Origin of the sequence: Halorubrum sp. SP9 (genome assembly GCF_005435015.1) — an archaeon.
Classification (GTDB): Archaea; Halobacteriota; Halobacteria; order Halobacteriales; family Haloferacaceae; genus Halorubrum; species Halorubrum sodomense.
This window is the reverse complement of record NZ_SGXU01000006.1, coordinates 1-108,845: the sequence shown is the minus strand read 5'-3', so window position 1 is coordinate 108,845 and position 108,845 is coordinate 1. Positions and strand designations below refer to the sequence as shown.

General features: G+C 69.7%; 114 protein-coding genes, 2 tRNA genes and 1 pseudogene (1 of these 117 running past the window's edge). 64 read left to right on the top strand and 53 right to left on the bottom strand.

The features are described 5' to 3' along the window. Nucleotides 1-530, top strand: partial view of a potassium transporter TrkG gene (locus tag EXE45_RS05605; RefSeq protein ID WP_137693761.1) — the end only. 1,165 nt of this gene lie to the left of the window's left edge; only the last 530 of its 1,695 coding nucleotides appear in the window; its start codon lies off the left edge, out of view; the stop codon is at nucleotides 528-530. 45 nt (nucleotides 531-575) lie between these two features. On the opposite strand, the gene EXE45_RS05600 is transcribed toward EXE45_RS05605, so the two are convergent. Then, nucleotides 576-929 (bottom strand): hypothetical protein, encoded by a 354-nt coding sequence (locus tag EXE45_RS05600; RefSeq protein ID WP_092921432.1) that lies wholly within the window; start codon nucleotides 927-929, stop codon nucleotides 576-578. 125 nt (nucleotides 930-1,054) lie between these two features. On the opposite strand from EXE45_RS05600, the gene EXE45_RS05595 reads away from it, so the two are divergent. After that, a complete protein-coding gene (locus tag EXE45_RS05595; protein ID WP_092921434.1) occupies nucleotides 1,055-2,755 on the top strand; it encodes a methylmalonyl-CoA mutase in 1,701 nt (566 codons plus the stop codon). A 40-nt stretch (nucleotides 2,756-2,795) separates the two neighbouring features. Here EXE45_RS05595 and EXE45_RS05590 read toward each other — a convergent pair whose 3' ends face one another. Next, a complete protein-coding gene (locus EXE45_RS05590) occupies nucleotides 2,796-3,032 on the bottom strand; it encodes a hypothetical protein (protein WP_092921436.1) in 237 nt (78 codons plus the stop codon). A 112-nt stretch (nucleotides 3,033-3,144) separates the two neighbouring features. Here EXE45_RS05590 and EXE45_RS05585 point away from each other — a divergent pair, with 112 nt between their 5' ends. The 13 genes from EXE45_RS05585 (at nucleotide 3,145) to EXE45_RS05525 (ending at nucleotide 15,499) form a co-directional block, all read left to right on the top strand. Continuing rightward, a complete protein-coding gene (locus EXE45_RS05585) occupies nucleotides 3,145-3,930 on the top strand; it encodes a phosphopantothenate/pantothenate synthetase (RefSeq protein ID WP_137693760.1) in 786 nt (261 codons plus the stop codon). Between the two features lie 55 nt (nucleotides 3,931-3,985). Then, the gene (locus EXE45_RS05580) at nucleotides 3,986-4,435 is read left to right on the top strand and encodes an Lrp/AsnC family transcriptional regulator (RefSeq protein WP_092921440.1); all 450 of its coding nucleotides are present in this window, start codon (nucleotides 3,986-3,988) and stop codon (nucleotides 4,433-4,435) included. A gap of 95 nt (nucleotides 4,436-4,530) precedes the next feature. Further along, nucleotides 4,531-5,688, top strand: a complete 1,158-nt coding sequence (locus EXE45_RS05575) for a DUF63 family protein (protein ID WP_137693759.1) — start codon at nucleotides 4,531-4,533, stop codon at nucleotides 5,686-5,688. Between the two features lie 470 nt (nucleotides 5,689-6,158). Further along, a complete protein-coding gene (gene coaBC, locus EXE45_RS05570) occupies nucleotides 6,159-7,313 on the top strand; it encodes a bifunctional phosphopantothenoylcysteine decarboxylase/phosphopantothenate--cysteine ligase CoaBC (RefSeq protein ID WP_137693758.1) in 1,155 nt (384 codons plus the stop codon). A 108-nt stretch (nucleotides 7,314-7,421) separates the two neighbouring features. After that, complete coding sequence (locus EXE45_RS05565) at nucleotides 7,422-8,495, top strand: monovalent cation/H+ antiporter subunit E (RefSeq protein ID WP_137693757.1); 1,074 nt, start codon at nucleotides 7,422-7,424, stop codon at nucleotides 8,493-8,495. Beyond that, complete coding sequence (locus tag EXE45_RS05560) at nucleotides 8,488-8,763, top strand: cation:proton antiporter (RefSeq protein ID WP_092921449.1); 276 nt, start codon at nucleotides 8,488-8,490, stop codon at nucleotides 8,761-8,763. Before EXE45_RS05565 ends, EXE45_RS05560 begins: the two co-directional genes overlap by 8 nt. Next, nucleotides 8,760-9,074 (top strand): monovalent cation/H(+) antiporter subunit G, encoded by a 315-nt coding sequence (mnhG, locus tag EXE45_RS05555; protein WP_092921451.1) that lies wholly within the window; start codon nucleotides 8,760-8,762, stop codon nucleotides 9,072-9,074. Before EXE45_RS05560 ends, mnhG begins: the two co-directional genes overlap by 4 nt. Further along, nucleotides 9,074-9,613 (top strand): DUF4040 domain-containing protein, encoded by a 540-nt coding sequence (locus EXE45_RS05550; RefSeq protein ID WP_092921453.1) that lies wholly within the window; start codon nucleotides 9,074-9,076, stop codon nucleotides 9,611-9,613. The genes mnhG and EXE45_RS05550 overlap by 1 nt, the downstream gene beginning before the upstream one ends. After that, nucleotides 9,610-10,158 carry a Na(+)/H(+) antiporter subunit B gene (locus tag EXE45_RS05545; RefSeq protein WP_092921455.1) on the top strand — a complete coding sequence of 183 codons (549 nt, stop codon included), beginning with the start codon at nucleotides 9,610-9,612 and terminating at the stop codon, nucleotides 10,156-10,158. The genes EXE45_RS05550 and EXE45_RS05545 overlap by 4 nt, the downstream gene beginning before the upstream one ends. Further along, nucleotides 10,155-10,514 (top strand): cation:proton antiporter subunit C, encoded by a 360-nt coding sequence (locus EXE45_RS05540; protein ID WP_092921457.1) that lies wholly within the window; start codon nucleotides 10,155-10,157, stop codon nucleotides 10,512-10,514. Before EXE45_RS05545 ends, EXE45_RS05540 begins: the two co-directional genes overlap by 4 nt. Beyond that, nucleotides 10,507-11,988: a monovalent cation/H+ antiporter subunit D family protein gene (locus tag EXE45_RS05535; protein ID WP_137693756.1), complete on the top strand. Its 1,482-nt coding sequence runs from the start codon at nucleotides 10,507-10,509 to the stop codon at nucleotides 11,986-11,988. The genes EXE45_RS05540 and EXE45_RS05535 overlap by 8 nt, the downstream gene beginning before the upstream one ends. After that, nucleotides 11,985-13,721 (top strand): cation:proton antiporter, encoded by a 1,737-nt coding sequence (locus tag EXE45_RS05530; RefSeq protein ID WP_137693755.1) that lies wholly within the window; start codon nucleotides 11,985-11,987, stop codon nucleotides 13,719-13,721. The genes EXE45_RS05535 and EXE45_RS05530 overlap by 4 nt, the downstream gene beginning before the upstream one ends. Beyond that, the gene (locus EXE45_RS05525; protein ID WP_092921464.1) at nucleotides 13,721-15,499 is read left to right on the top strand and encodes a Na(+)/H(+) antiporter subunit D; all 1,779 of its coding nucleotides are present in this window, start codon (nucleotides 13,721-13,723) and stop codon (nucleotides 15,497-15,499) included. The genes EXE45_RS05530 and EXE45_RS05525 overlap by 1 nt, the downstream gene beginning before the upstream one ends. 150 nt (nucleotides 15,500-15,649) lie before the next feature. Here the strand turns inward: EXE45_RS05525 and EXE45_RS05520 are convergent, their stop codons facing one another. The 3 genes from EXE45_RS05520 to EXE45_RS05510 form a co-directional block, all read right to left on the bottom strand. Further along, entirely contained in the window at nucleotides 15,650-16,003 is a 354-nt protein-coding gene (locus EXE45_RS05520; protein WP_092921466.1) for a MarR family transcriptional regulator, read from the bottom strand. Nucleotides 16,004-16,075: 72 nt separating this feature from the next. After that, nucleotides 16,076-16,960 carry a metallophosphoesterase gene (locus tag EXE45_RS05515; protein ID WP_137693754.1) on the bottom strand — a complete coding sequence of 295 codons (885 nt, stop codon included), beginning with the start codon at nucleotides 16,958-16,960 and terminating at the stop codon, nucleotides 16,076-16,078. A gap of 94 nt (nucleotides 16,961-17,054) precedes the next feature. Beyond that, nucleotides 17,055-17,834, bottom strand: a complete 780-nt coding sequence (locus tag EXE45_RS05510) for an NRDE family protein (RefSeq protein WP_092921470.1) — start codon at nucleotides 17,832-17,834, stop codon at nucleotides 17,055-17,057. A 105-nt stretch (nucleotides 17,835-17,939) separates the two neighbouring features. Here EXE45_RS05510 and EXE45_RS05505 point away from each other — a divergent pair, with 105 nt between their 5' ends. From EXE45_RS05505 to EXE45_RS05485, 5 genes are all read left to right on the top strand, one after another. Beyond that, nucleotides 17,940-19,010: a glucose 1-dehydrogenase gene (locus EXE45_RS05505; RefSeq protein WP_092921472.1), complete on the top strand. Its 1,071-nt coding sequence runs from the start codon at nucleotides 17,940-17,942 to the stop codon at nucleotides 19,008-19,010. Beyond that, nucleotides 18,997-19,632 (top strand): transcriptional regulator GfcR, encoded by a 636-nt coding sequence (gene gfcR, locus EXE45_RS05500; RefSeq protein WP_137693753.1) that lies wholly within the window; start codon nucleotides 18,997-18,999, stop codon nucleotides 19,630-19,632. The genes EXE45_RS05505 and gfcR overlap by 14 nt, the downstream gene beginning before the upstream one ends. A gap of 91 nt (nucleotides 19,633-19,723) precedes the next feature. Next, nucleotides 19,724-20,068 (top strand): glutaredoxin, encoded by a 345-nt coding sequence (locus EXE45_RS05495; RefSeq protein ID WP_092921476.1) that lies wholly within the window; start codon nucleotides 19,724-19,726, stop codon nucleotides 20,066-20,068. Between the two features lie 122 nt (nucleotides 20,069-20,190). Further along, nucleotides 20,191-20,760, top strand: coding sequence for a hypothetical protein (locus EXE45_RS05490; RefSeq protein WP_092921478.1), 570 nt, complete (start codon nucleotides 20,191-20,193; stop codon nucleotides 20,758-20,760). Nucleotides 20,761-20,845: 85 nt separating this feature from the next. After that, entirely contained in the window at nucleotides 20,846-21,559 is a 714-nt protein-coding gene (locus tag EXE45_RS05485) for a diphthine--ammonia ligase (RefSeq protein ID WP_137693752.1), read from the top strand. Between the two features lie 32 nt (nucleotides 21,560-21,591). On the opposite strand, the gene EXE45_RS05480 is transcribed toward EXE45_RS05485, so the two are convergent. Then, a complete protein-coding gene (locus EXE45_RS05480) occupies nucleotides 21,592-22,845 on the bottom strand; it encodes a Glu/Leu/Phe/Val dehydrogenase (RefSeq protein ID WP_137693751.1) in 1,254 nt (417 codons plus the stop codon). 71 nt (nucleotides 22,846-22,916) lie between these two features. Then, nucleotides 22,917-23,798 carry a CoA ester lyase gene (locus EXE45_RS05475; RefSeq protein WP_092921484.1) on the bottom strand — a complete coding sequence of 294 codons (882 nt, stop codon included), beginning with the start codon at nucleotides 23,796-23,798 and terminating at the stop codon, nucleotides 22,917-22,919. An 87-nt stretch (nucleotides 23,799-23,885) separates the two neighbouring features. On the opposite strand from EXE45_RS05475, the gene EXE45_RS05470 reads away from it, so the two are divergent. Next, complete coding sequence (locus EXE45_RS05470) at nucleotides 23,886-24,374, top strand: MaoC family dehydratase (protein ID WP_137693750.1); 489 nt, start codon at nucleotides 23,886-23,888, stop codon at nucleotides 24,372-24,374. 12 nt (nucleotides 24,375-24,386) lie between these two features. Here EXE45_RS05470 and cyaB read toward each other — a convergent pair whose 3' ends face one another. Next, complete coding sequence (gene cyaB / locus EXE45_RS05465) at nucleotides 24,387-24,965, bottom strand: class IV adenylate cyclase (RefSeq protein ID WP_092921488.1); 579 nt, start codon at nucleotides 24,963-24,965, stop codon at nucleotides 24,387-24,389. 173 nt (nucleotides 24,966-25,138) lie between these two features. Here cyaB and EXE45_RS05460 point away from each other — a divergent pair, with 173 nt between their 5' ends. Both EXE45_RS05460 and EXE45_RS05455 read left to right on the top strand, forming a co-directional pair. Then, nucleotides 25,139-26,098: a peptidylprolyl isomerase gene (locus EXE45_RS05460; RefSeq protein ID WP_092921490.1), complete on the top strand. Its 960-nt coding sequence runs from the start codon at nucleotides 25,139-25,141 to the stop codon at nucleotides 26,096-26,098. 108 nt (nucleotides 26,099-26,206) lie between these two features. After that, a complete protein-coding gene (locus EXE45_RS05455; protein ID WP_092921492.1) occupies nucleotides 26,207-26,467 on the top strand; it encodes a hypothetical protein in 261 nt (86 codons plus the stop codon). A gap of 25 nt (nucleotides 26,468-26,492) precedes the next feature. On the opposite strand, the gene EXE45_RS05450 is transcribed toward EXE45_RS05455, so the two are convergent. From EXE45_RS05450 to EXE45_RS05435, 4 genes are all read right to left on the bottom strand, one after another. Next, nucleotides 26,493-27,113, bottom strand: a complete 621-nt coding sequence (locus EXE45_RS05450) for a transcriptional regulator (protein WP_137693771.1) — start codon at nucleotides 27,111-27,113, stop codon at nucleotides 26,493-26,495. A 104-nt stretch (nucleotides 27,114-27,217) separates the two neighbouring features. Further along, nucleotides 27,218-27,910 (bottom strand): P-loop NTPase, encoded by a 693-nt coding sequence (locus EXE45_RS05445; protein WP_092921494.1) that lies wholly within the window; start codon nucleotides 27,908-27,910, stop codon nucleotides 27,218-27,220. 50 nt (nucleotides 27,911-27,960) lie between these two features. Then, nucleotides 27,961-28,335 carry a YlbF family regulator gene (locus EXE45_RS05440; RefSeq protein ID WP_092921496.1) on the bottom strand — a complete coding sequence of 125 codons (375 nt, stop codon included), beginning with the start codon at nucleotides 28,333-28,335 and terminating at the stop codon, nucleotides 27,961-27,963. A 69-nt stretch (nucleotides 28,336-28,404) separates the two neighbouring features. Continuing rightward, entirely contained in the window at nucleotides 28,405-29,064 is a 660-nt protein-coding gene (locus EXE45_RS05435; protein ID WP_137693749.1) for an alpha/beta hydrolase, read from the bottom strand. Nucleotides 29,065-29,192: 128 nt separating this feature from the next. Here EXE45_RS05435 and EXE45_RS05430 point away from each other — a divergent pair, with 128 nt between their 5' ends. The 4 genes from EXE45_RS05430 (at nucleotide 29,193) to EXE45_RS05415 (ending at nucleotide 32,780) form a co-directional block, all read left to right on the top strand. Beyond that, nucleotides 29,193-29,894 (top strand): hypothetical protein, encoded by a 702-nt coding sequence (locus tag EXE45_RS05430; RefSeq protein WP_092921499.1) that lies wholly within the window; start codon nucleotides 29,193-29,195, stop codon nucleotides 29,892-29,894. A gap of 93 nt (nucleotides 29,895-29,987) precedes the next feature. Next, nucleotides 29,988-31,031: a diphthamide biosynthesis enzyme Dph2 gene (gene dph2 / locus EXE45_RS05425; RefSeq protein WP_092921501.1), complete on the top strand. Its 1,044-nt coding sequence runs from the start codon at nucleotides 29,988-29,990 to the stop codon at nucleotides 31,029-31,031. Between the two features lie 79 nt (nucleotides 31,032-31,110). Continuing rightward, on the top strand, nucleotides 31,111-31,629 hold the full coding sequence (locus EXE45_RS05420) for an SHOCT domain-containing protein (RefSeq protein WP_137693748.1): 519 nt from the start codon (nucleotides 31,111-31,113) through the stop codon (nucleotides 31,627-31,629). 257 nt (nucleotides 31,630-31,886) lie between these two features. Continuing rightward, nucleotides 31,887-32,780: a S1C family serine protease gene (locus EXE45_RS05415; protein WP_241989426.1), complete on the top strand. Its 894-nt coding sequence runs from the start codon at nucleotides 31,887-31,889 to the stop codon at nucleotides 32,778-32,780. Nucleotides 32,781-32,844: 64 nt separating this feature from the next. On the opposite strand, the pseudogene EXE45_RS20355 reads toward EXE45_RS05415, so the two are convergent. The 3 genes and pseudogenes from EXE45_RS20355 to EXE45_RS05400 form a co-directional block, all read right to left on the bottom strand. Continuing rightward, a pseudogene (locus tag EXE45_RS20355) lies at nucleotides 32,845-33,135 on the bottom strand (zinc ribbon domain-containing protein); the annotation flags it as partial. Nucleotides 33,136-33,662: 527 nt separating this feature from the next. After that, the gene (locus EXE45_RS05405) at nucleotides 33,663-33,878 is read right to left on the bottom strand and encodes a hypothetical protein (RefSeq protein ID WP_092921509.1); all 216 of its coding nucleotides are present in this window, start codon (nucleotides 33,876-33,878) and stop codon (nucleotides 33,663-33,665) included. Continuing rightward, a complete protein-coding gene (locus EXE45_RS05400; RefSeq protein WP_092921511.1) occupies nucleotides 33,875-34,075 on the bottom strand; it encodes a hypothetical protein in 201 nt (66 codons plus the stop codon). Before EXE45_RS05400 ends, EXE45_RS05405 begins: the two co-directional genes overlap by 4 nt. Nucleotides 34,076-34,193: 118 nt before the next feature. Between EXE45_RS05400 and EXE45_RS05395 the strand changes: the two genes are divergently transcribed. Next, on the top strand, nucleotides 34,194-35,348 hold the full coding sequence (locus EXE45_RS05395; RefSeq protein WP_137693745.1) for a cobalamin-independent methionine synthase II family protein: 1,155 nt from the start codon (nucleotides 34,194-34,196) through the stop codon (nucleotides 35,346-35,348). Between the two features lie 20 nt (nucleotides 35,349-35,368). On the opposite strand, the gene EXE45_RS05390 is transcribed toward EXE45_RS05395, so the two are convergent. After that, a complete protein-coding gene (locus EXE45_RS05390) occupies nucleotides 35,369-35,818 on the bottom strand; it encodes a TIGR00725 family protein (protein WP_137693744.1) in 450 nt (149 codons plus the stop codon). A 137-nt stretch (nucleotides 35,819-35,955) separates the two neighbouring features. Here EXE45_RS05390 and EXE45_RS05385 point away from each other — a divergent pair, with 137 nt between their 5' ends. From EXE45_RS05385 to EXE45_RS20345, 3 genes are all read left to right on the top strand, one after another. Then, nucleotides 35,956-36,612 carry an HAD family hydrolase gene (locus tag EXE45_RS05385; RefSeq protein WP_092921517.1) on the top strand — a complete coding sequence of 219 codons (657 nt, stop codon included), beginning with the start codon at nucleotides 35,956-35,958 and terminating at the stop codon, nucleotides 36,610-36,612. 127 nt (nucleotides 36,613-36,739) lie between these two features. After that, the gene (locus tag EXE45_RS05380; protein WP_137693743.1) at nucleotides 36,740-39,121 is read left to right on the top strand and encodes an ATP-dependent DNA helicase; all 2,382 of its coding nucleotides are present in this window, start codon (nucleotides 36,740-36,742) and stop codon (nucleotides 39,119-39,121) included. Between the two features lie 87 nt (nucleotides 39,122-39,208). Then, nucleotides 39,209-39,361, top strand: a complete 153-nt coding sequence (locus EXE45_RS20345; protein WP_167603381.1) for a hypothetical protein — start codon at nucleotides 39,209-39,211, stop codon at nucleotides 39,359-39,361. 24 nt (nucleotides 39,362-39,385) lie between these two features. Here EXE45_RS20345 and EXE45_RS05375 read toward each other — a convergent pair whose 3' ends face one another. The 4 genes from EXE45_RS05375 to EXE45_RS05360 all read right to left on the bottom strand — a co-directional run bounded on the left by EXE45_RS05375 (nucleotide 39,386) and on the right by EXE45_RS05360 (nucleotide 41,787). After that, nucleotides 39,386-40,561 (bottom strand): Xaa-Pro peptidase family protein, encoded by a 1,176-nt coding sequence (locus tag EXE45_RS05375; protein ID WP_137693742.1) that lies wholly within the window; start codon nucleotides 40,559-40,561, stop codon nucleotides 39,386-39,388. 72 nt (nucleotides 40,562-40,633) lie between these two features. Further along, the gene (locus EXE45_RS05370; protein WP_092921523.1) at nucleotides 40,634-41,245 is read right to left on the bottom strand and encodes a translation initiation factor IF-2 subunit beta; all 612 of its coding nucleotides are present in this window, start codon (nucleotides 41,243-41,245) and stop codon (nucleotides 40,634-40,636) included. Between the two features lie 121 nt (nucleotides 41,246-41,366). Continuing rightward, nucleotides 41,367-41,441, bottom strand: a tRNA-Met gene (locus tag EXE45_RS05365). A gap of 106 nt (nucleotides 41,442-41,547) precedes the next feature. Then, a complete protein-coding gene (locus EXE45_RS05360) occupies nucleotides 41,548-41,787 on the bottom strand; it encodes a hypothetical protein (RefSeq protein WP_137693741.1) in 240 nt (79 codons plus the stop codon). Nucleotides 41,788-41,886: 99 nt separating this feature from the next. Between EXE45_RS05360 and EXE45_RS05355 the strand changes: the two genes are divergently transcribed. Then, nucleotides 41,887-43,503 (top strand): long-chain-fatty-acid--CoA ligase, encoded by a 1,617-nt coding sequence (locus EXE45_RS05355; RefSeq protein ID WP_137693740.1) that lies wholly within the window; start codon nucleotides 41,887-41,889, stop codon nucleotides 43,501-43,503. Nucleotides 43,504-43,539: 36 nt separating this feature from the next. Here the strand turns inward: EXE45_RS05355 and EXE45_RS05350 are convergent, their stop codons facing one another. Beyond that, nucleotides 43,540-43,902 carry a DUF5779 family protein gene (locus EXE45_RS05350; protein ID WP_092921529.1) on the bottom strand — a complete coding sequence of 121 codons (363 nt, stop codon included), beginning with the start codon at nucleotides 43,900-43,902 and terminating at the stop codon, nucleotides 43,540-43,542. Nucleotides 43,903-44,033: 131 nt separating this feature from the next. On the opposite strand from EXE45_RS05350, the gene EXE45_RS05345 reads away from it, so the two are divergent. The 4 genes from EXE45_RS05345 (at nucleotide 44,034) to EXE45_RS05330 (ending at nucleotide 48,526) form a co-directional block, all read left to right on the top strand. Then, entirely contained in the window at nucleotides 44,034-44,720 is a 687-nt protein-coding gene (locus EXE45_RS05345; RefSeq protein WP_092921531.1) for a DsbA family protein, read from the top strand. 91 nt (nucleotides 44,721-44,811) lie between these two features. After that, entirely contained in the window at nucleotides 44,812-46,176 is a 1,365-nt protein-coding gene (locus tag EXE45_RS05340; protein ID WP_241989425.1) for an MFS transporter, read from the top strand. Nucleotides 46,177-46,262: 86 nt separating this feature from the next. After that, a complete protein-coding gene (locus EXE45_RS05335; protein ID WP_137693739.1) occupies nucleotides 46,263-47,036 on the top strand; it encodes a prephenate dehydrogenase in 774 nt (257 codons plus the stop codon). Nucleotides 47,037-47,062: 26 nt separating this feature from the next. Next, entirely contained in the window at nucleotides 47,063-48,526 is a 1,464-nt protein-coding gene (locus tag EXE45_RS05330) for a small ribosomal subunit Rsm22 family protein (protein ID WP_137693738.1), read from the top strand. A gap of 33 nt (nucleotides 48,527-48,559) precedes the next feature. Here the strand turns inward: EXE45_RS05330 and EXE45_RS05325 are convergent, their stop codons facing one another. Beyond that, the gene (locus tag EXE45_RS05325) at nucleotides 48,560-49,321 is read right to left on the bottom strand and encodes an SOS response-associated peptidase (RefSeq protein ID WP_137693737.1); all 762 of its coding nucleotides are present in this window, start codon (nucleotides 49,319-49,321) and stop codon (nucleotides 48,560-48,562) included. 26 nt (nucleotides 49,322-49,347) lie between these two features. Further along, entirely contained in the window at nucleotides 49,348-50,100 is a 753-nt protein-coding gene (locus EXE45_RS05320; protein ID WP_241989424.1) for a glycerophosphodiester phosphodiesterase, read from the bottom strand. A gap of 97 nt (nucleotides 50,101-50,197) precedes the next feature. On the opposite strand from EXE45_RS05320, the gene EXE45_RS05315 reads away from it, so the two are divergent. Then, entirely contained in the window at nucleotides 50,198-50,971 is a 774-nt protein-coding gene (locus tag EXE45_RS05315; protein WP_092921541.1) for a ribonuclease H-like domain-containing protein, read from the top strand. Between the two features lie 36 nt (nucleotides 50,972-51,007). Here EXE45_RS05315 and EXE45_RS05310 read toward each other — a convergent pair whose 3' ends face one another. Continuing rightward, nucleotides 51,008-52,279, bottom strand: coding sequence for a polymer-forming cytoskeletal protein (locus EXE45_RS05310; RefSeq protein ID WP_137693735.1), 1,272 nt, complete (start codon nucleotides 52,277-52,279; stop codon nucleotides 51,008-51,010). A 110-nt stretch (nucleotides 52,280-52,389) separates the two neighbouring features. Between EXE45_RS05310 and EXE45_RS05305 the strand changes: the two genes are divergently transcribed. The 5 genes from EXE45_RS05305 (at nucleotide 52,390) to EXE45_RS05285 (ending at nucleotide 54,104) form a co-directional block, all read left to right on the top strand. Further along, on the top strand, nucleotides 52,390-52,569 hold the full coding sequence (locus EXE45_RS05305; RefSeq protein ID WP_008445673.1) for a DUF5786 family protein: 180 nt from the start codon (nucleotides 52,390-52,392) through the stop codon (nucleotides 52,567-52,569). Nucleotides 52,570-52,654: 85 nt separating this feature from the next. Further along, nucleotides 52,655-52,852 (top strand): DUF5800 family protein, encoded by a 198-nt coding sequence (locus tag EXE45_RS05300; RefSeq protein WP_092921545.1) that lies wholly within the window; start codon nucleotides 52,655-52,657, stop codon nucleotides 52,850-52,852. A 215-nt stretch (nucleotides 52,853-53,067) separates the two neighbouring features. Next, the gene (locus EXE45_RS05295) at nucleotides 53,068-53,508 is read left to right on the top strand and encodes a hypothetical protein (protein ID WP_241989423.1); all 441 of its coding nucleotides are present in this window, start codon (nucleotides 53,068-53,070) and stop codon (nucleotides 53,506-53,508) included. A 2-nt stretch (nucleotides 53,509-53,510) separates the two neighbouring features. Continuing rightward, nucleotides 53,511-53,723 (top strand): helix-turn-helix transcriptional regulator, encoded by a 213-nt coding sequence (locus EXE45_RS05290; protein ID WP_092923193.1) that lies wholly within the window; start codon nucleotides 53,511-53,513, stop codon nucleotides 53,721-53,723. A gap of 180 nt (nucleotides 53,724-53,903) precedes the next feature. Next, nucleotides 53,904-54,104 (top strand): hypothetical protein, encoded by a 201-nt coding sequence (locus tag EXE45_RS05285; protein ID WP_092921547.1) that lies wholly within the window; start codon nucleotides 53,904-53,906, stop codon nucleotides 54,102-54,104. Between the two features lie 494 nt (nucleotides 54,105-54,598). On the opposite strand, the gene EXE45_RS19585 is transcribed toward EXE45_RS05285, so the two are convergent. The 3 genes from EXE45_RS19585 to EXE45_RS05275 form a co-directional block, all read right to left on the bottom strand. Beyond that, nucleotides 54,599-54,772 (bottom strand) — tRNA-Trp (locus EXE45_RS19585). Nucleotides 54,773-54,910: 138 nt separating this feature from the next. Further along, nucleotides 54,911-55,135 carry a DUF5795 family protein gene (locus tag EXE45_RS05280; protein WP_137693734.1) on the bottom strand — a complete coding sequence of 75 codons (225 nt, stop codon included), beginning with the start codon at nucleotides 55,133-55,135 and terminating at the stop codon, nucleotides 54,911-54,913. A 113-nt stretch (nucleotides 55,136-55,248) separates the two neighbouring features. Continuing rightward, complete coding sequence (locus tag EXE45_RS05275; RefSeq protein ID WP_137693733.1) at nucleotides 55,249-56,268, bottom strand: DUF5794 domain-containing protein; 1,020 nt, start codon at nucleotides 56,266-56,268, stop codon at nucleotides 55,249-55,251. A gap of 531 nt (nucleotides 56,269-56,799) precedes the next feature. Between EXE45_RS05275 and guaB the strand changes: the two genes are divergently transcribed. The 3 genes from guaB (at nucleotide 56,800) to EXE45_RS05255 (ending at nucleotide 61,043) form a co-directional block, all read left to right on the top strand. Continuing rightward, a complete protein-coding gene (guaB, locus tag EXE45_RS05265; RefSeq protein WP_137693731.1) occupies nucleotides 56,800-58,287 on the top strand; it encodes an IMP dehydrogenase in 1,488 nt (495 codons plus the stop codon). Nucleotides 58,288-58,424: 137 nt separating this feature from the next. Then, nucleotides 58,425-59,012: a HalX domain-containing protein gene (locus EXE45_RS05260; protein WP_092921557.1), complete on the top strand. Its 588-nt coding sequence runs from the start codon at nucleotides 58,425-58,427 to the stop codon at nucleotides 59,010-59,012. Nucleotides 59,013-59,084: 72 nt separating this feature from the next. Next, nucleotides 59,085-61,043 (top strand): DEAD/DEAH box helicase, encoded by a 1,959-nt coding sequence (locus tag EXE45_RS05255; protein ID WP_137693730.1) that lies wholly within the window; start codon nucleotides 59,085-59,087, stop codon nucleotides 61,041-61,043. Between the two features lie 39 nt (nucleotides 61,044-61,082). Here EXE45_RS05255 and EXE45_RS05250 read toward each other — a convergent pair whose 3' ends face one another. After that, nucleotides 61,083-62,144, bottom strand: a complete 1,062-nt coding sequence (locus tag EXE45_RS05250) for a phytoene/squalene synthase family protein (RefSeq protein WP_092921561.1) — start codon at nucleotides 62,142-62,144, stop codon at nucleotides 61,083-61,085. 177 nt (nucleotides 62,145-62,321) lie between these two features. On the opposite strand from EXE45_RS05250, the gene EXE45_RS05245 reads away from it, so the two are divergent. Beyond that, a complete protein-coding gene (locus tag EXE45_RS05245; protein ID WP_092921563.1) occupies nucleotides 62,322-63,467 on the top strand; it encodes an acyl-CoA dehydrogenase family protein in 1,146 nt (381 codons plus the stop codon). Nucleotides 63,468-63,488: 21 nt separating this feature from the next. Here EXE45_RS05245 and EXE45_RS05240 read toward each other — a convergent pair whose 3' ends face one another. Next, the gene (locus EXE45_RS05240; protein WP_137693729.1) at nucleotides 63,489-65,534 is read right to left on the bottom strand and encodes a PH domain-containing protein; all 2,046 of its coding nucleotides are present in this window, start codon (nucleotides 65,532-65,534) and stop codon (nucleotides 63,489-63,491) included. Beyond that, a complete protein-coding gene (locus tag EXE45_RS05235) occupies nucleotides 65,531-65,995 on the bottom strand; it encodes a PH domain-containing protein (RefSeq protein ID WP_137693728.1) in 465 nt (154 codons plus the stop codon). The genes EXE45_RS05240 and EXE45_RS05235 overlap by 4 nt, the downstream gene beginning before the upstream one ends. 172 nt (nucleotides 65,996-66,167) lie before the next feature. Here EXE45_RS05235 and EXE45_RS05230 point away from each other — a divergent pair, with 172 nt between their 5' ends. Next, nucleotides 66,168-67,463, top strand: coding sequence for a Glu/Leu/Phe/Val dehydrogenase (locus EXE45_RS05230; protein ID WP_137693727.1), 1,296 nt, complete (start codon nucleotides 66,168-66,170; stop codon nucleotides 67,461-67,463). Nucleotides 67,464-67,508: 45 nt separating this feature from the next. On the opposite strand, the gene EXE45_RS05225 is transcribed toward EXE45_RS05230, so the two are convergent. Together EXE45_RS05225 and EXE45_RS05220 are read right to left on the bottom strand one after the other, a co-directional pair. Next, nucleotides 67,509-68,213, bottom strand: a complete 705-nt coding sequence (locus EXE45_RS05225) for a YqjF family protein (protein ID WP_137693726.1) — start codon at nucleotides 68,211-68,213, stop codon at nucleotides 67,509-67,511. A gap of 67 nt (nucleotides 68,214-68,280) precedes the next feature. After that, the gene (locus EXE45_RS05220; protein ID WP_137693725.1) at nucleotides 68,281-69,207 is read right to left on the bottom strand and encodes a cation diffusion facilitator family transporter; all 927 of its coding nucleotides are present in this window, start codon (nucleotides 69,205-69,207) and stop codon (nucleotides 68,281-68,283) included. Nucleotides 69,208-69,390: 183 nt separating this feature from the next. Between EXE45_RS05220 and EXE45_RS05215 the strand changes: the two genes are divergently transcribed. Next, a complete protein-coding gene (locus EXE45_RS05215) occupies nucleotides 69,391-70,092 on the top strand; it encodes an HD domain-containing protein (protein WP_092921576.1) in 702 nt (233 codons plus the stop codon). A gap of 34 nt (nucleotides 70,093-70,126) precedes the next feature. On the opposite strand, the gene EXE45_RS05210 is transcribed toward EXE45_RS05215, so the two are convergent. Next, entirely contained in the window at nucleotides 70,127-70,900 is a 774-nt protein-coding gene (locus EXE45_RS05210; RefSeq protein ID WP_137693724.1) for a TetR/AcrR family transcriptional regulator, read from the bottom strand. 166 nt (nucleotides 70,901-71,066) lie between these two features. Here EXE45_RS05210 and EXE45_RS05205 point away from each other — a divergent pair, with 166 nt between their 5' ends. Together EXE45_RS05205 and EXE45_RS05200 are read left to right on the top strand one after the other, a co-directional pair. Continuing rightward, nucleotides 71,067-72,779 (top strand): COG1361 S-layer family protein, encoded by a 1,713-nt coding sequence (locus tag EXE45_RS05205; protein WP_137693723.1) that lies wholly within the window; start codon nucleotides 71,067-71,069, stop codon nucleotides 72,777-72,779. Nucleotides 72,780-72,935: 156 nt separating this feature from the next. Next, nucleotides 72,936-75,434, top strand: a complete 2,499-nt coding sequence (locus EXE45_RS05200; RefSeq protein WP_137693722.1) for an RND family transporter — start codon at nucleotides 72,936-72,938, stop codon at nucleotides 75,432-75,434. A gap of 121 nt (nucleotides 75,435-75,555) precedes the next feature. On the opposite strand, the gene EXE45_RS05195 is transcribed toward EXE45_RS05200, so the two are convergent. Next, the gene (locus EXE45_RS05195) at nucleotides 75,556-75,978 is read right to left on the bottom strand and encodes a hypothetical protein (protein WP_137693721.1); all 423 of its coding nucleotides are present in this window, start codon (nucleotides 75,976-75,978) and stop codon (nucleotides 75,556-75,558) included. A gap of 248 nt (nucleotides 75,979-76,226) precedes the next feature. Between EXE45_RS05195 and coxB the strand changes: the two genes are divergently transcribed. Beyond that, nucleotides 76,227-76,997: a cytochrome c oxidase subunit II gene (coxB, locus tag EXE45_RS05190; protein WP_092921586.1), complete on the top strand. Its 771-nt coding sequence runs from the start codon at nucleotides 76,227-76,229 to the stop codon at nucleotides 76,995-76,997. Continuing rightward, the gene (locus EXE45_RS05185; RefSeq protein WP_092921588.1) at nucleotides 76,994-79,492 is read left to right on the top strand and encodes a cbb3-type cytochrome c oxidase subunit I; all 2,499 of its coding nucleotides are present in this window, start codon (nucleotides 76,994-76,996) and stop codon (nucleotides 79,490-79,492) included. The genes coxB and EXE45_RS05185 overlap by 4 nt, the downstream gene beginning before the upstream one ends. Before the next feature lie 30 nt (nucleotides 79,493-79,522). On the opposite strand, the gene EXE45_RS05180 is transcribed toward EXE45_RS05185, so the two are convergent. Continuing rightward, nucleotides 79,523-80,032, bottom strand: coding sequence for a zinc ribbon domain-containing protein (locus EXE45_RS05180; RefSeq protein WP_092921590.1), 510 nt, complete (start codon nucleotides 80,030-80,032; stop codon nucleotides 79,523-79,525). Between the two features lie 79 nt (nucleotides 80,033-80,111). On the opposite strand from EXE45_RS05180, the gene EXE45_RS20340 reads away from it, so the two are divergent. Together EXE45_RS20340 and EXE45_RS05175 are read left to right on the top strand one after the other, a co-directional pair. Then, nucleotides 80,112-80,252, top strand: a complete 141-nt coding sequence (locus EXE45_RS20340) for a hypothetical protein (RefSeq protein WP_167603383.1) — start codon at nucleotides 80,112-80,114, stop codon at nucleotides 80,250-80,252. A 95-nt stretch (nucleotides 80,253-80,347) separates the two neighbouring features. After that, nucleotides 80,348-81,340, top strand: coding sequence for an NAD-dependent epimerase/dehydratase family protein (locus EXE45_RS05175; protein ID WP_092921592.1), 993 nt, complete (start codon nucleotides 80,348-80,350; stop codon nucleotides 81,338-81,340). A 39-nt stretch (nucleotides 81,341-81,379) separates the two neighbouring features. Here EXE45_RS05175 and EXE45_RS05170 read toward each other — a convergent pair whose 3' ends face one another. Beyond that, entirely contained in the window at nucleotides 81,380-82,129 is a 750-nt protein-coding gene (locus tag EXE45_RS05170; RefSeq protein WP_137693720.1) for a GNAT family N-acetyltransferase, read from the bottom strand. An 88-nt stretch (nucleotides 82,130-82,217) separates the two neighbouring features. Beyond that, nucleotides 82,218-82,985, bottom strand: coding sequence for a pirin family protein (locus EXE45_RS05165; RefSeq protein WP_092923200.1), 768 nt, complete (start codon nucleotides 82,983-82,985; stop codon nucleotides 82,218-82,220). A 202-nt stretch (nucleotides 82,986-83,187) separates the two neighbouring features. Here EXE45_RS05165 and sod point away from each other — a divergent pair, with 202 nt between their 5' ends. Next, nucleotides 83,188-83,787 carry a superoxide dismutase gene (sod, locus tag EXE45_RS05160; RefSeq protein WP_137693719.1) on the top strand — a complete coding sequence of 200 codons (600 nt, stop codon included), beginning with the start codon at nucleotides 83,188-83,190 and terminating at the stop codon, nucleotides 83,785-83,787. Nucleotides 83,788-84,305: 518 nt separating this feature from the next. On the opposite strand, the gene EXE45_RS05155 is transcribed toward sod, so the two are convergent. After that, entirely contained in the window at nucleotides 84,306-85,268 is a 963-nt protein-coding gene (locus EXE45_RS05155; RefSeq protein WP_137693718.1) for a helix-turn-helix transcriptional regulator, read from the bottom strand. A 145-nt stretch (nucleotides 85,269-85,413) separates the two neighbouring features. On the opposite strand from EXE45_RS05155, the gene EXE45_RS05150 reads away from it, so the two are divergent. After that, on the top strand, nucleotides 85,414-86,901 hold the full coding sequence (locus tag EXE45_RS05150; protein ID WP_137693717.1) for an aldehyde dehydrogenase family protein: 1,488 nt from the start codon (nucleotides 85,414-85,416) through the stop codon (nucleotides 86,899-86,901). A gap of 56 nt (nucleotides 86,902-86,957) precedes the next feature. On the opposite strand, the gene tenA is transcribed toward EXE45_RS05150, so the two are convergent. Then, complete coding sequence (tenA, locus tag EXE45_RS05145) at nucleotides 86,958-87,617, bottom strand: thiaminase II (RefSeq protein WP_137693716.1); 660 nt, start codon at nucleotides 87,615-87,617, stop codon at nucleotides 86,958-86,960. Between the two features lie 184 nt (nucleotides 87,618-87,801). Then, nucleotides 87,802-88,077, bottom strand: a complete 276-nt coding sequence (locus tag EXE45_RS05140) for a cytochrome C oxidase subunit IV family protein (RefSeq protein ID WP_092921604.1) — start codon at nucleotides 88,075-88,077, stop codon at nucleotides 87,802-87,804. 176 nt (nucleotides 88,078-88,253) lie between these two features. On the opposite strand from EXE45_RS05140, the gene EXE45_RS05135 reads away from it, so the two are divergent. Further along, nucleotides 88,254-88,772, top strand: a complete 519-nt coding sequence (locus EXE45_RS05135) for a hypothetical protein (protein ID WP_092923203.1) — start codon at nucleotides 88,254-88,256, stop codon at nucleotides 88,770-88,772. A 55-nt stretch (nucleotides 88,773-88,827) separates the two neighbouring features. Here EXE45_RS05135 and EXE45_RS05130 read toward each other — a convergent pair whose 3' ends face one another. After that, a complete protein-coding gene (locus EXE45_RS05130) occupies nucleotides 88,828-89,364 on the bottom strand; it encodes a halocyanin domain-containing protein (protein ID WP_092921606.1) in 537 nt (178 codons plus the stop codon). A 146-nt stretch (nucleotides 89,365-89,510) separates the two neighbouring features. On the opposite strand from EXE45_RS05130, the gene EXE45_RS05125 reads away from it, so the two are divergent. Next, on the top strand, nucleotides 89,511-90,101 hold the full coding sequence (locus EXE45_RS05125; protein ID WP_137693715.1) for a hypothetical protein: 591 nt from the start codon (nucleotides 89,511-89,513) through the stop codon (nucleotides 90,099-90,101). A gap of 29 nt (nucleotides 90,102-90,130) precedes the next feature. Here the strand turns inward: EXE45_RS05125 and EXE45_RS05120 are convergent, their stop codons facing one another. Continuing rightward, on the bottom strand, nucleotides 90,131-91,279 hold the full coding sequence (locus EXE45_RS05120; protein ID WP_137693714.1) for an acyl-CoA dehydrogenase family protein: 1,149 nt from the start codon (nucleotides 91,277-91,279) through the stop codon (nucleotides 90,131-90,133). A gap of 112 nt (nucleotides 91,280-91,391) precedes the next feature. Here EXE45_RS05120 and EXE45_RS05115 point away from each other — a divergent pair, with 112 nt between their 5' ends. Next, the gene (locus EXE45_RS05115) at nucleotides 91,392-92,189 is read left to right on the top strand and encodes an RIO1 family regulatory kinase/ATPase (protein WP_137693713.1); all 798 of its coding nucleotides are present in this window, start codon (nucleotides 91,392-91,394) and stop codon (nucleotides 92,187-92,189) included. Between the two features lie 25 nt (nucleotides 92,190-92,214). Here the strand turns inward: EXE45_RS05115 and EXE45_RS05110 are convergent, their stop codons facing one another. Genes EXE45_RS05110 through EXE45_RS05085 form a run of 6 tightly spaced genes read right to left on the bottom strand, consistent with a single transcriptional unit; the run spans nucleotide 92,215 to nucleotide 98,153 of the window. Continuing rightward, complete coding sequence (locus EXE45_RS05110) at nucleotides 92,215-93,147, bottom strand: DMT family transporter (protein WP_137693712.1); 933 nt, start codon at nucleotides 93,145-93,147, stop codon at nucleotides 92,215-92,217. 33 nt (nucleotides 93,148-93,180) lie between these two features. Continuing rightward, nucleotides 93,181-93,945, bottom strand: a complete 765-nt coding sequence (locus EXE45_RS05105; RefSeq protein ID WP_174549001.1) for an ABC transporter ATP-binding protein — start codon at nucleotides 93,943-93,945, stop codon at nucleotides 93,181-93,183. Beyond that, a complete protein-coding gene (locus EXE45_RS05100; RefSeq protein ID WP_137693711.1) occupies nucleotides 93,942-94,724 on the bottom strand; it encodes an ABC transporter ATP-binding protein in 783 nt (260 codons plus the stop codon). The genes EXE45_RS05105 and EXE45_RS05100 overlap by 4 nt, the downstream gene beginning before the upstream one ends. Further along, entirely contained in the window at nucleotides 94,717-95,898 is a 1,182-nt protein-coding gene (locus EXE45_RS05095; protein WP_092921616.1) for a branched-chain amino acid ABC transporter permease, read from the bottom strand. Before EXE45_RS05095 ends, EXE45_RS05100 begins: the two co-directional genes overlap by 8 nt. Beyond that, a complete protein-coding gene (locus EXE45_RS05090) occupies nucleotides 95,895-96,854 on the bottom strand; it encodes a branched-chain amino acid ABC transporter permease (protein ID WP_092921618.1) in 960 nt (319 codons plus the stop codon). Before EXE45_RS05090 ends, EXE45_RS05095 begins: the two co-directional genes overlap by 4 nt. Before the next feature lie 9 nt (nucleotides 96,855-96,863). Then, nucleotides 96,864-98,153, bottom strand: coding sequence for an ABC transporter substrate-binding protein (locus EXE45_RS05085; protein WP_137693710.1), 1,290 nt, complete (start codon nucleotides 98,151-98,153; stop codon nucleotides 96,864-96,866). A gap of 181 nt (nucleotides 98,154-98,334) precedes the next feature. On the opposite strand from EXE45_RS05085, the gene EXE45_RS05080 reads away from it, so the two are divergent. Further along, entirely contained in the window at nucleotides 98,335-99,201 is an 867-nt protein-coding gene (locus EXE45_RS05080; RefSeq protein ID WP_092921622.1) for a proline dehydrogenase family protein, read from the top strand. A gap of 640 nt (nucleotides 99,202-99,841) precedes the next feature. Here the strand turns inward: EXE45_RS05080 and EXE45_RS05075 are convergent. Then, nucleotides 99,842-100,579 (bottom strand): helix-turn-helix domain-containing protein, encoded by a 738-nt coding sequence (locus EXE45_RS05075; protein ID WP_092921624.1) that lies wholly within the window; start codon nucleotides 100,577-100,579, stop codon nucleotides 99,842-99,844. A gap of 89 nt (nucleotides 100,580-100,668) precedes the next feature. On the opposite strand from EXE45_RS05075, the gene EXE45_RS05070 reads away from it, so the two are divergent. Continuing rightward, nucleotides 100,669-102,189 (top strand): aldehyde dehydrogenase family protein, encoded by a 1,521-nt coding sequence (locus EXE45_RS05070; protein ID WP_092921626.1) that lies wholly within the window; start codon nucleotides 100,669-100,671, stop codon nucleotides 102,187-102,189. A gap of 27 nt (nucleotides 102,190-102,216) precedes the next feature. On the opposite strand, the gene EXE45_RS05065 is transcribed toward EXE45_RS05070, so the two are convergent. Then, nucleotides 102,217-103,146 (bottom strand): DUF5821 family protein, encoded by a 930-nt coding sequence (locus tag EXE45_RS05065; RefSeq protein ID WP_137693709.1) that lies wholly within the window; start codon nucleotides 103,144-103,146, stop codon nucleotides 102,217-102,219. Nucleotides 103,147-103,263: 117 nt separating this feature from the next. Between EXE45_RS05065 and EXE45_RS05060 the strand changes: the two genes are divergently transcribed. After that, on the top strand, nucleotides 103,264-104,061 hold the full coding sequence (locus EXE45_RS05060; RefSeq protein WP_137693708.1) for an aldo/keto reductase: 798 nt from the start codon (nucleotides 103,264-103,266) through the stop codon (nucleotides 104,059-104,061). A 29-nt stretch (nucleotides 104,062-104,090) separates the two neighbouring features. Here the strand turns inward: EXE45_RS05060 and EXE45_RS05055 are convergent, their stop codons facing one another. Next, entirely contained in the window at nucleotides 104,091-105,161 is a 1,071-nt protein-coding gene (locus EXE45_RS05055; RefSeq protein ID WP_092921632.1) for a phosphotransferase family protein, read from the bottom strand. 143 nt (nucleotides 105,162-105,304) lie between these two features. Here EXE45_RS05055 and EXE45_RS05050 point away from each other — a divergent pair, with 143 nt between their 5' ends. Both EXE45_RS05050 and EXE45_RS20335 read left to right on the top strand, forming a co-directional pair. Then, complete coding sequence (locus EXE45_RS05050) at nucleotides 105,305-107,443, top strand: hypothetical protein (protein ID WP_137693707.1); 2,139 nt, start codon at nucleotides 105,305-105,307, stop codon at nucleotides 107,441-107,443. 98 nt (nucleotides 107,444-107,541) lie between these two features. Next, the gene (locus EXE45_RS20335) at nucleotides 107,542-107,691 is read left to right on the top strand and encodes a hypothetical protein (protein WP_167603385.1); all 150 of its coding nucleotides are present in this window, start codon (nucleotides 107,542-107,544) and stop codon (nucleotides 107,689-107,691) included. 40 nt (nucleotides 107,692-107,731) lie between these two features. Here EXE45_RS20335 and EXE45_RS05045 read toward each other — a convergent pair whose 3' ends face one another. Both EXE45_RS05045 and EXE45_RS05040 read right to left on the bottom strand, forming a co-directional pair. Beyond that, nucleotides 107,732-108,193: a DUF5799 family protein gene (locus tag EXE45_RS05045; protein ID WP_092921636.1), complete on the bottom strand. Its 462-nt coding sequence runs from the start codon at nucleotides 108,191-108,193 to the stop codon at nucleotides 107,732-107,734. 75 nt (nucleotides 108,194-108,268) lie between these two features. After that, on the bottom strand, nucleotides 108,269-108,845 hold a 577-nt coding region (locus tag EXE45_RS05040), incomplete at its 5' end, for an enolase C-terminal domain-like protein (protein WP_274595467.1).

Below are 108,845 nucleotides of genomic sequence, written 5' to 3'. Positions count from 1 at the left end.
CTCTGAGCTGTACCGGGTTTCAGTCGGCGCCGATCGGCCGGTGGGTCGCCGGCGCGAAGGTGCTCGTCGTCGGCGCGATGGTGCTCGGCGGCGCCGCCGGGTCCACCGTCGGCGGTATCAAAATCGTCCGCGGGTACACGGTCGCACGCGGGATCGTCTGGCAGTTCTCTCGCGTGTTCCTCCCGAAGAATGCGGTCGTCACCGCGCGCATCGGCGACCGAACGCTTGACCGGGAGACGATGGAGCGGGAGTTCGGCGAGGCCGCCATCGTCACGCTCCTGTGGCTTCTCGCCCTCGCTGTCGGGAGTCTCGTCCTCGTCAACGTCGCCGGCCCCGAGTTCACCTACGCCGACGCGCTGTTCGAGGTCGCCAGCGCGCAGGGGAACGTCGGCCTTTCGACGGGGATAACCGGCCCCTCGATGCCGCCGCTGGCGGAGGGAATGTTCCTCTTCAACATGTGGATCGGGCGGTTGGAGATCATCCCGGTGCTGGTGTTCCTTCGGGCCGGGATTTGGGGACTGAACCCGTAGCTGGTCCCGGTGAGTCGACGGGTCCCCGGTGCCCTCTCGCCCCGGTCACTCCGCTTCTCGCATCCGCCCCATGAACGACCAGTGAACCTCGTGGCTCCCGTCGGGCTGCGGCTCCTCGGTGACGTGATAGAGGTACGGACCGTGCGGGCAGTCGTCGCAGCCGTCCGCACAGCGGAACTGCTTTACCACTTCCGTGTGCCCCTCGTGTTCGGTGACGCGGAGGATGTCCTCGTTGTCCTCCGCCTCGACCGGCAGTTCCGCCTCTCCGTGATAGTGGAGTAGCTCCTGCGCGTGAACGATCGCTTTGCGGAGCTCTTCTGGCGAACGATCGGTCAACGCGTCCACCAGTTCCGGGGAGAGCCCTTCCGGCGGCGTTGGGCGTTCCGAGGATTCGGTCATGGGCGGAGATTGATCCCAGACCCATATAATCGATCCGCGGGGCGTCGGAACCCGATGAAGTCGGCCCGCCGCGCCCTTCCAGAATATAATGAATATTTATACGCGACCGGCCGGTAACGGGCGATATGTACGACGACGAGGAGCTCTCCGAGATCCGCGAGGCGAAGGAGTCGTGGGAGGCGGAGACGCTCGACCCCACCCTCGACCGCCACGGGGAGCGGAAAGAGCGGTTCGCGACGGTGTCGAACCGCGAGGTCGACCGCCTGTACACGCCCGACGACGTCGCCGACCTCGACTACGACGAGGACCTGGGGTTCCCGGGCGAGGAACCGTACACCCGCGGGGTCTACCCGACGATGTACCGCGGCCGCACGTGGACGATGCGGCAGTTCGCGGGGTTCGGCACCGCCGAGGAGACCAACGAGCGGTTCCGCTACCTGATCGACGAGGGGCAGACCGGGCTCTCGACCGCCTTCGACATGCCCTCGCTGATGGGGATCGACTCCGACGACGAGATGTCGCTCGGCGAGGTGGGCAAGGAGGGCGTCGCGGTCGACACCTTACGCGACATGGAGGTGCTGTTCGACGGCATCGACCTCGCGGAGGTGTCGACCTCCTTCACGATCAACCCGAGCGCCCCGGTGATCTACGCGATGTACGTCGCGCTCGCGGACCAGCGGGGAGTCCCGCGCGAGGAGCTTCGGGGGACCCTCCAGAACGACATGCTCAAGGAGTTCATCGCGCAGAAGGAGTGGGTGATCCCGCCGGAGCCCTCCCTCGAGTTGGTGACGGACACGATCGAGTTCGCGGTCGCGGAGACGCCCAAGTTCAAGCCCATCTCGGTGTCGGGGTACCACATCCGCGAGGCGGGGTCGACCGCGGTCCAGGAGCTCGCGTTCACCCTCGCGGACGGGTTCGCCTACGTCGAGGCGTGTCTCGACCGCGGGCTCGACGTCGACGAGTTCGCCCCCCAACTCTCCTTCTTCTTCAACTCGCACAACTCGCTGTTCGAGGAGGTCGCGAAGTTCCGCGCCGCGCGCCGGATCTACGCGAACGTGATGGACGAGTGGTACGACGCCGAGGCCGAGGCGTCGAAGCGGCTGAAGTTCCACACCCAGACCGCCGGGCAGTCGCTGACGGCCCAGCAGCCGCTCAACAACGTCGCGCGCGTCACGATTCAGGCGCTCGCGGGCGTGCTGGGCGGCACCCAGAGCCTCCACACCAACTCCTTCGACGAGGCGCTCGCGCTCCCCTCCGAGCAGGCGGTCCGCGTCGCGCTCCGGACCCAGCAGATCATCGCGGAGGAGTCGGGCGCGGCCGACATCGTCGACCCGCTCGGCGGCTCCTTCGCCGTCGAGTCGCTCACCGACGAGACCGAGGCCGAGGCGATGGAATACATCGAGGAGATCAGAGAGATGGGCGACGGCTCCGTGCGCGACGGCGTCTTACGCGGCATCGAACAGGGGTACTTCCACCGCGAGATCCAGGAGTCCGCCTACGAGTACCAGGAGCGCGTCGACGAGGGCGAGGAGACGGTCGTCGGCGTCAACGCCTACGAGATCGACGAGGACACCCGCCCGGACCTGCTGAAGGTCGACGAGACCACCCGCGAGCGACAGCTCGATCGGCTGGAGTCGGTGAAGGACGACCGCGACGGCGACGCGGTCGACGCCGCGCTCGACGACCTCAAAGCCGCCGTCGACGCCGGCGAGAACGTGATGCCCGCGATCGTCACGGCGGTGAAGACGTACGCGACGATGGGCGAGATCATGAGCGTGTTCGAGGCGGAACACGGGAGCTACCGCGAGCGGATCGGGGTCGCCTGACCGAGCGAAAACGAGGGGGAAAAAACGGACCGACCGGGCGTTACGCCGGGTCGACAGACCGAGCGGACTCCGCGCACCATGCGCTGCCCCGACGGCCCGCTCGCCGGAGGTCGAGCTCGACGACCGAGCCGGCGTCGAGCGACGACAGCTCGGCCTCCACGTCCGGGTCGTCGTACTCGACGACGTACAGCGTCTCGTTGCGCGGGTGTTCACGGAGCGTGATCGCCCCGTGGTCGTTACACGCGTCGACGACCGTGTACTTGCCAGTGCGGTCCATCCCGCGTTGAGCTACGATATGGTCCGTGTTAACAGTTGTGCGCACCTGCGTGCGGACCGCACGCGCCGACCGCGAACGGTCCATTTTAATCGACCCGTCGCCTCGCTCGGATATGACGGAGACGGAGGTCCCCGAGGACCACCCGCGGCACGCGTCGCTCGTGACGCGCCACCGGATCGAGGCGGGCGTCGAGAAGGGGATCACCTCGAAACAGGGACTGATCGCGGAGGGGCGCGGCGAGGCGTTCGACTACCTCCTCGGCGAACGCACGCTCCCGAGCGCCGACGACGCCGCGCGCGCCGCGGCCGCGACCCTCCTGCTCGCCGACCGCCCCGTGATCTCGGTGAACGGGAACGTCGCGGCGCTCGCGCCTGGCGAGACGGTCGAGCTGGCCGAGGCGGTCGGCGCCGACCTCGAGGTGAACCTGTTCAACCACACCGACGAGCGCGTCCGCCGGATCGCAGACCACCTCCGCGAGCACGGCGCCGACGACGTGAAGGGGCTCGCCGGCGACGGCGAGATCCCGGGCCTCGAGCACGCTCGCGGCGTCGTCGACGCCGACGGGATCGAGGCGGCCGACGTCGTCGTGGTGCCCTTGGAGGACGGCGACCGCGCCGCCGCGCTCGACGCGATGGGAAAGACGGAGATCGTGATCGACCTGAACCCCGGGAGCCGCTCGCCGCGGACGGCGGACGTGCCGATCGTCGACAACCTCCTGCGCGCGGTGCCGAACGTGACGGCGCACGCGCTGGACCTCGCGGACGCGTCGCCGGCGGAACTGGAGCGGATCGCCGCTGAGTTCGACGCCGACGCAGCGCTCGACGCGGCCGAGACGGCGATCCGCGGGGGGTCGTTCGCGGACGAGGCACCGAGCGACGGCGGCGCGGGTCCGGCGTAGCCCCGTCGCGGCCCCCGCCGGAAGGCAAAAGCCTCCGCCGCCCGTATCGACGCACATGGAACTCGACGAGACGGACCGGGCGATCCTGCGGATCCTCCAGGAGGACGCGCGGACCCCGTTCTCGGAGGTCGCGCGTCGGATCGACATGTCCAGCGCGACCGTCCACGACCGCGTGAGCCGCCTCGAAGAGGCGGGCGTCATCCGGGGGTACCACGCCGACATCGACCCGAAGGCGGTCGGGTACGGCGTCGGCGCGTTCGTCGGCCTGCGCGTCGAGCAGGGGCGCGAGGAGGACGCGCTCGAACGCCTCCGCGGCATCGACGGCGTCCGCGAGATCCACCTCACCACCGGCGAGTGGGACGTCATCCTCCGGGTCGTCGCGGCCGACACCGACCGGCTCCGCGAACTGATGTTCGAGCGGATCGCGGAGACCGCGGGGTTCTCGCGCTCGCAGACGATGGTGATCTTAGGCACCGACTACGAGCAGCCGGGGCCGCCGCTGTAGCGAGACGGGAACCCCGTCGCCGCGCCGGGCGGCGAGCGGCGCCGCGCTCGCTCGGGACCGGAACGCTCAACTCGGGACCTCCCCGAAAGACGACCATGAGCACGGGTGTGGCGGACGGGTTCGATCCGTCGCCGGAACGGGCGTGGGCGGCGGTCGTCGGCGGTGTCGCCGCGGTGCTGGCGGTCGGATCGGTCGTCTTCCCGCGGACCGTCTACGACCGCTTCCTCTGGCGCTACTTCTGGGGGCCGGTGGTCGCGGACGGCGAAGGGGCGCAGTGCGCGGTCCGCGAGGCCGGCGGCACCACGGAGCTGCTCGGCACCGACGCGGCGTGTCAGTCGGCGCGGAGCGCCGGCGAGGTCGTCGCCACCCCGGGCTACACCACCTTCTCGACGGTGAGCTACGTGGTGATCCTGCTGGCGATGCTGATCGGCGTCGTCTTCCTCCTCCGCCGACTCGACATCGCGACGGAGCTCCGCTTCTTCTACGCGCTGTTCCCGTTCATGCTGTTCGGCGGGGCGATGCGGACGGTCGAGGACGCGGGCGTCGCCGCGACCGCCGCCGGCGCCGAACCGCTGATCCCGTTCCCCGCGAGCGCGGTGCTGATCAGCCCGTTCATCTACTTCACGGTGTTCGCGTTCACGCTCGCGTGCGTCCTCGCGTCGTACGGGCTCGAACGCCGCGGCGTCGTCGACGACTACGCGCGCCCGCTGTTCGCGTCGGGAACCGCGGGGCTCGCGCTCGCGGTCGGGTATCTGTCCTCTCTCGCGGCCACGACCGGCTACGTCACCTTCTACCCGCAGGTGCTGCTGTTGACGCTCGTCATCGCGACGGTCGCGACCGCGGGCACGTGGGCGATCGCGACCCGACGGATCTCGACGATCCGGCAGGGCACCGGCGCCGCGGGGATCGTGATCATCTGGGGCCACGCGATCGACGGCGTGGCGAACGTGATCGGGCTCAACTGGATGCCCGCGCTGACCGGCACCCCGAACCTCGTCCCGAAACACGTCGTCAACGCGCTGATCGTCGACTGGACCGGGCGGCTGCTGCCGGAGTCGATCGTCTCCGTCACCGGCGACGCGTGGCCGTTCCTGCTGGTGAAGCTCGCGGCCGCGACGTTCGTCGTCTGGGTGTTCAACGGCGAGATGTACGAGGAGTCGCCGCGGTACACGCTGTTACTGCTGATCACGGTGCTGGCTGTCGGGTTGGGTCCGGGCACGCGCGACATGCTGCGCGCGACGTTCGGGGTTTGAATAGCGGGGCTGCTTTCAGTCGGTTATCTACGGAGTATCTCCGTTGGTGGCGTCGCGAACACCGCCAAAGCCCCGGTCGCTCGCCGATAAGTAGGTGTCCGTGAAACGGCGGCGAACACCGCCAAAGCCCCAGCCGGGCGGCGGGCGTACGCTCGCTGCGGTCCTCGGTCGGTCGCTCGCTTCGCTCGCTCCCGCCCTGCGGTCCTTACGTCGCCTGCGCCCGCCGCCCGGCTGCCCCTTTGAGTCCCGTCCCGCCCCGCTCCGCACAGCGCCTCACGCCTCCCCAGCCTCGTCAGTCGGGCGTAGCCCGACGAGTTCGCGCGTCCGACTCGCGGCCTCCGCTTCGCTCCGGCCGCTCGCAGGCACGCGCCACCGCACCGACTATTTATACCACCTCTCGTGAACCCGATAGATCGCTTCCGCTCCGCAACGACACCTTATAAGCCGTCGCGGGCGGAACGGACTCGGTAATGCTGGACGGGGTCAACGTCGCGCTCGGCGTCTCGGGGAGCATCGCGGCGGTGAAGGTCGTCGAACTTGCCCACGAACTGCGCCGGTACGGCGCGAGCGTCCGCGCCGTCATGTCCCCGGCGGCGACGAACATCGTCCACCCGTGGGCGGTCGACTTCGCGACCGACGAGCCGACGGTCACCGAGATCACCGGGAGCGTGGAACACGTCGAGCTCTGCGGCCGCGAGGGGTGGGCCGACGTGCTCCTCTTGGCTCCGGCGACCGCGAACACCGCCGGGAAGGTCGCGGCCGCGGTCGACGACACGCCCGTGACGACCTGCGCGACGACGGCGCTGGGCGCGGACCTGCCGGTCGTGATGGCGCCCGCGATGCACGAGCCGATGTACGACCACCCGGGCGTCCTCGACGCGCTCGACCGCCTGGAGTCGTGGGGCGTCCGCTTCGCGGATCCCCGGATCGAGGAGGGGAAGGCGAAGATAGCGGCCGAGGACGATATCGTGACGGAGGTCGCGCGAGCGACGACCCCGCAAAGCCTCGCCGGGACGCACGTCGTCGTCACCGCGGGCGCGACGAAGGAGCGGATCGACCCGATCCGTATCCTGACGAACCGCGCGTCGGGGAAGACCGGCCGGGCGGTCGCTCGGGCGCTCTACGTCCGCGGCGCGCGGGTGACGCTCGTCCACGACGGGCCCGACGTCCCGTACGCCGACGCGGTCGCCGTCGAGACGGCCGACGAGATGATCGACGCCTGCCGGCGGACGGCCGCGACCGCCGACGCGCTGATCTCGGCGGCCGCCATCTCGGATTTCACCGCGGACGCAGTCGACCAGAAGATCCGATCCGGGTCACCGCTGTCGGTCGATCTCCGGCCGACGCCGAAGCTCATCGACTCGGTCCGCGAGGCGTACCCCGACCTCCCCATCGTCGGGTTCAAGGCCGAGACCTCGGGCGACGACGCGGCGATGGTGTCCGAGGCCGAGCGGATCCGCGACCGCGTCGGCCTCTCCTTCGTCGTCGCCAACGACGCGAGCGTGATGGGCGGCGACGAGACGCGCGCGCTCCTCGTCGGCCGGACCGACCCCGACGAGTACGTCGGCGACAAGGACGGCCTCGGCGGGCGCGTGGCCGACGAACTCGCCGACGTACTCGGGTAATTCGGGGCCTCGACCGAGGTATAGCGAAATAGTTTTGGGCGTCCCATCGCTTGAACTCGGTGGATAGTCTCGTCGTTTTCGCGCGAAGACGCGAGAGATGGTTCACACATGTCAGACACAGACGCCCACCGCATACTCGTTCCCGTCGGCGACTCGGACACGCTCCGAGACACGGTCTCGTACGCCGTCGAGCGGGCGAGTGCGGCGGCACCGAACCGACCGGTCGAGTTCCACTTCGTCGTCGCGGCGGAGACGCAGTCGGTCGACCCGGACGCGCCCGAGGAGCTCGGCTCAGCGCGCGAACAGTTAGAGCGCGTCGCCCTCTGGATCGAGGAGGACGCGGACTCCGCCGACGGCGCGACCGACGCGGCCGACGGCCCGCCGGACCGGTTCACCGTCGTCACCGACGTCGTCGGCACCGACCGGTACCTGTTCAGTCCGGGCGACTACGCCGACGCGCTCCTCGAGTACGCGGCCGAGACGGGGATCGACCGGATCGTCGTCGACCCGGAGTACAACCCCGCCGGCACCGCGTCGATGCTGCGGTCGATGTCGGTGGAGCTGGCCCGCGGCGACGTGCCGGTCGAGACGGCTCCGGACGACCGGCCGGCCCAGGGCGCGGTGCTCGCGCGCGCGGCGTCGCTGTCGAAGTACCTCTCCGTGTTCGTCGTCTCGTACCTGTTTTACATGTCGCTGAGCGCGTGGAAGCCGCTCGACTTCCTGACCGGCTTCGTGACGGCTTCGATCGTGTCCGTCGTCCTCGCGCCGGTCGTCGCGAACCGGTCGGCGCCGCTGGGGCTGACACTCCGGCGGCTCGCCCGCCTGGCGGTGTACGCCCCGTACCTCGTCAAGGAGATCGCGGTCGCGAACCTCCAGGTGGCGTACGTCGTCCTCCACCCCGACATGCCGATCGACCCGGAGGTCGTTCAGTTCCGGGCAGCGGTGTGGGGCGACGGGGCGGTGACGACGCTCGCGAACAGCATCACGCTCACGCCCGGGACCCTGACCGTCAACGTCTCCGAGCGCTCGTTCGACATTCACTCGCTGACCGCCGACTCCCGCGAGGACCTCTTCGACGGCGGGTTAGAGCGCGCGGTCCGGTTCGTCTTCTACGGTCGCGCGTCGGCGCGGATACCGACGCCGCGCGAGCGCGACGACGCCGGGGAGGGCCGGGATGGTTGAGTTCGAGACGGCGCTTCTGGCCATCGCTGCGGCCTTCGTGCTCTTCGCGGTCGTCGCGCTGTACCGGGTGTACGCCGGGCCGACGAACCATGACCGCGTCATCGCGGTGAACGTCGCCGGGACGAACACCGTCATCGCCATCACGCTCGTCGCGGCGGCGTACCAGGAGTCGACGTTCCTCGACGTGGCGCTCGTGTACGCCCTGTTGAACTTCCTGCTGTCGATAGCGTTCTCGAAGTTCAACGTCGAACGCGGGGGTGTGCTGTGACGCCGGCCGAGTGGGGTATCGTCGCCCTCGCGCTCGCGGGCGCCTTCTTCGGCGGCGTCGCGGCGGTCGGCCTCGTCCGGCTCCCGGACGTCTACACCCGGTCGCACGCGGCCTCGAAGAGCGACACGCTGGGGGCCATCCTCACGGTCGCCGCGGCCGCGCTCGCGCTCCAGTCCGGACTCTCGACGGCAAAGTCGGTGTTCCTCCTGTTGTTCATGTTCATCACGAACCCGACGGCGGCACACGCCGTCGCCCGCGCCGCACAGGACCAGGGAATCGAACCGTGGACCGCCGACGAGGGGGACGACTGATGCCGATCACGCTCGTCGAGGCCGCGCTGCTGACGTTCGTCCTCGGCTGCGCCCTCGGTGCGGCCCTGCTTGAGGACACGCTGGCGGCGGTGATGGCCTTCGCGGCGTACAGCCTAGGCGTCTCGGTGCTCTGGCTCGTGCTTCAGGCCCCGGACGTCGGCCTCACCGAGGCGGCGGTCGGCGCCGGCATCATGACCGTGCTGTTCCTCTTGGCGCTGTCGAACACCGTCTCGCCGGACGCGGACCGGCTGTTCGAGCCGATCCGCTGGCGGACGGTGGCGCTGGTCGGCGGGTTCGTCCTGCTGATCGGCGCCACGGTCCCCGCGCTGCCGGCCATCGGCGACCCGAACTCGCCGGTCGTCGCCGGCGAGGTGAGCCAGTACTACCTGGCGAACGCGTACGCCGAGACGGAGGTCAGAAACGCCGTGACGGCTGTGTTGGCGGCCTACCGAGGCTTCGACACGCTCGGCGAGGGCGTGGTCGTCTTCTCCGCGGTGGTCGTCACGCTGTCCGTCCTCCGCCGCGAGGTGGTGGCATGAGTACCGACGACGCTGGCCGGAACGCCGGCGACGCGGACGGCGCCGCAGGCCCGGACGCCGCCGACTCCCCCGACGCGGACGGCGACGAGGCGGCGCCCGGCCTGTACGTCGAGTCCACGATCATCATGACGACCGTCCGGCTCGTCTCCCCGTTCATCCTCACGTTCGCGCTGTTCATCATGTTCCACGGCGCGGATACCCCTGGCGGCGGGTTCCAGGGCGGCGTCATCGCCGGTTCGGTCGTGATGATGCTCGCGTTCGCCTACGGTATCGACTCGACCCGGCAGTGGCTCGACGGCCGCGTGATCGCGGCGCTGGCCTCCGGCGGCGTGTACGTCTTCGTCGGGATCGGTCTCGGCGCGATCGCGCTCGGCGGACAGTTCCTCCAGTACGCGGAGTACGAGGCGCTGTTCGGGCACGCGATCAAGTACGCGATCGAACTCGTCGAACTCAGCATCGGCGCCATCGTCGCCGCCGTCGCGATCGGGCTCTTCTTCCTGCTCGCGGCCGGCTTCGACCACGCCATCGAGGAGGACCCGTCATGACGCTCGACCTGCTCACGACTCACTACAACTACTACGCGGTCGCCCTGCTGCTCGGAATCGGCCTGTACACCGTCATCGAGTCGCCGAACCTCGTGAAGAAGGTCATCGGAATGAACGTGTTCCAGACCGGGATATTCCTGTTTTTCATCACGCTCGCGTTCCGCAACGGCGGGAATCCCCCGGTCATCACCGAGGGCGCCGGCCCGTACGTCAGCCCGCTCCCGCACGTGCTCATCCTGACCGCCATCGTCGTCGGGGTGAGCCTGACGGCGGTGGCGCTCGCGCTCGTCGTGCGCGTCTACTCGGAGTACGGCACGCTCGACGAAGACACCTTGGAGCAACTCTACCATGATTGAACACCTCATCGTCCTGTTGGTCGTCCTGCCGATCCTCGGCGCCGCGGTCCCGCCGCTGGCCAGCCTGCGTTACGACCGCGTCGGGTGGGCGGTCGCGACGGCGACGACGCTCGGTCACGCCGCGTTCGCCGCCGCGCTCGCGTGGACCGTCTGGACCGACGGCACCGTGCGGTACGCGGTCGGCGGCTTCGCCGCTCCGTACGGGATCGAACTCGTCGCCGACGGGCTGACGATCCTGCTCGTCGCCCTCGTCAGCGCCGTCTCGCTCGGCGTGCTCGCGTACGCCAGACACGCCGGCCCGCACGCGAACACGTTCTACTCGCAGTTCCTCCTGCTCGTCGCCGGCCTGTCCGGGATGACGGTGACGGGAGACGTGTTCAACCTGTACGTCTTCCTCGAGATCACGGGGCTCGCGGCGTACGGGCTCGTCGCGAGCGGCCCGGGGGCGCGGTCGGCCGTCGCGGCCCTGAAGTACCTCGTCATCGGGACCATCGGCGCGTCGCTGTACCTGCTCGGCGTCGGCTACGCGCTCGCCGCCACCGGCACGCTGAACATGGCCGACCTCAGCGTCGAACTCGCCGAGGTCGGCTACGACTCGACGCTCGTTTTGACCGCGTTCGGGCTGATAGTCGCCGGCCTGACGGTGAAGGTCGCGCTGTTCCCGCTCCACACCTGGCAGCCCGACGCGTACGCCGACTCGCCCGACAGCGTGAGCGCGTTCATCTCGGCGCTCGTCTCGACCGTGTCGGCGTACGCGCTCGCTCGCGTGCTGTTCTCGGTGTTCACGGTCGACTTCCTCGAGGCCGTCCCCACCGCGCGTTGGGCGCTGGTGGGCGTCGCCTGCGTCAGCATCGTCGCCGGGAGCGGCCTCGCGGTCGCGCAGTCCGACGTGCGTCGGATGCTGGCGTACTCGTCGGTGTCGCAGTTCGGACTCGTCATCGCCGGCTTCGCCATCGCGACGCCGCTGGCCGTCGTCGGCGCGACCGTCCACCTCGTCGGCCACGCGGTGATGAAGGGCGGCCTCTTCGCCGTCACCGGGATCATCGAGCGCAGGACCGGCGCGACGACGGTCGGCGGCTACGCCGGCATGGGCGGTCGCGTTCCGGTCGCCGCCGGCGTCTTCACGCTGTTGGCGCTCGCGATGGTCGGGGTCCCGCCCGCCATCGGGTTCGTCGGGAAGTGGTACATCGTCCTCGGCGCCGTCGACGCCGGCGTCTGGCCGGTGGTCGTCGTCCTCCTGGCGAGCACGCTGTTGACGCTGGCGTACTTCGCTCGGCTCGGCGAGCGACTCTACTTCGCCGAGCCGACGATCACGTCGGGGTCGACCGCCGCGACCGACGGCGGCGAGAGCGTCTCGACCGGGATGATCGTGACCGTCGTCGTCGCCGCCGTCCTCGCCGTCGCGCTCACGGCCGCAGTGCCAGTGATCGACCAGCTGATCGACCAGACCGTGTTCGAGTTGATACGCCAATGACCGACGTCGCCTCCCTTCGACCGTTGTTCGCCGTGCTCGTGTCGGCCGTGGCCATCCCGATCATCCTCTCGCTGCGGTCGCGGCCGAACGTCCGAGAGGGGGTCACCCTCGCCGTCGCCGCGACGAAGTTCGGCCTCGTGGCGAGCATGGTGCCGGGGGTCCTCGCGGGCACCACCTACGTCACGCGGATCGGCGAGTTCGGGAACGGGATCTCGCTCGCGCTCCGCGCGGACCCGCTCGGGATCCTGTTCGCGCTGCTCGCGAGCCTCCTGTGGATCGTGACGAGCTTCTACTCCATCGGGTACATGCGCGGGCTGAGCGAACACGCGCAGACCCGCTACTTCGCCTCCTTCGCCGCCAGCCTCGCGTGTGCCGTCGGCGTCGCGTTCGGGGCGAACCTCGTCACCCTGTTCGTCTTCTACGAGCTGCTGACGGTGTCGACGTACCCGCTCGTCACGCACGACGAGACGGACGAGGCCCGCGCGGCCGGCCGGAAGTACCTCACGTACACCTTCGGCGGCGGCGTCGCCGTCCTCGGCGGGACGGCGCTCGTCTACGTGCTGACGGGCACTACGGCGTTCACGCCGGGCGGCATCGAGGCGCTCGCGACCGCGGACCCGACGCTGGCGCGGGCGGCGTTCGCCCTCTTAGCGGGCGGGTTCGGCGTCAAGGCGGCGCTGATGCCCGTCCACTCGTGGCTCCCCGACGCGATGGTCGCGCCGACGCCGGTCTCGGGACTGCTCCACGCGGTCGCGGTCGTCAAGAGCGGTATCTTCGGCATCGCCCGCGTCGTCCTCGACGTGTTCGGGACGGAGACGATGGCGGAGCTGGGCGTGGCGCTGCCGCTCGCGGCGGTCGCGGCGATCACGCTCCTGACCGCGAGCGTCATCGCGCTCAGACAGGACAACCTCAAGCGGCGGCTGGCGTACTCGACGATCAGCCAGCTGTCGTACATCGTCCTCGGGCTCGCGCTGTTGGAGGGCGACGCGCTGATCGGCGGGCTGCTCCACATCCCGGCGCACGCGTTCATGAAGCTCACCCTGTTCTTCTGCGCGGGCGCGATCCACGTCGAGACGCACACGGACGACATCAGCGACATGGCGGGCATCGGCGACCGGATGCCGCTGACGATGGCGGCGTTCGCCGTCGCCGCCGCGGGGATGGCCGGGATCCCTCTGGTCGCCGGGTTCGTCAGTAAGTGGTACATCGTCATCGGCGCGCTGCAGGGCGGTGGCCTCGTCTTCGCCGCCGCGCTGTTGATCTCCGGCGTCCTCAACATCGCGTACTTCTGGCCGGTCGTCTACCAGGCGTACTTCGAGTCGCCCGAGGGGCACGACGAGAAGCCCCTCCTGTCCGCGCCGCTGGGGGGCCGCAGCGGGCCTCGCGCCGACGGCGGCGGCGAGACCGAGGCGTACGGCGACGCCTCCGCCGCCGAGACCCACGACGACGCGCACGGCGCTGAAACCCACGACGACGCGCACGGCGCTGAAACCCACGAGGACGGTCACGACGTCGAGAGCCGCGACGACGGTCACCGCGGTCACCACGGCGGGCCGCCGGCGAGCGGCTGGGATGTCCGCGGGTGGCGCGGCGCCGAGAGCACGTGGTTCATGCTCGGGCCGATCTTGACGGCCGCGAGCCTGTCGGTCCTGCTCGGGGTCGTCCCGCGGACCGCCGTCTTCCTCAGGATCGTCGAGACCGTCGTCGGCTCGCTCCCGGGGGTGGTGGTCTGATGACGAACGCCCTGACCGCCCTTCCGCCGGGACCGGTGCTGCTGGCGGTGGCCGTGCTGATCGCGCTGCTGTCCCGGCGGGTCGGCCACGCGCTCGGCGTCGCCGCCTCCGGGGCGGCGGTCGCCTGGGCGTGGACCGTCCCGGCCGGCGCACATCTCCAGGCCACGTTCCTCGGCTTCGACGCCGTCCTGCTCAACGTCGACGAGTTCTCGCGGCTGATGGGGCTGATATTCGGGATTATCGGCGCCGTCGCCGTCCTGTACTCGTACGCGAGCGAGGCCGAGAGCGTTCAGACCGCGTTCGCGTTCTCGTACGTGGCGACGAGCTACGGCGCGGTGTTCGCGGGTGACTGGCTCACGCTGCTGTTCTTCTGGGAGCTGATGGCCGTCACCAGTACGCTGCTCGTCTGGCACTACCGGGGCGAGGCGGTCCGGGCCGGCTTCCGCTACGCGCTGTTCCACGGGCTCGGCGGCACGCTGCTGATGGCCGCCGTCCTCGGTAACTACGTCGCGAAGGGGACCTTCCTGTTCGCGACCGTTCCCGGCGGCCCCGAGACCGCGGGGATGGTCGCCGGGCTGCCGGCCGCGCTCGCCGCGGTCGGAATCGGCGTCAACGTCGGGTTCATCGGCCTCCACGCGTGGCTCCCCGACACCTACCCGCGCCCCCACATCGCCGCCAGCGTCTTCCTCTGCGTGTTCACCACGAAGACCGGCGTCTACGGGATGTACCGGGCGTTCCCCGACGGCCACGTCGCAATCGCGTACATGGGCGGCGGGATGGCCGTCTTCGGGGCGACCTTCGCGCTGTTCCAGAACGACATGCGCCGGCTCCTCTCGTACCACATCCAGTCGCAGGTCGGCTACATGATCGCCGGCGTCGGCATCGGGTCGGCGCTGTCTCAGGCCGGCGCGTTCGCCCACGTCTTCAACCACATCCTCTACAAGGGGCTCCTCTTCATGACGGCCGGCGTCGTCGTCTACCGGACCGGCGAGGAGAACCTGAAGAAGCTCGGCGGCCTCGCCCGCGAGATGCCGCTCACCGCGGGGGCGTTCGTCGTCGCCGCGCTCTCGATCGCCGGGTTCCCCGGGTTCAACGGCTTCGTCAGCAAGGGGATAATCATCTCCGGAAGCCACTACACGTTCGGCAAGGGGCCGCTCCCGCTCGGGGGGTTCGGCACGCTGGAGTGGCTGCTCCTGCTCGGCGGAGTCGGGACGTTCATGTCGTTCATCAAGTTCGGCTACTACGCGTTCTTCCACGGCGAGTACGACGGCGAGGTCGAGGACGCCAACCGCGGCCAGGCCGCCGCGATGGTGACCGTCGCCGTCCTCTGTGTGGCCTACGGGATCTTCGACGGCGCGCTGTTCGCGCTGTTGCCCTTCGACGTGACCGACGGCGCCGTGGTCGACCACGTCTACGTGACCTACACCGTCCCCCACGTCATCGAAGGCGCGCTGCTCGGCGTCCTCGGGCTGATCGGCTTCGCGCTCACGAAGAAGCCGCTCTCGAAGCTCGGGCGCGTCCCCGACGTCGACTCCCTGTACAACCCCGCGGTGTTCTACGGGTCCCGCGGGCTCGTCGTCGGCGTCACGGAGCTCTACGCCGCCGTCGACCGCGCCGCGGTCGGCTTCGCCCGGCTGACGATCCGGACCGTCACCGAACCGCAGGCGGCGGTCCGGCGAGTCGGCGGCGACGTCGACATCAAGTCCGGCATCGGGCGCAGCGTGCTGGTCTTGACGGTGGCGGTCGGCGTCGCGCTGTTCGCGGTCTTCCTGCTCTGAGCGGTTCCGGGCCGCCCGCTCCGGGCGTCTCACCGACCGGTCGTTCGGCTCGGTGTTCGGCGTCGATATCCCGGCGACGGTGCGGCCGGAGGAAAGTGAGAACGGGAGTCGGAACGCGGTACGGACCTGTCGAAAACGTGTGTCTCGACGTCAGTACTCCTCGTACGCGAGGTTCATCATCCACTGCGAGAAGGCGTCGGCCTGCGGGTCGACCTCCTCCTCGCCGATGAACGGCGAGAGCATGTCGTCGGCCATGAGCAGCGAGAAGTCCAGGTCGCGCGGCGCGGGCTCTAGGTAGTAGGTGTTGTGGCCGTCGTAGACGGTGTCCACACGCTGGATGAGTCCCGACTCCTCCAACGCCTCGGCGATGCGGCTCCCCTTCCGCGACGAGACGTCGAGTTCCTTCCAGAAGTCGCTCTGGTGGATGCCGCCGGTCTCGCGGATGAGTTCGAGGCCGGCCCGCTCGTCCGCCGACAGGTCGGACTCGATTTCGGACACGCTCATACTCTCTCACGCCTCCCGAATCGCTTAAAACTGGCTTTCCGGTCGCACGTCTCGCGCCGCGCGGCCGTCGTCTTACCGGCGAGTGAACGCGAACTCTCCGCGAGCCGGATCGACCGTCACGACCCCGACGCCGCGGAAGCCGAGGTTGAGCAGGTGCGGTCGACCGTCTGCCGCCTCGCCGGCGTCGTATCCGAACTCGTGTGAGTGGCCGCTGAACGCGGCGAACACGTCGTGGTCCCGAACCGCGAGGGCGAGCGCGATCGACCCGGTGTGGAGGTGCTCCCGGTCCGTCTCGCGCTCACCGACCGCGTGGTGGCGGTCGAACGACGCGCCGAACGGCGGTTGGTGGGTCGCGAGCAGCGCGTCGGAGCGACCGCGCAGGCGCTCCGACAGCCGCTCGTACGTCGCCTCGATCGCCTCGACGCCCCGGTGGAACGCGGCCGCCTCGTCGTCCGCGATCCCCAGCGACGCCGCGGCCTCCCGGACGGACGCGGACCCGCTGACGACGCGGTGACACGCGTCGAGCAGGTCCTCGGCGATCCGGTCGGCTTCGTAGCGGCGGTCCTCGCGGGGGACCGACCGGGGGTCGAGCGCGTCGAACTCGGTCTGCGGAAGCGGCGGGGTGAGCGACCGGCGCTCGCAGCCCCAGCCGACGACGGCGAGGTCCCCGAGCGTCCGGGCGCTCAGGTGTTCCGCGGTGGCGCCGTCGACGGGGTCGACCACCCCCTCCGGCATCGGGGCGGGGTCGTGGTTCCCCGGCACGTAGACGACCGGAACGTCCGGGGCGAGCCGCTCGACGAACCGACGCGCCAGGTCGGCGTCGTCGTCGCCCGCGCGGTGCGTGAGGTCGCCGACGACCAGGGCGGCGTCGACGTCCTCGGGCGGCGACACCGCGTCGAGGTCGTAGTCGCCGGCCGCGGGCTTCAGGTGGAGGTCGCCGCAGACGAGGAGCCGCATCGTCTCGGCGTTCGCGTCCGGAGTCAAAACGTCCCGGGAGGCACGGTACCGCGGCGCACGGCGGACCGACCGGGACGCGACCGCGTCCGACCCGTTAGGTCCCGCCGTCCGCGAAGTCGGCGGGGAGCCGCACCGGTTCCGCGGGCGTCTCGCAGGGGGGGCCGTCGGCGTACGCCATCTCGGGGCCCGAGCCGGTCCGGATCCGGGTGAACGACCGGGTTCCGAAGGCGTCGCCGTGGAGGCAGGCGCCGTACTCGTGGTCCGCGAGGACGCCGCTCGCGCGGTCGAGCCACGACGACCCCGACTCGCCCGGTTCCGGGACGAGCGCGGCCGCGATCCGTCTGGCGCTGTCGGCGCGCTCCTCGCCGAACTCCCGTCGCCGCCGGGGGACCGCGAACCGCTCCGCCCCGTTGACCACGCCGCCGACGTTGCCGACGACGTGGACGCCCGGGTCGAGTCGGGTCACGGCGAGGCCGCCGTCGTACGTCAGGAGGAACGCCGCTCGACCGTCGGCCAGCACGAGGTTGAAGCCGTCGTACGCGCGCTCGTCGAGCTCGTTCTCGACCGTTCGGACCGCGTCCTCCGCGTCGGCGGCCGTCAGGCAGTCGCGGACGAGCAGCCCCCGCGAGCGCTCGCCCTCGCCGTCGGCGTCGAGCCACCGGTTCGTGACGGCGACGACGAGTCCGCTCTCGGAGACGCCGATCCACGTGCCGCCGGCCTCCGCGTCGCGCGGAGCGACGTATCGGACTCCGTCGCCGTCGGCCGTTCGGAGCGCCGGCGGTTCGCTCGGGCGGTCGAGCGCCTCGTCGCGGGTGGCCGCGAGCGCGACGGGGGCGTCGCCGAACGCCCGCCACGCGAGGGTCAGGGTACACACGCCCGAAGACACGCCCGAGCGACTGAAAACTCCACGGGGAATCCGCCGCACGTGTTTACTCGTAATAAAAGAAATCTTTTGGTGACTGGCCGCTTTGGTCCAGACATGAACGCGATTGCCGTCTACGAGGGAGCCGACGAACCGGTCGTGACAGCGAAGCCGCGACCGGAGCCCGCGCCCGGCGAGGCGCTGGTTCGGACCCTGCGGGTCGGCGTGGACGGGACCGACCACGAGGTCATCGCCGGCGGCCACGGCGGCGCGCCCGCGGGCGAGGACCACCTCGTGCTCGGCCACGAGGCCGTCGGCGTGGTCGAGGACCCGAACGACACGCCGTTCGAGGCCGGCGACGTCGTCGTCCCGACGGTTCGACGGCCGCCGAACGGCGCCAACGAGTACTTCGCGCGCGGCGAGCCGGACATGGCGCCGGACGGCGAGTACCACGAGCGCGGCATCGTCGGCGCGCACGGGTTCATGGCGGAGTACTTCACCAGCCCGGCGGAGTTCCTCGTCGAGATCCCGCCGGCGCTCGCGGAGTGGGGGTTCCTCGTCGAGCCGATCTCGATCGCGGAGAAGGCGATCGAGCACGCGTACGCCAGCCGGTCGGCGTTCAGCTGGGAGCCCGAGTCGGCGCTCGTGTTGGGGAACGGGTCGCTCGGCCTCCTGACGGTCGCGACCCTCGACGAGGAGTTCGACCGGATCTACTGTCTCGGACGGCGCGACCGCCCCGACCCGACGATCGACATCATCGAGTCGCTGGGGGCGACGTACGTGAACTCGAACAGGACCTCGGTCCCCGAGGTCCCCGAGGCGTACGAGCCGATGGACTTCGTCTTCGAGGCGACCGGCTACGCGCCCCACGCCTTCGAGACGATCGAGGCGCTCGCGCCAAACGGCGTCGGCGCGCTCCTCGGCGTCCCCGGCGACTGGGAGTTCGAGATCGACGGCGGCCGGCTCCACCGCGAGTTCGTCCTCCACAACAAGGCGCTCGTCGGCAGCGTCAACTCCGGCTACGGCCACTTCGAGTCGGCGGTCGAGTCGCTTGCGGGGCTCTCAGAGGCGTTCTTGGGCGATCTCGTGACCGGCGTCCACGGCCTCGACGAGTTCGAGGCCGCGTTCGCGGATGACGACACGACTATTAAAACGGCGGTCGAATTTGCCGCGTATGAAGAACGTTGACGACCTCATCGACAGCGCGGCCGAGCTCGCGGAACACGGCCTCTCGAAGGGCGAAATCGCCGACGAACTGAACGTCTCCCGCGAGACGGCGAGCTGGCTGGTCGAGCGCGGCGGCGGCTCGGACGCCGTCGAGGCGGGCGACGGGGCGACCGCGTCCGCCGACATCCACGTCGACTGGTCGGCGCTCGGCCGCGACTCGACCCGTCTCGGCTACGCGGCGAGCGCGATGGCGGACCTCTTGGCCAAGCAGGGCGAGGAGGTCGATCTCACCGTCGGTATCGAGAAGGCGGGCGCGCCGCTCGCGACCGCGGTCGCGGACCGGCTCGACACCGATCTCGGCACGTACGCGCCCGCGAAACACCAGTGGGACGAGGGGGATATCGACGAACAGGGCGGCGGCTTCTCGCGGAACTTCGCCGCCATCCGGAACCGCGACTGCTACGTCGTCGACGACATCATCACGTCGGGGACGACGATGCGGGAGTCGATCGACGCGATCCGCGAACAGGGCGGCGAGCCGGCCGCGTGCGTGGTGTTGGTCGACAAGCGGGGATACGACGAGATCGACGGCGTGCCGGTGTACTCGCTCGTCGACGTCGTCCGCGTCGACCGCGAGGAGTAGGCGGCGCGCCGCCCGCGCGCCCGACGGTCGGTCGTCTCGCCGCCCGTCGGCGTGCGGAACCCATTTGCCTCGCCGCCGCGTACCCGACGCCATGACGTTCAGTCCCGAGACCGACGCCGACTCCGAGGAGATCGACGAGCGCGTCGAGACGACGATCGCCGACAACGACGTGGTGCTGTTCATGAAGGGCAACCGCCTGATGCCGCAGTGCGGCTACTCGAAGCGCGCGGTCGAACTGATCTCCCAGCACGTCGAGGAGTTCGAGACGGTCGACGTGCTGCCTGCGTTGCCGCAGTACCGCGAGGCGCTCGAATCGCGCAGCGGTTGGGAGACGATCCCGCAGACGTTCGTCGACGGCGAGTTCGTCGGCGGTAGCGACGTGCTCACCGAACTCGAAGAGCGCGGCGAGCTCGCGGCCGAGCTCGGCGCCGAGTGAGGCGTCGATCTAGACACTTCGAAGGGCAGTCCATATAAACCCACGGTGCGTAGAACGGGTAGACGCAGCGGCCGCCGCTGCCGCCGCGACCACCGGTTCGACCCCACCGCATTCCACAAACAATGACAGGCCGCGTGTTCCGACTTCATTCGACGCTCGAACTGCCACTCGAAGACGTAGAGACGTACTTCGACGAAGATCCCGATCTGCCGCCGGAGATCGACGACATCGACATCACGCGTCGAAACAACACACTCATCATCAAGGCCCTGTCCGACGACGAGTCGATCAGCAAGTACACCCCCACCGCCCAGCTGAAGGCGTCGGTCACCGAGACCCGCGTCTGGGAGGAGGAACCGCCCCGCGCCGGCGGCCCCCAGTGGATGGACGACGAGGAGGAGGAGATCCCGTCCGAGCTCGTCGAGTTCGCCTGCTTCAAGGGCGACCGCGAGACCGTCCTCCAGAACTCCGCGCTCCAGTACCCGATGTTCCGGGTGCTTCGGAAGATCGCGACGCTCTCCGAGAAGGGGACGCTGACCGCGATCACCGAGGAGGACGGCGAGCTCGAGGCGACGCGGATCGTCGAGGGCGAGCCCCGCCCCGCCAGCATCGAGGTCGTCGAGAGCCCGCAGGGCGCCGGCGAGGGCGGCGGCGGCGTCAACTGGCGCGACAACGAGTTCATCTCGGACTGAGACGGCGGGACTCCCCCAGCACCGCGGTGGGCGCCTCGACCGCCCGACCGCCGACGCTTTATCCGCGCGACCCTCTCCCCCTGTCATGAGCAACTGGGTGAGCCTCTTCTCCGGCGGCAAGGACTCCTCGTGGGCGCTGTACCGCGCGTTGGAGGAGGGCCTCGACGTCTCGCGGCTGTTGACCGTCCACCCCGCCGGCGACTCGTACATGTACCACACGCCGGCGACGGAACTCGCCTCGCTCGCGGCCGAAAGCGTCGGGATCGACCTCGTGGAGGTGTCGCCCGACGACTTCGGCGCGGACGACGTCGACGACGCGGGCGCACAGGGGGACGCCGAGTTGGAGCCGATGGAGGCGGCGCTCCGCGATATCGCCGCCGCGGACGACGTCGACCTCGCGGGCGTCACCGCGGGGGCGGTCGAGAGCGAGTTCCAGACGAACCGGATCCGGGCGATGTGCGACCGCCTCGGGATCGACCTGTTCGCGCCGCTCTGGCAGCGGGACCCGGTCGAACTGGCGGAAGCGATGTTCGACGCCGGCTTCGAGATCCGAATCGTTCAGGTGGCGGCCTACGGGCTCGACGAGTCCTGGCTCGGGCGGCGCTTCGACGCGGCCGCGCTCGACGACCTGCTCGCGCTCCGCGAGGAGTACGGGGTCCACCCGCTGGGCGAGGGCGGCGAGTTCGAGACGTACGTCGTGGACGGCCCGCACATGGACCGCCGCATCGACCTGACGTACGACGCGGTGTGGGAGGGGGACCGCGGGCACGTCGAGATCCGGGACGCGCGGCTGGAGTAGGTGGGGTCGTTTCTCGGGGCCGACTCCGCTCGCTACGGCCAGCTCCCGGCCTGGTCGTAGGCGTCCACGATCCGACCGATACCGACGACGTACGCCGCGGTGCGGAGGGTGTGGACCCCGTTCGACTCGTAGGTGTCGACGAGCGTGTCGAACGCGTCCGTGATCACGCGTTCGAGCTCCTCGTTGACGCGCTCCTCGGTCCAACTGAACCGCTGTCGGTTCTGAACCCACTCGAAGTAGGAGACGGTGACGCCGCCGGCGTTCGCGAGGATGTCGGGGACGACGTACGCGTCGCGGTCGGCCAGTACGTCGTCGGCGTCGGGGGTGAGCGGCCCGTTTGCCGCCTCGACGATCAGGTCGGCGCGCACGTCCCTCGCGAGGTCGCCGTCGACCGCGTTCTCCAGCGCCGCCGGAACGAGGCAGTCGACGTCGAGCGTGAGCAGCTCGTCGTTGGTGATCCGCTCCGTTCCGGGGTACTCGACCACCGAGCCGGTCTCGGCCTTGTGCGCCTTCACCTCTCGGGGGTCGAACCCGTCGGGGTCGTGGATTCCGCCGGAGGAGTCGGAGACCGCGACCACGTCGGCGCCGAGGTCGTCGAGCAGCGCGGCGGCGATCGACCCGGCGTTGCCGTATCCCTGAACGGCGACCGTCGCGCCCGCGAGGTCGCGGTCGAGCCAGTCGAACGCCTCGCGGGCCGACAGCGCGACCGAGCGCCCGGTCGCCTCGACCCGGCCCTCGCTGCCGCCGGAGTCGAGCGCCTTCCCCGTGATGACGCCGGGCGCCGTGGTGTTCTCTAAGGTCTCGTAGGTGTCTTTGATCCAGTTCATCTCCCGCTGGCCGGTGTTGACGTCCGGCGCGGGGATGTCGCGGTCCTCGCCGATCAGCGGGCGCAGTTCGGTCGCGAACGCGCGCGTGAGCCGCTCCAGTTCGCGCTCGGAGTAGTCGGCCGGGTCGATCGCGATGCCGCCCTTGCCGCCCCCGTACGGGACGTCGACGACGGCGCACTTGTACGCCATCCACCCGGACAGCGCCTTCACCTCGTCGCGGGTCACGCCCGGGTGATAGCGGATCCCGCCCTTGTACGGGCCGCGGTCGCCGTTGAACTGCGACCGATACGCGCGCACGGTCTCCAGCGAGCCGTCGTCGCGCTCGAAGGTCAGGTTCGTCTCAAGCACTCGTTCCGGGTTCTTCAGCCGCTCGATGACGCCCGGGTCGGCGTCGACGACCGCCGCGGCGTCGTCGACCTGTTCCCGCAGACTCTCGAACGGGTTCGCCTCCGAAGACATACTCTCACGTGCTGGGGGCCGGAGGTTAATTGTGACGGACGACCCGGAGAGTTCCGCGTCGGGCGCCGACGCTATCGGTCGGCGTCGGGCGCCCGGTCGAGGATCCGCTCCGCCTGCGCGATCAGCGGCGCGTCGATCATCTCGCCGTCGACTTGGAAGACGGCCCGGCCCTCCCGCTCCGCCTCGTCGCGCGCGTCGAGGACGGCTTCGGCCCACTCGACGTCCGCCGGATCCGGCGTGAACGCCTCGGTGATCGGCTCCACCTGCGCCGGGTGGATCGCGAGCTTGCCGTCGTAGCCGAGCCGCCGCGCGAACGCCGCGTCCTCGCGAAGCCCCGAATCGTCCGAGAAGTCGGTGTACACCGTGTCGATGGCGTCGATCCCGGCCGCGCTCGCGGCGACGACGACGTGCTCTCGGGCGTACAGCACCTCGGTCCCCTCGTCGGTCCGGGTCGCGCCCACGTCGGCCGCGAGGTCCTCGGCGCCGAAGACGAGCGCGTCGGTCGCGTCCGCGGCCGCGATCGACTGCGCCGAGAGGACGCCCGCAGCGGTCTCGACGAGCGCGAACACGGCCGGGTCGCGCCCGCGTTCGGCACACAGCGCGGCGACGCTTTCGACGCGGTCGGCGGTCTCGACCTTCGGGAGCATCACGGCGTCGAGGCGGACCTCGTCGGTTCCCTCCTTCGGCCGGTCCCCGTCCTCGCCGCCTCCCCCCAACACGCCGTCGAGGTCGGCCGCCGGCGACTCGGCGGTCAGCCGGACGCACACCTCCGCGTCCGGGTCGAAATCGGGGTCCGCGAGGACCTCGCCGACCGCCGCCCTCGCCTCGTCCTTCCGGCCGGGCGCGACGGCGTCCTCGAGGTCGAAACAGATCACGTCGGCGCCGGCTCCGGGTGCCTTCCGCATGAGCCCGGGGCTGTCGCCGGGCGAGAACAGCAGGCTTCGGCGTGGCATGTGCGGGGATGCGCGGGCGGGCGGCTAAAGTCCGCCGGCCGCGCCGAGAGCGGTACCGATTTCACGCCGCCGGCCGAGCGAGGCGGCATGCCCGGACTGTACTACGAGGAGTTCGAAGTCGGCGAGAGGATCGACCACGCGAAGCGACGAACGATAAGCGAAGCGGACAACCAGCGCTTCTGCGACATGACGATGAACCAGCAGCCGCTCCACCTCGACGCCGACTTCGCCGGCGGGACGGGGTTCGGCGAGCGACTGGTGAACGGGCTGTACACGATGTCGCTCGCGGTCGGGATCTCGATCCCGGAGACGACCGACGGCACCATCGTCGCGAACCTCTCGTACGACGACGTCGAACACCCGAACCCGGTGTTCCACGGGGACACGATCCGAGCGCGCTCGACCGTCACCGACAAGCGGGAGACGAGCGACGGCGAACGCGGCGTCGTCACCATGCGCGTGGAGGCGTTCAGGCTCGTCGACGGCGACGACGACGTCCTCGTCTGCGAGTTCGAGCGAACGGTGCTCTCCGAGAAGCGGCCGGACGGTGACGGGAACGCCGACGCGACATCGTAGCTACCGCTTCCGTCAGTCGTCCTCCTCGGCCAACAGCAGCCCGAGGTAGGAGGTTCGGACCTGGTCGGCGGCGTCGAGGCCGAGCCGGTCGAGCGCCTCGACCGCCGCCTCGCGCGTCGCGTCGACCTCGCCTTCCGCCTCGACTTCCCGCTCGATCTCGACGTACTCGTCGAGCCCGGCGACCGCGTCGAGCGTCACCGTGAAGCCGTCGTACGACCAGAGCTCGCGGCGCTTCTCGACGGTCGCGGCCGGTTCGAAGCCGAGCCCGGAGAGGACCGCCGCGAGCGCCTCGCCGTCGTCGACGCCCGTCTCGTGTTCGGCGCGCGTCTTCGAGGCCTCCTCGAGGAGCGGTCCCTTGTAGGTGACCGTCGCCGCCGCGTCGGGCTCGCCCTCCGACGACCTCTCGCCGTCCGCCAACGGCGTCTCGCGCCGGATCCGGAGCGCCTCGTCGGTCGCAGCGAACTCACGGTGAGGGGCGTCGTAGTAGGTGTCTCGCTGTCGCCGGGCGTCGACGCGCTCGGCGCCGACCTCGCGGAGCCGCTCCCGCGTCGCGTCCAGGCCGGCCGGAACTTTGATCTCGACCTCGTACATGCCCGGAGATGCGGACGGGGCGTTCATAAGGAACGCGGGAGGGCGCGCCCCGGGTGACGAACCGGCGGACAGCGCGCCGACGCGTCAGCGGCCGAACTGCCGCCGTCCCCCGCTCGTCGGGTGGCATCGGGCCGAACCGTGCTTCTTAAGGGTGTAACAGGAGACCTTCAGGTATGAGCGATCAGGAGCAAGCGGACGCGGCCGACGAGGCCGAAGGGACCGAGACCGACGCCGAGGGCCTCGAGAGCCGAGCGGACACCGACGCCGACGGACTCGAGGACGGCGACTTCGTCCGCGTCGCGTACACGATCCGGACGGCCGACGACGGCCGCGTCATCGACACGACCGACGAGGAGACGGCCGAAGACGCCGAAATCGACGTCGACGAGTACGACTTCGAGCCGCGGATCATCGCGCTCGGCGCCGGCCACGTGTTCTCCTCCGTCGAGGAGGCGTTCCTCGGCGCGTCCGTCGGCGATGAGGGAACGGTCGACGTGCCCGCCGAGGACGCCTTCGGCGCGTACGACCCCGACGAGGTCGAAACGGTCAAGGCCGACAAGATCCCCGAAGAGGACCGCTACCCCGGCGCGCAGATCCAGATCGACAACCGCCAGGGCCACCTCGAGACGATCATCGGCGGCCGCGCCCGGGTCGACTTCAACCACCCGCTGGCCGGCGAGGACCTCGAGTACGAGTACGAGATCTTGGCCCGGATCGACGACCGCGAGGAGCAGGCCGCCGGTATGCTCGGGATGTACCTTCAGGAGGCGCCCGAGGTCCGCATCGAGACGGTCACCGAAGAGGAGGAGACCGTCACCGAGGACGACGACGGCGAAGAGACCGTCGAGACCGAGGCGGTCGAGAAGGACGTCCTCTACGTCACCGCGACCCAGGCGATGCAGATGAACCAGCAGTGGATGTTCCAGAAACAGCAGATCGCACAGGACCTCATGGACCGCCTCGACCTCGACCGCGTGGTCATCGAGGAGGTCATCGAGGGCGGCGGTATGGGCGGTCTCGGCGGTATGATGGGCGGCATGGGCGGCGGCGCCGGCGACGTCGACATCGAGGAGGCCCTCGAAGACGTCGACGTCGACGCCGACGAGATCGTCGACGAGATCGACGAAGAGTAGCCGACGCCGCTTTTACCGGCCCGCGGTTCGACCGTTTTTCGCTCCGCCGAGCGACCGCTCCGGCCGCCGAACGAATCGCTTTTGCCCGCCGGCGCGTCCACACCGAGTATGGAGATCGAACGGGCACGCGAGGACGCGCTCGTCGCCGGAGTCGCCGGCGTGACGACGATTGCGATCGCGCTGCTGTCGAGTTTCACCGGCGTCGTCTCGGTCGCGACGCTCCCGACGCTGGCGCCGCTCGCCGTGTACGCGGTGTACCTCTTCTCGCGGAAAGGCGGGCCGTACGGGACCGTCGACACCGCGCGGAACTGGGCGGTCGCGGCGGCCGGCGTCGGCGCGCTCGTCCTGCTCGCGTCGGCCGCGCTGTGAGGCACGGGACCGAAGGACGGCCGAGTCAGGCGATATCGCGGCTCGTGTCGACGGCGACCTCGTCCGTGAGCTTCAGCTTCAGGGGCTCTTCGAGGGCGGCGCCCCCCCGGAACTTGGGGACGATGAGCCGGTTCGCGATCTCGGTACCGGTGACGGTGGTCCGGAGGTCGAACACGACGTCCGCGACCTGCTCCGTCACCCGCCTCGTTCGCGGGTCCTCGCCGCCGCGGAGCGCGTGGAGCAGCGCGAGGCCGCCGGCGTCGTCGACGCGGTCTCGTATCCCGTCGAGGAACTCGGCGTACGACGACGGGGACGCGCGCCCCTCTAACGGCTCCACGGAGTCGACGATCAGCGTCCCGCTCTCGGGGAGATCGCCGGTCAACGACAGCGTCTCGTCGAGGTCGCCGCCGTCGTCCGCGGCCTCGACGGTCGTCTCCTCGTCTCCGTCGAAGCTGAGCGCCGCCTCCACCGCACCGGGTGACCGGACGGTCGTCAGGTAGCGGCACCGGCGGGCTTGAGCGAACCGGTTCAAGATGAGTTCGGACTGGCTGTCGGGGTCCGCTTTCAGCACGACGACACTACCGCTCGGGAGTCCGCCGCCGAACTGTCGGTCCAGTACCGAGATTCCGGTCGGAAGCGTCCCCATACGATCGCTGCCGGCCGTGGAGGCTTGGGTCTGTCGGTGGTCGACCCGCCGGCCGCTCGCGGCCCCGCGGTCCGTCGTTCCGGAGTCGCCCGCGTCCGCGATCCTCACGCGATCTGCCACCCCGTCGCCGCCGCGGTCTCGGTGAGCCGTCGGGCGAGGCCGTCGTAGGCGTCCCGCACTTCCCTCTCGGACAGCGGAGCGCCCCCGCCGTCCGGGATCCGCCCGAGGACGGGGCAGTCAAGCAGCGCCGCCACCCGATCCGGCACGCTCGTCTCGCCGATCACGACCGCCCCGACCGGCGGGCAGTCGAGGCGTCTCGCGATCGCCGCCGTCTTCGCGGCGTCGCGGAGCGCGGCGCGCCTGAGGGGCGTCGCGATCAGCGCGCGGTCCGCGGCTCGCAGGGGGGCGGCCACGTCCGGCGACGCGCCCGCCGGACAGTCGAGCAACACCGGCGCGCCCTCGGGTGTCACGCCGTCGAGCGCGTCGAACGTCGCGCGCGCGTCGACGGAGCGCGCGGAGTCGGGAGCCGCGAGGACCGTCGGTTCGGAGCGGTCGGGGCGGATCGGCTCCGCCTCTCGTACCGCGTCGGCGACGCTCCGCGCGCCCCGCACGTCGGCCGGGGATCCGGATTCGACCGGATCGGAGTCGGTCTCCACGGCTAGCCGCGCGAGGTTCGGTAGATCCCAGTCGGCGTCGGCCGCGACGACCGACGCGCCGCGCCGCGAGAGCGCGCGGGCGAGCCCGAGGGTGGTCGTGGTCTTTCCGCTCCCGCCCTTGCCGCCGGCGACGGCCATCACGGCGGGCGTGAGTCGGTATCCGATATAAAAAGTCGGCCGTGAACGGACGGTTAGTCCTGACAGCAGCCGCCGGCCTCACCGCCGAAGTCGACGGCGAGCGGCTCGGAGATGGCCTCGTTGACGGCCTCGAGCGTGTCCTCGAGCTCGTCTTGCGCGTCGAGGTACTCGCTCATCACCGGCATCGCGTGGAGCTCGTCTTGCGCCTCCTGGACGCGCTGAAGTCCGTCGTTCGTCGCCTGCCCGGTCTGTCGGGCCTGCATGAACTCCGCGCGCAGCTGCTCGAACTCGTCGATCCGGCTCTGGACTTCCTCGTCGCGCTGGACGGCGGCTCTCGCCTCCTCGAAGCGCTCGTACTCCGGGGTTTCGGCGATCCGTTCGCCGAGCTCTCGGCCGAGGTCCTCGATGGAGACCTGTTCGACGCTCATGTTCGCACATCGTCGCCGAGCGGTTTGAACCTGCCGGAGCCGGGGTTCGGGGTCGCCTTCCGACTCCCGTTACGCCACTCGGGACTCGACGAACTCGACGACCGCGTCGAGCTCCTGCGGACCGATACCGTGGCCGCCCGGGAAGCTCCCGTCGGTGACGGCGGCGTCGACGGCTTCGAGCCGGTCGACGGCCGCGCTCGTCCGCGACTCGGGGATCACGCGGTCGCCGGCGCCGGCGCCGACGAAGACCGGTTTGCCCTCGATCCCGTCCGGGTCGAGGTCCGCGTGCGACTCGGCGAGGTAGCCGTGGAGCGCGACGACCCACGCGTAGCGGTCGGGGTCTTCGAGGAGGAGCGAGAGGCTCGTGATCGCGCCCTGGCTGAACCCGAGGAGGCCGATCCGGTCGGCGTCGAGCCCGTAGGCGTCGACCGCGGCCTCGACGCTCTCGGCGATCAGGTCGAGGCTCCGGCGAAAGTCCTCGGCGTCGGGCTGGCTCGACTCCAGCCCGCCGGCCGAGAGGTCGAGCTCGTACCACGTGTACCCGCCCTGGAGGGGGTCGGGCGCGCGGAGGCTGACGACGTGGTGGTCGTCGGGCAGTTTGGCGGCGACCGGGAGCAGGTCCTCCTCGTCGGCGCCGCGGCCGTGGAGGACGAAGACGGCGGGCGCGGGCTCGTCGTCGGCTCCCTCGTCGGGCGCGACGTGAACGTGTTCGAGCGGAATATCGGTCATCGGTCCGCGGTTGGCGAGGGCGGGGGTTAGGTCCGTCGGCCGCGGCAGCGCGTCGTCACGGGGGTCGGCGGGGATACGGTCGAGTCGACGCCGTGAATTTATAGTTCGATCGCACGAACGGTCCGCGTATGCGTCCCCGCACCCTCCCCCTGCTGGTCGCACTGCTCCTCTCCGTGACCGTCTTGGCCGCCGCGCCGCCGGTCGACGCGCGCGCGCCGCCGACGCCCGTCTGCGGCGTCTGCGAGCTCGATCGGACGACGCCGGACGGCGACTCCGTGGTCGCCGGCGAGAGCTCGCTCACCGTCACACTCCACGGTAACGGGTCGTCGACGTGGGAGGCGCGGGTCCATCTCGCGGCCGGCGGCGACGCGCTCGCGGCGAACGGATCGCTCCGTCGCGCGGTCGTCACCGACGCGGTGCGCGACGGGATCGCGGACCCGAAGGATGTCGACGCCCGAGTTGACGGCGACGTGCTGGCCGTCGATTACCGCGATCCCAACGCCACGGAACGACACCTCGGCGCCGTGGTGTTCACGCCGCTGACGCCCGCGTCTCCACGGGTTCCGTTCGTCATCGGCGGCGAGGGGTCGCGGTACCTCGGCGCCGATCGACTCACCGTCCGCGGCGAGCCCGGGTGGGAGGTCCGGGGCGACGCGCCCGGCGGCGGAACCGGAGACGAGTTGGTCTGGTCCCGCGAGGACGCCGAGCGCGACGACGCGGAGCGGGTGCCCCTCGACGTCGACCGCGATCCCGTCGCAGTCGAAGCGGGCGCGATGCTGCCCGGCGTTCGGGCGTGGATCGCCCGACTGCTCACCGGAAACGGCTTCTGAGACGGCGGCCGAGCGGCGACGATCACGAACGTCGGGGACGGATCTCGGGGTCGAACGCGCCGTTTAACCGTCCTGCCGCACAATTCGTTCGATATGAGCGGCTCCACGGAGGGCGACCTCACGAAGACGGGGATGGCCCTGAAGCACGACCGCGAGTGGGACTACGAACTCGACCGAATCCTCGAGGCCATCGAGGAGCGCGACGCCTCGAAGGTCGGTCTCCAGTTCCCCGAGGGGCTCAAGCGCCGCGGCCCGAAGGTCGCCGACGACCTCCGGGAGGTCGCGCCCGACGACGTCACCTTCATGCTGTCCGGGCAGCCCTGCTACGGCGCCTGCGACCTCGACACGTACCTGATGCGCCGGACCGACGTGTTCGTCCACTTCGGCCACACGCCGATGAAGGAGTCCGACAGCATCGTCTACGTTCCCCTGTTCTCGAACGTCGACCCCTTCCCGATCATGGAGGACGCGCTCGAGGAGGAGCTGACCGCGCCCGAGGAGGACCCCGACGTGGGGCTCGTCACGACGGCCCAGCACATGAACCGGTTCGAGGAGATGACCGACTGGTTAGAGGAGCGCGGCTACGAGGTCCACACCCGCCGGGGCGACGACCGCCTCACGAAGGAGGGGCAGGTGCTCGGCTGTAACTACGCCTCCGCGGACATCGACGCCGAGCAGGTGCTGTACGTCGGCGGCGGGAAGTTCCACCCGGTCGGGCTGGCGATGGAACACCCCGACAAGCGCGTCGTCATCGCGGACCCGGTCAACAACGCGGTGTCGGTCGCGGAGCACGACCAGTTCCTCAAGCAGCGCTACGCCGCGGTCCACAAGGCGATGGACGCCGAGAAGTGGGGCGTCATCTTCTGTACGAAGATCGGCCAGGGCCGCTGGGAGACGGCCCAAGAGATCGTCGACAACAACGAGAACGCCTACCTGATCACGATGGACGAGGTGACGCCGGACCGCCTGCGCAACTTCGACATGGACGCGTTCGTCAACACCGGCTGTCCCCGGATCACGACCGACGACGGCCCCCGGTTCCACAAGCCCATGCTGACGCCCGGCGAGTACGAGGCCGCAATCGGCGAGAAGCCGCTCGACTCGATCGAGTTCGACACGTTCCACGACACCTGGTAGGCCGAAAGCGGAAAGCGTCCCTTTCCGAGTCGTAACAGCGGTCCGTGGATGTAATCCCGCGTGAGCGTAGACTCGAACCATGGTCTCCCGACACCGGCTCCGTTTCAGCGGGTTTGTGGTGACGGGTATCCTGATGGTCGGCGCCGGGTTGATCGAACTGTTCGAGGGGCTGTCAGCACTGTCCGGGGGTATCCCGGCAACCGAGGAGTTCCTCCTCGTCGCAATGCTCAGCGCCGCGGCCGAATGGGTGATCGCCGTTATCGTCCTCGGTCTGTTCGCGGGCCTCTTTCTCGTTGCGACCGCGGCGTCGATCCTCCGAACTGCCTCTATCCCGCGAGACGACCGACTCGCGTCAGCCGCCCAGTGGCTCGAACGACGGTACCCGGCCCTCGGGACATTCGACGTATCCGAACGGGTTGCGCCGACGACCGAGGAGCGGAGACAGGAGCTCGAAGAGGAGTACGTCTCAGGAGAGCTGAGCGAGGCGGAGTTCGAGCGCCGGCTCGCACGGCTGATGGACGCCCGGCGAGGAGCGTTCACGAGCCTCCGGCGACTCGACGGTCGAAGTCGGAGACGGCGCTCGCTGAACGCGCCGTAAATACGTCGTTCGCGTGGGCACAAAACCTACGGGACTCGAAGCCCGACTGAAAACCGAAGATGCCCGAAGAGACCTCCACCCGCCGTCGGTTTCTGAAAGCCGGGAGCGTCACGCTCACGGCAGCGCTTGCGGGCTGTAGCAACGTCTCGTCGTCCGGCACAGAGCCATCCCAGCCGGAGAACCGACGACCGAACACCACGTCGCAAACCGAGGGCAGCGAGTACACTCGAGTCTATCGCGAGACGATCCCGTCGGTCGTGCTGGTCGATACGGGGCGGGGACAGGGGACCGGATTTCTATACGACGACTCACACGTCGTCACGAACGCGCACGTCGCCGGCACCGCGTCGGAGGCACAGCTCCGGTTCCACGACGGACCGTGGAGTGACGGGACGGTACTGGGAACCGATTTCCACAGCGATCTCGCCGTCATCTCCGTCGACGAGGTGCCGGAGTCGACGGAGCCGCTGTCGTTCGTGCGAACCAGCCCGGTCATCGGTCAGGAGGTCGTCGCCATCGGGAATCCGTATAACTTGGACGGAACCGTCACGTCCGGCATCGTCAGCGGTCTCGACCGGCTGATCCCGTCACCGGCAGGGTACCAGATTCCGGACGCGATTCAGACGGACGCTGCCGTGAACCCCGGGAACAGCGGCGGACCGCTGATGTCACTTGACGGGCGCATTATCGGTGTCGTAAACTCCAAGCGTGGGGACAACATCGCGTTCGGCATCTCGGCTGCGCTCACCCGACGCGTCGTTCCCGAACTCATCGAGACGGGCGAATACGAACACGCGTACATGGGCGTGTCGCTACAGAACGTCACGCCGGCGGTCGCGGAAGCGAACGGGATGAGCGAACCTCGCGGACTGCTAGTCGTCCAGACGGTTCGTGGCGGGCCGGCCGACGGTGTGCTCCGACCGAGCGACATCGAGTTCGTGAACGGAGTCCGCGTTCCCGTCGGCGGAGACGTTATCCTTGCGATCGGCGGGGAACCGATGCGTTCCTTCGAGGACCTAGCGAGCTACCTGGCACTACGGACCCGGCCGGGTGACACGCTCGAAGTGACGGTCCTTCGCGATGGGACGGAGCAGACGATCGAACTCACGCTCGTCTCGCGCCCCGAACAGTCACAGTCACCGCTTCGTTGACATCCTTCCCGCCCTTCACAGTAGTTGCCGAATCAAATCTCGTTCCGTAGTGAACTACCCTACCCTACTCGCTCACGGCTGACGCCGTTCGCTCCTTGAGGGTAGGGCTTCCTGTTTCCACGACGCGCTTTACAGACACCGAACCGGTGTCCGTAGGGAGCGCAGTCTCCACAGGCGTTGATTCGGAGTATCCCACTCCTACGTCTTCGAGGCCGCGAGAAAGAATGTTCCACGCCGCGTTCGCGTCCCTGTCCGCCTCAAACCCGCAGGCGGGACAGGAGTGTTCACGGACCCACAACGGCTTCTCCGTCGAGACGCCGCAGGACGCACACTCCTTGGTCGTCCCTCTCGGGTCGCCATCGAACTGGTCGATGATGGCGTCTGTAGAGAGATTGCGCAAGTGATACAGCAGCGATTTAGCGAGTGGATTTCGAGCCGTAGCGGTGATATCGACGTGCTCGTCACGATCAAGTTGGAGCGTTTTCCCACCCGTATTTGCGAACTCCTGATCAAAAGCAATCCGAGAGAGGATTTCCAAGAAATCCTCTCTCGTGTACTTCCCACACGATTTTACGCCGAATTCGAGTTCTGGAAACAGCACCGTCGACGCAGCACGGCGAACCTGTTTCGCCTCAGTTGTCTGGACCATTTGTTGAACAACACAGCCCAGCATCAAGAGCCTCAGTCAGGTTCGGCAACTACTGTGAAGGGCGGGGCCTTCTCCTTGTACTTTCGTAACCGGCACGACCGGCCCGAATCATTGCGGAGCCAGTCCGTCCGGCGACGGTCGCTCGAGACCTCGTGATCTCAGACGAACATCAGTCTGAATCGGAGCGATTCACGGAGCTGCTTTTCGGCTCCGGTCTCGATACGGAACGGTCGTCACGCCTCGCCCGGAGGGTGCCAAAAGAGCCCGTCGGCCACGAGGACTGCGGCCGCGATCGACGCGCCCGTCACGGGTAGCGTATAGTCTCGGGCGAGGAGCGACCCGACCGCGTACACGGCACAGAACGCGAGCGGGATCGCGAGCAGGATGAGGTCGGCGCGGTCGACCCCGTCGAGACCGGCCGGCCGAGCCGCTCGGTGCCGCCCGCTCATTCCATGTACCCCAGGTCTCGAAGCTTCCGTGCGATCTGCTTGGCCTCGGTCTCCGAGATCCCGTCGTCGGCCTCCATCTCCTGGACGACGACGTGTTTCACGAACTCCTTGACGGAGCCGAACGGCTCGTCTTCGATGTACGCCTCCACGTCCGCGACGAACTCCTTCCGCAGCGAGATCGTCGTGTACTCGCTCATTGACCGATCCGTCAGGCTCCGGACTGATAAATCTTAATTACATCTAATTACGGGTCGTCGGGGCCCGGCCCCCCCGGATCCTCCGCTCTTTTGGGGACGCGTCCCCTCCGGTCGATCGATGACGACGAACGACGCCCGCGTCTCGACCACGCACATCGGTAGCCTGCCGCGACCGCCGGAACTGCTCGACCTGCTCACCCGCCGTCAGGACGGCGAGACGGTCGACCCCGACGAGTGGGCGGACACCGTCGCGGCCGCGACCCGCGACGTCGTCGACCGCCAGGTCGAGACCGGCCTCGATTCGATCAACAACGGCGAGCAGTCTCGCGTCTCGTTCAACTGGTACGTCGCGGACCGGCTCAGCGGCATCGGCGGCGAGCGGGAGACGGAGCTGTGGGCGGACCTTCAGGAGTTCCCCTCCTACGCCGAGGAGACGTTCAAGACCGACGTGATCGACCTCTCGATGCACCCGGTCGTCACCGAGGCGGTCGAGTACACCGGTCGCGAGGAGGCGCAGGCGGAGATTGACGGGCTCACCGACGCGCTCGCGGCCGCGGACCGCGACGTCGACGACGCGTTCATGACCGCGGCGTCCCCGAGCGTCGTCACCGCCACGCACGTCAACGACCACTACGACGGGTACGACGAGTTCCTGTTCGCGGTCGCCGAGGCGATGAAGACGGAGTACGAACTCGTCGCGGACGCCGGGCTCACCCTCCAGATCGACGCCCCGGAACTGCTGACGGTCGGTCACACCGCGGCGTACGCGGACGAGCCGCTGGAAGCCGCGAAGGACGCGACCCGGCTCCACGTCGAGGCGCTCAACGAGGCGCTCGCGGACGTGCCCGCCGAGCAGGTCCGGCTCCACACGTGCTGGGGGAGCTACGAGGGCCCCCACCACCTCGACACCGACCTCGCGGAGATGCTGCCGCTGATCTACGAGGCCGACATCACCGGACTCAGCGTCGAGCAGGCGAACCCGCGCCACCAACACGAGTACCGCGCGTTCGACGAGCATCCCGTTCCGGACGGCTGGACGCTCATCCCCGGCGTCGTCGACGTGAAGACGAACATCGTCGACCATCCCGAGACGATCGCGGACCGCTTAGAGCGCGTCGCGGACGCGGTCGACGACGGGACCCCCCTCGTCGCCGCGCCCGACTGCGGCTTCGGTACCCAGGCCGGCCTCGCGATGGTCGATCCGGAGATCGCGTGGGCGAAGCTGGAGGCGCTCGTCGAGGGCGCCGAGATCGCGAACGACCGGCTCGCCTGAGCCGACGCGCGCCCGTCCGGTCAGTCCCGGTCGACGACCCGCTCGACGTACTCGACCGCCTCCGCCGGCGACGCCGCCGGCTCCACGCCGTCGACGTCGTGGGTGTCGAGCCCCGCGACCGGGCGCCCCTGCGCGAGCGCGAGACCGATCTCCGAGAGCGTGCCACTCGCGCCGTCGACCGCCACGACGGCGTCGCCGTTCATGACGACGAGCGCGTTGCGCGCGTGGCCCATCCCCGTCGCGATCGGGGTCGTGACGTGCGGGTTCGCGTCCCCGCGGCGGTCGGTCGGCAGGATCCCGATCGTCTCGCCGCCGGCCGCGCGGGCGCCGCGACAGACCGCTTCCATGACGCCGCCCAGGCCGCCGCAGACGACGGCGTGGCCGCGCTCCGCGAGCCGTTCGCCGAGCGCCTCCGCGACCGCCGCCGTCTCCGGACCGATCGAACTCCCGCCGATGACGCTGACGCGCATGGCTCGCCTCACGGCGCGCCGACGGTAAAACCGACCGACCGTACCGCCTGACCGACGGGAGCGGACCGCCTCGCGTCGATTCTCGTCGCTGAGACCGTCACTGAAACCCTTATCCCTGCTCGCCGCGAACGAGGGCTATGACGTACGATACCGTCGTGTTCGACAACGACGGTGTCCTCGTGGGCCGCACGCGCTTCGACGTGCTCCGGGACGCGACCCGGAACGCGTTCGAGGAGTGCGGCGTCGAGGAGCCCGATCCGGACGACGTAGAGCAGATGACCATCGGTGCGACCCCGGGTAGCGTCGGCACGGTCTGTCAGACGTACGACCTCGACCCGGGGTCGTTCTGGCGCACGCGCGACGACGTGGTGTCGCGGGCCCAACAGCAGGAGGCCCGCGAGGGGCGCAAGACCCCGTACGACGACCTCGACGAGCTCCAGGACCTCGACGTCCAGATGGGGATCGTCTCGTCGAACCAGCAGGCGACCGTCGACTTCCTCGTCGACCACTTCGACGGCTTCGACCGCATGGGCGCCGCGTACGGCCGCGAACCGACGATTCACTCGCTCCAGCTTCGCAAGCCGAACCCGCACTACATCGAGCAGGCGCTCGGCGACCTCGGTGCGGGGAACGCCTTATTCGTCGGGGACAACGAGTCCGACGTCCGCGCGGCCGAGAACGCCGGGATCGACTCGGCGTTCATCCGCCGCCCCCACCGCCGCGACTGGGAGCTGAACGTCTGGCCCACCTGGGAGATAGAGCGGCTCTCCGACCTCCACGACATCGTGGAGTGAGGCCGCCGCGCTCCCCCGTGACTCGCGTTTCACCAGCGACGCGTCTGCGACGCCCGCCGGGGTGCGCCTGCTCGGTCCGCGGTCGCCCGATGAAGCGTTTAAATCGGATGGGGCGTAACTCGCCCTCGTGACCGACTCGCCCCCGTGGGCCGACCTCTTCGGCCATCCCGAACCCTACCCGGAGCAGGCCGACGGTATCGACGCCGCCGTCGACGCCGCCGCGGACGGCGGCTTCCTCGCGCTCGAGGGCGCCTGCGGGACGGGAAAGACGATGCTCGCGCTCACCGCCGGGCTCGACCGCGTCCGCGATCCGGAGTCCGACTTCGAGCGCGTCTTCGTCCTCACCAGCGTCAAACAGCAGCTGCGCCAGTTCGAGACGGACCTGCGGACGATAAACGACGACCTCCCGGGCGACTACGACCCCGTCTCCGGGCTCACCCTCGTCGGCAAGGCGGATGTCTGTCCGTACGCCCGGGAGAACCGGGGCGGGATCGACCGCGAGAACGTGTACGAACGCTGCGAGGGGCTCCGCGAGCGAACCCGGAACCTCGTCGGGGACGGCGGGGCGACGACGACCTCGAACCTCGTGAGCGAGGCGCGGAGCCAGCAGGTCGGCCTGATGGACTCGGGCGCCGCCACGGGCGCCGGGTCGGAGAACGGCGCTGACGGGTCCGGCGCCGCCGACTACCTCTCCGTCGACGGCGAGCCGACCCCGTACCGCCCCGACACCGAGGAGTACGACGACGTGGAGTTCTGCCCCTTTTACGCCGGCTTCCTCGACGACCTCCCGGACGACGGCGACCCCGCGGAGGCGGTCCCGTTCGACGTCACCGAACTCGGCCACGTCGACGCCGACGAGCTCGTCCGGCTCGCCGCCGGCCACGGCTCCTGTCCCCACTCGATCATGGGCGCGCTCGTGCCGGAGGTCGAGGTCGTCATCGGCAACTACTACCACGCGTTCGACCCCGTGACGACGGGGACGTTCACCGGCGCGCTCTTAGACGACTCGACGTTCGTCGTCTGCGACGAGGCGCACATGCTCGAACCGCGCGTGCGCGACCTCGTGAGCGACGCGGTCGCGGACGCGAGCCTCCGCGACGCCGAGAACGAGCTCACCCGCGTCGTCCAGCCGCTCTCGTTCGAGAGCGCGGGCGCGGAGTCCGACGACGCCGCCCTCGTCCGCGGCGAACTCGAGGACGCGGACGTGACGATCGAGGAGATCGAGGCCGTCCGCGAGTTCTACGCCGACCTCCGCGAGGAGCTCGACCGGCGCGTGACCGCCCACCTCGACCGCGAACGCCCGGACTGGCGGGCGTCGATGCGGGAACTCGACGACGACGAGATCCCGCTCCGCGACCCCGAGGAGCCCGGCGAAGACGAGATCACCGCGTGGGCCGACCGCGAGGGGTACGGCGAGCGCGTCTGGGCGCGCGCCGAGCAGGTCGGGGCGGTCGTCAAGCGCGTCCTCGACTCGCTGGAGGACGAGGACAAGCAGCGCGCGGCGCCGGGCGTCGGCCGGACGCTCAACGCCTGGTACCGCGAGGGGCACACCGACTTCTTCCGGGCGATCGAGCTCGAACGCACCTTCGACGAGACCGAGCCGCCGGACTCGTGGCGGCGGGCGTACAACGCGCGCCTCGCGCTCCACAACTGCCTCCCGAGCGAGCCGATCGGCGATCGCCTCGCGGAGTTCGGCGGCGGCGTCCTCATGAGCGCGACGCTGGAGCCGATGGACCTGTTCCGGGAGGTGACCGGGCTCGACCACCTCGCCGAGCGCGGGCGCCCGGTCGTCGAGCGGACCTACGGCCTCTCGTTCCCCGCCGAGAACCGCGCGAGCCTCGCGGTCGACGCGCCGAAGTTCACCCACCAGAACCGCGGCGCGCCGGGCGAGGAGAACCCGACGCGGCTCGCGCACCTCGACGCGACGGCGGCGGTCGCGCGCCGCGAGGGGAACGTCCTCGTGGGGACCCCGAGCTACGCGGAGGCGACGTGGATGGCCGAGGCGCTCTCGGAGCGCCTCCAGAAGCCGGTCCTCTTGGACGAGTCATCGGGCGACCGCGAGACGGAGTCGCTGAAGGACGACTTCTTCGCCGGCGACGGGAAGGTGCTGGTGACGAGTCTCCGCGGAACCCTCACGGAGGGCGTCGACTACCGGGGCGACCGGCTCTCGGCGGCCGTCGTCTGCGGCGTCCCGATCATCAACACGGCGCGGCCCCAGACGCGGGCGGTGATCACCGCCTACGACCGCCGGTTCGAGTCGGGCTTCGAGACGGCGCTCACCGTCCCCGCCGTGCGGAAGGCCCGCCAGGCCGTCGGTCGCGTCATCCGCGGTCCGGACGAGCGCGGCGTCCGCGTGCTGCTCGACGCCCGTTACGCGCGCGACTCGTGGAACGGCGTTCGAGAGTACCTGCCCGAACACGAGCGCGAGGAGTACCAGCCCGTGAGCCCGGACATGCTGGAGGTCGCGCTCGACCGGTTCGAGTCGACGACGCCGGCGGCGAGCGAGTGACGCGGGCGCGCCGTCCCGAGCGATAACGTCTCGTTATCCGCCGGTAGGCCGCTCGTAACTATGTCGTCACGGGGGGGTATCTGTGGTATGTCCCCCGTCCACCGGACCGAACGGTACCACCTCGTCTGCCGTGAGTGCCCGCTTGAACGCCTGTACGACGCCGAGGCCGACGCGGACGCGGTCCGGCGCACCCACGTCGACGAGACCGGGCACCGCGTCGCCGTCGACCGGATCGCGTGAAGCGGGCGGTTCCGTGCGACCCGCTCAGACGACGTTCGACTCGATGTCGCGCGGGAAGTTGGTGAGCCGCTCCGTCCCCGACTCGGTGATCGCCACCGTGTCGGAGTGGCGGTAGCCGTACTCGTCGGTGTAGATCCCGGGCTCGATGGTGTACACGTGGCCAGGCGCCATCACGGCGTCGTCGCCGTCGTAGCGCTCGCCCCAGCCGCGGTCGATGTACGGCGGCTCGTGGGCGCCGAGACCGATGTTGTGGCCGACGTGGTGTTGCGCGAGGTCGGTCACCCCCTGCTCCTCGAAGTACTCCCAGACGACCGCGTCGACCTCGTCGACCGGAACGCCCGGGCCGAGGGCGTCAATGGCGAGCGTCTGCGCCTCCAGCATGAGCTCGAAGTAGTGCGCCTGCTCGTCGGAGTAGTCGCCGACGAACATCGTCCGCTCTAACTCCGAGCGGTAGCCGTCGACGTTCGCGCTCGCACCGGTGACCAGCACGTCGCCCTCAGAGAGCCGCTCGTTCGGGGTGTGTCCGTGGGGGAGCGCGGTCTCCTCGCCGGAGATGTAGCCCGCGTGGACCGGCCCGTCGCCGCGGACGCGGACGCTGTAGGCGTCACCGAGCGCGTCGAGCATGGCGCGGGAGGCCTCGGTCGACGCGCGCTGCGAGACGGTCGCCGGGTGCGCGCCCGGCTCGGAGAAATCGGCGAGGTAGCGGTGCCCGAGGTTGGCCCACTTGGCCGACTCGCGGATCAGGTCTACCTCCGCGTCGGACTTCGCCCAGCGCATCCGGTCGACCCACGACTGCGTCTCGACGTCGAGGAACTCGGAGAACGCGGGCCCTTCGTACCCCATCACGCCCGGCGGCCCGTCGGCGTCGGCGGCGATCGCGTCGGCGCCGAGGCCGTTCAGCATCTCGACGGCGACCGAGACCGGCTCGCCGCCGGGGTAATCGAAGTAGTCGCGGACGGCGTCGATCCGCGGGTTCGAAGAGACGCGTTCGACCTCCAACCGCGGGACGGTTATCTCGACGCGGTCGGCGGTGACCGCAAGTACGACCGGGCGCTCCGTCTGGATGTGGTGGAAGCCGGTGAGGTACTCTATCGCCGTCGCGCCGACCCACGTCGCGGCGTCGGCGTCCGTGTCTGCGAGTCGGTCCCGGACCGCTGCGAGCCGGTCCGCGAAGGCCGACTCGGGGAGTCGCGTGGCCATGGCTCAGGATACGCGAACGCGGGGATAAACGGTCGGGTAGCGGAACGCCGGAGGCGTTTCGCCCGTCTCGACTCAGTCCTCGCGGCGGGCGAACGCGAGGTTGCCGGAGACGTTCTTGATGTAGGCGGTCACGGTCTCCCCCTCCTGTGCGCCGGGAACGAAGATGGTGTACTCGCCGCGCTCGGCGACGCCGTCGCCCTTGCGGCCGGTGCCGACGATTTCGAGCTCGTACGTGGTGCCCGACTCGACGGCCTCCTCCTGCCGCTGGGTGTTCGAGGTGTTCTGCTTCGCCACCGGGCGGAACGCCCCGCACGCCTCACAGCGGAGCATCGGCGTCCGGTTCTCGGTCTCCAGCCGGGTGTCGGGGAGGCCGCACTCCGAGCAGGTGACGAACGACTCGATGTACGAGTCGATCGCGGCCTGGAAGTCGCGCTCGCGGAAGTTCCCGCTGTAGCGCGCGCGGCCGTCCTCGTACTGGCCCGCGGTACCGAGCTCCTGTTGGATCTTCGAGTGGACGTGTTCGGGATCGCGGCTCAGCGCGTCGGCGATCGCGGAGAGGTTCGTCAGACGGGTGAACGCCCCGTCTTTCTGCCACTCTGGGTCGGGCACCGACAGTCGCTCGTCGGAGCCGCCCAGATCCGGTACCTCATCCATCGCGCGGTCGAGGCTCGATTCGTAATCCATACGCGAGGGAACGACAGCGCGACGGAAATCGCTTCCGGGTTCGGTGGCGGCGGCTCTGGAAGGCGGAGACCGTGTTAGGAAGGTAGCAGTCGGCCGGATGTTGGTCGCCTTCGAAAGAAAATAGCGGGAGGTAGATTTGAACTACCGATCTCCGGGTTATGAGCCCGGCGGAATCTCCTGGCTATCCCATCCCGCTATCGTAGCACAATCGCGTGCGACTGTTAAGGGTTCTGATCCCGCCGCCGGTATGCGATTCGTCCACGCGTCGGCGGCGGTCGCGGTCTCCCGTGCCGACGTTCGAATCACTCCCCGCTGGCGCCCTCGTCGCCTCCCGACCGCGCCGCGACAGCCTTGAGCCGGATCCGAAGCGCGAGGACGGCGATGGCACCGAAGCCGACGGTCACGGCGACGTCGGCGGGATCGCCCGAGAGCGCCCGCTGTGCGGTCAACCCCGCTATCAGCGCGAAGGCGAACGCCACCAGCCCCGCGATCGGAATCACGTACCCCTCGTCGAACGCCGACCCGCCGGACTCGTCGCTCATTTCTACCTCCTCCGCGGGCGACCGGCAAAAGGGTCCCGCGACAGCCCCTCCCTTGCGTCGGCCGCAAACGATTTTACCCATCATCGATAGTGATAGACGATGTACAAGCCGCTGTTGACGACGGACTTTCTGGACCGGGCGCGGCGTCACTACGCCGACGAGGAGGCCGTCCTCGCCGTCGACGGGACGCGATACACGTACGCGGAGCTCGGTGAGCGCGCGGACCGCTTCTCGGCCGCGCTTCAGGAGCGCGGGATCGAGAAGGGCGACCGGGTCGCGGTGCTGGACCCGAACACGCATTACCACCTGGAGGCCGCCTACGGCGCGATGCAGCTCGGTGCGGTTCACACGCCGCTGAACTACCGGCTCACGCCGGACGACTTCTCGTACATGCTCTCGGACGCGGGCGTCGACGCCATCTACGCCGACGCCGAGTACGCCCCGAACGTCGAGGCGATCCGCGACGAGGTGCCGACCGAGACGTTCCTCACGAACGACGCGGACGCGGTCGCGGGCGACTGGGAGTCGTTCGACGCCGCGCTCGACGACGCGGACCCAGACGCCTACGAGCGCCCGGAGATGGACGAGGACGAGGTTATCACGATCAACTACACCTCCGGGACGACGGGCGACCCGAAGGGCGTCTGCCGGACCCACCGCGCCGAGACGCTCCACGCGTACCTGATCTCGATCCACCAGGAGATCACCGACGACGACGTGTACCTCTGGACGCTGCCGATGTTCCACGTCAACGGGTGGGGACACATCTACGCGATCACGGGGGCGGGGGCCCGGCACGTCTGTACCCGCGGGGTCGACGTCGCGGAGACGTTCGACAGGATCCGCGGCGAGGACGTGTCGTACTTCTGTGCGGCGCCGACCGTCCTCAACATGCTCGGCGATCACTACGCCGAACACGGGGGCGAAACGACCGGCGACAACGACGTGCGGGTCGCCACCGCGGGTGCGGCGCCGCCGGAGGCGACGATCCGCACCGTCGAAGAAGAGTTCGGCTGGGACCTCAAACACGTGTACGGCGCGACCGAGACGGGGCCGCTGATCACCACCTCCGACGCGAAGCGCCACTACGAGGCGGGCGCGGACGACCGCTTCGCGGTGAAGAAGACGCAGGGGATCGGCTACCTCGGCACGGACGTGCGCGTCGTCGACGAGACCGGCGAGGACGTGGCCGCCGACGGCGAGACGATCGGCGAGATCGTCGTCCGCGGCAACCAGGTGATGGACCGCTACTGGAACAAGCCGGAGGCCACCGAACAGGCGTTCTCGGAGCGGTTAGCGGGGTACTACCACATGGGCGACCTGGCCGTCGTCGACGAGGACGGGTTCGTCTCGATCCAGGACCGCAAGAAGGACATCATCATCTCCGGCGGGGAGAACATCTCCTCGATCGAACTGGAGGACACCCTCTTCGAACACGACGCCGTCTCCGACGCCGCGGTCATCCCCGCCCCCGACGAGCGCTGGGGCGAGACGCCGAAGGCGTTCGTCGTCCCCGAGAGCGGCGACCCGGACGACGCGGGCGCGACGCCCGAGGAGCTGAAGACGTTCGTCCGCGGCCGCGTCGCGGACTACAAGACGCCCGGCGAGGTGGAGTTCGTCGCGGAGCTCCCGACGACCGCCACCGGGAAGATCCAGAAGTACGAGCTGCGCGAGCGCGAGTGGGACGAGGAGGAGCGGATGGTCGGCGAGGGGTAGCGGCGCTTCGCGCCGTCGCGGCGCGTTCGGAACCGGTCAGGCCTCGCCGTCGTCGGTTTCGGCTGCGTCGTCCGCCTCGACGCCCTCGTTCCCTTCGCTGCCGGCGTCGCTCAGGCGGTCCGTGTCGATGCTGACCCCCGGCGGCGTCACCACGAGGAAGCCGCGGAAGTGTATCAGCTCGCCGTCCATGTCCTTCACGTCGCGCGCGAAGGGGGCGGCGAGCTCGTTGAGGTCGCCCTCGATCGACAGCACCAGCGTGTTCCCGTAGTCGACGCTGCGGACCCACTCCTCCGGGTCGGTCGTGCCGTCCAAGACGCCGAGAACGACGTCGCCGGCCGACGCGAACGCCTCGTCCATCTTCGCCTCGGCGTCCCGCAGGTCGAGGTCCCAGTCGCTCATACGAGGGGGTCGACGGGCGGCGGCAAAAGGGTTCGGGAGCGACGCCGTCGCCGGCGCGCCGGTCGGCGCCTCCGTCGATCCGGTCGTCGGTTCACGGTGCGGTTAAGTGCGTTCCCGACCGATCGCCGGACATGGAACGCACGCGGCGGTCCCTGCTCGCGGCCGGAGCGACGGTCGGCGTCGTCGGCGTCGCCGGCTGTCTCGGCGGGGGAGGCGGAAGCGGAACCAACCTGGACCTGAGCGGCGTCGAGCTCGACACCGGCGAGTACGACTGCGACCTGACGGAGCCGTCGGACCCGGAGCTCGACTACCGGCCGACCCTCGGTGACCCCGAGTCGGACGTGGTCGTTCGGGCGTTCGAGGACTTCACCTGCGGGCACTGCGCGAGCTACAAGCTCAATCACTTCCCGACGATCCGCGCGGAGTACATCGACCCCGGCGCGATCCGGTACGAACACTGGGACTTCCCGCTCCCGGTCAACGAGCGCTGGGCGGTCCCGGTCGCCAGCGCGGCCCGCGGCGTCGGCGCCCGCAACGGCGACGAGGCGTTCTTCGAGTTCGCCACGGCCGCCTACGAGTCGCAGGGGAGCTACAGCGGCGAGGCGATCGGTGCCGCCGCGGAGGCCGCAGGCGCGGACCCCTGCGCGGCGATGTCGGACGCGCGGTACGCGGCGTACGGGGAGGCGTCGGCGGACGACAAGTCCGAGGGCCTGTCGATGGGCGTTCAGGGGACGCCGACCATCTTCGTGAACGGGAGCCCCGTCGAGGGCGGCTACGGCGCCGAGACGATCGCGGCGGCGATCGAATCCGAGCTCTGAGACGCGGCGAACGTGGTCGCGACCGGCGCGGGCCCGGGTGGATCGTCCCGGAGCGTCGATCTTTTGCCCGTTCGGCGCGTTTTATAAGTAGATGAGCGACGCCGACCGCTCCACCGAAACCGACGCCTCCGGCGGCGACCGCCCGGTGGCCGTCGCCGATCCGGTCGACGTCGAGGCGCCCGACGCGACCGCGGACGCCGACGCGGGTGGAGACCCCGACCCCGACGCCGCCGCGCGCCGCCGGCTCGGCGCGGTCGTGCTCGCGGTGCTGATCTCGCAGGTCCTCCTCTACCCCGGCGTGCCCGACCTCGTCGTCGCGCTCGGCGCGCCCGCCGGCATCGACGCCGGCATGTGGTTCCTCGTCGCCGAGTTCGGCGCGTTCGTGACGTTCGCGGTCGTCTGGGGCGCGCTCTCGGACGCGCTCGGGCGCCGGATCCCCCTGATCGTCGCCGGCGTGCTCGGCGGCGCGGGCTCGTACGTCGCGCTCGCGTCGCTGCCGGGGTTCGGCCTCGGTTTCGAAGCCGCGCTCCTGGTCAGGGTCGTCGGCGGCGCGCTCACCATCGGCGCGTTCTCGCTCTCGATCACGCTGCTGATGGACCTGCGCGGCGGTAACGGCCGCAACATGGGGGCCGCGGGGCTCGCGATCGGGCTCGGCGCCGCGGTCGGCTCGGTCGTCGGCGGATCCCTCGCGGCCCTCGGCGCGCTGTACCCGGTGTACGCCGGCGCGGTCGTGCTGGCCGCCGCGGGGCTGCTCGCGGCGACCGTCGACGACCGGGCGGCGACGCCCTCGACGGAATCGGGAGCCGATCCCGGGGCGACCGACGGCGTCGGCTTCCGCGACGTGCTCGCCCGCGCCCGGACGACGCCGGGGCTCCTCGTCCCGCTCGCGTTCGGCTTCGTCGACCGGCTGACGGCGGGCTTCTTCGCGCTGGTCGGCGTCTACTACTTCCAGGACCCGGCGACGTTCGGGCTGTCGGCGGCCGGTGCGGGCGCGACCCTCGCCCTCTTTTTCGTCCCGTTCGCGCTGCTCCAGTCGCCGTTCGGCGCGCTCTCGGACCGGATCGGCCGCTTCCTCCCCGTGGTCGCGGGCTCCCTCGCCTACGGCGTCGTCACCATCGGCGTCGGCGTCGCGCCGGCGTACCCGGTCGCGGCCGGGCTGATGGTGTTGGTGGGGGTCTGCGGCGCGCTGATGGCGCCGGCGACGATGGCGCTCGTCACCGACCTCGTCGAGCCGGAGGTCCGCGGCGCGGCGATGGGCCTCTTCAACGTGTTCGGCTCGCTCGGCTTCCTGACCGGCTTCCTCATCGGCGGGAGCGCCACGGACGCGTTCGGCTACACGCCGGCGTTCCTCGCGGTCGGCGGGCTGGAGCTGGCCATCGCGATCGCGCTCCTGCCGGCGGTCCGGTCCATCTCGCCCGGCACGGGGGTGCTCGGCCGGCTCGGCGCGAGGGGATGAGCGATCGGCGGGCGACGGTAGCGCGCCTTCCCCCCGCCCCGAGGCGAGTCCTTTTAATCGGCGCGTCACCTGCGTTCCCGTAACCGATGGACCTCCTCGTCGTCGGCGCCGGTGAGATCGGGCGCTGGGTCGCCGACACCGTCTCGGCCGACGCCGCGCCGGTCGACGCGAGCGTCGCGTTCGCCGACCGCGACCCGACCGTCGCGGCCGACGCCGCGGCGGGGCGCGACGCCCGAACGGTCGACGCGGACGGGGACTCAGTCCACGACGCGGTCTGCCTCGCGGTGCCGATGTCGGCGGTGCCCGCGGCGGTCGAGGCGTACGCGCCGCGCGCGGAGGGGGCGATCGTCGACGTCTCCGGCGAGATGACCGACGCGCTCGCCGCGATGCGCGAGCACGCCTCGGACCTCGAACGGGCGAGCTACCACCCGCTGTTCGCACCCCCTCGGGTCCCCGGAAACGTCGCGGCCGTCGTCGACGAGGGCGGCCCGGCGGTGGAGTCCCTCTCGGCGGCCATCGAGGCCGGCGGCAACGACGTGTTCGAGACGACCGCCGCCGAGCACGACGAAGCGATGGAGACGGTCCAGGCGGGCGCGCACGCCGCGGTGCTCGCGTGGCGGCTCGCCGCGGAGCCGGTCCGCGAGGAGTTCCACACCCCGGTATCGGCCGCGCTCGACGACGTCGCGGACACGGTCACCGAGGGGTCGCCCGGGGTGTACGCGGAGATTCAACGCGCCTTCGACGGCGCCGAGGACGTGGCCGACGCGGCGGCCGACATCGCCGCGGCGGACGACGAGGCGTTCGCCGCCCTGTACGAGCGCGCCCGCGGCGACCGCGAGGGGCGAGACCGGCTGGAGTGAGCCGACGCGAAGCGGACGAGACACCAATGATCGACAGAACCGCGGTCCGGAACAACGCGAACTACCTGCGCAACGTCAGACCGATCGACCCCGAGGAGATCGCCGAGTACGTCGAGGGGACCCCGCACCCGGCGGTCGTCCGCGAGACGCTCCGCGAGGAGGCGTTCGACCTCCGGCTCCGCGAGCGCGAGGACGGCGCCTTCGTCCCCGTCGAGGAGGCGCCCGTCGACCCGTCGGGCTGGGCGCCCGAGGCCCTGCCGGAGGCGTACTCGTTCGCCTTAGAGGACCTGCTGGTCCGCGAGTACGGCGCGAACTGGCACCGCGACGACTCCGGCGACGAACTCCGCGAGCGCGTCCGCCGGATGAAGACCGACTACCTCTACGAGAACGAGGTCGAGTACGACCGCGTCGCGGCGCTCGGCTACGCGATCTACCACCTCCCCGCCTACTACGCGACGGTCGGGTACGTCCTCGACGACCTGACCGAGAACGGCCTGCTCGACCGGACGCTCCGCGTCCTCGACGTGGGCGCGGGCGTCGGGGGGCCCGCGCTCGGCCTCCACGACTACCTCCCGGACGACGCCGTCGTCGAGTACCACGCCGTCGAGCCGAGCGCGGCCACCGAGGTCCTCGACCGGATGCTGGAAGAGACCGGCCGCAACTTCCGGACGACGGTCCACGAGACGACCGCGGAGGCGTTCCTCGGGATCGACGAGGGCGAGGAACCCTCCTCAGCGACGGACGACCCCTTCGACCTCGTCATCTTCGGCAACGTCCTCTCGGAGCTCGCCGACCCGGTCGCGGTCGCGGAGGCCGCCCTCGACGCGCTCGCCCCCGACGGGAGCCTCGTCGCGTTCGCGCCGGCCGACCGGAACACTGCGACCGGGCTCCGCCGGATCGAACGCGCGCTCGTCGCCGGCGACGACGGCGGCTACCCCGGTAACGACGCCGAGATCTACTCGCCGGCGCTTCGGCTGTGGCCCGACGCGATCCCGACCGATCCGGGCTGGTCGTTCGACGTCGCGCCCGATCTGGAGGTCCCGCCGTTCCAGCGCCGGCTCGACGAGGCGGCCGCGCGCGGCGAGACGGACGAGCCGGGCGAGTTCGTCAACGTCGACGTCCAGTTCGCCTACTCGATCCTCCGCCGCGACGGGAAGCGGCGCGTCGACGTCGAGGCGAGCGCCGAGCGGTGCGCGCGCATGGCCGAGTCGGAGCGTCACGTCACCGACCGGGTGAACCTGCTCGCGGTGAAGCTGAGCCACGACTTAAGCGAGGGGGACAACGCCCTCTACCGCGTCGGCGACGGCTCGCAGGCGACGGACCACTACCTCGTCTGTACCCGGGAGACGGCGCTGAACCGCGACCTCCGCGAGGCCGGCTACGGGTCGGTCGTCTTCGTCGAGAACGGGCTCGTCCTCTGGAACGAGGACGAGGGGGCGTACAACGTCGTCGTCGACGACGAGACGGTCGTCGACCTGGTCGCGCCCTGACCGGCCGGAACCTCCTCCGGCGGTCACCCCGACTCAGTCGCCGGCCACCGGCTCGATCAGGTCCGGCGCGTCGACGCTCGGCGAGTTCACCCGCGTCGACACCGGGTGCGCGGTGAGTTCGTCGCTCGGGTAGGGGTCGAGCAGGGCGGCCGCCTCGTCCGGATCGCCCCGGAGCCACGTCTCCTCCTCGCCGGCGTCGGGATCTAAGATCACCGCCATCCGGTGGTGGAGGTCCGCGACGATGTCGTTCGGCTCGGTGGTCACGATCGAGAACGTCTCGACCACGTCCGAGTCGTCGTCGGCTCCGTCGTCTCCGTCGCCTCCGTCCCCGCTCCCGCCGCCGAACGCGCCGAGGCCGGTCTGGGTCGTCTCCGGTGTCGGCGGCTCCCAGCGCTCGTAGATCCCGGCCATCGCGAACGGACGGTCGTCCTCGAAGGCGACCCGGTAGGGGGTCTTGCCGGAGGCGTTGCTGTCCCCGTCGGAGCCGCTCCCGCCGACCCACTCGTAGAAGCCGTCGGCGGGGACGAGACAGCGCCGGCGCTCGAAGGCGTCGGCGAAGCTCCGCTTCTCGCGGACTGTCTCCGCGCGGGCGTTGATGAGGTCGAACGACTCGCCGGCCCACGAGGGCGTCAGTCCCCACTCCATCCGGGTCGCCTCCGACGGGGTCTCGTCGGTGATCACCGGCAGCGACTGCCCCGGGGCGCAGTTGTAGCTCGGTTCGCGGTCGCCGAAGTCGGCGTCGAACCGGGCCTCGAGGTCGTCGGTCGGGGTGAAGAGCGTGTAGCGGCCGCACATGTCTCTCGCGTTCGTTCGGGAGGCACTTAACTCCGCGACGGGAGGCCGTCCGACAGGTCCCAGCGGTCGGCGATGATCCCGTCGACCCCGGCCGCGAGCAGCCGCTCCGCGTCCCCGCGGTCGGCGGCGGTCCACGCGTTCACCGCGAGGCCGGCCCCGTGCGCCGTCTTGACGAACCCCGGCTCGGTCGCGAGGTCGATCGGGGGGTGGACCGCGACGCACCCGAGGTCCGTCGCCGCGTCGACCGCGCGCTCCGGCGGTCCGTCCGCGACGAGCAGCGCGCGGTCCGTCGTCGGATCGCGGTCCCGCAGCGCCGCCAGCGCCTCGGCGTGAAACGACGAGAACAGCACGTCGGTGGCCGCCCGTCGAGCGGCGTCGAGCGCGTCGCTCGCGATGCCCGGCTGCTTGAGTTCGACGTTGACGAGGAGGTCGTCGGGCGCGGCGTCGAACACTCCTTCGAGCCGCGGGATCGGCTCGGCCGAGTCGAGAACCGTCAGATCGCGGAGCTCCTCCCAGTCCGCGTCCGCGACCCGGCCGGACGCGTCGGTCAGTCGGTCGAGCTTCGCGTCGTGGACGACGACGAGTTCGCCGCTCGCGCACCGGCGCACGTCGACCTCGACGGCGTCGACGTGCGGCGCCGCGCGCTCGACGGCCGCGACCGTGTTCTCCGGGTGCCGGCCGGCGCAGCCGCGGTGGCCGATCAGGGTGACGTCGGTCGGGTCCGTCGGGTCGGTCTCGGCGTCCGCGTCCGTTCCCAGTCCGTTCGCGCCGTCGGTCACGTGCCGCTCTTCGACTCGGACCGTGTTAGCTCTTCGTCGTCCCGGTCGCGCGGCCGCTCCCGTCGGCTTTTTAGTCGCGCGGCGCTCCGGGACCGACATGCGTATCGAGAACAGCTTCATCCCCGTCGAGGGGGTGGGCGAGACGACCGAACGACGCCTCTGGGAGGGAGGAGTCACGACGTGGGACGAGTTCGATCCCGCGGTCGACGTCGCGGGCGTTGGCGCGACGACGGCGGACCGGATCGAGTCGTTCATCGCGGAGGCGCTCGCGCGGCTCGACGACGGCGACGCCGCCTACTTCGACCGCGAGTTCCCCTCCGGCGAGCGCTGGCGGCTCTACGAGAACTTCCGCGAGGAGACCTGCTTTTTCGACATCGAGACGACCGGCCTCGACGAGCGGCGCGACCGCGTGACGACGGTCAGCTTCCATCAGGGCGGCGAGACGACGACGCTGGTCGCGGGCGAGGACCTCACCGCGCGGCGGCTCCGCGAGCAGTTCGCGGACGCGAGCCTGCTCGCGACGTTCAACGGCGCGCGCTTCGACGTGCCCTTCCTGGAGACCTCCTTCGACCTGGAGGTCGACACGCCCCACCTCGACCTGATGTACCCCGCGAAGCGGATCGGGCTCTCGGGCGGGCTGAAACCGATCGAGAAGCAGTTGGGGATCGAGCGGGACCGCCCGGACATCTCCGGGCGCGACGCGGTCCGCCTCTGGCGCGAGTACGAGCGCGGCGAGGAGGACGCGCTGGAGACGCTCGTCTCGTACAACCGCGAGGACACCGTGAACCTGCGGACGCTCGCGGACGCGGTCTGCGAGCGGCTCGACGACGAGGTGTTCGTCGGACCCGGAGACGCGAGCGCGACGAACTGAGCGACGTCGTCGCAAAGCGCGCTCGATCCGGTGCGCTCAGTCCTCGTCGTCGCCGGCCGGCCGCGACGCCACGGGCTCGGGGTCGGTCTCCGGCGGTTCTTCTTCGTCGCTTTCGGACTCGCCGCCGTCTTCGGACTCATCGCTGTCTTCGGACTCGCCGCCGTCTTCGGACTCATCGCTGTCTTCGGACTCGCCGCCGTCCTCGGATTCGTCGTCGCCTTCCGACGCCTCGTCGCCCTCAGACGACGAGTCGGGGGTGCGTTCTCCGTCCGGCTCCGGTTCCGTCGCGTCCGAGTCCGGCTCGGATTCGGACTCCGCGTCAGGGGTCGACTCGGCCGCGGGTTCGGCGTCGTCGGGAGCGGCGTCGGTCTCGTCGACCGCTTCGTCGGCCGCCGATCCGTTCTCCGCGACGGGATTTCCGTCGTCGTCTGCGACCGCTTCCCCGGTATCGGCCTCGTCGGTCTCTCGCTTCGACTCCTGAACCAACTTCATCTCGCCGCGCGCCCGGAGGGTACCTTGGATCTCCGCGCCGTCGTACACCACCAGGTCGCCGGCGGAGACGTCGCCGAGGACGCGCGCGCCGTCCTCGACGGTCACCGTCCCGCCGCGGGTCGTCACGTCGCCGTGGATGATCGTGTCGGCGCCGACGGTGACGTCCTCGCGGGCGCGAAGCGACCCGAACACCTCGTTGCGCTCGCCGACGCGGATCGACGCCGCCCGGAGGTTGCCGTGGAGCCGGCAGTCGTCTCCGACCGTCGCCGGCGTCGACACGCGCCAGGCGTCGTCGGAGATCTCGGCGCTCCGCGGAACGAGGAGCGGGTCGCGGACGTCGTCGCCGTCGGCGAGCGCCTCCGCCAGCTCGTCGGCGGCGTCGGTCTCCCCGACGCGCAGGAGCTGCGAGAGGACGATGAAGTAGAAGACGATCGTCGGCACCGGGTTGCGGATCACGATCCAGCCGTTGGCCTCGAACCCCTCCTCGATCGTCACGTCGTCGCCGATGTCGAGGTCGCCCGACACCATCAGGCGGCCGGTGACGGTCACCCGCTCCCCGAGGTAGGCGTCCTGCCCGACCAGCACGTTCCCGTCGACTGAACACCACGTGTCGAGCCGGCAGTCTCCCTCGGCCTCGATGTCGTTGGCGACGCGCACGCGCTCGCCGATCGCGACGTTGCGGCCGCGGACGCCGAGCTCGACCGTCGACTGCCCGCCCACGAGCACGTCGCCGTCGACGACGACGTCGTGCTCCTCGACGGTCGTCCCCGAGGGGATCGCGAGCTCCTCGATCGGGCCGTCTCCTCGCAGCGACACACCGGGAGCAGTCGCCCCGCCCGTATAAACGGTGCGGGGCGTCGGACGGGCGTCGGACGCGGGCGCGGGAGAGACGCCGCGCTTTTCTGTGCGCCGCCGGTATCGCAGATATGGGATTCGGATCGTACGACGAGAGCGAACAGAAGGATCAGGACGTCGACACGGACGAGGACGACGCGGTGAACGTCCACGAGAACGACCACGACGGCGACGTCTCCATCGAGGGCGACGCCGACACCGACGACCTCGTCGGGCGCCTCTCGGAGATGCGCGACGACGACGAGGAGTAACCGGCGAGAGACACCCGCCCGATAGCCCCCGGCGGGGCCCGACCGTGTCGCGCTCCTTTTACAGATACGCCGCGTACGCCGACGCATGAGCACCGATCTGACGTTCACCGACCGCGGCGTCGACGTCGTGTATCAGGGCACGGAGTTCGAGCTGGAGAAGACGCTGATCGAGGAGGCGACCGGGAAGTCGTACCGCGACGTCACCGATCACGAGGTGCTGACGATAGTCGCGGAGGACCCGGATCTGGACGGCGAGCCGGTCCGGATCGGCGACGTGCTGTAACGGTCGCCTCCCCGCTCCGGCGGCGCAGTCGCCCCGCCTCTCTTCGACTCGTCCCTCCGCTCCGGCGACGCGGCCGTCCAGCCCCTCTTTGACCCTTCGGTCGCGCCGTGCTCCCCGCTCCGCTCGTCGTCGACCGCACCGATCCCGCCCGTCAGCCGCGGACGGGTCGGCCGGCCGGCGTAAGAAATATACAACGTTAGATAGATATAACACACATGGGTGACCACTCCGTGAGACCGCAGACCCTCCATCGGACCGGTCGCGCCGTTCACATGCTCGTGACGGTACTGGTGTTGAACCTCGGGCTGGCCCGCGAGTCGGCACCGATAATCGCCGGCGGCGGGGTGTTGTTCGTGACGTTCTTCCCGTTCAGCCGACTGCTCGCCGACCGCGTCGGCCACACCCGATCTGACGAACGGACCCGCGAACTCACCCGGCTCGCCGCGAGCCGGGCGGCGTTCCTGCTCTTCGGCGTCGCGTTCGTCGCGTTCCTCCTCGGCGCCGCGCTGGAGGCGACCGGCGGACTCGGGGGCGTCGCGGGGAGCGTCTACGCGCAGGCCCGGGTCGTCGTCGTCTGGGCCGCCGTCGCGATCTGCGTCTCCTCCGTCGCGCACGGCACGCGAGCATGGGTACGACGCCGGAGCGTGGCGGGGTGACCGTGGAGTTCGAGACGCGCGTCCGGCGGCTCCGCGAGGAGGCGGGGTTGACGCAGGCCGAGCTCGCGGACCGGGTCGACGTGACACGTCAGACGATCCTCTACGTCGAGAAGGGCGAGTACAACCCATCCTTGGAGCTGGCTTGGCGTATCGCGCGCGAGTTCGACGCGCGCGTCGAGGACGTGTTCGACCTGCCCGACGAGCCGCAGTCGTAGCGCGCGCGGGTCGCTCGCGATCCGGCTCACACCGGGGCCGAGCGCAGCGAGCCGCTCGCGTCCGGAGCGGGCGTCGGTCACCGCCCCGGTCGTCGAGTCGCGGTCGGTTCAGTGTGACGGCCGCGGCGCGGTCCTCGTTCCGACCGGACGACTTTTTTCGACGCCCTCCGAAGTCGGGACATGGAAATCGGATTCGAACTCGGAGCGAACGTCCCGTCGGGCGTGTTCGCGCTCCACGCCGCCGTCGCCGTGGTGTTCCTGATCTTCGCGGGCCTGAACGGCGCGAACGGCGAGACGGCTGGCCTGGCGCTGTACCTCGCGATGGCGGGCATGATCGCCCTCGTCGGCGTGGTGGCCGGACGAATCGTCTCGCGTCGGTGAGGCCGGCGGAAGCGTTGCGCTCGCGTTCGGTTCGATCGGTGAGAGCGACGCTTTTCGCACGGCTTCCGAGCGGCTTCCGTTCTCGGGATCCGACCCTCTGCGACCAGACGCGTCGGCTGTCGCTCCCGTTCGGCTCACCCTCTACCATCTCCGTGGTCGCGTGCGCCTCCCCCGGTTGGGGATAATCCTCCTCTCGGAGGAGCGGCCGATTCGTCCGGGCGCGCTCCACGACGTGCCGGAGCTCGTCAACGCGATCAGACATCGTCGTCACCTCCGGACGAGCAGTTCGGGCAGGTGTCGTACGGGATCGCGCTGCCGGGCTTCGAGGTGCGCGTGAGCTTCGAGCCGCAGTTCGAGTAGAGCCTCATAGCCGGCCCCCCCCTCCCCGTCGGGCGCGGCGCACCGCTGGTCGTACTCGGTGATACAGCAGCCGCAGAACTCGCAGATATTCGGCTCTACGTTTACCTCAGGTTCACGAATATTTAAATTTAGGATGGGGCCGGAGGGATTTGAACCCCCGATCGACTGATATCTCCGGTGCGCCTCGGAACTCCAGAGGGTCGTCAACACGACCGATGATCAGTCGGCCGCTCGGTATATCAGTCTGGAGTGTCGTCCCGGGCGTAGCCTCTGGAGTCAGTCGCCATGCCTGGCTTGGCCACAGCCCCGCGTGATCTCGCGTTCCACGCTTGCCGAAACGCGGATAAAGGGGTTTCGATCGAAGCCGATCGAGGGACGGCAACGCGCTCCTCGGCGCGACGGATCCGCCTCGACTCGGGGCTCGCCGGAGGCGGACGAAGTCCGACTCACTCCCGATCGTCGGCGCTCCAGTCGCAGTCCTGACATTTGAACCCGGTGACGAACTCGGTCACGCTCGGCATGTACCCGACGGAGATGACGTCGCCGCCGCACTCCGGACAGTCGCGGTCGGCGTCAGTGATCGACTCGGCCTCCAGCACCGACTCTCCCTCGACCAGTTCCGCCAGCTTCTCCGGGGTCACCATCCGGCCCTGAACGACGCGGTTTGACATACCGGGCGTTCGGCGTCGAGCGCCTAAACCCCGGCGACACGCACGGGACACGCGGTGGCGGGCGAGCGGACTCGGGAGTCGGACCGGAACGGGCCGCCCCGAGCACGCTCAACTCACAGCCACGGGGCCCGGGAGTCGTCGTCGGTGAACGGGTCCGACCCGTCGTCGTCCGTCTCGCGTCCGCTGCCGTCGTTCGCGAGCACCGCGACGTCGTCGTCGACGACGGGAGACGGCCCCTTCGGCGGGGCGTCGAGCGGGGGTTCGCTCGGCGGTTCCCCTCCCGGGTCCCCGTCGGAGTCGGTCGGATCGGCGTCGTCCGAGTCGCTCTCCTCGCCGGAATCGTCCGCGGGTCCGCGGTCGCCGTCGTCCGCGTCGCCGGCGGCGCCCGCCACGCCGCCGGAGTCCGGGTCGTACGCGAACAGGGCCGTCACCGCGAGCACCGCGAGCGCGACCGGCGCCTCCGTCTGCATCAGATCGAACGGGCCGAGCAGGATCGGCAGCGCGAGCACGCCCAGCGCGACCGCCGAGCCGAACCGGAACCGGTCGATATCGACGCGGCCTCGGAGATGGGGGGACAGCAGCGCGATCGACAGCGCGAACGCCACGCCCACGGCGGCGGCCGCGGTGCCGTTGACCACGTACTCGGTCGACGTCTCCACGGCGAAGCCCGACGGATCGAAGCTCGCGACGAGGCCGAGCCCGATGATAACCCCCGGACTCGGGAGGTACTCTCCGATCTCCGAACTGGCGGTCTTGGCGGCGACGGTCAGGATGACCAGCCCGGCGAACCGCTCGAAGACGGGCAGGTTCAGGAGCCCCTGAAGCGTCGGCGCGAGGGCGGCCTCGACGGCGGCGACGGGAACGATCACCGCGCCGATGAGCAGCACGGAGGTCGCCATCTGCCGCCGGGAGCCGTCCATCTCCGCGAGGATCACCGCCGCGGTTGCGGAGCCGCCGAAGATGAGGATCCCGGTTTCGACGACGCCCGTGGCCGATCCGAGGACGCCGGCGACAACGAGGGCGGGGAAGATCCCGTCGATGAGCGGCAGGGCCATGACGGTCGCGAGCAGCTTCGTCGCGCTCCCGACCTGCTGTTCTAATCGCAGGGCGACCGGGTGGCGTGACGTGCTCATTTAGGGACGATAGCCCTGACCGACGGGGCGGCGGTGGGACGCGTGCGACTCGCGACGGTCGGGGGACCAGCACGCGGAGTCCACGCGGGAGGTCCGACGAGCCCATGTAAAGCGTTTGCGCGGATTGCCGGCTGTAAAGCGGACGCCGAGTTCGTCGTTCGGCTGGCCGGCGATGCGCGCGTTCACGGGACTGTCGGAGTCCATACTAGGTATACGTGTTTCGGTCGCGTTAAAGGTTGTGTGAGACGTGTCCGCACGACACGAAGGATCGACGGTAGAGGGCCGACTTCGACGACGATACGTCGGCCGCTCCCCGTATTTTCCGATCATTTTTCGGCTTTCGAGTCGACCTCGGGCCGAGTACCCCGGGTGGCGGACCCCGTTCGGTCGGTGTTGCGACGACATCGCGATGATCGCGCTCTCACGCCGAATGTGGCCATAATCGTGTATACAACACGGATCTGGGTGTGATCAACCACCACGTCCGTGTCGTCTCGCAACGCTTTTCATCGGCCGTTCGTGACGGATTATATGGCGACAGATTCTGGCCGATTCTCGACGAAGCTCGAGGTTCCGGAAGCGCTGACGTTCGACGACGTGCTCCTCCGCCCGAAGGAGAGCCGAGTCGAGCCCGACGACGCGGACCTGAGCACCCGGGTGTCGAACAACGTCGAACTCACCGTTCCCGTGCTGTCGGCGGCGATGGACACCGTTACCGAGAGCGATCTCGCCATCGCGATGGCCCGTGAGGGCGGTCTCGGGGTCCTCCACCGCAACATGACCGTCGAGGAGACGGCCGCCGAGGTCGAGCGCGTCAAGCGCGCTCACGAGCTCGTCATCCGCCGCGAGGATGTCGTCACCGTCTCGCCGGACGACACCGTCCGCGAGGCCGACGCCGTGATGGAGCGGCAGGGCGTCTCCGGCGCCCCCGTGGTCGCCGACGACGACACCGTCCTCGGGATCATCTCCGGGACGGACATCCGACCCTACCTCGAGGTCGGCGAGGACGACGCCGTCCGCGAGGCGATGACCGACGAGGTCATCACGGCCCCGGAGGACGTCGACGCGCGCGCGGCACTGGAGCTGATGTACGAGCACAAGATCGAGCGCGTCCCGATCGTCGACGACGCCGAGGGGCTGGTCGGACTCGTCACGATGCAGGGCATCCTCCAGCGTCGCGAACACGAGGAGGCCGCCCGCGACGAGGACGGGCGGCTCCTGGCCGGCGTCGCGGTCGGTCCGTTCGAGGAGGAGCGCGCCGTCGCGGCCGACGAGGTGGACGTCGACGTCATCTTCATCGACTGCGCGCACGCGCACAACCTCAACGTCTTAGACTCGGCGGAGGCGATCAAGGGGACCGTCGACGCCGACGTCGTCGTCGGAAACGTCGGGACGCGCGAGGCCGCCGAGGCCGCGGTCGGCTTCGCCGACGGACTCAAGGTTGGAATCGGTCCCGGGTCGATCTGTACCACGCGCGTCGTCAGCGGCGCGGGGATGCCGCAGATGACCGCGGTCGCGGAGGTCGCGGACGTCGCCGCCGAACACGACGTCCCCGTGATCGCCGACGGCGGGATCCGCTACTCCGGCGACGCGATCAAGGCGCTCGCTGCGGGCGCGAACGCGGTGATGCTCGGCTCGTACTTCGCCGGAACCGACGAAGCGCCGGGGCGCGTCATCACGATGAACGGGAAGAAGTACAAGCAGTACCGGGGGATGGGCTCGGTCGGCGCGATGAAGTCCGGCGGCGGCGACCGCTACCTCAAAGAGGAGGAGGAAGACGAGGAGTTCGTCCCCGAGGGCGTCGAGGCGGCGACCCCGTACAAGGGGAGCCTCGCCTCGGAGCTCCACCAGCTCACGGGCGGGATGCGTTCCGGGATGGGGTACGTCGGCGCGGAGACCGTCCTCGACCTCCACGAGCGCGCGGAGTTCGTCCGCGTCTCCGCCGCGGGACAGAGCGAGAGCCACCCGCACGACGTGATGATCACCGACGAGGCGCCGAACTACAGCCCGGACGAGTGATCGCGGACGACCGCTCGGAGGAGCAGACCGGAGGCGGGTCCGGACACACCGATCGGACCGCGCGCCGAAGAGGTATTTTAATATAGCCAGCGGCGAGATGAAACGTGTGAGCGAACACCCCCTCGCTCCCGTCACCCATGAGTGAGAAACCGCCGCTGGTCCTCGTGGTCGAGGACGAACCCGACCTGGCCGATCTGTATGCCGCCTGGCTCGGCGACGAGTACCGCGTTCGAACCGCGTACGGCGGTCGCGAGGCCCTCGACCAGCTCGACGAGACCGACGACGAGGTCGACGCGATCCTCCTCGATCGCCGGATGCCCGGACTCTCCGGCGACGAGGTCCTCACCGCCGTCCGCGACCGGGGCATCGACTGTCGGGTCGCGATGGTCACCGCCGTCGAGCCCGACTTCGACATCCTGGAGATGGGGTTCGACGACTACCTCGTCAAGCCCGTCACCAGCGACACCCTCCGAGAGACGGTGGAGGGACTGCTGCGGCGCGGCGAGTACGACTCCGAGGTCCAGGAGCTGTTCTCGCTGACCTCGAAGAAAGCGATGTTAGAGTCGGAAAAGAGCGCGAGCGACCTCGCCGACAACGAGGAGTATCAGCGGCTCACCGACCGGATCGAGACGCTCCGCGAGCAGGCCGACGAGTCTCGCGACGCGGTCGCGACCGACGACGAGGACTACGAGAAGCTCTTTCAGGAGTTCGACACCGACGGGTAGCCCGCGACCGAACGGTTCGAGGGAGGTGTGCCGCCGACTCTTTATGACCGATCGAGCCGAAGCCGTGTTCACATGCGCGTCCGGGACCTGCCGCTTTCCCAGTCCGTCGTCGATCACTTCGCCGAGCGCGGCGTGCGCGAGCTGTACCCGCCGCAGCGCGCGGCGGTCGAGGCGGGCGTCTGCGAGGGCGCCGACGTCGTCGCGGCGGTGCCGACCGCGTCGGGAAAGACGTTCGTCGCCCAACTGGCGCTGTTGACCGCGGCGGGGCCCGGCCTGTACGTCTGTCCGCTCCGCGCGCTCGCCAGAGAGAAGTACGAGACGTTCGCTGCGTTGCCCGGCGTCGACGTGGGCATCTCCACCGGCGACTTCGACGCGACGGGCGAGGCGCTCGCGGGCAACGACGTCGTCGTCGCCACGAGCGAGAAGGTGGACTCCGCGATCCGCAACGGCGCGTCGTGGGTCGACGAACTGGCGTGCGTCGTCGTCGACGAGGTCCACCTGCTCGGCGCGGAGCGGCGCGGGCCGACCCTCGAAGTGACGCTGGCGACGCTCCGCCGCCGGAACCCCGACCTCCAGACGGTCGCGCTCTCCGCGACCGTCGACAACCCCGACGCGATCGCGGACTGGCTCGACGCCGCCCTCGTCGAGTCCGACTGGCGTCCGGTCGACCTGCGAACCGGCGTCGCCGTCGGCGGCGAGGTCGCGTTCGACGACGGAACGAAACTGACGGTCGACGTCGACAGCGCCGGGACCGGAGCCGACGCTGACGGCGAGACCGACCCGACCGACGTCACGGCGGCTCTGGTCGGTGACGCGGTCGCGCAGGGCGGCCAGTGTCTCGCGTTCGTCCGCTCCCGCCGCGAGGCGGTCGCCCTCGCGGAGCGGCTCGCGGACGACGGGCTCGCTGCGGCGTTGGGGATCGAGGACGCGGCCGACGCGGCGGCCGAGGAGGTCACCGAGGTCGACGGCACGATCACCGGACGACAGCTCGCGGACTGCCTGCGCGCCGGCGTCGCGTTCCACCACGCCGGACTCCGGTCGGGGCACCGATCGGTCGTCGAGGCGGCGTTCCGCGAGCGTGACGTCGCCTGTATCTGCGCCACGCCCACGCTCGCGGCCGGTATCAACGTTCCCGCCCGACGCGTCGTCGTCCGCGACCAGCGCCGGTACGGGGAGGGCGGCATGGCGTGGGTCCCGACGCTCGAGGTCCACCAGATGTGCGGCCGTGCCGGCCGGCCCGGCCTCGACCCGCACGGGGAGGCCGTCCTCGTCGCCGACGCCGACACGCGGGCGGAAGTACGCGAGCGGTACGTCGACGGCGATCCCGAGGCCGTCGAGTCGCAGCTGGCCGATCCGGGCGCGCTCCGGACGCACGTCCTCGCCGCGATCGCGACGGGGTTCGCGGCGACCGAGACGGAGATCCTCGATGTCTTCGAGGGGACGTTCTACGCCCGGGAGACGGGCGCGGGCGGCCTCGCGGACGCGGTCGCCGTCGCGGTCGACGACCTCGTCGCGGCCGGGATGGTCGCGCGGGAGACGGGCGGCGTCGAGGACTATCGCCTGGTCGCGACGGCGGTCGGCGAGACCACCTCGAAGCAGTACGTCCGCCCCGAGACCGGCGAGCGGATCGTCGCCGGCCTCCGGGCCGCGGCCGGCCTCTCGGACGCGACGACGCTCACCGCCTTCGAGGTGATCTGCGACACGCCGGACATGCGAGACACCTACTTGGGGAACGAGGAACGCGCCGACATCTACCGGTTCGCGCGGCGCAACGCCGCCACCCTGACGACCGATATGACCGAGCCGGACGACTTCGAGGGATGGCTGGAGTCGGTGAAGACGGCGCGCATCCTGGACGAGTGGATCGGCGGCGCGACCGTCGAGGAACTCGTCGAGCGCTACCGGATCGGCCCCGGCGACCTCGACTCGCGAGTCGAACGCGCGGAGTGGCTGCTGAGCGCGGCCGAGGCGCTCGGGGAGACGATCGGCGTCAGCGTCCCCGCGGTGTCGCGGGCGCGGTCGCGGCTGTGAGAGACGGGCGAGAAGAAGCGACGACCCCGGCGTCGGCGGTCAGTCGGCCGATCCGACCGTCCGGTGGAACGGGGTCCGGGCGATCGTCTGCCGTAGTTCTGCGAGCGAGTCGCGGCCGACGTCGCTCGCGGCGGACATCACCGCGAACACCTCCTGTCTGGAGACCTTCACGCCGGTCTCAGTGAGCGCGTCCTCCGGACGGGTCCCGAGTTCGCGGAGGGTGCCGACCGCGAGCAGGTACGGGACCGTCCACGCCTCGAGGGTGTTCCCGTTCGAGAGCGGCATCGTCTCGAGGTACGCCTGCGCGTCGTCGAGGAACGACCGGGCGTAGTCGGCGGTGCGGTCGACCACGCGCGCGGACGACTCCCGGTTTTCGGGGTGAACGACGCGCTCCTGATCGACCCCCTCCGCCTCGAGCCACTCGGCGGGGAGGTAGACGTTGTTCTCCTCGGTGTAGTCGTCGTAGACGTCCTTGGAGACGTTCACGAGCTGTAAGAGGAGGCCGAACTCCTCGGCGGTCTCCCGCAGGCGCTCCGCGCGCTCCTCGCCGACGTCGCCGCGGGTGAGCAGGTTCGTGATGAGGTTGCCGACGGTGCCGGCCGCGTAGTAGCAGTACTGCTCCAACTCGTCGCGGTCGTCGATACGGAGCCCGCCCTCGGTGGCGTGACGGTCGACGAACATCGCCATCCCGTCGACCATCTCCAACACCGGGGGAACGATCGCCTCCTGCGCGTCCGGATCGAGCTCTTCGAACGTCGCCGCGATGGTGGGCGCCTCCGCGACGACGGTCCAGTCGTCGTCGAGCTCCGCCGGCAGCCACTCGTCGACCGCCTCGCGGAACTCCCCGATGTCCGTCTCGTCGTCCGGGTCGATCGCTCGTCGATACGTCCGCAACACGTCGCTCTGGGCGTCCGGCGGGATGTGACCGGCGTCTTCCACCGTGTCCGCGACGCGACAGAGGAGGTAGCCGACGCAGATCTGCGAGGCCATCGGCTCCTCTAACACGTCGACGGTCAGCGCGAAGGTCCGCGAGACCCCTTGGACCGCCTCGTGACACCACGCGAGGTCGGCCGCATCGGGGCCGTGTTCACGTCCGCTCATTCAGTTGGCAGTCTTTACGGCACAACGCATAAAAAGCCTCGTGGAACGGCGGTCGGCCGCGACTCGTCGACGGAGGCGCCGAAATCGCACGACTGCGAGCCCGCTCGCTCCGACGAACCGACAACCCGTGTACAATCGTGTGGAAACGGCTAAGTCCGCTCGGCCGAACGCTCCGGCATGGAGTTCACGCTCACCGAAGAGCAGCGCCAGATCCGCGACACGGTCGCGGAGTTCGTCGACGAGGAGGTCGTCCCGCGCGCGGCCGAGATCGACGAGGAGGACGAGTTCCCCGCCGACCTGATCGACGACATGGCCGACCTCGGGCTCATGGGCATGCCCTTCCCGGTCGAGTACGAGGGCGCCGGTCTCGACTACCACAGCTACGCGATCGGGCTCGAGGAGATCTCCCGAGGTTCCGGCGGACTCGGAACCGTCGTCGCGGCACACACGTCGCTGGCCGGGAACATGCTCTACGAGTTCGGTGACGAGACCCAGAAGGAGGCGTACCTCACCGCGCTCAACACCGGCGAGGAGATCGGCGCGTTCGCGCTCTCGGAGGCCGAGGCCGGTTCCGACGTCCCGGCCATGTCGACCGCCGCGGAGCGCGACGGCGACGGCTACACCGTCAACGGCGGGAAGCTCTGGATCTCGAACGGCTCCGTCGCGGACACGGTCACGCTGTTCGCCAAGACCGATCCCGACGCCGGCCGGAAGGGCATCTCGTCGTTCGTCGTGCGCCCGGAGGAGGACGACGGGTTCGTCGTCGAGGGGACGGAGGACAAGCTCGGCGACAAGGGGTGTCCGACCGCGGAACTCCGCTTCGACGACATGTGGATCCCCGAAGAGCGGCGGCTCGGCGAGGAGGGCGAGGGGTTCGTTCAGGCGCTGAAGACGCTTAACGGCGGCCGGATCACGATCGCGGCCCGGTCGGTCGGCATCGCGCGCGCCGCCCTCAATGAGGCGAAGTCGTACGCCCAGCAGCGCGAGCAGTTCGACCGGCCGATCAGCGACTTCCAGGCGATCCAGCACAAGCTCGCGGACATGGACACGAAGGCCCGCGCGGCGGAGCTGCTGATGCACGAGGCGGCCGACTTGAAGATGCGCGACGAGGACTACATCAAGGAGGCGGCGCAGGCGAAGCTGTACGCCTCCGAGATCGCGCGCGAGGTCGCCAACGAGGGGATCCAGATCCACGGCGGCTACGGCTACACCAAGGACTTCCCCGCCGAGCGATACTACCGCGACGCGAAGCTCTCGGAGATCTACGAGGGGACGAGCGAAGTGTTACGTAACACGATCGCCCAGCAGTTGCTCGACGAGTAGGGCGGTCGTCGGCCGCGCCGGTCAGGCCCTCGGATCACCGTCGTCGTCCTCGCCGTCGCCGTCCCCGCCGTCGTCGTTCTCGCCGTCGCCGTCCTCGCCGTGGTCATCCTCGCCGTCGCCGTCCTCGCCGTCGTCGTTCGTTCTCGCCGTATCGCCGCGCTCGGCTCCTGGTCCCGGCCCGTGTGCGACGTCGGCGTCCGACGGATTCCGGTCGACCGCGTACTCGCCCGTGTCGATCCGCTCCGCGGGCTCCGAGTAGTCGCGATCGCTCGGCGAGAAATCCGGGCGGACGACGCCGTCGTCGGGGACGTCGAGGTCTTCGTCCGGAGGCTCCTCGGTCGACCCCTCGTCCGCTTCCGCGTCGACGACCACGTCCTCGACGGGTCCGCCGCCGCCGCCGGTCCGGTCGCTTCCCGCCTCTTCGGTGTCCCCGACTTCCTCCTCCGTTCCGGCCTCTTCGGTGTCCCCGACTTCCTCCTCCGTTCCGGCCTCTTCGGTGCCGCCGAATCCTTCGTCCCCGCCGGTCCGTCCGCCGACGCCGACTCCCTTGTCGTCGTCGATCCACTCGAAGGAGCCGGGCCCTTCGCCACGCCGCGCCGCGACGGCGGTCGCGAGGCGTTCGGTGAGCGTCTCCTTCAGCGACTCGGCCTCGTCAAGTTCGAAGTCGACCGCCGCGGCGTCGGTGCCGGTCAGCGATCCGGACCCCGCCGTGTCGGCGACGATCGTCGCGACCCCCCACCGACGCTGGAACACGGTCCGGCTGTCGATCACGTTCTGGATCCGGTAGTACGGGACGACCGCGACGGTCCGGCTCCAGAACCCGTTCCGCGTGAGGAGGTGGTCTTCCCCGAGCCAGTAGCCGCGGTGTTTCCACTTCAGGTGCGCCGCCGGCGGGACGACTAAGAGGAGCGCGGCGACCCCGTACCAGGGGAGCGTTTCCGAGAGGTACCAGTTCGCGCCGTACGCGATCCCCGTGAGCGCGCCGACGATCATCGCGTACCGGATGACGTACCGCCATCGGATCCGCTTCGGCGGGCGATTGAACTCTGGCGAGCCGAACGATTCGATCTCGTGTGCGAGCCGGTAGACGCGGTCGGTCGCCGCGATCGGCACGGCGGACTGGTTGCCGGACTCGGAGTCCTGTCCGGGGGCGTACCCCGCGGTCTCGATAGAGAGGCTCGCGTAGCCGAGCGCGCGCTTGGCCGGGTTGTCCGTGATCCGTAGCGTCTGGACCTTCTCGGTCGGGATCGATCCGCTGTACCGGCGGAACAGGCCGCGCTCGTAGCGGAGTTCGTCTCCAGCACGCGCGAGCCGGAACCCGTAGTAGTTCGAGAAGGCGACGCCCGCACCGATGAGCCACGAGGCGAGAAACAGGAGCGCGACGCCGACGATCGCGGTCGCGGTCACCGCGACGGCGGATGTCTCCGGCAGGAAGTTCGACAGCACCGGGAACGACCCGGAACTGAGGAACGCCAACAGCCCGATCAGGCGCCCGTCGAACGACAGCGCCCCGACCAGGGCGAGTTCGCCGGGGGAGATGGCGAACAGCTCCTCCTCGTTCGGGGCGAACGCGTCGTCGCGGCCGCCCTCGACCGCGTCGGCGTCGGTCGCCGCCCCCTCGCCCGCGTCGGCCGGGCGGTCGACGCCGGACTTCCGGCGCTGGACCTCGCGCTGGAGCCGGGTCGCCTCCTCGGGCGTGACGAACCGGATCGACCCCTCGGTGCTTGAGCCCCCGGCGGTCTCTAAGTCGACCGCGGCGACGCCGATCGCGCGCTGGATCACGCCTCGGCTCACGTCGACGTTCTGGATCCGCCGGTACGGGATCTCCCGCTCGCGCCGCGAGATCACGCCGGAGGAGATGTCGAGCGTGTCCTCGGTGAGGACGTACTCGAAGCGGCGGTAGTACGCGACCTCGTAGGCGAACATCGCGACGAGGATGGCGGCGCCGCCGGCGACCGCCAGCGGGAGGCCGAAGCCGCCGCTGTTCACGATGACGAACAGCGCGACGGCGGTCCCGGCCGCCTTCTGGAGCGCGCGGTACGGGACCGACTGGGGCGCCAGCTTCACACCGCGTCCTCCCCGTCGGCGCGGATCGCCAGCCGCTTCAGCTCCTCGCGGAGGTCGCTCGCGCCGTCCGGCGTGAGTCCCGGGATCCGGACGTCGGCCCCCCGCGACCCCGCCGTGTACACCACGCAGGAGGCGAGCCCGACCGCCCGTTCTATCGGGCCGCGGCGGGAGTCGACGTGCTGGATCCGCACCAGCGGCACCGTCGTCCGCACCTGCGTGATGACGCCGCGGTCGAGGTGGATCGCGTCCTCGCGGATCTCGTAGCTCCAGCGGCGGTACCGGAGCAGCGCGTGCCCGACGGTGAGCGTCAACGCGACGGCGCCGACCGCCACCGGCGCCAACCTCGGGAGGTACTCGAAGTACACGCCGCCGACGAACGGGGCGGTGATCAGCGCCGAGAGCAGCACCGCGCGGAGGGCCCACACGATCTGGACTCGGGGGTGGAGCGTCTGTGCCGTCATCGACGGTCCCCCGTCGCGTGTCCGTGTGTCATAGCCGGCGATTGCGGTCCCCGACGTATAAGTCCGGTCGGAAGCGGTCGGTGACAGGCGGTCGACGATCCGTGGTAGGAAATCTCTACCGAAGGCGATACTTGCCGAAACCGATATCCCGGGCGATCGAGTCGTGCCGGCCATGGCCGACGACCCGTTCGAGAACATGCTCGCTCAGATGGACCGCGCCGAGGAGTACGCAGACGTGGATCACGGGGTGTTCGAGCGGCTCAAACACCCGGAGCGCACGCTGAAGGTGACGCTCCCGGTGGAGCTGGAGTCCGGCGAGGTCGAGGTGTTCGAGGGGTACCGCTGTCAGTTCGACAGCGCCCGCGGGCCGTTCAAGGGCGGCGTCCGGTTCCACCCGTCGGTCAGCCAGCGCGAGGTCGAGGCGCTCGCCGGCTGGATGACCTGGAAAACCGCCTTGGTCGACCTCCCGTACGGCGGCGCGAAGGGGGGCGTGATCTGCGAGCCGAAAGAGCTCACCGACCGCGACCTCGAACGGCTCACCCGGCGGTACACCGAGGGGATCCGCCGGATGATCGGGCCCGAGGTCGACGTCCCCGCGCCGGACATGAACACGAACCCGCAGACGATGGCGTGGATGATGGACACCTACTCGATGTACGAGGGGTACTCGGTCCCGCAGGTCGTCACCGGGAAGCCGCTGGAGATCGGCGGGACGCCGGGCCGGGTGGAGGCGACCGGCCGCGGGGTCTCGCTCGTCACCGAGCGCCTCTTCGAGTACCTCGACCGCGACCTCACCGACGCCACGATCGCGATCCAGGGGTTCGGCAACGTCGGGTCGAACGCGGCCCGGCTCCTCGACGAGTCCGGCGCCAACGTGGTCGCCACCTCGGACGTGTCGGGGGCGGCCTACGACCCCGACGGCCTCGACGTGGCGGCGCTCGGCGCGCACGTCGACGCCGGCGGGCTGATCGAGGAGTACGTCGCGGGCGACCTCCGGGGGAGCGCCGGCGAGGGCGACTCCCGGTGGGACGACCCGGACGCGATCACCAACGCGGAGCTTCTGACCCTCGACGTCGACGTGCTCATCCCGGCGGCCGTCGAGGGCGTGATCACCGCCGACAACGTCGACGACCTCCGGGCGTCCGCGATCGTCGAGGCCGCCAACGGGCCGACGACGGTCGCCGCGGACAAGGCGCTCACCGAGCGCGACATCCAGGTCGTGCCGGACATCCTCGCCAACGCGGGCGGCGTCATCGTCTCGTACCTGGAGTGGGTCCAGAACGCACAGGAGTTCTCCTGGCCGCTGGAGACGGTCAACGCCGAACTGGAGCGCCGCATCGGAACCGCGTTCGACGAGACGATCGAGCAGTACGACACCGAGGGGCTGCCCGACCTGCGGACCGCCGCGTACACGCTCGCCTTGGAGCGCACCGCGAAGGCCCACGAGTACCGCGGGCTCTTCCCGTGACCGCCCTCTCTCGATCCGTTCTCCCCGCGAGCGCCTCGCCCCCCGTCAGGCGCGCCTGATCCGGTCCGCGGTAACCGCGAGCGGCTCGGCGTAGTGGAGCAGCGGCTCGCCGTCGGGCCGATCGAAGCCGTTCGCCGCGAACAGCGTGTTCGCCCGGATCTCCGCCTCGGCCGGGCGCAGCGTCCACCGCTCGTGGTCGATCTCGCCGACGTACAGCCGTCCCTCCGAGCCGGCGGTGTAAAACCGGTAGTTCTCCAGCAGGAACGCCGGCAGCGACCCCGTCTCGGGCGTGAACGCCTCGCCGGCCGGCCCGTATGTCGCGTCGAACCGCGCGTGCGGAGCGCCCTCGTGGACGCGACGGCTCGCGAATCGGACGGCGTCGAACCCGCCGTCGGTGGCGGTGAGCCGGACGTCGGTCTCGGCGCGGTAGTACGGGAGGCGGAACAGCCCGCGGGCGACGGCGACGCCGATCCGGTCGTCGGCGTCGAGGCTGTGGAAGTAGACGCCCGGCCCGTCCGGCCCCTCGACGTAGGTCCGGAGGTTGAGTTCGGGGAACGACAGCCCAATCGGGACCCCTCGCGGGCGGACGTCGTCCATCACGAACGAGACGACCCCGAGGTAGGCGTCGCCGTCGTGGGTCGCGACCGACAGCCCGTCGGGCAGCGCCGCGGCGACGCTCGACGGGTCGACGGGCCAGTGCGCGAACAGACCGTCGCGCCACGTCATCTCCAGCCAGCGGCGATCGAGCATACCGGATCGCAGGGGACGGGCGGACAAAACTCGCACGCCGCCGGCGGGTTCGCCCCGGGGCGGGCGGTCACTCCCGTGACGCGTCGGAGCCCTCCGGCGCGTCTTTCCACTCGCCGACGCCGGAGGGATCGAGGTGGACGTGGACGTCGCCCACGTCGGTCAGCGCGCGGAGGCTCGTGACGAGTTCCGTCTCGACGTCGTGCGCCTCTCGGAGCGTCATCTCCCCGTCGACCTCCACGTGGACCTCGACCTCCAGGTCGGTCCCGTCGTAGAACACGGTCAGGTCGTGGACGCCTTCGACGGCCGGGTGGTCGCGGAGCGAGGCGACGACGCGGTCGCGGTCGCCCGGCGGCGGCGCGCCGCCGACGAGGTACGTGACGTTCTCGCGACCGATCTCGACGCCCTGGTAGACGACGAGGACGCTGACGAGCGCCCCGGCGACCGGATCGAGGATCGGGACGTCGAGGAACACGCCGAACACGCCGACCAGCGCCGCGACGGTGGTGTAGATGTCGTTGAGGCAGTCGGCCGCGAGGGCGGTCAGCGCGGTCGATCCGAGGTCCGCGTTCACCCGCTCCGTGTATCGGTACAGCAGGTACATGTCGCCCATCGCGAAGAGCAGCGCGGCGACGAGGACCGGACTGGCCCGCACCTCGACCGGGCCGACGAGCCCAAGCGTCGACTCGCGCAACAGGATCAGTCCGAGGATCGCGACCGTCGCGCCGACGAACAGCGCCGTCAGCGGTTCGATCCGCTGGTGACCGTGCGGGTGGGTCTCGTCCGCGCTCTCGTACCGCGATCCCCCCCAGACGAACACGACCGCGCTGGCGACGAGGTCGGCGACGGAGTGGGCGGCGTCGGCCAGCAGCGCGACGCTGCCGAACGCGAGTCCCGCCGCGCCCACGACCGCGATCTTCACCGCGTTGCCGGCGACGTTCACCGCCGCCGCCCGCTGGAACCGGGCGCGGTCGCCGTTCCCGAAGGGGCTCGACATAGGCACCGGTGGGCCCCGGACGCTGTTAAGGGTCCCGCGTCGGGTCGACCGTCGCCCCCTCGTCCGGAAGCGCCCCTCGCGTCGCTCGGTTTCGACGCCGTTTCGGCCCGAGGACTCCGTCGTAACGCCTAAGACCGAAACGCTCCTCGGATACGGTAATGAATCACGATCTTTTCGCCCGAGGTGGTCCCCGTGGGCGTCGAAATTAAGGAAACCGAGGTGAGCGACGAGGATTTCGAGGAGATGAAGGGGTTCGTCCGCGACTACCTCGCGGCCAGCGTCGAGGGCGAGGACGACGGCGGACGCATGCGCTGGTACCCCTGGCACTCGTCGTCGTACCGCTTCAATCACATCCTCAACGTCGTCGACCTCGCGACCGAAATCGCGGAGGCCGAGGGCGCCGACGTCGATGTCGTCCGGGTCGCCGCCGTCTTCCACGACGTCGCCAAGCTGGAGGCCGAACAGGACGTCCACGCGGAGGCCGGCGCGCGCGTCACCCGCGAGTACCTCCAGAGCCGCGGCAACTACCCCGAGTCGTTCATCGAGGAGGTGTGCGGGGCGGTCGTCGACCACTCGTACACGGGCGACCTCGACGACGTGCCCTTGGAGAGCCGGTGTCTGATCGAGGCCGACGTGCTCGACAAGGTCGGCGCCAACGGCGCCGTCCTCATGCTGTTGCGGATGGGATACGAGTCGCGCACGCACATGGACGCCGCGAAGATGGTCGACCGCGTGCTCCAGCGCGCGCACGACCACACCGAGCGCGTCGTCTCCGACACCGCAGAGGGCATCGCCCACCAGCGCATCAAGCGCGTGAAGTGGCTCCGCGAGTGGCTCGAAGAGGAGGTGTCCCGGATGGACGCCGAGGGCGTCACCGACCGCTGAGTTCGTCGCAGGCCGTCGACGGCGCCTCCGACCGTTACTCGTCCGAACCGGTGGTCTCGACGAGCGGCAGCATCGACTCAAGGTAGCGGTCGATTCCGGCGCGCGAGTCCGCGACCCACGCCTCGTCGCTCGTCGTCGCCCAGCGGAACATCCCGCCGGTCGCGAACGTCTGGAGCGTCGCGGCCACCTCCGACGCGGCGACGGACCGGTCGTCGTCCGTGGCTCCCGCGGCGTCCCGGGGGACCTCGGCCGCCGCCTCGCGGACGAGCCGTTCGAGGTACTCGCCGAAGACGCGGTCGCTGCGGTCGAAGTGGTCGCGGTACGCCTCGTCGCTCGCGGCCTGCGAACGCAGTTCGGTCATCACCGTGACGAACCGCTCGTCGGGCGCGTACGGGTCGTCGAGCGACGCGGGGTCGACGGCGGCGGTGAGGTAGCCGTCGAGCTGTTCCCGCGCCGAGCGGTCGAAGGCCTCCTCCGGCGCCACCTCCGGGACCTCACTCTCGGCCGCTCCGCCCTCTTCCGACCGCTCCGCGCCGTTCTCCGACCGCTCTGCGCCGTTCTCCGACCGCTCCGCGGCGGCCCCGTCGGCGATGGACGCCTCGAACTCGTCGAGGAGGTAGCCCATGAGATCGATCAGCAGGTCGTCTTTCCCGTCGTAGTGATGGTACACCAGCGACGGGCTCTTGTCGAACTCGTCGCCGATCCGCTGGATCGTGACGTCCGCGTACCCGTGCTCACAGAGCGCGCGGAACGCCGCGCCGAGGATCGCCTGCCGAGTGTCCGACGGCTCCGCGAACGGGTCGTTCATACGCCCCGTTGACGGGCGCGATATATATCGTTCCTGATTGAACGTTCATTCAACAAGCTTATTGATCGGGGGGCCGAGCGGACCGTATGACTCGTTCCGATGCGTCACGATGTGACCGGGCGGCGCGCGCGACCGGAGCCGCTCGGGGAGCCGGCGGAGGAGACCGATGAGCCGGTCGACGCGGCTCGCGACCGCCGCGCTCGCCGTCGTCGCCGCGAGCGCGCTGCTCGTCGGTGTCTCGCTGGCGGGGGCCGCGGCGCCGAGCGCGGGGACCGCGGCCGGCGGCGACGCAGCCGCGTTCGCTGGTGTCGACGGACCGATCGCCGACGGTGCCGTCGCACAGGCCGGCTCCGAGCCGACCGCGAGGCAGATCCGCGGCTCGCCGGTGCTGGACCTGTTCGTCTCGCAGCGCTCGGTCCCCGGCGGCGCCGAATCGACCGTGACGATCGACATCGTCAACACCGGCGAGATGGAGATCGGCAACCAGCTCGACTCCCGGGTCACGACCGCGCGCGGGCTGACCTTGGCGATCGACGACAGCGACGTCCCGATCGACGTCGAGGACGGCGAGATCCCGGTCGGAAACGTCCCGACCGCCGCGAGCCCGGTCTCCGTTCCGCTCGACGTGACCGTGCCCGACGACGTGCCGGACGGAACGTACGAGGTCGAGGCGACCGCTCGCTACCGGTACACCTTCGAGATCATCCCCGAGTTCAACGACCACAAGGACCGGCGCGGCATCGACGAGTTCGACCTGACGATCGTCGTCGACGACGGCGCGCGGTTCGCGGTCCTCGAGACCGACACCGACGCCCAGGTCGGCGGGAGCGGCGACGTGACCGTCACGATGGCGAACGTCGGCGACGAGACCGCCCGCGACGCGGTCGTCTCCGGAACGACGACCAGTCCGGGCGTCCGGCTCGGGGCCGGCGAGGGCGGCGGCCAGTCCTTCGTCGGCAACTGGGCGCCCGGCGAGAACCGGACGGTGACGTTCGACTCGTCGGTCAGCGAGGCGTTCGGCGGCGGCGCGTACGCGATCTCGTCGACCGTCGACTACCGCGACCCGAACGGGATCGCCGAGACCGCGGCGCCCGCGCGCGCCGGCGTCGTCCCGGTCCGCGAGCAGTCGTTCTCGCTGGACAACGTGTCCGGAACGCTCGAGGTCGGCTACTCCGGCACCGTCTCCGGGACGATCACGAACGAGGGGCCGCTCCCCGTCGAGAACGCGGTCCTCGTCGCGGACTCCGGGAGCAACGGCGTGAGCCTCGGTGAGAGCCGGTACGCGCTCCCGAGGATCCCGCCGGGCGAGTCCGCGGCGTTCTCGTTCGACGCCGCCGTGAGCGGGAGCGCCGACCCCGGTCCCCGGCAGTTCCGGTTCACCACCCGGTACGACAGCGGCGACGCGACGGCGACGGCCGAGGCGGCGCGCCGCGTCGAGGTCGCCCCGAGACAGCCCGAGTTCGAGCTCGCCGTCGACAACGCCACCGTCCCGGCCGGCGAGACCCGTCGGATCAACGTCACGATCACGAACCGACGGCCGGAGACGCTGTCGTCGATCAACGCCGGGCTATACGCCGACAGCCCGCTGACGGCGGTGAACGAGGAGGCGTTCGTCGACGACCTCGAACCGGGCGAGTCCGCGGACATCTGGTTCGAGGTCGCCGCCGCGCCGAGCGCGAGCGTCGAGGCACACCCGATCGAGTTCGACTTCCGGTACGACGACGAGCGAGGCAACGACCGCATCTCGGACATCACGCAGGTCCCGGTCACGGTGACCGCCGCCACCGACGACGGGGGCACGCCGACCGGCCCCATCGTCGTCGGCGTCCTGCTCGTCGCCGCCGTGCTCGGCGGCGCCGTCTGGTACCGACGGCGGTGATCGGATGAGGGAACGCGGTACCGCTCCGGATCGGCCGTCGGGCGATCGCCGAGCGACGGGATCCGGGACGGCGCGACGAAGGACGACGCGACGACGGACGGCGCGACGACGGACGGCGCGACGACGGACGGCGGACCGCCGGACAGGGGGGCGCCGGTGACCGCCGCGCACCGGCTGATCGAGGCGATCGACCGCGTCGTCACGGAGCGCCCGCTGGCGGTTCTGGCGGTCTTCCTCGTCGTCACCGTCGCGTTCGCGGGCGGGCTGACCGGTATCGAGACGACCGCGGGCGCGGACCAGTTTACCCAGGACATCCCGGCTCAGCGGGCGCTCGACGATATCGAGGAGGAGTTCGAGATGTCGATCGGCGGCTCCGCGACCTCGGCGCAGGTGATCGTCTCCGACGACAACGTCCTCTCCCGCGAGGCGCTGGTCCGGATCTTGGAGACGCAACACCGGTTGGAGTCGCGGTCGACGCTCCGGGTCGCGTCGACGTCCAGTCACGCGGACGCGATCGCTCGACGGTTGGATCCGACCGCCGCGAGCGCGGCCGAGCGGCGCGACGCCGTCGTCGAGGCGACGCCCGCGGAACTGCGGACGGCCATCGCGGACGCCGACGCGGCCGGGGCGATCGCGGCGCAGGTATCCGTCGACTACAACCCCACCGCACAGACCGCCGACACCGCGATCGTGGGGATCTCCTACGACCTTCCGGACGCGGCGACGACGGCCCGGGTGACGGAGCTTCAGACCCGTAGCGTCGAGGTCGTCGACTCCGTTCCGGGCAACGTCGCCGGCGAGAACGCGATCCTCTTCGGGGACGGCGTCCTCCAGTCCGAGATCACCGCGCTGTTGACCGACACCGCGATCATCGTCTTCCCGGCGGCGCTCATCCTGATCGTCGGCTTCCTGATCTTCGCCTACCGCGACCCGATCGACATGGCGATCGGGATCTCGGCGCTGCTGATCTCGCTGCTCTGGACCTTCGGGTTCATGGGGTACGCCGGGATCCCGTTCTCCGACTCGCTCGTGACGGTGTTCCCGCTGCTGCTCGCGGTCGGGATCGACTTCGGGATCCACATCGTCAACCGCTACCGCGAGGAGCGGGCGACCGGGACCGGGATCGAGCGGTCGATGCGGACCACGACCGACCAGCTGCTCATCGCCTTCCTGCTGGTGACGATCACCACGGTGTTCGGGCTCGTCTCAAACGTCGTGAGCCCGTTCGACCCCAACCGCGACTTCGGGATCGTCGCGGCCGCCGGGATCACGTTCACGCTGATCATCTTCGGGGTCTTCCTCCCGGCCGCGAAGGTGCTCTCCGACCGGTGGCGCGAGCGGCTGTCGGTTCCGACGTTCGGGACGAGCGCGCTCGGCGCCGGCGGCTCGCGGCTCGCTCGACTCCTCCACGTCGGCGTCGACCTCTCCCGGATCGCCCCGGTCGCGGTCGTCGCCCTCCTCCTCGTCGGGGGCGCGGTCGGCGGCGCCTACGGCACCGGCGTGAACACGGAGTTCTCGGAGGAGGCGTTCTTCCCGGAGCAAGACCGGTTGGAGAGGTACGCGGACCTCCCGGAGCCGTTCGCGCCGACGGAGTACACGTTCCTCGACGTGTTGACGCTGTTCGAAGAGGAGTTCGATCAGGACTTCGTGGGGTCGGTGACGCTGTACGTCGACCAGTCGGTCAGGGACGACGACGCCCTGGAACTGATCGACCGGACCACGCGGAATCCGCCGGACACCTTCGCGACGACCGACGAGCGCCGCGCACAGGCGACGAGCGTCGTCACCGTGATCGAGGACCGCGCGTCGCGGGACCCCGAGTTCGCCGCGCTGGTCGAGCGCAACGACCGCCTCGGCAACGGCGTGCCCGACCGGAACGTCGACGAGGTGTACGACGCCCTTCTGGACTCCCCAGCGAGGGATCGCGCCCGGAGCTACGTGGCGGCCGACCGCGGCAGCGCGCGCATCGACTACACGATCCGGCCGGGCGTCGACGACTCGGAGGCCGTCGCGGACGTTCGCGCCCTCGCCGAGCGCACGCCGCTCGAGGCCGTGCCGACCGGCTCCCTCGTCGTCAACCAGGCCGTGATCGACCTGCTGACGGAGTCGGCGATCCGGAGCCTCTTCGCCGCGTTCGGACTCACGGCGCTGTTCTTAGCGCTGTCGTACGCGTACCTCGAGGGGAGGACGGTCTACGGCCTGTTAAATCTCGTTCCCGTCCTCGTCACGGTCGGCCTGCTCGTCGGATCGATGCGGCTGTTCGACATTCCGCTGACGCCGATCAACGCACCGATCCTCTCGGTCTCGATCGGACTCGGCGTCGACTACACCGTCCACTTCGTCCATCGGTTCGTCGACGAGTACAAGGCGGGGCTCCCGATCGACGAGGCGCTCGACGTCACCATCGCCGGGACGGGCGGCGCGCTCACCGGGAGCATGCTCACGACGGTCTCCGGGCTCGGCGTCCTGTGGCTCGCGGTGATCCCCCTGCTGCGGGACTTCGGCGTCCTGCTCGCGCTGGGCGTGTTCTACGCGTACCTCTGTTCTATCCTGTTGGTTCCGTCGCTGGTCGTCGTGTGGGACCGGTACGGGGCGTTCGTGGGGCTCGGTCTCGACGACGGGCTCCGCGGGGCCGACGCCGACGGCGGGCGCTAGGGATCGGACGCGTTTCGACCGGCGTGAACCTCGACAGCGCGTCGGGCCGGATCAGCCGACGACGCCGGCGACCGGTCGGACGCGGGTCAGCCGACGACGCCGGCGACCGGTCGGACGCGGGTCAGCCGACGACGCCGAAGATCAGCTGGACGGTGATGAGGACGAGGCCCGCGGCGCCGGTCGCGAGGGATCCGACGGCGACGCCCTGGGCGTTTCCGAGTCCGCGGCTCCGCGTCGCGAAGTACGCGCCGAGGAAGACGAAACCGATGAGGAGGAGTGCGACGGCCAGGTACGCGACGGTCACCAGTGTGCCGGCGATCCCCGTCGGGATGCCGAAGCTGCCGACGCCGAGGAGGATACTCCCGCCGACGAGAACGGTGATACCGACGAACGAGACCGCCCACACGACCGGCGTCCGGACGACCTCGCTGAGCGCCGTGACGACCGCCTCGTAGCGTCCGCCCGCCTCGTCCCGACCGGGCGCGGTTCGCTTTCCCCCGACCTCGGCGACTGCGATGAACGTGGCGACGACGAGTAGGCCCATCAGACCCGTGCTCAAGAGGGTGAGTGATGTCATGGATATCCGTTGTTAAGGCCTCCGTTCGCGCGTACAAATACCCTTCGACGCACGGGGTTCCCCGCCCAACGCCCCCGCCCCGGCCGCTCCGATCGACCGCGCCGCGAGCCTCGTTCGGGAGATCGAAGGCGGCCTCGACCGTCCGACCGACCGCTTCGCTACACAAGAGATAAGTGTGCCATCGCTAAGGGAGAGACAAGAGCAGACAGACGAACATGATAGACCCAGTTATCCTACAACAGGGGAGCGACTGGCGCGCACAGGCGGAGGTCTTCGAGGAGATCTTCTTCGTCTTCCTCGCGCTCGGTACCCTCGTCGGCACCATCGTCGTGGCGTACACGCTGTGGAACGTGTACAAGTACCGCGACGACGGTGACCGGTCGGACGAGGAGTTCGACGCGCCGGTCGTCGGCGAGCTCCCAACGGGACAGGGCGGTCCGAAAGCGAAGAAGCTCTTCCTCTCGTTCGGGTTGAGCGCGATCGTCGTCATCAGCCTCGTCGTCTACGCGTACGGGCTACTCCTCTACGTCGAACAGGGACCCGATACCGGCGACGAAGGGAACATCGAGATCACCGTCGAGGGCTACCAGTACGGCTGGGCGTACGAGTATCCGAACGGCCACACCGAGCGGGGCGAACTGATCGTGCCGGCCGACCACCGGATCAACCTCAACATCACGTCGAGAGACGTCTGGCACAACTTCGGCTCATCGCGGTTACGGATAAAATCCGACGCCATCCCCGGAGAGTACAGTCAGACCTGGTTCTCCGTGAGTTCCGAGACGGTCCGAGAACAGGGCGGTAACGCGACGTACCTCGTCCAGTGCTTCGAGCTGTGCGGTCCCGGGCACTCCGCGATGAAAGGCCAGATCACCGTCCTCCCGCAAGACGAGTGGGAGGAGTGGTACGCTAACACCGGTAACGGCTCCGCGAGCGCCAGTATCCGAGGCTCCGGAGTCGCCGCGCCCAGCGGGGTGAGCGCATGAGCGAACTCCCGCCGACGACTTCGGTCAAGCGCTGGCTCGTCACGACCAATCACAAGGACATCGGTATCCTCTACACGATCACCGCGCTGTTCTTCCTGCTGTTCGGCGGCGTGATGGCGCTGCTCATCCGCCTCCAGCTGTGGGACCCGACGAGCCAGATCCTCTCCGGACTGGCGTACAACGAGGCCGTCACCGCTCACGGACTGATAATGGTGTTCTGGTTCCTCTCGCCGTTCGCGTTCGGGTTCGCGAACTACTTCGTGCCGCTTCAGATCGGCGCGGACGACCTCGCGTTCCCGCGGCTCAACGCCCTGTCCTACTGGCTGTACCTGTTCTCGGGCGTCCTGCTCGCGATCAGCTTCTTCCAGGGCGGCACGCTCTCGGCGGGGTGGACGATCTACGCCCCGCTCAACGTGCCGATGTACACACCGAGTATCGGGTCCACCGGCGCGGTGCTCGCGCTCGCGATGTTCGTTACCGGCACGACCGCGTCGACGGTGAACTTCCTCACGTCCATCCACCACTCCCGCGCTGAGGGGATGGGGATCATGGACATGCCGATGTTCACCTGGTCGATGCTCACGACCGTGTGGATGATGCTGTTCGCGTTCGCCGCGCTGCTCGCGGTCGGACTCATCCTCGCGGCCGACCGCGTCCTCGGGAGCGTCTACTTCTCGGCGACCGAAGGCGGGTCCCTGCTGTGGGGCCACCTGTTCTGGTTCTTCGGCCATCCGGAGGTGTACATCGTCTTCTTCCCGGCGCTCGGCGTCATGTTGGAGCTGTTCCAGACGTTCTCCGGGCGCCGCCTCGTCGGCAGGAAGTGGGTGATCATCTCCATCTGTCTGATCGCCGTCCAGTCGTTCCTCGTGTGGATGCACCACATGTTCCTGACGACGATCAACCTTGAGATCAAGACGCTGATGATGGCGACGACCATCGGCATCTCACTGCCCTTCGACCTGGTCGTCTTCGCGCTGATCTACACGTTAATCAAGGGACGGATACAGTTCACGACGCCGTTCCTGTTCGCGTTCGGCGCGCTGCTGCTGTTCATCCTCGGCGGGATTACTGGCGTCTTCCTCGGCGCCATCGTGCTCGACTACCAGTTCCGCGGCACGTACTGGGTGGTCGCGCACTTCCACTACGTGATGTTCGGCGGCGCGACGGCGCTGTTCGGCGGGGCCTACTACTGGTTCCCGAAGATCACGGGGAAGATGTACGACGAGTTCCTCGGGAAGCTCCACTTCGCGATCTTCTTTATCAGCTTCAACATGGTGTACTTCTCGATGTTCCTCGGCTGGGAGACCCCCCGCCGGGTGTTCGAGTACAACCCCGAGTTCCAGATCTACCACCAGTTCGGGACGATCGGCGCGTTCGTGCTCGGGCTGTCCTTCTTCATCATGTTCTACAACTTCGCGAAGTCCTACGTCTCCGGCGAGCCCGCCGGCGCCAACCCGTGGGACTACTCGCGCACGGCGGAGTGGGCGGTCTCCTCGCCCCCGCCGCTCGAGAACTGGCCGAACCGGCCGTCGTACGCCTCCGGGAAACTGGAGTTCGTGAAGGACTACGTGCCTGACGGCGGGCCCGCGATGCGGACCGACGACAACGGCGATGTCGCCACCGACGGCGGCGACAGCCACTCGGCGCACATCTCGGAGTACCCCTACTGGGACAAACACCCGAGCCACGCGAGCATCTGGCCGCTCGCGCTCTCGCTGGCGCTCGGAATCACGCTGTTCGGCTTCTCCGGCTTCGCTGACGCGGTCACCGTCCAACTGGGCGAGACGGCGATGCAGAGCAACGTCGTCATCTCGAACGCGCTCTACCCGGTCGCGATCGTCGTGGGGCTCGTCGGCCTCCTCTACACCGGGGTGAAGTGGGGCCTCGAAGACTTCTACGCGCCCCCGACCGAGTTCGCCGAGCGCTGGCCGTTCGACGGCGTCGAGAAGGTGAAGCTGGGGATGTGGTTCTTCCTGGCCTCCGACGTGATTGTCTTCGGCGCGTTCATCTCGGCGGCCGTCTTCGTCCGCTACAACGCGGGCTGGATGACGTGGTCGCCGCTGACCGAGTCGCTGCCGGGACTGATCAACACCTTCGTGCTGATCACCTCGTCGTTCACCGTGATCCTCGCGCTGGTCGCCGCTCGCCGGAAGAGCCGGCAGGGCCTCCTGGCGACGCTGGGGGCGACCATCCTGCTCGGGTTCACGTTCATGGGGATCAAGCTGTGGGAGTGGAACCACGAGATCTTCGACCGCGGCGTGACGATCTCCGCGAACGCCCACGGCGACCCGATTCAGGCGTCGATCTACTACGTGACCACGGGGCTCCACGGGATCCACGTGCTGCTGGGGTTAGTGATCGCCATCTTCCTGTTCGTCAGGGCGTACCAGGGCCACTACCTGGACGACGAGCGGCCGATCGAGTACTTCGGCCTCTACTGGCACTTCGTGGACATCGTCTGGGTGTTCATCTTCCCGCTGTTCTACCTCTTCTGAGGTCCGGTTCGCGGTCGGTTTTTCGTTCGCTTACGCGTCGCCCTCACCGACCGGTTCCGCACACCACTGACAGAAGTCGAACGTCGGATCGGTCTCTTTCCCGCACTCCGGACAGCGCACGGTCCCGTTGTCGTCCGCCCTCCCCGCGGACGGCGCGTTCGGTTCCTCCGCCCTCCCCGCGGACGGCGCGTTCGGTTCCTCTGTCGTCCCGTGGCCGGCCGACTCCGTGCGGCCGGTCGCGCGGGTCTCCTCCCGCTCTCGCTCGTACTCGCGGTTGTTCCGGAGCGCGACGACGTACGCGTCGATCACGCTCGCGCCGACGACCGCGGCGGCGGGCGCGACGTCCCGGACCGGCGGTGGGTTACCGGCGAGCGCGCCGGAGATTGCGGATTCGGGGACGAACACGAAGACCGCCGCCGTGACCGCCACGTACCAGCCGAGCGCCCGGGCCCACCGACGGAGATACGCGTGACCGAGTCCGGAGACGACGAGCGCGAGCAGGGCGGCGAGCCACGGTCGCCGGCGAGTGCGTTCCGACATGGGCGGTCGTACGACCTCCCGCCCCGAGAAGCTACCCCTCTCTCGGAGCGTTTATGTGCCGGACGGGCCGAATCCGGGTATGTTCGGGTTGCCGTCCGGCGAGTTCCTCGGCGGAGTCGCATTCGCGGTGTTCGGCGTCGCGAGTTGGGGGATCGGCCTCGGCGTCGCGTACCTCCTGTACCGGCGGTGGCGCGGCGACGGACCGCGCGATAACGACTGAGACGGGGGCCTGGAAGCGACGAGCGCCTGCGTTGAGGTGGTCGACCCGGCTTCCGGTTCGGCCACGCTTTTCACCTCGCTCGTCCGATCCCGCGTATGACAGACACGGCGCTCGTCGTCGGCGGCACGCGATTCATCGGCCGCCACACCGTCGCGGAACTGCTGGCGCACGACTACGAGGTCGCGATATTCAACCGGGGGAACCACGAGGACCCCTTCGCGGACGACGACCGCGTGACCCGAGTCGAGGGCGACCGGAAGGACGAGACCGCGCTGCGCGCGGCGAAGCTGTCGGTCGAACCGGACGTCGTGATCGACTGCGTCGCCTACCAGCCGGCCGACGTGGAGACCGCGACCGAGGTCTTCGCCGACGTCGACGGCTACGTGTACATCTCGTCGGGGTCCAGCTACGCCGCCGAGGAGATCCCCAAGCGCGAGGGCGAGACCCCGCTTGAGCCGTGTACCGACGAGCAGGCGACCGACGACTCCCACGAGACGTACGGCAACCGGAAGGCCGAGGGCGACCGCGCGGTGTTCGCGGCCGCCGAGGCGGGGGTTTCCGCGATGGCCGTCCGCCCGTGTATCGTCTACGGGCCGCACGACTACACGGAGCGGCTCGACTACTGGATCGACCGCGTGCTCACGCACGACCGCGTGGTCGTCCCCGGCGACGGGCAGAACCTCTGGCACCGGGCGTACGTCGAGGACGTCGCGAGCGCGCTGCGGATCGTCGCCGAGCGCGGCGAGCCGGGCGCGGCGTACAACGTCGGCGACCGGCGCGCACTCACCCTTCGGGAAACGGTGGAGACGGTCGCCGACGCCGCGGGCGTCGACTGCGAGGTCGTCACCGCGAGCGACGACGCGCTCGCGGCCGGCGGACTCGACGCCGGCGACTTCCCCCTCTACCGCGAGTACCCGCACCTGCTCGACACCTGTGCGCTCGCGGACCTCGGCTGGGAGTCGACCTCGGTCGACGAGGCGATGGCACGGACGGTCGAAGAGCACCGCGAGTCCGACCGCGACGGGAGCGAGTGGGACCCCGGCCGCGAGGCCGAAGAGCGCGTCATCGGCGTGAAGGAGACGCTCTGAGGCGGGAGGCATCTCCCCGCCCCGCGGGTCGAGCCGCGGTCAGTACGCGGCGTCCCACCGCGCCGGCTTCCGCCGGTTCCCGCAGTCGCGACACTCCATCCGGTCCATGGTGTCTATCGCGATGTCGGTGCCCTCGCACTCGCCACAGAGGTAGCCGTACCGGCGCTCGTGGTCCGGGTCGGCGTACGCGACGTAGAACGGGGCCTGGGAGCCGCGGTCGCTCTCGTCGAACGCGACGTGGACGGTCTCGCCGTCCTCGGTCTCGTAGGTCGCCTCGGAGATGCCCGTGAGGCGCCCGATCTGCTTCCGGTACTCCAGTTCCGCGAAGCTCTCGCCGCCGATGTCGACGCCGCGCTCGCCGGCGAGTTCGTATCCCTCGCGCTCGTAGAACTCCGTTCCCGCCTCGTTGTCGGCGAGCACGCGGGCCTCGATACGGTCGACGTCGGCCGAGCGGAGCGCGGACTCGACGCGCTCGAGCAGCGCGGAGCCGATACCGGACCCCCTGTGGTCGGGGTGGACGTGGAGCCAGTCGATCTCGCCGACGCGCTCGCGTCGCCCGACGACGTAGCTCTCCGCGAACCCGACGACGACCCCGTCGACGAGGGCGACGGGGAACACCGCGTCGTCGTCGGTGACGTCGTCGCCGAGGTCGCCGGCGTCGTACCACTCCTCGACGGCCTCGTCCAACAGTCCCTCGTCGACGGCGTGTCCGTACGACGCCACGAGCGATTCCCGGGCGACCGATCGGACCGCGTCGACATCTTCGGCGGTTGCGGCGCGTAGGTCCATGTGAGCAAATTCCGCTCCGACTACAAAAAACTCGGTCGGATCCCGCACCGCCGGCGACGACGGGGCCCTCTCGGCGGGTCGTCGAACCCTAGCGTACGAACGGGCCGCGCTGGTCGATCGGTTCCCCGTGTGGCCGTCCCGAGACCGCAACCGCCCGGAGAGAGTCCTCCGTAGCGACGCCGACCGTCTCAGTCTCCGTCACCGGAAGCACGTCGCCTTCGGTGAACGCGTCGCCGTCGCTCGTCTCCCCGACCTCTACCGTCCCCGCGCCGTCGACGGCGTAGAGGAAGCCGGTCCACCCGTCCGGGACCGACCAGCGCCACGAGTCGGTGACCTCGACGTCGAGGTACTCCAGCGGCGTGTGCGTCGAGAGCGGGGACCCGTCCCCGACGACCGTGGTGACCGTCGCGCCGTCGACCGCTTCGGTCGGGAGGTCGTCGGCCGCGGCGTCCGAGTAGTCCGGGTCCATCTCCTTGTCCTCGCGGGGGAGGTTCACCCACAGTTGAAGTCCGTTACAGCCCGCGCCGTCGGCCGGGAACTCCGAGTGCCGGATCCCGCCGCCGGTCGTGATGTGCATCGCCTCGTTCTCGCGAGCGGTGTTCGTCACTCCGAGGCTGTCCTCGTGGTCCATGCCGCCCTCGATCATGTAGGAGACGATCTCGAATCCGCGGTGCGGGTGCATCGGGAACCCCTGGTCCGGTTCGATGTAGAACCGCTCGAAGAGGACGAAGGGGTCGAGGTGTTGCGGGTGCGCCTCGGTCGGGAAGGCCCGGTTCGAGTTCACCCCGGTGCCGTGGCGGACGGTCTGGCCCGGGAGGGGCGCCGTCCGGGTCGCGCTCGACTCGTTTTCAGTCACGTCCGAACGGAGCCGACCACAGCCGATAAGCATCACGATTACGGAACCGAGAAAAAGTCAAATTCTGTACTGTATTTTTAGATATCTCGCTCAGTAGCCTGAAAAAGTCGTTATTTGGGTACTACTGAAAAAACAGATAATTTACTGGAATCCGCTACAGAGAATCTTCTTACCGCTGCCGCGAGTACACTGGGACGCAACAATGAGCTACGAACTCGATCCGCTGCCGTACGATTACGACGCGCTGGAACCCCATATCTCCGAGCAGGTGCTCGAATGGCATCACGACACCCACCATCAGGGGTACGTCAACGGCTGGAACTCGGCCGAAGAGACGCTCGAAGAGAACCGTGAGTCGCACGACTTCTCTTCGTCGGCCGGCGCCATCCGGAACGTGACCCACAACTCCTCGGGGCACATCCTCCACGACCTGTTCTGGCAGAACATGTCGCCGGAGGGCGGCGACGAGCCCGAGGGCGCGCTCGCGGACCGCATCGCAGAGGACTTCGGCTCGTACGAGGCCTGGAAGGGCGAGTTCGAAGCCGCTGCGGGCAACGCGAGCGGGTGGGCGCTGCTGGTGTACGACACGTTCTCGAACCAGCTCCGCAACGTCGTGGTCGACAAGCACGACCAGGGCGCGATCTGGGGCGGCCACCCGATCCTCGCGCTCGACGTCTGGGAGCACTCCTACTACCACGACTACGGCCCGGCCCGCGGCGAGTTCGTCGACAACTTCTTCGAAGTCGTCGACTGGGACGAGCCGTCCAGCCGTTACGAGCAGGCCGTCGAGCTCTTCGAGTAATTGGGTAGTCGACCGCGCGATTGGTCTGAGGTGACGTTTCCGCGCTCCGTGCGCCCGCCGCCGGCGACGGAGCGATACTGTGGGGGTCTCGGCGGCGATTTCTCTCCCTTCTCGGCTATGGAACGTCGGGGCTCCGGAGACTCTCCCGTCCGAAACGGTTGTTCGCTTATAACTGATAAACTGGTGACCGGCGGTGAACACCTCCAAAGCCCCAGCCGCTCGCTTATAAATCGTTGATCACAGATCGGCGGTGAACGCCTCCAAAGCCCCACCCGCACAGCACCGCGACCGCACCTCACGCCTCCCCAGCCTCGTCGGTCGGTCTCCCCTTCGCTCCGACCGGCCCACTCCCTCGCGCGGTGCTGTCGCCGGCGCTTCGCGCCGGCTTCCAGAGGGACCTCCGGTCCCTCGCGGCTCGGCCGCGAGGCGGCCTCGCAGGTACGCGCCACCGCACCTTCTTTTATAAATGATCGTCGCTGTCCGCAGTCGTCGAGCGGCGGTCGTCGGGATTCGGGCGGTCACCGCGCGTCGAGGTCGGGTGCGTCGGTCTCGACGACCGTTCCGGTCTCGTCGACGCCCACGCGCATCTCGTCGCCCGCGCAGGAGATCGTCAGGCGAACGCAGAGCGGCTCCTCGGAGACTACCGTCGTCGCGGCGTCGCTCACGCACCAGTCGAACGTCCAGAACGGCGCCGAGCTCGGGTCGACGCCGCGGTCCGCGTGGAACCGGAGGACGTCCGCGTCGTCGAGCAGCAGGAGACCGACGGTGGATCGGAGGTCGTAGCTACAGCGCCGGCAGGCGTGCTCGACGGCGACCTCCTGGTCCTCCTCGTCAGGGGTGCGCACGAGGTCGGTCTCGACCGTCCCGGTACACTCGGGGCAGACGCCGTCCGCGGCCAGGCAGTAGTGGTGCCGGACGTAGTGGCCGAAGGCGTCCAGCAGGTCGTCGGTCGAGCGGCCGTCGAGCGCGCCCGCCGGGAACGGGTAGCTCACCTGGATCGCGCCGCAGTCGGCGCAGCCGACGGAGAGGGTGTCGTCGACGTACCACGCGTGGAGGTCGCCCCCGCAGGCGTGACACGATCCCTCGGCCGGGAAGAAGCCCAGCTGCGCCCGCTCCGTCAGCGTGCCGGTGAAGATGGCGCTCACGACCTTCCGCCCGGGCGCGCGGAACTCGTAGCCGTCGTCTCGCCGCCGGACGAAGTGGCCGGTGAGCTGGTCGAGGTGGTAGCTGAAGTTCGCGCTGTCCGCCGCGTCGACCCGCTCGAAGAGGTCGGTGAAGCTCACGGGCGACTCGTCGCCGCCGAGCTCGAGCAGCGCGTGGAGGACCTCGACCCGCGTCTCGTTGCCGAGGGTGGCGAACACCTCGGACGGCGGGATCCGCGACTCGGTTCGCGGGGCCGCGACCGAGGCGTCGACGCCGTCGGTTCGGTCCGTCCGCTCCTCGTCGGGGGCGACGCCGCCGGACCGGTCGAACTGACTCATGCGTCACCCGTCGTTTACCAGGCGGTAAAGTCTGTTGGAGCGGCCGTCATATCCGCGGTTCCCCCGGTCGGCCGGAGATTCCGATCCGGTGGGCATCTCCGCTATCTGTCCCCTTTTCACTGTTTCTACCGTTTGGTAAAACGCAATGAGTGACCTATCGATCGACGCGGCGTGGGACGAGCTCTACGTCGACGGCGAGTGGCGGGCGAGCGAGAGCGGCGAGACCATCGCCGTCGAGGACCCCTCCACCCGCGAGGCGGTGACCGAGGTGGCCGCCGCGACGGAGGCGGACGTGGACGCGGCCTACGAGGCCGCCGCCGAGGCGCAGGAGACGTGGGGCGAGCGGCCGCCCGCGCACCGACAGGAGGTCGTCGAGCAGTTCCACGAGGCGCTCGACGCCCACGCCGACGAGATCATCGAGCTGCTGGCGTACGAGGTCGGCGGCTCGACCATCATGGGCGAGACGTCGATCCAGATCGCGGGCGATCACGCGGCCGAGGCCGCCACGCTCCCCCGCCGGATGAAGGGCGAACACGCCGCCTCCAACATCCCCGGCAAGGAGAACCAGCTTCAGGTCGGCCCGAAGGGCGTCGTCACGGTGATCTCGCCGTGGAACTTCCCCCTGAACCTCTCGATGCGGGCGGTCGCGCCCGCCATCGCGGCCGGGAACGCGGTCGTCCTCAAGCCCTCGACGAACTCCCCGATCACCGGCGGGCTGCTGTTCGCCAAGCTGTTCGAGGAGACCGACCTCCCCGGGGGCGTCGTGAACGTCGTCACCGGGCGCGGCTCCGAGATCGGCGACCGCGTCGCGAGCCACCCCGAGAGCGACGTCGTCGCGTTCACGGGCTCGACGGAAGTGGGCAAACACGTCGCGGGCCTCGCCGGCGAGAACCTCGCCGTCCCGGCGATGGAGCTCGGCGGCAACAACGCGCACGTCGTCACCGCGGACGCCGACCTCGACCGCGCGCTCGACGCCGCCGCGTTCGGCTCCTTCGTCCACCAGGGGCAGGTGTGTATCTCGATCAACCGTCACGTCGTCCACGAGGACATCTACGACGAGTACGTCGCCGGCCTCGTCGACCGCGCCGAGTCGCTCCCGACCGGCGGCGTCCACGACCCCGAGACGATCGTCGGCCCGATCATCGACGAGTCGCAGCGCGACGAGATGCTCGGCTACGTCGACGAGACGGTCGCCGCGGGCGCGACGCTGGAGACGGGGGGCCACACGGTCGACGTCGACGGCGTCGAGGACTCGCTCGTCGTCGCGCCGACCGTCCTCTCGGGCGTGACGAACGACATGCCCGCGGCGGCGAACGAGCACTTCGGCCCGATCGCCCCGGTGATCCCGTTCTCGGACGTCGACGAGGCGGTCGAGATAGCTAACGACACGGAGTACGGGCTCTCGGGCGCGGTCCACTCCGGCGACCTCGGCACGGCGAAGGAGATAGCCGACCGCATGGAGACCGGCAACGTCCACATCAACGACCAGCCGATCAACGACGAGGCGCACGTCCCGTTCAGCGGGGTCGGCGCCTCCGGCGTCGGCCACTACAACAGCGACGCCTTCCTCGACGAGATCACCGAGACGAAGTGGATCTCGATCCAGCACGAGCCGCGCGAGTACCCGTTCTGAGCGGGTCTCACCCGCTGCGCGGCCGCTGACCGAGACGCCTCGGTCGGCTCGTCGCCTTAGACGCACCACTCCTCCTCGGTGTAACACATCTCCCAGAACGCGTGTTCGAGGCGGGCGCTCCGGAGGAACGCCGCCCGCATCGCGTCGCGCTCGCCCGGGTACGCCTCGCCGTAGCGGTCGACGAGCTCGCGCATCCATCCGACCGTCTCGCGGAACTCGTCGCTCGTGTACTTCTCGATGAACGGGGTGTACCGGTGCTCCTCGGCCGCGAGCGACGCCATGTGGTCGGCGACGTCGAGGTACCCCTGTCCGCACGGGTAGACCGCGGCCGCGATCTCCGCGATCGACCCCTCGTGGGCCGTTCGCACGAGGAAGTCGGTGTAGGCGGCGCAGGTCGGCGCCTTCTCGACGGACTCCAGGTCCGCCGGCGAAAGCCCGTAGTCGGCGGCGAACGAGCGGTGAAGGTCCATCTCGTCGGCGAGCGTGGCGTGCGCCGTGCCGATGAGCCGCCGTGCCGTCTCCTCGTCGTCCGCCTTCGTCCCGGCGAGCGCGAAGACGCGCGCGTAGTCGAGCAGGTATCGGTAGTCCTGTTTCACCCAGTGACGGAACGCCGCCTCGTCGAGGCTGCCCTCGGCGAGCTCGACGACGAAGGGATGCTCCTTCTGTGCGTCCCAGATGGCCGATCCGGCATCGAGGAGTCGGTCGCTGAAGTCCATCTCGTCGGGGCCTCGTTCCGCGGCGTGTTATAACTAACTAATATCACTAAGTAATAAGCTGGCGGGAGATCGATGTCGATAGCGGGTCGGGCGAACGGGAGGAGACGCGGTCGCTCGGGACGCGGAAAACGAGGCGCTTGGACGAAGGGGGGTCGGCAGCGGGAATCGACCGCCGCGGGCGGCGTTACGAGATCGAGTACGTCGCGGCCGCCATCAGCAGCATGGTGAGGGCGAGCGCGAGGCCCATCAGGTAGGTCAGCGAGCGGTTCTCCCACCGGAGGTGCTGGAAGTACGCGACGATGAGCAGCGTCTTGACCGTCGCGATCGCCAGCGTGCCGCCGACCGCTTGGGCGTACGTGAACTCGACGAAGGTCGACTCGAAGAGGAGGAAGTTCAGCGTCGCCGCCACCAAGAGGGCGACGTATATCGCCGTATACATTTTCACGGAGTCGTGCGCCATCGTACCTCCACGTTCGTCCCTGCGCTTAAAGAATTAACCATCCGGGGTCTCGGGCGTCGCCGCCGAGCGGGGCCGGTCCGCCGCCGAGCGAGGCCGGCCGGGGTTTCGATCCCGAAACGACTATGAGCGCGACGACCGGAGCGACGCTCGGTCGCAGTACACGACCGGTATCCGCCGTGACTCCGCTCGAACCGACCGACGACCTGCTCGAATCGCTGTACGTCGTCAACAAGGTCGCCAAGCAGTTCGCCGACGAGGCCACCGCGGCCTACGAGCGCGGCGACGTCACCGAGAGCAACGTCCGCTCGGCGCGGAAGGACGCGCTCTATCGCCTCAAGACCGCCGTCCTCTCGCGGGTCGTCTCCTACGACGCCGACCGAGTCACCGGCGAGTACCACGCCATCAACGGCGACGTGTGGCTGTTCCTCACGATCGACGACTGGCACTTCCACCAGCCGCCGCACGCGATCGGCGGCGACCTCACCGACGCGATCGCGATCTCGAACTCCCGGGCGAACCCGATCGACGCCCCGTACGAACGGGATTCCGCCGTGGCGCGCTCGGACCGCACGCTCGAAGAGGCCCTGTCGCGGCTCGCCGAGGTCGGCGCCAACGCCAACGACCACCTCGCGCGGCCGACGGTCACCAGCGAACGCGACCGGATCGTCGACGTTCGCTGGCCGTTCCTCTCCTGAGAGCGGTTCACTGGAAAAATCCCCGTTCGCCTCCGAACCGTCCGACGCGAGCCGTTCAGGCCTCGACGACTTCGATCGCGCCGAGCATCCCGTTCGCCTGATGGGGCGTACACTGGTACAGTTGGATCCCGGTGTTGTCGAACGACTGCTCGAAGGTGTGCCCCTCCTCGGAGACGGCGCTGCCGCTGTTGAAGTCGGACTCGGACGCCTCGACCGAGGCCACGTTGTGCGCGCCGCCCTGTCCGGTCCACTCCCAGACGACGGTCGTGCTGGAGGTGATGCGGATCGCCGGCGGCGAGAAGGCGAACCCGACGTCCCCGGCGCCGACCTGAACGGTCACCTCGTCCTCCCCGGTGAAGTCGGTGATGGTGCCCTCGTACAGGCGGGCGTCGGCGAGGTACTCGTCGATCTCGGCCGGCACGTCGTCGACGGCGGTGCCGCCTCCGCCGTCTCCCCCGCTTCCGCCGCCGGAACCGTCACCGCCGCCGCCGCTCGACCCGTCGCCGCCGCCCGAACAGCCGGCGAGCGTTCCGATGGTCAGCGCGGCGCCGGTGCCGGCGAGATACCGCCGTCTGGACAGTTTATCAGACATCACCGATCGTAGGGGTTGGAGCCTTACAAACCCCGTGATGGCTCTCGGTTCGCGGGAACGCGACGGGGGAAATCGGTCCGCTCGACGAGCCGCCGGACCGGTCGGGAGGGGCGGGTTTATCGCGCTCCGGACCCTCCCGGCGACCAATGCGCGAAGACGCGCTGGCGACCCGGCTCGTCGAGCACTACGAGACGACGGCCGACGACCCGGCGATCCGGCTCGAGGAGCCGTACGACGCCGACGGGCGGGAGGGCGTCGTCGACCTGTTCGTCCGGACGCGGACGCCGGAGCCGGTCGACCGCGTGATCGAACTCAAGGCCGACGCCGCCGTCCGGCGCGCCACCGGTGCGAACGAGGTCCTCCGACAGTACCGACGGATGGAGCGGTACTTCCACGCCGACGAGCGCCACGCGCTCCGCCCCAAGCTCGGCCGGGTCGAACCGGGCGCGCGCTACCTGCTCTGCTTCGCGCCGACGCCCACCTGCGTCCACCACGTCGCGACGAACCGCACGCTGTACGGCTCGGTCGACTCGGACTCGCGGGCCGGCGACGTGCCCGCGGTCAGCACCGTCGCGTTCCTGACGGGGCTGGACGGCGGTCCGGCCGCCCTCGGCCTCGTCTCCGTCAACGGCGACGCGGAGTTCGGCTCGGCGCCGTTCAAGCGTGCGGTGCCGGACGGCTCGGGGCTCGCCGAGAGCCTGCGCGCCGTCGACGACGACCTCGTCGAGTTCCCCTGAGACGGTCGATCAAGCCGTCTCGAATCCGTTTACAGCCCCAGTTCGCGGCCGATGACGACGTGTTGGATCTCGCTCGTCCCCTCGCCGATCTCCATCAGCTTCGCGTCGCGGTAGAACCGCTGCGGGGCGAAGTCGGTCGTGTAGCCGTAGCCGCCGAGCGTCTGGACCGCCTCCTCGGCGACCTCGCGGGCCGCCTCGCTGGCGTCGAGCTTCGCCAGCGCCGACTCCCGGGTGACCGACTCGCCCGCGTCGTACCTCGCGGCCGCCCGATGGGTCAGCAGTCGGGCACGCTCGGTCTGGCGGTGCATGTGGACGATCTTGTCGCGGACCGCGTCGAACTTCGCGATCGGCTTCCCGAACTGCTCGCGCTCGCCCGCGTACTCCTTCGCGGCCTCGTAGGCGCCCTGCGCGAGGCCCACCGAGAGCGCGGCGATGGAGATCCGCCCGCCGTCGAGCGTCTTCATCGTCTGTGCCCACCCCTCGCCCGCCTCGCCGAGCAGCCGGTCGTCCGGGATCCGGACGCCGTCCAACTGGATCTCACAGGTCGGCGAGGAGTTGAGTCCCATCTTGTCCCAGACGGTCGTCACCTCGAAGCCGTCGTCGTTCTCCGGGTCGACGATGAACGTCGAGATGCCGTCGTAGCCGGCCTCGGAGTCCGTGACGGCCTTCACGAGGATCGAGTTCGCGACGTTCGCGTTCGTGATGAACTGCTTGGTGCCGTTGAGCACGTACTCGCCCGCGTCGGCGTCGTACTCGGCCGTCGTGTCCATGTCGGAGGCGTCGGAGCCGCTGCCCGGCTCCGTGAGCGCCCACGCGCCGATCCCCTCGCCCTCCGCGAGCGGCCGGAGCCACCGCTCCTTCTGTGCGTCGGTGCCGAACAGGTCGATCGGCTTCGCGCCCAGCGAGGTGTGGGCGGCGTACGAGAGGCCGATCCCGCCGGAGACGCGGCCGATCTCTTCCGTGACGAGCGAGTACATGAGCTGGTCGCCGCCGAGGCCGCCGTACTCCTCCGAGACCGGGACGCCCATCATGTCGAGCTCCGCGAGCGACTCGAACACCTCCTCGGGGAACCGGTGTTCGTCCTCGATCTCCTGCGCGATGGGGGCGATCTCCTTCTCGCAGAACTCCCGGACGGTGTCGCGTATCATCCGGTGTTCGGCGGGTACCTCGAAGTCCATGGGCAAGAATTGCGACCCGCGGGCATAAACGATGCGAACGTCCGTGACAGTCCGTGTTGTCGGGGTCGACCGCGAGCCGACGACTTATGAGGCGTCGCCGCGTTCCGCCGGTATGGAGTTCCGGCAGCTCGTCCGCGGTCGCGTCGACTGGCCCGACATCGAGCGGGTCGCGCGCGAGCTGGCGGACCGATACGATCGCGACGAGACCCGCGTGCGGTTCCTCGACGCCGACAACTGGCTGTCGACACCGATGGTCGTCGACGACGACCTCTTCGTGAAGGTGATCACGCGACAGAACACGCTCGTCCACGCGCTGTTCACGACGGGGCGGAATCTCGGGGCGTTCTCGTCCGGCACGGAGGGGTTCTTCGAGCGCCACGAGACCCCGTACGAGATGGCGCGCCACGAGCTGGAGGCGACGCGGCGAGTCCGCGAGCTCGGAGTCAACGCGCCCGAGCCGATCGAGGCGTTCGAGGTCGACGGCCTCGGCGTGCTCGTTTTAGAGTACCTCCCCGAGTTCCGCACCCTCGGCGAGCTCGACGCGGAGACCGTCGCCGGGCTGGCGCCCGATCTCTTCGCCACGCTCCGGACGGTCCACGACGCCGGGCTCACCCACGGCGACCTCCGGGCCGAGAACGTCCTCGTTGCGGACGGCGAGCTCTACGTCATCGACGCGACCCGCGTGAGCGAGGACGGGCGCGAGGCGGCCCGCGCCTACGACCTCGCGAGCGCGCTCGCGGCGCTGGAGCCGCTGATCGGCGCGGCCGACGCGATCGAGGCCGCGCTGACGAGCTACTCACCCGACGAACTCCTCGCGGCGCGCCGGTTCCTCGACTTCGTCGCGATCCGCCCGGACCACGACTTCGACGCTGCGACGCTGACGGGCGAACTCGAGAAGCGCACGGCGTAGGGGTTCCTCGCCGCCGATACCCGTCTCAGTCCCCGGTCGAGTCCGCCGGTCCGTCGACGGGACCCGCGCGCTCGCGGCTGACGATCCAGATGCCGACGGCCATCAGCGCGCCGCCGGCGAGGAAGCCCGGGCCGAGCGACTCCCCGAGCAGCGCGGCCCCGAGCGCCGCGCCGACGACGGGCTGTGCGAAGAAGAACGCGGCGACCGTCCCGGCGGAGACGTACTCCAGTCCCTTGTACCAGAGGAACCACGCCGCCGCCGTCGACGCGAGTCCGAGGTACGACACGGCGGCCGCCGACTCGACGGTGAGCGGGAGTTCGGTCGGCGATCGGCCGGGATACCACAGCTCGCCGGCCGCGAGGGCTCCGAGCATCGGGACGCTCGCAAGCGAGGAGTACGTCGCCGCGCGGAGCGCCCCGTGTCGCCTGACCGCGCGGAGCCCCCAGACCGTGTACCCGGCCCACGCCGCGCTCGCGATGAGCAGCAGCGCCACGCCGAGGAGGTTGCCGGCGGCGACCGACGCGAGCTCGTACCGCCCGGCGAGGACGACCGCCGTGCCGACGCCCGCGAGCGTCATCCCTCCCGCCTTCGCCGGCGTGACGCGCTCTCCGAGCGCGAGCGCCCCCAGCGCGACGGTGAACACCGGGGTGAGGACGGTCAAAAGCGAGCCCTGGCTGGCGTTCGTCAGCTCCGTGCCGACGAACTGCGTGGCGACCGTCAGGGTCACCCAGCCGCCGAGCGCCGCGAACGTCGGCCACTCCTCGCGCGACGGCGCGGCGTCGCCGCGGCCGGCGACGACGAGCCAGAGCGCCCCGGCGCCCAGCGTGACCCGGAGGAACCCGAGCGTCACCGGCGGGATCAGCGCGAACCCCCACTTGCTGACGACGTACATCCCGCCCCACAGCGCCGCGGCTGCGAGGGGCGCGAGGGCGAACGCGTACCGTCCGAACGTGGGCATTGAGTGGAATCGGGAGGCGAGCCGGGAGAGGACTCAGCCGCCCAGGTACAGCTGGGAGACCTCCTCGTCGTTCAGCAGCTCCTCCGGCGTCCCCTCGAACCGGACGGTCCCCTGATCGAGGACGTAGCCGCGGTCGGAGATGCCGAGCCCCTTCGTCACGTTCTGCTCGACCATGAGGATCGCCGTGTCCATGTCGTTGACCTCCCGGACGTCCTCGAACACGTCGTCGGCCGTGTTGGGGGCGAGCCCCGCGGAGGGCTCGTCGATGAGCAGCACGTCGGGCTCCATCACCAGGGCGCGGGCGAACGCGAGCACCTGGCGCTGGCCGCCGGAGAGCGTCTTCGCCTTCGAGCCGCGCTTCTCGTCGATGATCGGGAACCGGTCGTACAGCGTCTCGATCACCTCTTCGAGCCCCCCGTCGCGGGCGACGCCGCCCATCCGGAGGTTCTCGTCGATCGTCAGCGAGCCGAACACGTTGTCGGTCTGGGGGACGTAGCCGATCCCCTCGCGGACGATCTCCTCGGGCGCCATCCCGCCGATGTCGCGGCCGTGGTACTCCACGGTCCCCGTCCACGGGGTCAACATCCCGAACGCGGTCTTGAGGACCGTCGACTTGCCGGCGCCGTTCGGGCCGACCAGACAGACGATCTCGCCCGGATCGAGCCGGACCGAGCAGTCGTCGAGCACCTGTACCTCGCCGTACCCGCTGTCGACGCCCGACAGCGAGAGCACGGGATCGGTTCCGCCGTGAGGCCCGTCCGCGGCCCCGGTCGTGTCGTCCGTCATTCCGTCGCTCATGCGCCGCCTCCGAGGTACGCGTCGATGACGCGCTGGTCGTTGCGGACCGAGTGCGGCGGCCCCTCGGTGAGGACGTGTCCCTGATCTAAGACGACGATCGGGTCCGCCAAGTCCATCACGAACTCCATGTCGTGTTCGATGAGCAGGAACGTCGTCCCCTGCTCGTTGAGCCGCCGGATCTGTTCTTTGAGCTTCTTCGCCAGCGTCGGGTTCACCCCCGCCACGGGCTCGTCGAGCAGCAGCACCTCCGGCTCGGCGAGCATCGCCCGCGCGAGCTCGACGAGCTTCATCTGCCCGCCGGAGATGTCGGTGGCGGGCTGGGTCGCGAGGTGGTCGATCTCGAACTCCGCCAAGATCCGCTCCGCCTCGGCGAGGTTGGCCGACTCGCTCTCGGCGACCGTGCCGGGCGAGGTGAACAGCGTGAGGAACGACTCGCCGGGCTGCTTCCGCGGCCCGACCAGCATCGCCTCGCGCACCGTCATCCCCTCCAGCTTCCGGGGCGTCTGGAACGTCCTGACGAGGCCGCGCTCGGCGACCTCGTACGGCTCCATGCCGGTCACGTCCGTCCCGTTCACCTCGACCGTCCCCCCGTCCGGCTCGTAGAACCCGGAGATGAGGTTGAAGATGGTCGACTTGCCGGCCCCGTTCGGACCGATGAGGCCAGTGATCGTCCCGCGCTCGACGTCGAAGGTGGCGTGGTCGGTCGCCGCGAGCCCGCCGAACGACTTCTGGAGGTCGTCGACGCGGAGGACGACGTTCTCGGTGTCGGCGTCACTCATCGCCGCCACCTCCCTTGCGCTCGCGGACGCCGCTGTCCGGCGTCTCGGGCGTTCCGCCCCCGTCGACGGCGCTCGGCCAGATCAGCTCCCGCTGCGGCGGAAGGACCCCCTGAGGCCGGTAGCGCATGACGGCGACGATGACGACGCCGATCAACAGCAGCCGTAGCGGCGCGGGGTCTATCGGGAGCGCCACGTCGTTCAGGAAGCGCGTCCCCTCGCGGATCGTGACGATGACGACACCGCCGAACAGCGCCCCGCGGTTGGAGCCGCTGCCGCCGAGGATTACCGCGACCCACGCGTAGAACGTCGTGATCGGGTCCAGGTCGCCCGGCCCGACGTAGAGATTCAGATGCGCGTAGAACACGCCGGCCAGCGCCATGATCAGGCTGCCGAGGACGAACGACTGCATCTTGAACGAGTAGGTGTTCTTGCCCAGCGCCCGCGCGAGGTCCTCGTCGGAGCGGATCGTGCGCAACACGCGCCCCCACGGCGACCGGTGCGCACGCCTGAGTACGAGGTACGCGCCCCCCGCGAACGCCACCACCAACAGGCCGTTCAGCGACGCCTGCCAGAACGGCGTTTCGAGGAACACCGGCGACCCGGGTACTACCTCCAACCGGAGTCCCGGCATCGCTTCGGGGAACGTCGAGAGCACCGGCCACCCGACGAAGAATCCGGGGATACCGCGAAGCCCCGCGCTGCCGTTCGTCAGCCACCGCTCGTTGAGTACGATCAGCCGCACGACCTCCGCGAGTCCGAGCGACGCGATGGCGAGGTAGTCGGCCCGGAGCCGGAGCGTCGGGATACCGATCAGCAGCGCCAGCACGAACGCGACGACGAGCGCGACGGCGAGCCCGACGAGGGGGTTGAACCCCCCCGCTATCGGCGAGCCGCTCGCGGTCATCAGCGCAGTGCCGTACGCGCCGATGCCGAAGAACGCGGCGACGCTGAAGTTGATCAGGCCCGTGAACCCCCACTGGGCGTTCAGGCCGAAGGACAACAGCGCGTACATCCCCGCCAGTCCGACGAGGAACAGGAAGTACGTCGGGCTGAGCCCGCCGGTGAGCATCGCGACGAAGAGGAACAGCAGGAACGCGACGCTGACGCCGAGCACCCACCACTCCGGGCGGGTCAGGTCGGCGAACGCCGCTTTCGGGTCGTCGAGGAGACTCATGTCGCACCCTCCCCGGCGATCCCGTTGGGGCGGACCAACAGCACGACGACCATGATCACGAACGCGATCGCGTTCGCGTACTCGATGGTGACCAGGTTCTCGATCAGTGTCGCGAGCCAGTTCGGACGGATCGGTAGCGCCTCGACCACGTTGGAGAAGAACGGCGTTAGCTGATTTATCATGCCGATGAGGAACCCGCCCGCCATCGCGCCGTAGACGGAGCCTATCCCGCCGAGGATCACCGCCGCGAATATCACCAGCAGCAGGTTAAAGCCCATCCGGGGCGCGAGCTGGTTGAAGAGCCCGAGGAACACGCCGCCCGCGCCGGCGAGCCCGGCGCCGATGACCCACGTCCAGAGCTTGACCCGCTTCGTCCGGATACCGCTGACCCGCGCGAGGTCGGGGTTGTCCGCCATCGCGCGCATCTTCCGACCGAGGTCGGTGTACTGGAGCAGGACGTGGAGCCCGACGACGAGCGCCACCGCCGATCCGAATATCGCGACGTCGTGGAGCGTTATCCGGACGCCGTACGGTACCAGGGCCTCGATCGGCCGCAGCGGCCGGACGTCGAACCGAGTGAAGTCGGAGCCGAACCGGATCTGGATCACCGCGCGGTAGATGAACGCGATCCCGATCGACGTGATCAGCAGGCCGATCGAGTCGACGTCGAGCGGCTCGTAGATGAGCTTCTCGGTGGCGACCGCCACGACCGCGGCCACGGCGATCCCGACGATCAGGGCCAAGAAGAAGCCGTACGGGAGCCCCAACACCGCGCCGCCGAGCCCGCCGACGGCGCCGAAGGTCACGAGCGCCGAGTACGCGCCGATCGTCATCGTGTCGCCGTGCGCGAAGTTCGCGAAGTCCGCGATGCTGTACACCAGCGACAGCCCGATGCTGCCGAGGACGATGATGCTGCTGAACACCAACCCGTTGGCCAGGTATCCGAGGACGGTCATCGGTCGGAATTAGCCTTCGATGAAGTCGATGCCTTCGTACGCGTGGTCCTGGACCTCCAGGACCTGAAGGAAGCCGACCGGGTCCCCGTTCTCGTCGAAGTTGATGGGGCCGCTGACCCCCTGGTAGTCGACATCGTCCGGGCCGCCGCCGTCCGCGAGGATCTGGCTGGCGGCCTCGAACGAGGTCACTTCCTCGCCCTCCGGACCGGAGACGCGCCGGACGGTGTCCTGAAGCGCCGCGCCGGAGAACTCGTCGGCGGCCTGAATCGCGAGCGCGGCGTTTATCACGCAGTCGTACGCGTACGCCGCCCACGAGGTCGGCTGCCGGCCGTACTCGGACTCGAAGGCGTCCGCGAACGACTGGTAGTTCTCCTCCTCGACGGGCGCGGACGGAACGACGATCTTCATCCCCTCAATGCTCCCCTCGGGGGTGTTCTCCAAGACGTTGTCGCCGGAGACGGAGTCGGCGCCGTAGAACTGCGCCTCGTACCCCGAGGAGTACACCTCGTTGACCATCGTCGCGAATTCGGCCTGGTAGGTGATGAACAGCCACGCGTTGGCGCCGGAGCTGTTCATCTCCGAGATGACGCTGGAGTACGACTGCTGGTCCTGGTCGTGGGGCGTGTTGTAGACGACCTCGCCGTTGTACGCGTCGACGAACGCGTCCGTGAGGCTCTGGCCGTAGTCGTTGTTGACGTAGGTGATCGCCACCTCGTCGTAGCCGTCGTCGGTGATGAGGTTCGAGAGCGCGAGCGACTGGCTCCGTCCCGACGGCGACATCCGGAGCAGTCCCGGGAATTCTGTGAGGTTGAGTCCGGTGGAGTTCTGACTCAGCTGAACGACGTCGGTCCCCTCGATGACGCTCTCGTAGATGGCCAGCGAGACGCCGGAGCCGACCGCGCCGATCAGGAACGGCACGCCGTCCTGATTGACGAGCTTCTGGGCGGCCGCGATCCCGCCCTGGTTCTCGCTCTCGGAGTCCTCGACGACGATGTCGAGGTCTCGCCCGTTGATGCCGATCTCGTTGACGCGCGAGAGGGCGAGGTTGACGCCGCGCTGGTTCCGCTCGCCGAACGCCGACAGCGACCCGGTCTGGGAGTCGACCATCCCGATCTCGTAGGCCTCGGTCGAGTCTCCCCCGTCGTCGCCCTCGCCGCCCTCGCCGCCCTCGCCGCCCTCGCCGCCCTCGCCCCCGTCGTCGGTCGTACTGAGACAGCCCGACAGTCCGACGAGCCCCGCACCGCCGGTCAGCTTCAGCAGCGTTCGCCGGTCCGTCGTGTCCGTGGTATCTCGTGACATATGTTTCCGATAGTCCCGAGCACATTCGGCTACCTCAACCCCGGCCCGTCCATGGTCGGGACGAGCGGGACAGATCGGTGAATCAGCAGGTAGTGGCAGTGAATGTATTTTATACAGAAATGTATTTTCGGAAGAATTGGTCGGGTACCAATATATACCGCTTCGGATCCGCGGTGATCGTATGATACCGCCCATCGCGAGCAACTTTGTCGCCGGCGAGACGCCGGAGGCGGCGCTCGCTCACGTCGAGGGGCTTAACGACCGCGGCGTGGCCGGCATCCTGAACCTGCTCGGCGAACACTACGAGGAACGGCCCCCCGCCGACGCCGACGCCGACGCGTACGTCGACCTCGTCGAGGCGATCGCGGAGCGCGGCGTCGACGCCTGCGTCTCCGTCAAATCGAGCCAGATCGGCCTCGACGTCGGCGACGACGTCTTCGAAGAGAACCTCGCGCGCATCGTCGAGGCGGCCAACGCCCCGGCGGCGACCGGGTCCGACGGGACGGGCACGTTCGTCTGGATCGACATGGAGGACCACGAGACCACCGACGTGACGCTCGACGCGTTCGAACGGCACGCGGTCGAGACGGACGGCAACGTCGGCGTCTGCGTGCAGGCGAACCTGAAGCGGACCCGCGAGGACCTCGAACGGCTCGCCGACCTCCCGGGGAAGGTCCGACTCGTCAAGGGCGCGTACGACGAGCCGGCCGAGATCTCTTATAAAAAGAAGGCGCGAGTCGACGAGTCGTACCGCAACTGCCTCGCCTACATGTTCGAGGCGTTCGACGACGGCGTCGCCGTCGGGAGCCACGACCCCGCGATGATAGAGTACGCGACGGAGCTGTACGCCGAACACGGGACCCCCTACGAAGTACAGATGCTGACCGGCGTCCGGGAGTCGGCGCAGTTCGAACTCGCCGCCGAAGACGACGTGACGGTCTACCAGTACATCCCGTACGGCTCCAAGTGGTTCTCCTACTTCTACCGGCGGATCCGGGAGCGCAAGTCGAACGCGCTGTTCGCGCTGCGCGCGGTCGTCGGGAGCTGAACGAACTGGGTCAGAGACCGGCGATCGGGCGTTACGATTTATCAATCAGAGCGTGGTGTTGCGGTCAACTGTTTATAAGTGATTGATGGATCGACAACGGACACCGCCAAAGCCCCAGCCGCTCGCCTATAAATAACTGACAGTAGATCGGCGGAGAGTACCTCCAAAGCCTCAACGGCTTATTTATAAATAGCTACCAGCAGATCGGTGGCGAGTACCTCCAAAGCCCCAGCCGCGAGGCGGGCGCAGGCGACGCAAGCACCGCAGGGAGGGAGCGGTAGCGACCGAATGAGGAGCGTGGTTCGAGAGAGCAAAGCTCTCTCGTCACGAGACGCCCTCGGCGTCTCGAACGACAGCGAGCGTGCGCCCGCCTCGCGGCTGCCCCTTTGAGTCCCACCCGACCGCACAGCACCGCAGCCTCATCCCTCCCCAACCTCGTCGGGCGCGTCCTTCGGGCTCCCTTCGGTCGCCCTCGTCGCGCCCGACTCCCTCGCGCGTGCGGTTCGCGCCGCGGTGCGGCGCTCACCGGCACGCGCCACCGCCTTCATTTATAAGCACTCGTCGCCGCCACTTGCGGGTATTTAAATATCGTATCGCAACTGACGCTCCGTAACACTCGCTCCGCTGTCGACACCGCGGATTAGGGGTCCAGCAGCTTCGACTCCGCCTTCCGAAGGTGTTCGAGCAGCGTCGTCTTCGAGACGTTCAGGTCGTCGGCGAGCTCGCGCGTCGACGCCTCTCGGGGCCACTCGTAGTAGCCCGCATCGCGGGCGTGTTCGTACACCTTCCGCTGGGTCGTGGTCAGCGTGTCGAGCCGCTGCTCGCGGGGGGTCCGCCCCGCGTGCCCCGACGACGACATCGACTCCACCGTCACCTCCGCGCCGGCCGCCTCCTGAACCGCGTCGAGGGACTCCCGGATCTCCGTGCGCTCCCCGACGAAACACACCTGCCACTCCTCTCGTCCCTCTTCGATCCGGACCGGCGCGCTGTGGACGAAGCCGTACTCCAGCAGCGTCGGGCACACCATGTCCGCCGGGTCGTACTCCAAGAAGAACTCGCGAACGACGTTTCCCGGGGCGTCCCGAGCGCGCCCGAACCGCTCCTGTAGTTCGAGCAGGTTCCCCGCGCGGTCGGACTCGCGGATCGCGTCGAGCAGCGCTTCGACCTCCTCGTTCGTGTCTCCGAACGCCGTGAACAGGCCGTTCACCGTGTTCGGCGCGTCGCTCTCGGCCCTCGGTGAGTTGTATATCGCGTGTGCGAGGACGCCACCGCCGGTCTTTTTCGTCGCCTCGATCGCCCAGCAGTTCGGATGCCACAGGTCCAGCGTGAGCCTGGTTCCGGCCCACTCTCCCGCCCCGTCCGCGTCGGTTGTCGCCATTGTTCACCTTTCCTTGGCACCACATGACAAAGACCCTGCCGACCATGGTAGGGTGGGTTATTTGGACGTGCCGACGGGATGTGCCGAACATGGCGCAGCCGTACCAACACTACATCGACGGCGAGTGGGTCGACGGCGACGGGTCCGAGACCTTCGAGAGCGAGAACCCCGCGACCGGAGAGACGCTCGGGGAGTTTCGTCAGGGAACCCCCGAAGACGTCGACCGCGCGGTCGACGCCGCGGACGCGGCGTTCGAGGAGTGGCGCGAGCTCTCGCGGATCCAGCGCGCGGAGTACCTCTGGGACGTGTACCACGAGCTCCGCGACCGCACGGACGAGCTCGGAGAGATCGTCACCAAGGAGTGCGGCAAGGAGATCAGCGAGGGGAGAGCGGACGTGGTCGAGGCCGCGCACATGGTCGAGTGGGCCGCGGGCGACGCCCGCCACCCGAAGGGCGACATCGTCCCCTCGGAGATCCCGTCGAAGGACGCGTACATGCGACGGAAGCCGCGCGGCGTCACCGGCTGTATCACGCCGTGGAACTTCCCCGTCGCGATACCGTACTGGCACATGGCCATCGCGCTGGTCGAAGGGAACACCGTCGTCTTCAAGCCGGCCGAGCAGACGCCGTGGTGCGCGCAGATCATCGCGGAGATGTTCGACGACGCCGGCATCCCCGACGGCGTGTTCAACATGGTCCAGGGGTTCGGCGACGCCGGCAACGCGATCGTCGAGCACGACGATGTCTCGACGGTGCTGTTCACCGGCTCCGCGGAGGTCGGCCACCACATCCAAGACAAGCTCGGCGGCGTCGCCGGCAAGCGCGCCGCCTGCGAGATGGGCGGGAAGAACGCCATCGTGGTCACCGAGGCGGCGGACCTCGACGTCGCGGTCCACTCGGCGCTGATGTCCTCCTTCAAGACGACCGGTCAGCGCTGCGTCTCCTCCGAGCGACTGATCGTCCACACGGACGTCTACGACGAGTTCAAGGAGCGGTTCGTCGAGGTCGCGGAGTCGGTCGCGGTCGGCGACCCCCTCGACGAGGACACCTTCATGGGGCCGCTCATCGAGGCGGAACACCGCGAGAAGGTCACCCGGAACAACGAGGCGGCCCGCGAGGAGGGTGTGAACGTACTCGTCGACCGGACCGATCTCGACGACGAGGAGATCCCGGACGGCCACGAGGACGGCTACTGGGTCGGGCCGTTCGTCTACGAGGCGGACCCCGACGCGGACCTGCGGTGTACCCGCGAGGAGGTGTTCGGGCCGCACGTCGCGCTCATGGAGTACGACGGCGACATCGAGCGCGCGGTCGAGATACAGAACGACACCGAGTACGGCCTCGCCGGCGCGATCATCTCCGAGGACTACCGGCAGATCAACTACTACCGCGACCGCGCCGAGCTGGGGCTGGCGTACGGGAACCTCCCGTGTATCGGCGCCGAAGTCCAGCTCCCCTTCGGCGGCGTGAAGAAGTCCGGCAACGGCTACCCCTCCGCCCGCGAGGCGATCGAGGCCGTCACCGACCGCACCGCGTGGACCCTGAACAACTCGAAGGAGATCGAGATGGCGCAGGGACTCTCCGCGGACATCAAGACGAAGGACGACTGACCGGTCCGGACTGAGGACCGACGTGCCTTATTCCGTCACGCCCCGCACCGCCGCGACCGTCTCCGCGGGCGTCTCGGCGGCTTCGAGCGCGCCGCGCGCCGCGAGCCGTTCCCGGGGGCGTCCGACCGGCTGCGGCTCGGAAACGGTCTCGATCAGGTCGGCCTCGCGGAGCAGCCGCTTCACCCGCGTGAACGTCGACGGGCTCCCGAGTCCGGCGTCCTCGCAGGCCCGGCGCAGGGTGCGGTCGAGGACCTTCTCGCGGGCGCCAACCGCGTAGGCCCGGACGCGCGTCTCCTCCGGATCGGGGCCGTCGGTCGGTAGCTCCGAATCCACCGCGCGGTCCGCCTCCTCCGATTCCTCCGTCACGTCGAGCGCCCGGAGCACCGCCGCCGCGACGGACTCGTCGCACCGGTCCGCGAACCCCTCGTGGACTCGCCGCCGGGTCGGCGTCCGGAGCCGGTACGGTTCGGCGTCCGCGAACCCCGACGCGTACCGCTCGCGGAGCGAGGCGTCGCCGCCGACCCGGTGCCACCGACTCGGCGCTCCGACCGCTTCACAGTCTTCCGATTCCACCAGTGCGAACCCCGTCTCCTCGCCAGCGAGCACCGGGTTCGGCTGCGGCGCGTCGAGGACGCGGAGGTCGACCACGCCGGCGTCGACGAGCGCCGCGAGCCGGCTCGCCGGTCCGAACCCCGCGGTCGCTGCGTCGACCGCTCTCTCGCCCGCGAAGGCCTTCAGCGTCGGGAGGTTCGACGGGTCGGAGCTGTCCCCGCCGTCCTCGTTCGCCCCGCTCGCTAGATCCGCGACGCTCGGGTCGGCGAGCGCCGGGGCGGCCTCGCGGTACGCCTCGACGACCGCGCGGAGCAGTCGCGGTCCGGGGTCGACGAGGATCGGGTCCGAGAGCGCGCCCAGCGGGAGCGGCTCCGGGGTCGAGGGCAGCGCGGGGCCGGTCGCCATCGACCCGTCCTACGGGCGCGACGGATTAAGAGTGCGGGTCGCCGGGAGACACCGGCCCTCGGATCCCGTCGTGCCGGCTCGCGCGCCTTTTTCACTCCGCGGGCGGAACGGGATCGCGTGCCACCGCTGGACCTGTCGATCGGGCTCGGAACGTCCGGGCTCGACGACCCCGAGACCTGTACCGACACCGTCGCCGCGGCGCTCGACGCCGGCTACCGCCACGTCGACACCGCGCAGATGTACGACAACGAGGCCGCCGTCGGCGAGGGGATCGCCGAGAGCGACGTCGACCGCGACGACGTGGTCGTCGCCACGAAGGTCCATCCGGAGAACCTCGCGCCCGACGACGTGCGGGAGACCGCGCGGGCGAGCCTCGACCGGCTCGGCCTCGACCGCGTCGACCTCCTGTACGTCCACTGGCCGATCCGTGCGTACGACGCGGCGGCGACGCTGCCGGCGTTCGACGACCTCCGCGACGCGGGGGTAACCGACCACGTCGGCGTCTCGAACTTCACCCCCGACCTGCTGCGCGAGGCCGCCGATATCCTCGACGCGCCGATCGCGGCCCACCAGGTCGAGTGTCACCCGCGGTTCCGCCAGCCGGAACTGCGAGCCCTCGCCGACGAGCTCGACCATCGCCTCGTCGGCTACTCCCCGCTCGGCCGCGGCGAGATCCTCGACGACCCGGCGGTGGTCGAGATCGCGGAGCGGAACGGCCTCTCGTCGGCGGTCGCCGCGCTCGCGTGGGCGCTCGACCGCGGCGTCGCGCCGATCCCGAAGGCGCGCGGCGACCACGTGCGCGAGAACCTGCGCGCGCTCGACGTCGACCTCCCCGACGCCGACCTCGACGCGATCGACGCGCTCGACCCCGGAGAGCGGCAGATCGACCCGGACGACGCGGCGTGGAACCGGTGAGGGGGCCGCCGTTCGGGAGGAGCGACCGGTCACACCGCGTCGAGCCGCGCCCGCAGCTCCGCGTCCGCGCGTTCGACGAGGAAGTCGAGCGGCTCGTCGAGGTACGTCGCCCACTGGTCGATAAAGCCCGAGCGCCCCAGCATCCGAACCACCTCGTAGACGGGGCGACGGCGCTCGAAACCCTCCGGGAGTCCGCCGGCTCGGTCGCGGTAGCCCGCGCGGAGCGCCGCGGCGAACCGCTCCGGACCGGTCGAGTCGAAGCCGTTGAGCAGCTGGTCCTCCGCGCGGACGAGGTCCCGGGCGGGGTCGCCGACGTGAGACAGCTCCCAGTCGATCATCGCGACGCCCGGGGCGTTCCCGTTCGACGCGCCTCGCGCGTCCGCTCCGTCTCCTTCGGCCGCGACGAATAGGTTCGGCTTCGTCACGTCGCCGTGGAGCAGCGCCGCGGGCGCGCCGTCGAGCAGGTCCCGGTTCGCGTGGACGCAGTCGATCACCGCGTCGTAGTGCTCGGCGAGTCGCTCGGACGTGCCGATCTCGCGAGTCCGGTCGATCGTCGCGAGCAGCACGTCCGTCCACGGTGCGGTCTCGATAGCGAGTCCGCTCGGGGGGTCGCTCCCCTCGATCGGATCCGCGTCCGCCCCGCCTTCCGTCCCCGATCCGCTCCCCGCGCCGACGATCTCGCCGTGACTCGCGAACCGGTCGGCGTGGAGCGCGGCGATCGCGGCGCCGACGCGCCGGAGCAACCGCTCGCGCTCCCGGTCGCTCGCGGCCTCGTACACCTCTAGCAGCCCCTCGCCCGGCGCCGGCGCCGTCGCGAGGTACGCCGGGTCGCCGTCCGGATCGGCCGCGAGCACCTCGGGCACCGGAACCGGACCGTGCGCTCGGAGGTACCGGAGCACGGCGCGCTCGCGGGCGAGCCGACGGCTCTCGTCGGCGAGCGCGACCTTGAGGAACGCCCGCGAACCGTCCGTGAAGACGACGCCGACCGTCTCGTTGGCGCCGTTCCAGGAGGGGCCGACGCCGGTCAGCCGGTCGACCGCCCGGTCCGGAAACGCCTCCGTGAGGGCCCGCGGGATCGCCGTCGATTCGCCGCCGTCCATGGGTTTTCTCTCCCCCGACCGGTGTTAAAGTTGTTGTCAGAGATATCACACCGTGTCACGTGAAATCGAGGTACACGCATCAGAATCCCGGATCGCGGCGATCAACGACACCCTCATACGTGTTGGCGAACCAAAACGACATAGTGGAAGACGGGTCGCCGGACGGACGGATCGGGTTCGAAGTCGACGGGACGACGCTCACCGTCCGGGACGTGATCGAGGGCGAGCGGATGGAGTTTCGCGTCGACCGCGAGCCGGAGCTCTCACCGGCGCTCCCCGAACTATTCCCGCTCCCGGTCGACGGGGCGGTCAGCTTCGAGGCGGAATCGCTCACGGTTGCGGAGTACACGTCGATCGCCGTCCGAGACGCCGAGGGCGAGTTCATCGAGTGGCCCAACGAGCCGACGGAGTTTCCGCGGGGAACGTACTGTATCGACATAACCGGTGTGACGAAGGCGTCCCTCAGGCTCGAAGACGCGGAACTCTCTGTCAGCGGGATCGAGGGACCCGATCCGATCGAGATCGCGCTCGCTCGTCCGGCGACCGTCAGCCTCGGCGCCCGGTCGCTTCACAGCCGTCCGGAGGCGACGATCACCGTCCCGGACGACCCGGAGGCGCTCGCGGAGGCGGTGTCGGCCATGGGCTCGTCGATCAGAGAGTTCTCGGCGGAACGGTCTTGGCCGACCCTGCGGGGATACCCGCCCCGGATCCGGCGAGGCGAATCGCTCGATATTCCGAGCCCGTTGACCGCCCCCGACACGGGCGTCGAGGTCGTCGTCCGACCGACGTACGCCGACGTGTACCGTCTCTCGACGCTCGCGTACTACCTCGGCGCGAGGATGGCGATCGGTGAGGAACCGGCTATCCGGCTCGACACCGGATACACGGAGCGGCTTCCTACCGACGGTCGCGGGCTCGAAGAGCGAGCCGAAGAACTGCTACGCACGTGGTTCTTTCTCGACACCCTCGTGCGGACCGACGGCTACACGCTCTCCGACAGGGATGAGTACGATCAGGTCGGAGCGCAGCTTCCGTTTTATCCCCCGAATCTAGACGGGCTCTCACCCAGCGAGCGGCTGATGGAGTACTTGGAAGTCAGCCCTAAGACGGTCGCGCCGTATACCCCCGAGTGGTCGACTGAGGCGGTACTTCGTCCCGGTCCCGCGAGCGCCGAACTCCTACCCCACCTCGCGCACGTCCTCGCACCGGTCCGAGTCCGCGGTTCGGTCGAGCAGACACGCGCGGGAGACTCGGTGGGTCTCACGACGGCGGATCGGCCGACTAACGGTCCAGAGTCTTCCCCACGCGACGACGACCCGGTACCGGACCCGGACGCGGACTCGATCCCAGCCTGGACTGCCGCCACGTTCCCGTCGGCGTACGAACACGCGCTTCGGCGGACCTCTCCGAGCGCCGGGGGAGCGAACGTCGCGCTCCTCGTCCGGTCCGCAGACCGAGCGCGGCACCTTCGCGAGGCACTCACGACTCCGTCGCTCGCAGCCGGGGTCGGGTCGCTTTCCGTTTTCGAAACGCCGACCGCGGATGTCGTCGCGGACGTGCTCTCGGACTCGTCGATCGACCTGTTGTACTGTGACCTTCCCCTCGACGGGGATGTCTCGGTCGTCGACTCCGATCCGGTCGAGTCCCCTCATCGCGTGGGGACGGATGGTCGATCGGCTCCGGCCGTCACCGTCTTTGAGGGCGGTCGACGCGTCGCAGTCGGGATTGATACAGTCCGGCGCGGCGGCACGGGGTCCGCGGTGATCGACGGTCGGGTTCCGGACGACCAGCTACGAACGCTGGTCGAACTGCTGTCCTCGGTCGGTCTCCCGCTCGACACGACCCTCGCTACGCTACGACTACCCGGTCATCCCTCCGTTCAGTTCGCGGGCGACGCCTCCACGAACGTGGTGCCTCCGAACCCCCCCACACCCAGACTCGTCTTCGTCGAGTCCGAAACGGAGTCGAAACACCGACTCACTTGGCGAACGGTGCTTTCTCCGGCCTCGTGGCTCGGGGCGGAGCATCAGATCTTGTACGACTGCTTCGACGAGAAGACCCGACTCGTCGGACGCGACCTGGCGGAGCGGCCGATGGTCTCCTCCGAGGTGGTGGCCGACTGCTCGACCGAACCAGACACCACGCTGTTCCTCAACGGGAAGTTCATGTCCCCGACGGTCGATCTCACGGTCGAAGACGTCGAGGAGTCGGCTCGGGGAGCTCTCGCGGCCGAAGACTCGGACGGGGGCGACTCGGCGGAACTCCGCCGCGAGTCGGAGTAGTAAGACTGATTTGGCGCGATCCAAGAAACGCTCCGTGCCAGCGTCGTCGGTCACGCTCCGCCGATATCTTTTATTCCCCCGACGACGAACCGCCACGCATGCCCCAGATCCACCTCGACGAGGAGACGGTCGAGCGGCTGGACGCGATCCGGGTCGACGACGAGGAGTACGACGAGATCGTCAGCGAGCTCATCAGCATCTACGAGGCCGAGGAGCTCACGCTGTTCCGCGGTAGCGACGTGGAGTGACTGCGGTCGGCGGACCGGCCGCGGCCGCCGCGAGCCGGCCCTACTCCTGGTAGGCGACGCGGACCTGTTCCCACTTGCCGACCTCTTCGAGGTGCGCCTGTAGCTCGTCGGCGTACTCCTGGACGAGGCGCTCGGCGGCCTCCAGTTCCTCGTCCGAGGGACCGCCGGACCCGTCACCGAGCCCGAGCGCACCTTTGATCGAGTCGACGACGCCGCCGCCCGACCCGCCGGAATCGCCGGCGCCGCCGCCGCCGGGCGCGCCGCCCATCCCGGACATCTGCGACCGGAGGTTCTCGAGTTCGGGCATGATCGCCGGGAGGCTCGACGTGTCCGCGACGACCCGAGCGGCCTCGGGGTCGTCGGCGTCCTCTATCTCCAGCTCCGTGGCCGTCATGATCAGTCCCCACTCCTGGCTGGAGAAGCGCGACGCCGCGACGCGCTCGTTGAACTGGTTGTCGACGGTCATCCGCTCGCCGACGATGGCGTCGGTCCACTCGCTCATGCGCCTCCGTTCGGCGGTCGCGGTGAAAAGTCCGTTCCCCGACGACGAGCCACGGAACGGAGGCGGTCCCGCCCGCTACCACCGCCGGAGGTCGTCGAACGCGCCGCCCGCGAGGCCCGGGCCGGCCGGGACCGCGATCCGCCCGTCCGCGATCGGACAGGGATCGGGCGCCAGGTCCTCGTCGAGCAGCGCTCCGGTCGCGAGCCCGCACGGGGAGACGTCGGGGATCGCGGCCGCGACGTGGACGGCGGCCGTCCGCGCGACGACCGCGTCGATCGTGGTGGTGACGACCGGGTCGACGCCGGCCGACCGCGCCCGCAGCCCGGCCGCCAGCGCGCGGTCCGGCCCGCCGAGCGCCATCGGCTTGAGGACGACCGCGTCGGCGGCGCCCGCGTCCAGCACCGCGTCGATCCCCCGGTCGACGACCGACTCGTCGGCCGCGATCGGGACGCCGCCGCCACCGTCGCCCCCGCCGGTCCCGCCCCCGCTGCCGTCCGCCGGGTCGCGCTCACGGAGCGCCGCCAGTCCGTCGAGGTCGTCCGCGGGGAGCGGCTGCTCGACGTACGCGAGGTCGAAGGCGGCCAGCGCGTCGAGCGCGCGGCGCGCCGTCCCGCGGTCCCACGCGCCGTTCGCGTCGGCGCGGAGCGCGACC

What these genes read in the sequence shown, in the direction of transcription:
- EXE45_RS05600 (WP_092921432.1), bottom strand. Translation starts at nt 929, where the DNA reads ATGACCGAATCCTCGGAACGCCCAACGCCGCCGGAAGGGCTCTCCCCG.
- EXE45_RS05595 (WP_092921434.1), top strand. Translation starts at nt 1,055, where the DNA reads ATGTACGACGACGAGGAGCTCTCCGAGATCCGCGAGGCGAAGGAGTCG.
- EXE45_RS05590 (WP_092921436.1), bottom strand. Translation starts at nt 3,032, where the DNA reads ATGGACCGCACTGGCAAGTACACGGTCGTCGACGCGTGTAACGACCAC.
- EXE45_RS05585 (WP_137693760.1), top strand. Translation starts at nt 3,145, where the DNA reads ATGACGGAGACGGAGGTCCCCGAGGACCACCCGCGGCACGCGTCGCTC.
- EXE45_RS05580 (WP_092921440.1), top strand. Translation starts at nt 3,986, where the DNA reads ATGGAACTCGACGAGACGGACCGGGCGATCCTGCGGATCCTCCAGGAG.
- EXE45_RS05575 (WP_137693759.1), top strand. Translation starts at nt 4,531, where the DNA reads ATGAGCACGGGTGTGGCGGACGGGTTCGATCCGTCGCCGGAACGGGCG.
- coaBC (WP_137693758.1), top strand. Translation starts at nt 6,159, where the DNA reads ATGCTGGACGGGGTCAACGTCGCGCTCGGCGTCTCGGGGAGCATCGCG.
- EXE45_RS05565 (WP_137693757.1), top strand. Translation starts at nt 7,422, where the DNA reads ATGTCAGACACAGACGCCCACCGCATACTCGTTCCCGTCGGCGACTCG.
- EXE45_RS05560 (WP_092921449.1), top strand. Translation starts at nt 8,488, where the DNA reads ATGGTTGAGTTCGAGACGGCGCTTCTGGCCATCGCTGCGGCCTTCGTG.
- EXE45_RS05550 (WP_092921453.1), top strand. Translation starts at nt 9,074, where the DNA reads ATGCCGATCACGCTCGTCGAGGCCGCGCTGCTGACGTTCGTCCTCGGC.
- EXE45_RS05545 (WP_092921455.1), top strand. Translation starts at nt 9,610, where the DNA reads ATGAGTACCGACGACGCTGGCCGGAACGCCGGCGACGCGGACGGCGCC.
- EXE45_RS05540 (WP_092921457.1), top strand. Translation starts at nt 10,155, where the DNA reads ATGACGCTCGACCTGCTCACGACTCACTACAACTACTACGCGGTCGCC.
- EXE45_RS05535 (WP_137693756.1), top strand. Translation starts at nt 10,507, where the DNA reads ATGATTGAACACCTCATCGTCCTGTTGGTCGTCCTGCCGATCCTCGGC.
- EXE45_RS05530 (WP_137693755.1), top strand. Translation starts at nt 11,985, where the DNA reads ATGACCGACGTCGCCTCCCTTCGACCGTTGTTCGCCGTGCTCGTGTCG.
- EXE45_RS05525 (WP_092921464.1), top strand. Translation starts at nt 13,721, where the DNA reads ATGACGAACGCCCTGACCGCCCTTCCGCCGGGACCGGTGCTGCTGGCG.
- EXE45_RS05520 (WP_092921466.1), bottom strand. Translation starts at nt 16,003, where the DNA reads ATGAGCGTGTCCGAAATCGAGTCCGACCTGTCGGCGGACGAGCGGGCC.
- EXE45_RS05515 (WP_137693754.1), bottom strand. Translation starts at nt 16,960, where the DNA reads ATGCGGCTCCTCGTCTGCGGCGACCTCCACCTGAAGCCCGCGGCCGGC.
- EXE45_RS05505 (WP_092921472.1), top strand. Translation starts at nt 17,940, where the DNA reads ATGAACGCGATTGCCGTCTACGAGGGAGCCGACGAACCGGTCGTGACA.
- gfcR (WP_137693753.1), top strand. Translation starts at nt 18,997, where the DNA reads ATGAAGAACGTTGACGACCTCATCGACAGCGCGGCCGAGCTCGCGGAA.
- EXE45_RS05495 (WP_092921476.1), top strand. Translation starts at nt 19,724, where the DNA reads ATGACGTTCAGTCCCGAGACCGACGCCGACTCCGAGGAGATCGACGAG.
- EXE45_RS05490 (WP_092921478.1), top strand. Translation starts at nt 20,191, where the DNA reads ATGACAGGCCGCGTGTTCCGACTTCATTCGACGCTCGAACTGCCACTC.
- EXE45_RS05485 (WP_137693752.1), top strand. Translation starts at nt 20,846, where the DNA reads ATGAGCAACTGGGTGAGCCTCTTCTCCGGCGGCAAGGACTCCTCGTGG.
- EXE45_RS05480 (WP_137693751.1), bottom strand. Translation starts at nt 22,845, where the DNA reads ATGTCTTCGGAGGCGAACCCGTTCGAGAGTCTGCGGGAACAGGTCGAC.
- EXE45_RS05475 (WP_092921484.1), bottom strand. Translation starts at nt 23,798, where the DNA reads ATGCCACGCCGAAGCCTGCTGTTCTCGCCCGGCGACAGCCCCGGGCTC.
- EXE45_RS05470 (WP_137693750.1), top strand. Translation starts at nt 23,886, where the DNA reads ATGCCCGGACTGTACTACGAGGAGTTCGAAGTCGGCGAGAGGATCGAC.
- cyaB (WP_092921488.1), bottom strand. Translation starts at nt 24,965, where the DNA reads ATGTACGAGGTCGAGATCAAAGTTCCGGCCGGCCTGGACGCGACGCGG.
- EXE45_RS05460 (WP_092921490.1), top strand. Translation starts at nt 25,139, where the DNA reads ATGAGCGATCAGGAGCAAGCGGACGCGGCCGACGAGGCCGAAGGGACC.
- EXE45_RS05455 (WP_092921492.1), top strand. Translation starts at nt 26,207, where the DNA reads ATGGAGATCGAACGGGCACGCGAGGACGCGCTCGTCGCCGGAGTCGCC.
- EXE45_RS05450 (WP_137693771.1), bottom strand. Translation starts at nt 27,113, where the DNA reads ATGGGGACGCTTCCGACCGGAATCTCGGTACTGGACCGACAGTTCGGC.
- EXE45_RS05440 (WP_092921496.1), bottom strand. Translation starts at nt 28,335, where the DNA reads ATGAGCGTCGAACAGGTCTCCATCGAGGACCTCGGCCGAGAGCTCGGC.
- EXE45_RS05435 (WP_137693749.1), bottom strand. Translation starts at nt 29,064, where the DNA reads ATGACCGATATTCCGCTCGAACACGTTCACGTCGCGCCCGACGAGGGA.
- EXE45_RS05430 (WP_092921499.1), top strand. Translation starts at nt 29,193, where the DNA reads ATGCGTCCCCGCACCCTCCCCCTGCTGGTCGCACTGCTCCTCTCCGTG.
- dph2 (WP_092921501.1), top strand. Translation starts at nt 29,988, where the DNA reads ATGAGCGGCTCCACGGAGGGCGACCTCACGAAGACGGGGATGGCCCTG.
- EXE45_RS05420 (WP_137693748.1), top strand. Translation starts at nt 31,111, where the DNA reads ATGGTCTCCCGACACCGGCTCCGTTTCAGCGGGTTTGTGGTGACGGGT.
- EXE45_RS05405 (WP_092921509.1), bottom strand. Translation starts at nt 33,878, where the DNA reads ATGAGCGGGCGGCACCGAGCGGCTCGGCCGGCCGGTCTCGACGGGGTC.
- EXE45_RS05400 (WP_092921511.1), bottom strand. Translation starts at nt 34,075, where the DNA reads ATGAGCGAGTACACGACGATCTCGCTGCGGAAGGAGTTCGTCGCGGAC.
- EXE45_RS05395 (WP_137693745.1), top strand. Translation starts at nt 34,194, where the DNA reads ATGACGACGAACGACGCCCGCGTCTCGACCACGCACATCGGTAGCCTG.
- EXE45_RS05390 (WP_137693744.1), bottom strand. Translation starts at nt 35,818, where the DNA reads ATGCGCGTCAGCGTCATCGGCGGGAGTTCGATCGGTCCGGAGACGGCG.
- EXE45_RS05385 (WP_092921517.1), top strand. Translation starts at nt 35,956, where the DNA reads ATGACGTACGATACCGTCGTGTTCGACAACGACGGTGTCCTCGTGGGC.
- EXE45_RS20345 (WP_167603381.1), top strand. Translation starts at nt 39,209, where the DNA reads ATGTCCCCCGTCCACCGGACCGAACGGTACCACCTCGTCTGCCGTGAG.
- EXE45_RS05375 (WP_137693742.1), bottom strand. Translation starts at nt 40,561, where the DNA reads ATGGCCACGCGACTCCCCGAGTCGGCCTTCGCGGACCGGCTCGCAGCG.
- EXE45_RS05370 (WP_092921523.1), bottom strand. Translation starts at nt 41,245, where the DNA reads ATGGATTACGAATCGAGCCTCGACCGCGCGATGGATGAGGTACCGGAT.
- EXE45_RS05360 (WP_137693741.1), bottom strand. Translation starts at nt 41,787, where the DNA reads ATGAGCGACGAGTCCGGCGGGTCGGCGTTCGACGAGGGGTACGTGATT.
- EXE45_RS05355 (WP_137693740.1), top strand. Translation starts at nt 41,887, where the DNA reads ATGTACAAGCCGCTGTTGACGACGGACTTTCTGGACCGGGCGCGGCGT.
- EXE45_RS05350 (WP_092921529.1), bottom strand. Translation starts at nt 43,902, where the DNA reads ATGAGCGACTGGGACCTCGACCTGCGGGACGCCGAGGCGAAGATGGAC.
- EXE45_RS05345 (WP_092921531.1), top strand. Translation starts at nt 44,034, where the DNA reads ATGGAACGCACGCGGCGGTCCCTGCTCGCGGCCGGAGCGACGGTCGGC.
- EXE45_RS05340 (WP_241989425.1), top strand. Translation starts at nt 44,812, where the DNA reads ATGAGCGACGCCGACCGCTCCACCGAAACCGACGCCTCCGGCGGCGAC.
- EXE45_RS05335 (WP_137693739.1), top strand. Translation starts at nt 46,263, where the DNA reads ATGGACCTCCTCGTCGTCGGCGCCGGTGAGATCGGGCGCTGGGTCGCC.
- EXE45_RS05330 (WP_137693738.1), top strand. Translation starts at nt 47,063, where the DNA reads ATGATCGACAGAACCGCGGTCCGGAACAACGCGAACTACCTGCGCAAC.
- EXE45_RS05325 (WP_137693737.1), bottom strand. Translation starts at nt 49,321, where the DNA reads ATGTGCGGCCGCTACACGCTCTTCACCCCGACCGACGACCTCGAGGCC.
- EXE45_RS05315 (WP_092921541.1), top strand. Translation starts at nt 50,198, where the DNA reads ATGCGTATCGAGAACAGCTTCATCCCCGTCGAGGGGGTGGGCGAGACG.
- EXE45_RS05305 (WP_008445673.1), top strand. Translation starts at nt 52,390, where the DNA reads ATGGGATTCGGATCGTACGACGAGAGCGAACAGAAGGATCAGGACGTC.
- EXE45_RS05300 (WP_092921545.1), top strand. Translation starts at nt 52,655, where the DNA reads ATGAGCACCGATCTGACGTTCACCGACCGCGGCGTCGACGTCGTGTAT.
- EXE45_RS05295 (WP_241989423.1), top strand. Translation starts at nt 53,068, where the DNA reads ATGGGTGACCACTCCGTGAGACCGCAGACCCTCCATCGGACCGGTCGC.
- EXE45_RS05285 (WP_092921547.1), top strand. Translation starts at nt 53,904, where the DNA reads ATGGAAATCGGATTCGAACTCGGAGCGAACGTCCCGTCGGGCGTGTTC.
- EXE45_RS05280 (WP_137693734.1), bottom strand. Translation starts at nt 55,135, where the DNA reads ATGTCAAACCGCGTCGTTCAGGGCCGGATGGTGACCCCGGAGAAGCTG.
- EXE45_RS05275 (WP_137693733.1), bottom strand. Translation starts at nt 56,268, where the DNA reads ATGAGCACGTCACGCCACCCGGTCGCCCTGCGATTAGAACAGCAGGTC.
- guaB (WP_137693731.1), top strand. Translation starts at nt 56,800, where the DNA reads ATGGCGACAGATTCTGGCCGATTCTCGACGAAGCTCGAGGTTCCGGAA.
- EXE45_RS05260 (WP_092921557.1), top strand. Translation starts at nt 58,425, where the DNA reads ATGAGTGAGAAACCGCCGCTGGTCCTCGTGGTCGAGGACGAACCCGAC.
- EXE45_RS05255 (WP_137693730.1), top strand. Translation starts at nt 59,085, where the DNA reads ATGCGCGTCCGGGACCTGCCGCTTTCCCAGTCCGTCGTCGATCACTTC.
- EXE45_RS05250 (WP_092921561.1), bottom strand. Translation starts at nt 62,144, where the DNA reads ATGAGCGGACGTGAACACGGCCCCGATGCGGCCGACCTCGCGTGGTGT.
- EXE45_RS05245 (WP_092921563.1), top strand. Translation starts at nt 62,322, where the DNA reads ATGGAGTTCACGCTCACCGAAGAGCAGCGCCAGATCCGCGACACGGTC.
- EXE45_RS05235 (WP_137693728.1), bottom strand. Translation starts at nt 65,995, where the DNA reads ATGACGGCACAGACGCTCCACCCCCGAGTCCAGATCGTGTGGGCCCTC.
- EXE45_RS05230 (WP_137693727.1), top strand. Translation starts at nt 66,168, where the DNA reads ATGGCCGACGACCCGTTCGAGAACATGCTCGCTCAGATGGACCGCGCC.
- EXE45_RS05225 (WP_137693726.1), bottom strand. Translation starts at nt 68,213, where the DNA reads ATGCTCGATCGCCGCTGGCTGGAGATGACGTGGCGCGACGGTCTGTTC.
- EXE45_RS05220 (WP_137693725.1), bottom strand. Translation starts at nt 69,207, where the DNA reads ATGTCGAGCCCCTTCGGGAACGGCGACCGCGCCCGGTTCCAGCGGGCG.
- EXE45_RS05210 (WP_137693724.1), bottom strand. Translation starts at nt 70,900, where the DNA reads ATGAACGACCCGTTCGCGGAGCCGTCGGACACTCGGCAGGCGATCCTC.
- EXE45_RS05205 (WP_137693723.1), top strand. Translation starts at nt 71,067, where the DNA reads ATGAGCCGGTCGACGCGGCTCGCGACCGCCGCGCTCGCCGTCGTCGCC.
- EXE45_RS05195 (WP_137693721.1), bottom strand. Translation starts at nt 75,978, where the DNA reads ATGGGCCTACTCGTCGTCGCCACGTTCATCGCAGTCGCCGAGGTCGGG.
- coxB (WP_092921586.1), top strand. Translation starts at nt 76,227, where the DNA reads ATGATAGACCCAGTTATCCTACAACAGGGGAGCGACTGGCGCGCACAG.
- EXE45_RS05185 (WP_092921588.1), top strand. Translation starts at nt 76,994, where the DNA reads ATGAGCGAACTCCCGCCGACGACTTCGGTCAAGCGCTGGCTCGTCACG.
- EXE45_RS05180 (WP_092921590.1), bottom strand. Translation starts at nt 80,032, where the DNA reads ATGTCGGAACGCACTCGCCGGCGACCGTGGCTCGCCGCCCTGCTCGCG.
- EXE45_RS20340 (WP_167603383.1), top strand. Translation starts at nt 80,112, where the DNA reads ATGTTCGGGTTGCCGTCCGGCGAGTTCCTCGGCGGAGTCGCATTCGCG.
- EXE45_RS05175 (WP_092921592.1), top strand. Translation starts at nt 80,348, where the DNA reads ATGACAGACACGGCGCTCGTCGTCGGCGGCACGCGATTCATCGGCCGC.
- EXE45_RS05170 (WP_137693720.1), bottom strand. Translation starts at nt 82,129, where the DNA reads ATGGACCTACGCGCCGCAACCGCCGAAGATGTCGACGCGGTCCGATCG.
- sod (WP_137693719.1), top strand. Translation starts at nt 83,188, where the DNA reads ATGAGCTACGAACTCGATCCGCTGCCGTACGATTACGACGCGCTGGAA.
- EXE45_RS05155 (WP_137693718.1), bottom strand. Translation starts at nt 85,268, where the DNA reads ATGAGTCAGTTCGACCGGTCCGGCGGCGTCGCCCCCGACGAGGAGCGG.
- EXE45_RS05150 (WP_137693717.1), top strand. Translation starts at nt 85,414, where the DNA reads ATGAGTGACCTATCGATCGACGCGGCGTGGGACGAGCTCTACGTCGAC.
- tenA (WP_137693716.1), bottom strand. Translation starts at nt 87,617, where the DNA reads ATGGACTTCAGCGACCGACTCCTCGATGCCGGATCGGCCATCTGGGAC.
- EXE45_RS05140 (WP_092921604.1), bottom strand. Translation starts at nt 88,077, where the DNA reads ATGGCGCACGACTCCGTGAAAATGTATACGGCGATATACGTCGCCCTC.
- EXE45_RS05130 (WP_092921606.1), bottom strand. Translation starts at nt 89,364, where the DNA reads ATGTCTGATAAACTGTCCAGACGGCGGTATCTCGCCGGCACCGGCGCC.
- EXE45_RS05125 (WP_137693715.1), top strand. Translation starts at nt 89,511, where the DNA reads ATGCGCGAAGACGCGCTGGCGACCCGGCTCGTCGAGCACTACGAGACG.
- EXE45_RS05120 (WP_137693714.1), bottom strand. Translation starts at nt 91,279, where the DNA reads ATGGACTTCGAGGTACCCGCCGAACACCGGATGATACGCGACACCGTC.
- EXE45_RS05115 (WP_137693713.1), top strand. Translation starts at nt 91,392, where the DNA reads ATGGAGTTCCGGCAGCTCGTCCGCGGTCGCGTCGACTGGCCCGACATC.
- EXE45_RS05110 (WP_137693712.1), bottom strand. Translation starts at nt 93,147, where the DNA reads ATGCCCACGTTCGGACGGTACGCGTTCGCCCTCGCGCCCCTCGCAGCC.
- EXE45_RS05105 (WP_174549001.1), bottom strand. Translation starts at nt 93,945, where the DNA reads ATGAGCGACGGAATGACGGACGACACGACCGGGGCCGCGGACGGGCCT.
- EXE45_RS05100 (WP_137693711.1), bottom strand. Translation starts at nt 94,724, where the DNA reads ATGAGTGACGCCGACACCGAGAACGTCGTCCTCCGCGTCGACGACCTC.
- EXE45_RS05095 (WP_092921616.1), bottom strand. Translation starts at nt 95,898, where the DNA reads ATGAGTCTCCTCGACGACCCGAAAGCGGCGTTCGCCGACCTGACCCGC.
- EXE45_RS05090 (WP_092921618.1), bottom strand. Translation starts at nt 96,854, where the DNA reads ATGACCGTCCTCGGATACCTGGCCAACGGGTTGGTGTTCAGCAGCATC.
- EXE45_RS05085 (WP_137693710.1), bottom strand. Translation starts at nt 98,153, where the DNA reads ATGTCACGAGATACCACGGACACGACGGACCGGCGAACGCTGCTGAAG.
- EXE45_RS05080 (WP_092921622.1), top strand. Translation starts at nt 98,335, where the DNA reads ATGATACCGCCCATCGCGAGCAACTTTGTCGCCGGCGAGACGCCGGAG.
- EXE45_RS05075 (WP_092921624.1), bottom strand. Translation starts at nt 100,579, where the DNA reads ATGGCGACAACCGACGCGGACGGGGCGGGAGAGTGGGCCGGAACCAGG.
- EXE45_RS05070 (WP_092921626.1), top strand. Translation starts at nt 100,669, where the DNA reads ATGGCGCAGCCGTACCAACACTACATCGACGGCGAGTGGGTCGACGGC.
- EXE45_RS05065 (WP_137693709.1), bottom strand. Translation starts at nt 103,146, where the DNA reads ATGGCGACCGGCCCCGCGCTGCCCTCGACCCCGGAGCCGCTCCCGCTG.
- EXE45_RS05055 (WP_092921632.1), bottom strand. Translation starts at nt 105,161, where the DNA reads ATGGACGGCGGCGAATCGACGGCGATCCCGCGGGCCCTCACGGAGGCG.
- EXE45_RS20335 (WP_167603385.1), top strand. Translation starts at nt 107,542, where the DNA reads ATGCCCCAGATCCACCTCGACGAGGAGACGGTCGAGCGGCTGGACGCG.
- EXE45_RS05045 (WP_092921636.1), bottom strand. Translation starts at nt 108,193, where the DNA reads ATGAGCGAGTGGACCGACGCCATCGTCGGCGAGCGGATGACCGTCGAC.